Origin of the sequence: Paraburkholderia bryophila (assembly GCF_013409255.1) — a bacterium.
Taxonomy (GTDB): Bacteria; Pseudomonadota; Gammaproteobacteria; order Burkholderiales; family Burkholderiaceae; genus Paraburkholderia.
Map to the genome: position 1 here is coordinate 3453068 of NZ_JACCAS010000001.1, position 114067 is coordinate 3567134.

Genomic DNA, 114067 nt, shown 5'->3' on the forward strand with positions numbered 1-114067 from the left:
TGGGTAGTGGTGCGTCGTCGACGGCAACCAACGCCGTTGCGCTGGGCTATAACGCGCTCGCGGACCGTGCCAACAGTGTCTCGGTGGGCAAGGCCGGCGCTGAGCGCCAGATCGCAAACGTGGCAGCAGGCACAGCCGACACGGATGCGGTGAACGTGAAACAGCTGAAGGCAGCAGGTCTGTCGACGGACACGTCGGGCAACGTGACAAACGCGTTCGTGGCGTATGACAGCACGACGAAGGACAAGGTGACGCTGGGCGGCGGCGCTACTGGCACGACCGTCACAAATGTGAAGGTAGGCACGCTGTCGGCATCGAGCACGGATGCGGTGAACGGCTCGCAGCTGTACGCGACCAACCAGAACGTCAGCAACGTCACCAGCACGGTGAACAACATCACCAACGGTGGCGGCATCAAGTACTTCCACACGAACAGCGCGCTGGCCGATTCCACCACGAAGGGAGCCGATTCCATTGCGATTGGGGGCGGTGCGAGCTCAGACGGCAAGTGGGGCATGGCGCTCGGTACGAACTCGAGTGCGACGGGCGACAACAGTGTCGCGCTGGGCAACAGTTCGGTGGCCGATCGTGCGAATACAGTCTCGGTGGGTTCCGCGACCGCACAGCGCCAGGTCGTGAACATGGCCAAGGGTACGGCCGACACGGACGCAGTGAGCGTATTGCAGCTCAAGGGTGTGACGAGCGCACTTGGCGGCGGTTCGACGGTGAATGCCGACGGCACGATCAAGGCGCCGACCTACACGGTGCAGGGCCAGACGGCGACTGACGTTGGCACGGCGTTGTCGAAGATCGACAGTGCGACCACCAAGAACACCGGCGACATCACCACGATCAACACTAACATCAACAACGGCACGGTTGGTCTGGTGCAGCAGGCATCGAAGGGCGCGAAGCTGACGGTTGGCAAGGCCACCGACGGTTCGGTAGTGGACTTCCTCGGCACGGCCGGCGCACGTCAGTTGACGAACGTCGCGAAGGGCGCCGTCAATGCCACGAGCGTCGACGCGATCAATGGCTCGCAGCTTTACAGCACGGCACAAAGCGCTGCCGACGCATTCGGCGGCGGCACAACCGTTGACGCGAACGGCAAGATCACGAAGCCCAAGTACAGCATCGATGGCACGGACTACAACAACGTCGGCGACGCGCTGAGCGCGGTTCAGTCGACGGCCTCTGGTACGGACGCGATGGCGGTCAAGTACGACACGGCAGCCAAGACCAAAATCACGCTGGCGGGTCAGGCCGGCACGACGCTGGCCAACGTGGCGGCCGGCAAGGCCGACCTGGACGCGGTCAACGTCAAGCAGTTGAAGGACGCAGGCGTCATTGACGGCAACGGCAACTCAGTGAAGGCTGTGCTGTTCAACGGTCCGAACGGCGAAGCTAGCGTAGCGGGCAAGAAGATTGTGAACGTGGCAGCCGGCACGGCGGCAACCGATGCGGTGAATTTCGGCCAGTTGACGGCAGCATCGACAAGCGAAGCCGCAGCACTGGGCGGCGGCTCGACGGTGAACGCCGACGGCACGATCACCAAGCCGAAGTACAAGGTCGGCGGCAAGGACGCCGTGGGTGTTGACGGTGCGGTCACCGCACTGGACGGCCGTATCGACGGCGTAGCTGGCGATGTCAGCACCATCACCAACAACATCAACAACGGCACGACTGGTCTGGTGCAGCAGGCATCGAAGGGCGCGAAGCTGACGGTCGGCAATGCCACCGACGGTTCGGTAGTGGACTTCCTCGGTACGGCTGGCGCACGTCAATTGACGAACGTCGCGAAGGGCGCGGTGAATGCCACGAGCGTTGACGCGATCAATGGTTCGCAGCTTTACAGCACGGCACAAAGCGCAGCAACGGCCTTGGGCGGCGGTTCGGCGGTCAACGCTGACGGCACGATCAAAGCCCCGACCTACACGGTGCAGGGCCAGACGGCGACTGACGTCGGCACGGCGTTGTCGAAGATCGACAGTGCAACCACGAAGAACACCGGTGACATCACGACGATCAACACCAACATCAACGGCCTGCAGAAGGATTCGCTGCAGTGGGATGCGACGGCAGGCTCGTTCACAGCCAAGCACGACACGTCGGAGACGAACAAGATTGCGAGCGTGGCAGCCGGCACGGCAGCGACCGATGCAGTCAACTTCGGCCAACTGACGGCAGCATCGACAAGCGAAGCGGCAGCACTGGGCGGCGGTTCGACGGTCAACGCCGATGGCACGATCACGAAGCCGAAGTACAAGCTGGACGGTGGCAAAACGACCGCGGACAACGTTGGCGACGCAATCACCAACCTCGACGGCCGTACCACCGACAACAGCTCGGCGATCACCAACATCACCAACAACATCAACAGCGGCACGGTTGGCCTGGTGCAGCAGGCGGCAGCCGGCGAGACGCTGACGGTCGGCAAGAACACCGACGGCACCGAAGTGAACTTCACCGGCACGGCGGGCGACCGCATGCTGACGGGTTTGGTGGCTGGCACGGTTGACAACGCAGCAGTAAACGTCTCGCAGCTCAAGGGCGTGGCCGATACGATTGGCGGTGGCGCCGGAATTGATCCGACCACGGGCAAGGTTATCAACCCGACCTGGATCATCAACAAGCACACCGACGGCACTGGCGGTACGACGGTCAGCAACGTGGGCGACGCGATCACCAGCATCGACGATCGTGTAACGACTGTTCAGGGCGATGTCACGAACATCACCAACCAGATCAACGACGGCACGATCGGTATGGTGCAGCAAGCCGCAGCCGGCGAAAAGCTGACGGTCGGCAAGAACACCGACGGCACCGAAGTGAACTTCACCGGCACGGCGGGCGATCGCATGCTGACGGGCGTAGCGGCCGGCACGGTCGACAACGCGGCGGTCAATCTCGGTCAACTCAAGGGGGCGGTTGACGGTCTGGGTGGCGGTGCATCGATCGACTCGACCACTGGCGCAGTGACGGGCCCGACGTACAACGTCACCAACATCGACGGTACGACGACCAAGGTTCACAACGTAGGCGACGCGGTTACGATGATCGACGGCCGAGTGACCAACATCGACGGCCGCGTGACGAACGTGGAAGGCGATATCACCAACATCATGAACGGCACGACCGGGATGGTGCAGCAGGCCTCCGCCGGCGAGAAGCTGACGGTGGGCAAGGACACGAACGGTAAGGTGGTCGACTTCACGGGTACGGCAGGCGAGCGTCAACTGACGGGCGTCGCAACGGGCGCGGTGAATGCGAGCAGCGTCGACGCGATCAACGGGGCACAGCTGTTCGGCGTGTCGCAGAGCGTAGCGGATGCAATGGGCGGCGGGTCGACCGTGAATCCGGATGGCACGATTGCGGCACCGTCGTACACGGTGGCCGGCACGACGGTCAACAACATCGGTGACGCGATCACCAACATTGATGGCCGTGTCACGCAGAACGCCGGTGACATCAGCTCGATCAACAACACGTTGAATAACATCACCAACGGCGCTGGCATTACGTACTTCCACGCCAACTCGACGCTGGCGGATTCGCAAGCACTGGGTATGGAGTCGGTAGCGATCGGCGGTAACGCGCAGTCGCGGGCAGCGAACTCGGTTGCGCTGGGTTCCAACTCGGTGGCTGATCGTGCGAACTCGGTGTCGGTGGGCTCGGCAGGTAACGAACGCCAGATCACCAACGTCGCGGCGGGTACGGCTGACACGGACGCCGTGAACGTCGCGCAGTTGAAGGCGTCCGGCATCATCAATCCGAACGGTACGACGAACACTGCGGTGACGTACGACAAGAGTCCGGATGGTACGACCAACTACAACAGCATCACGATGGGTGGTGGCGTTGACGGCGGCACGACGATTCACAACGTGGCAGGCGGCACGGCCGGTAACGACGCGGTCAATGTGAACCAGATGAACCAGGCGATCTCGAGCGTCACGAACATTGCTCAAGCGGCGAACAATCCGATGTTCTCCGCCGACGGCAACCGTGACACGGAAGGTGCGATCGCATCGGGTTCACACGCTACGGCGATGGGCGCAAACGCCAAGGCCAGCGCAGCTAACTCGGTGGCGATGGGTGCGAACTCGGTGGCGGATCGTGAGAACACGATGTCGGTGGGTTCTGCCGGTAGCGAACGCCAGATCACCAATGTTGCGAACGGTACGGCGGCGACCGATGCGGTCAATGTCGGCCAGATGAACGACTCGATCGGTGCGGCTGTCGGCAACCTGCCGGGCGGCATGACGGCCAAGGACTACACGGACCAGCAGGTCAAAACTGTGCAGTCGGGCGTGAATCAGGTGGCGCGAGGTGCGTACAGCGGTGTGGCAGCAGCGACCGCGTTGTCGATGATTCCGGATGTCGACCTGGGCAAGACCATTGCAGTCGGTGTCGGCACCGCGAACTACAAGGGCTACCAGGCTACGGCAATCGGCGCGTCGGTTCGTATCACGCAGAACCTGAAGGCCAAGCTCGGCGCGGGTATCAGCGCAGCGGGCACCACCATCGGCGCGGGCGCATCGTACCAGTGGTAATGGCAAGGGCGGGACTTCGGTTCCGTCCGCCTACCGACCTGATCTGACTCAACGGGAAGCGCGCCTCTTGTCGGCGATTCGTGCCGCGGGGTGCCGCTTCCCGCAACTGAATATTTGAAAATGAACACGACTCTGGTCAAATATCTCCGCGCGCCGTTGCTCGGTGCGTTTGTGGGCTTCCTTGCTGCGTGTACCTCGCAGTCCAGCCCGACCTACAAGCTTCACGCGATCACCGTACCGAACCAGACAGTACCCGTCTACCGCGTCAGCTGTGACGGACTTCTGGAAAGCTCGAATAGCTGCGTCCGCGTTGCTGAAGAGACCTGCAAAGAAAATGGCGTGACGCTGCTTGAATCGATCGACCGCGTTGACGCTACCGTGCCGAAGGCGGATCCGCGCGAATTGACCTTTACGTGTGGCAAGCCGGCCGTGCAACAGCCGGCCTCGAACGCCACGGCTGAAGGCCGCGCACAGAACCGCCGTGTCGAAGCCAGCGTACCTGTCGAATAAATCGCAGCACACATCGTTTTGACCTCAAAGGCCTGCCATCGAGCAGGCCTTTTTCATTTTCAGCGGGTCAACCCTCGCCGTCGATCCTCAACCGCCCAATCACTCCCTTCGCCTGCCCCAACCGCTCAACAAGCTCGGGACCACGACTCAGCGCCACCCCCACCGCCAGAATGTCCCCGATCGCCAGATGCGACATGCGCGACGTCATCGGCGAAAACACATCGGTTTCTTCCACCACGTTGGAGAACAGACAGATCGTCGCCACACGCGCAAGCGGCGAGCTACCGTGTGTGATCGCGATCACCTTCGCGCCACGACCAAGCGCCGAGCGCGCCGCTTCGATGATGTCACGCGTGCGGCCCGTATTGGATACCGCCACCACGACATCGCCGGGTTCAAGCAACGCGGCCGACATCGAATACGTATGCGGATCGGAGTACGCGACGCTCGGCATACCAAGCCGGAAGAACTTGTGCTGAATGTCTTGCGCGGCAATCCCCGAGCCGCCCGCACCGTAGAACTCGATACGCGCCGCGTTCGCTAACAACTCGATAGCCGACTCGACGCTATCCGGCGACAGGTTATTGCGCACCTCGATCAACGTCCCGATAGTCCGGTCGAACACCTTCGCAATCAGTCCGGGCGCTCCTTCATCCGGCCGCACGTCCCGATAGACAGTCGGCACGCCCGCCGCGATCCCCTGCGCCAGGCGGATCTTGAACTCCCGAAACCCCGAAAAACCGAGCGCATGACAAAACCGCGCGATAGTCGGCTGACTCACGCCCGCGCGGGCGGCCACTTCCGTCATCGACAGATCGAGCACCTCGCGCGGCGCCTCGATGATGTAATCGGCCAGCTTGCGCTCGGACGGGCGCAACTGGTCGCGCATCTCTTCCACCTGGGACAGCATCATCGGAAAACTCGCACTATGCTGAAGAATGCGTGGACTATAGCTGATCGCAACAAAAGGTACAAAAACTACAAATTGACGCGTAGGTGTAATCCCTAAGTTTTGCAGATGCCCTGCACACAGGCCACCAGTACGGCTCAAGGCCTATCTGCGGAATGTGGCAGCGCAGCACGAACCCACATTGCGATCGTGTAGTTTTTCTACTAAGATGACGTGAGTCGGCTGATCCGACATCCCCCGCGATACCTACCTGGCTCGGCGCGTATGCGTCCCTCAAAGCCAGCGACGAAGGAGCTCCGATGGTTTCCCCGCATTCGCAATTGTTGAAAGTCACGCAACGTGTGATCGAGCGCAGCAAGCCCACGCGCGAGGCCTACCTGGCCCGCATCCATCAGGCGCAGGGCAAGTTCCCGGCGCGCGGCGCGCTCTCATGCGCCAACCTGGCTCACGGCTTCGCGGGTCTGGAAGGCAACGACAAGCTCGTCATCAAGCAGATTCGCGAGCCGAACATCGGCATCGTGTCGTCGTACAACGAGATGCTGTCGGCCCACGCGCCGTACAAAAACTACCCGGACATCATCAAGCAGGCCGCGCGCGAAAACGGCGGCGTCGCGCAATTCGCGGGCGGCGTGCCGGCCATGTGCGACGGCATCACGCAAGGCAACGCGGGCATGGAGCTGTCGCTGTTCTCGCGCGAAGTGATCGCGATGAGCACGGCGGTGGCGCTCACCCACAACATGTTCGACGCGGCGCTGTGCCTCGGCATCTGCGACAAGATCGTGCCGGGTCTGCTGATCGGCGCGCTGCAATTCGGCCATCTGCCGACCATCTTCGTGCCGGCCGGCCCGATGGGCAGCGGCCTCTCGAACGACGACAAAGCCAAGACGCGGCAACTCTTCGCCACCGGCCAGTGCGACCGCGGCGCGCTGCTCGAAGCGGAAGCCGCCGCGTATCACAGCCATGGCACCTGCACCTTCTACGGCACCGCGAACAGCAATCAGATGCTGATGGAAGTGATGGGCCTGCATCTGCCGAGTTCGGCCTTCGTGCATCCGCACACGCCGCTGCGCGACGCGCTGACCGCGCAAGCCGCGCGCCGCGTGCTCGACCTGACGGTGGAGCGCGGTAACTACACGCCGATCGGCCATGTGGTCGACGAGAAGGCAGTCGTCAACGGCATCGTCGCGTTGCTGGCCACGGGCGGTTCGACCAATCACACGCTGCACCTGGTCGCGATTGCACGCGCGGCGGGCATCGTGATTGACTGGGACGACTTCGACACGCTGTCGCAAGCGGTGCCGCTGCTCGCCAAGATCTATCCGAACGGCAAGGCGGACGTGAATCACTTCCACGCCGCGGGAGGCGTCGCGTTCCTGGTGCGCAATCTGCTGGAAGGCGGCTTGCTGCACGAAGACGTCAACACCGTCGCGGGCAAGGGCCTGCATCACTACACCGAAGAGCCGAAGCTGCTCGACGGCAAGCTCGAATGGGTGCCGGGCGCGCAGGTGAGCGAAGACACGACCGTGCTGCGCGGCATCAAGGAGCCGTTCCAGCCGGACGGCGGCTTGCGTCTGATGCAAGGCAAGCTCGGCCGCGGCGTGATCAAGATTTCGGCGGTGGCGGCGCAGCATCGCAAGGTCAAGGCGCCGGCGATCGTGTTCGATTCGCAGGAAGCGGTGCAAGAAGCCTTCGACAAAGGCGAACTGAAGCGCGACTTCATCGCCGTGGTGCGCTTCCAGGGCGCGCGGGCAAACGGCATGCCTGAGCTGCATCGTTTGACGCCGCTGCTCGGTGTGTTGCAGGATCAAGGTTTCCATGTCGCGCTGGTCACCGACGGTCGCATGTCGGGCGCGTCGGGCAAGGTGCCGGCGGTGATTCATCTGTCGCCGGAAGCGCTGCTGCAAGGGCTGATCGGCAAGGTGCGCACAGGCGACATGCTGGTGATCGACGCCGATGCCGGCGTGCTCGACGTCGAGATCGACGCAGCCGAATGGGCGGCGCGTCCCAATGCCGTGCCGCAACATCAGGCGGAAAACGAAGTCGGCTTCGGCCGTGAACTGTTCGGTGTGTTCCGTGCGGCGGCCGCGCCGGCGGAGCAGGGCGCTTCGGTGTTCGGCGCGATGGTGGGCGAGCGTCCGGCTCACCACGCCGCCCACGCGAAAGTGCACAGCGAAACCCATACAAGCACCACTCAAGCCAGCTAAATGCTGCAGAAACAAGGAGTCTGACTATGACATCGAAAACAGTAAGCGATATCGTGCGCCTTGGCCCGGTGATTCCGGTGCTCGCATTCGACTCGGCCGAGCAGGGCGAACACGTGTCGCGCGCACTGCATGCGGGCGGCGTGAAAGTGCTTGAGATCACGCTGCGCACGGCGGCCGGGCTGGCCGCGATCGAACGCGCGAGCCAGCTCGCGGACGACATCGTGGTCGGCGTCGGCACGATCACGAAGCCCGAACACTGCGCGCAGGCGAAGAAAGCGGGTGCGCAGTTCGGCGTCTCGCCGGGCCTGACCAAAGACATGCACAAGGCCGCGCAGGACGCCGGCCTGCCTCTGTTGCCGGGTGTGATGACGCCGAGCGACATCATCCAGGCGCTGGAACTGGGCTACGAGATCGTCAAGTTCTTCCCGGCGCAGCAAGCCGGCGGCGTGCCGATGCTGCAGGCTTTTCATGGTCCGTTCCCGACGCTGAAGTTCTGCCCGACCGGCGGCATCACGGCTGAAACCGCGACGCATTTCCTGTCGCTGCCGAACGTGGTCTGCGTGGGCGGTTCGTGGCTCACGCCGAAAGCCGCGCTGGCCGCGCAGAACTGGGACGAAGTCACGCGTCTCGCGCGTGCCGCGAGCCAGTTGGCCGCGCCGGCGCATTAAGCTCACCGGGCCGCTCGCGCTTTAGTCGCGCTGCAGTCCGCGCTTTTGTCCGAGCCTCAGGCCGACACAAAGGAGCCTCGTCGATGCAGCCAGCCAGGCTGTCGCGGCGAGGCTCCTTTTCGATATCCACGCCCGATTGGCGGGCGTTTTGCGGCAACAGACAGTAAAATTCAGCGTCCGCGCGGTCAGCCCGGTTTTCAGGCGTCGCGCAGGTCGCCGTGAGACGAAGTGCCGGCCGCTTGTCCTGCACTCAGAATGAATAACGCAAAGGAGGAGCTTCATGGGAGCTACCCACGGCAGCCTGCTGCTGGTCTTCGGCGTGATCGCCATCGCCTTGCTGATCCTGCTGATCACGCGCTACAAGGTTTATCCGTTCCTTGTCCTCATTATCGTGTCGCTGCTGCTGGGGCTCGCCTCCGGCATGCCGATGGCGACCATCGTCAAATCGTTCGAAACCGGTAACGGCAATACGCTCGGGCACATTGCGATCGTCGTCGGCCTGGGCACCATGCTCGGCAAGATGATGGCCGAATCGGGCGGCGCCGAGCGCATTGCCACGACGCTGATCGACTGGTTCGGCGAGAAGCATATTCACTGGGCGATGATGGTCGTCGCGATCATCGTCGGCTTGCCGGTGTTCTTCGAAGTTGGCTTCGTGCTGCTGATTCCGATCGCTTTCAATGTCGCCAAGCGCACCAATAAATCGCTGCTGCTGGTCGGCCTGCCGATGGTCGCGGGTCTGTCAGTCGTGCATGGTCTGATTCCGCCGCACCCGGCCGCGATGCTCGCGGTGCAGGCGTATCACGCGGATATCGGCAAGACGATTGCCTATGGGCTGATCGTCGGCATTCCGACGGCGATCGTCGCGGGTCCGTTGTTCGCGTTGCTGATCAGCCGTTATATCAAGCTGCCGAAAGATAATGCGCTTGCCGCGCAGTTTCTCGGCGGCGGAGCAGCAGCAGGTGCGGTTGCGGGCGCAGGTGCCGGCGCCAACGACACCGCGAAAACCGGCGCACAGAACACCGCGCCGAAACGCGAACTGCCGAGCTTCGGCATCACCCTGTTCACGGTCCTGTTGCCGGTGATTCTGATGCTGATCGGCAGTTGGGCCGATCTCATCACCGAGCCGAAGACCTTGCCGAACGATCTGCTGCGCTTCATCGGCAATTCGGATGTCGCGCTGTTGATCGCCGTGCTGGTCAGCTTCTGGACTTTCGGTGCGAGCCGTGGCTTCACGCGCGAGCAGATCCAGAAGTTCTGCGGCGACTGTCTTGCGCCGATCGCGGGCATTACGCTGATCGTCGGCGCGGGCGGTGGTTTCGGTCGCGTGCTGATGGACAGCGGTATTTCCAAAGAGATCGTCAATGTGGCCACGTCGGTCCATATGTCGCCGCTGCTGTTCGGCTGGCTGGTCGCCGCGCTGATCCGTCTCGCGACGGGTTCGGCCACGGTCGCCATGACCACCGCGTGCGGCATCGTCGCGCCGATCGCGGCGGCGGGCGGCGTGCAGGTTCAGCCGGAATTGCTGGTGCTGGCCACCGGCTCGGGGTCGCTGATCTTCTCGCATGTGAACGACGGCGGCTTCTGGCTGATCAAGGAATACTTCGGTATGACGGTGGGGCAGACCTTCAAGACATGGTCGCTCCTCGAGACCATCATCTCGCTGATGGGGTTGGGTTTGACCTTCGCACTCGCGGCGGTCGTGTAAGGAGTTTTTGATGATTCTGATCGCAATGGGCGTGTCGGGCGCTGGCAAGACAAGAATTGGCGAAATGCTGGCGGAGCGCCTGCAATGCCCGTTCACCGACGGCGACGCGTTTCACAGCGCCGCCAACAAGGAAAAGATGCACCACGGCATTCCACTCACCGACGAAGATCGCTGGCCGTGGCTGCAAACCATCCGTACCGCGATCGTGGAAAAGCAGACGGCGGGCGAAACGGCGGTGTTCACGTGTTCGTCGCTGAAGCGTTCATACCGGGACGTGCTGCGCAACGGCGATAAAGACGTGTGCTTTGTTTATCTGAAGGGTTCGCGCGAAGTGCTGGAAGAGCGGCTGACTACGCGCACCGGGCACTTCTTCGATCCGTCGCTGCTGCAAAGCCAGCTCGATACGCTGGAAGAGCCGGGCCCGGATGAAGCGATCACGGTGAGCATCGAGCTGACGCCGGAACAGATCGTCGAAGAAGTGTTGAAGCAGGTGGAGACGCGCTAACACGAGCGTAGCGTGTCGTGTCGTGAATGGATGTTTCGTAGTTCAACCGCCTCGCCTCGACAGGCGAGGCGGATTGCCCCAGTTGGTCCTCCCTCCCCCTCGTATCAGTCCAGACCGATACAGCGCCCGCAGGCGACAAACGTGCGCGCGCTTCTGACGTTTCCCAACCCTGCCAGGCTTCACTAGCCTTACATTCCACCGCTGATTTCGCGCCATCCGGCGCGGTGTGTTGATCAGTGGATGAAAAGTGCAGGCTGCAGAGAATTCCCCCAAACCATTTGCCTTGACCGGCAGAGAACTTCGCGCGCGCTTATCGGTATCCGGGCCGGCGCGTGGTGGCGCGACGCTGGCGTCGATGACTTGCGCCGGCGCGTTGCTTGCCGGCGCAACTGGCTCAGCGTGGGCATTCGATCCGGTCGACCCCGCCAATCACGCGATCCTGGATCAGCAGCAGCAACGCCTGCTCGATCAGGCACGTGAACAGCGCGACGGTCTCAGCACGCGCGAGCCGGACGCATCCGCCGCGGCGCCGCGAGCCTCCGCCGCACAAACCCAGGACGCCCTCGCCGGGCAGAAGTGCGTGCTGGTCGACAGCGTTGGGTTCGCGGGCGCTGCGCTATTGCCGGATGCGCTGAAGCAGGAGATTGCGTCCGGCGCGACGGGTCATTGCCTCGATGACGCCGCGCTCGCCCGCATCCTCGACAAAGCCAACGATTGGTACGTCGAGCAGGGTTACGTGACGAGCCACGCGTGGCTGCCGAAACGTGAAAGCAACAGTCGGGTGCTGCTGATCGAAGCGGTAGAAGGGCGCGTGTCGCGCGTCTATTTCGCCGACGGTAATGGCACGACTCGCGCTGACAGCGCAGCGCAGATGGCATTCGCCGGCATGGCGGGCGAGCCGCTGAATTTGCGTGACGTCGAGCAGGGCGTCGATCAGATCGACCGGCTAGTGCCTGGCGGCGTAAAGGTTGCGGTGCGCGCCGCGCCGCAACCGGGATACTCGGACGTGGTGCTCTCGGGCAAGCCGATGCGCCTGCTGAATTTTGCCGTGAGCGCGGACAACAGCGGCCAGAAGTCCACCGGCCGCGACATGCTCGGTGCCGGCGTCACGATCAACAATGCGATGGGCCTCGCGGAGCAGGTCGGAGCCTCGATATCCACCACGCCGGCATTGCACGGCAATCGCTTTCGCCGCACGTACAACGCCTTTGCGACGCTGCCGCTCAACGCCTGGACCTTCAGCTACGCGGCCGCGGCCGGCAGCTATGCGGTGCCGTTGAACGCTTACGGCGCGGCCATGCGCTACCACGGCAGCAGCCTGCAAAACCGCTTCACCATCACCCGCACGCTCGCGCGCAATGCGTCGCGCAAAGTGGACGCGTTCGTGTCGCTGTCGAATTACACCGGCAACACCTACCTCGAAGAATTCCAGCTTCAAAACAGTTCCGAGCGCACAAGCACCGCGCAGGCCGGCCTGAACTTCGCGACGCGTGTCGGGCGCTCGGGCTACTTCACCTTCAGCCCGGCGGTCAGCCAGGGGCTGCCGTTCGCGACCCGCGATATGAGCCAGGGCGGTGGACCGTCGTCCAGTTTCACGAAGCTGTCGGCCAGCGCGAGTTTCTACCTGCAAGCCTCGCAGAACGTGGCGCTGTTGTCGTCGGCTTATGCGCAGGTGGCGCCCAAAGCGCTCTATAGCAGCGAGCGCGTGCTGGTCGGCGGGGATACGTCGGTGCGCGGGTTTCGTGATCAGTACCTGTACGGCAACACCGGCGCTTATCTGCGCAATGAAGTGAACTGGACCGTGCCGCTGCCGGCACTCGGCACGCGCGTGACGATGATGGCCGGCATCGACGCGGGCCGGGTCGTGCCCGTCGCGGGCGAACCCAATTCAGGCGGCAACGTGGTGGGCGCGGCGATCGGCGCGTCGACGTCGTGGAAAAGCGTTGCCGCCTCAATTTCGGTCGGTACGCCGTTGTTTGCTCCCAAACAACTGAATGCCGATCCGATTGTCCTCAACCTTCGGTTGAGTTCTTCTTTTTGACCATAGGTTATTTTTAATGAAGCAATATCGTCTCCACATGATCAGCGTTGCCGCACTCGCCGCACTGGGTGCGACCGGCAGCGCGATGGCCGGCGGCATCGTCGCAACGGGCGGACAGACTCAGGTCAGCACGCCGGGCAACACGCCGATCGTCAATATCGCCGGCGCGAACGCGGCGGGTATTTCGCGCAACACGTTCAGCAACTTCGACGTGGACAAGAATGGCGTGGTCTTCAACAACCTGACCGCGGCAGGCGTCAGCCAACTGGCCGGGCAACTCGCCGCCAACGCGAACCTGAACGGTACCGCTGCTAAGGTGATCGTCGCCGACGTCAACTCGGTACAGGCTTCGCAACTGAACGGCGCAATGGAAGTGGCCGGCGCGCCTGCGCATCTGATGATCGCGAACGCGGCAGGCATTTCGGTGAACGGCGCCACGACGATCAACGCGCCGGTCCTGACGCTGGCCGCCGCGAACTTCAACCCCACAGCCGCGAGCCCGCTGGGCGTGATGGTCGATACGAACCGCGCGACCCCGTCCGCGATCGAGATCAACGGCGCGGGCCTCGACGTTGGCGCGGGTCAACTGAACCTGCTGTCGCGCGCGACGATCGTGAATGCCGCAGTCAAGGGCTGGAGCATCAACTCGCAGAACGGCACGCAGTTCGACGGCGACGCGAACGGCAATTTCACCGGCAAGCTGACCTCGAACGCAGCGGGCGCAAAACCGGCGGTGGCGCTCGACGTGTCGGCGCTGGGCGGCATGTACGCGAACAAAATTGTGCTCGAGGGTTCGGAGCACGGTCTCGGCGTGAACAATGCGGGGGTGATTCAGGCCGGTAACGGCGGCTATGCGGTGCAGATGTATGGCGCGGACATTCAAGGGCAGCCGGGTGGCATCCTGGCCTCGCAGGGTTCCAGCTACACCGTGCGTGCTGCCGACATGGCGGCCACGCCGGACATGTGGCGGCCGGAGCAGTATCGCGGACTCGACGAAGCGCAGATTTTCCAGTTGGAAAAGCAGGAATTCAAAGCGGCAGCGGATAAATCTAACGCGTACAACCAGCGTTTCGCTGAAGACCCGGCAAAACTGAGCGATTCGGACAAGATCGCGCAGGTCGGCGGTCTCTATGAGCAGATTCAACTGATGCGGGCGCAGCAGAATTCGGACACCGATCCGGATGTGATCGCCCGCAAGGCAGCGGATGCGGCTCAGCAAGCGGAAATCGCCCGGCAGAACGCGGCGCGCGCGGCCGAACAGGCGGCAGAGCAGCAAGCCGCAGCACAGGCCGCGCAACAGGAAGCGCAACTCGAAGCAGCGCGCGAAGCCGACTACCAGGCCATGATCGCGGCACGGCAGGCGGAAGCCAAGGCACGCTGGGAAGCGGATCAGGCTGCTCAATCGGCAAACACCGCCGACGCCCAGCAGCAAGCCGCAGCGCAGCAAGCCGCGTTCGAGCAGCAAAAGGCCGCGGACATTGCGCGTCAGCAGGCCGAACAGCAAGTCGCGGCACAGATTGCGCAGCAAGACGCGCAGCGCGAGGCCGCGCGCGAAGCCGACTACCAGGCCATGATCGCGGCGCGCCTGGCAGAGGCCAAGGCGCGTTGGGAAGCAGAGAACGCGCAGTCAGCGGCTCAGGCGACCCAGCAAATCAGCTATGCGCCGCAAGCGCAGCCGGTCACGCTGACGGCGCGCTACGCCGAATAAGCTGCACGTCGAAAGTCCTCTAGGGGACTGCGGGGCGCTCAGCAAGCAGCCAACAAAAAGGGCTCGCGCAAGCGAGCCCTTTTCCTATTTCCTATCTACCGCGCTAACCGGTCGAACCGGCAAGCGTCGTTGATCCGCCGGTTTGCCTCAAGCAATCCGCTTCGCCAGTTCCACGGCCTTGCCGATATACGAACCCGGCGTCATGGCCAGCAAACGATCTTTCGCGTCTTGCGGAATCGCCAGACCGCTGACGAAGGTTTGCAGCGCCTCGCGCGTGATCCCCTTGCCGCGCGTCAGTTCCTTCAACTGCTCATACGGGTTCTCGATGCCGTAAACGCGCATCACCGTTTGTACCGGCTCCGCCAACACTTCCCAGCAATTGTCGAGGTCTTCGTTCAGACGTTGCGCGTTCACTTCGAGCTTGTCGAGACCGCGGATCAGCGAGTCGTACGCGAGCAGCGAGTAACCGAACGCGACGCCGATATTGCGCAGCACCGTCGAGTCGGTCAGGTCGCGCTGCCAGCGCGACACCGGCAGCTTGTCGGAGAGGTGGCGCAGCGTAGCGTTCGCCAGACCCAGGTTGCCTTCCGAGTTTTCGAAATCGATCGGGTTGACCTTGTGCGGCATGGTCGACGAACCGATCTCGCCGGCCTTCGTGCGTTGCTTGAAGTAACCGACCGAGATGTAGCCCCACACATCGCGGTCCAGATCCAGCAGGATCGTGTTGGCGCGCGACACCGCGTCGAACAGTTCGGCCATGTAGTCGTGCGGCTCGATCTGGATCGTGTACGGATTGAACGTGAGCTTCAGGCGCTGTTCCACCACGTCACGCGAGAAGCCTTCCCAGTCGAACTCCGGATACGCGGACAGATGCGCGTTGAAGTTGCCGACCGCGCCGTTCATCTTGCCGAGCAGTTCGACCTTCGCGATACGGTCGATCGCGCGTTCCAGACGCGCGGCGACGTTCGCCATTTCCTTGCCGAGCGTGGTCGGGCTGGCCGGCTGGCCGTGCGTGCGCGACAGCATCGGCTGTTCCGCGTGCGCATGCGCCAGCGCGACGAGGCGCTGATGCACCGAGCGCAGCGCCGGCAGGATCACGTGTTCGCGGGCGCCGGCCAGCATCAGGCCGTGCGACGTGTTGTTGATGTCTTCCGACGTACATGCGAAGTGGATGAACTCGCTCGCACGTTCCAGTTCTTCCTGACCCTTGACCGATTCCTTCAGCCAGTATTCGACGGCCTTCACGTCGTGATTCGTCACGCGCTCGATGTCTTTGATGCGCGCGGCGTCGTGCGCGGTGAAGCGCTCGGCCAGTTGCAGCAGGAACTGTTCGGACGCTTCGGAAAAGCGCGGCACTTCGGCGAATCCGGCGTGCGACAACGCGATCAGCCAGTGGATTTCAACCGTGACGCGATTGCGCATGAAAGCGGCTTCCGAGAGCCACTCGCGCAGGGCTTCGGTTTTCGACGCGTAACGGCCGTCGAGCGGGGAGAGCGCGTTCAGCGCGAAGAGGGTGTCGGGGCGGGTGTCGGACATGATGGGGGCGTGACGCAAGGGTGAAGACGCGGAGGAAACTGCGGGAACCGCGAATTTTACCACCGGACGCCGCCTGGCTCGGGTCGCCGGGGGTTGTGCCGCCGCCCGACGCGCCGCAGCCACTAGAATGCTGACTTCTTCCCACTTGCCGGCAGCAGACCTCGCATGGAACTGAAATGGCTCGAAGACTTCGTTTCGCTCGCGGAAACGCGTAGTTTCAGTCGCTCGGCCGAATTGCGGCACGTCACGCAGCCGGCTTTCTCGCGACGGATTCAGGCGCTCGAAGCGTGGCTCGGCACCGAACTGATCGACCGTTCGGTTTATCCGACGCGGCTCACGGCGGCTGGCCAGGTGTTCAACGAGCAGGCGCTCGCGATGCTGTCGCAGTTCCACGAAGCCCGCGCGCTGCTGCGCGGGCACACGGCGACGCCGCAGGCGACCATCGAATTCGCGGTGCCGCACACGCTGTCGCTGACGTACTTTCCGCGCTGGCTGCAGCGCATCGAAGCGCAGATGGGCCCGATCCACACGCGGCTGCGGGCGCTGAACGTGCATGATGCGGCGTTGGCGCTGGTGGAAGGCGGCTGCGATCTGATGATGGGTTATCACCATCCGAGCCATCCGGTCGCGCTCGACCCTGGCCGCTACGACATGCTGACGCTCGGCAACGAGCCGATCAGCCCGTTCTCCGCGCCGGGCCGCGCCGGCCGGCCGCGCTACACGCTGCCGGGCACGCCCGAGACGCCCGCGCCTTACCTGTCCTATACGCCGAATGCGTATCTGGGCCGCATGACCGAGGTCATTCTCGCCAACGCGCCGGAGCGTCTGCATCTGGACCGGCTGTATGAAACCGACATGGCCGAAGGACTCAAGGCGATGGCGCTGGCCGGACACGGCATCGCTTTCCTGCCGCACAGCGCGGTGGAAGACGCGGTCGCCGACGGCAAGCTGATCCGTCTCGATCGCGCGACGCGCGGCACGCCTGAAGGGCAGCTCACGCTCAGCATGGAGATTCGTCTGTATCGCGACAAGCTCGCGGCGAAGAGCGACGATGCACGGCAGATTCTCGTGCGACAACTGTGGGACGTCGTCTCCGAAGAGCTGGCGCAGCGCAGTGCCTGAGCTCGCGCGGTCCTGCCTGCACGCGACGCAAATTTGCGGCTTTTTGAGGGTTATGCAAAAAAAACATAACGGGATAATGAAACGGCATTGGATTTCAAATCGGCGTTTTTCGACAATGCTGGTATTCGATCAACGCCGGAGCGTTCATGTCTTCCCAGCAACAAATCGCACAATCCGCATCAACGTTGCACTCGGTTCCCTCCTACCTGAATAAAGACGACCTCGGCCCGTGGGGCAACTACCTGCGCCAGGTCGACCGCGTCGCGCCGTACCTCGGCTCCCTGTCCCGCTGGCTCGAAACCCTGAAGCGCCCGAAGCGCATTCTGATCGTCGACGTGCCTATCGAACTCGATAACGGCACGGTCGCGCACTTCGAAGGCTATCGCGTGCAGCACAACGTGTCGCGCGGTCCGGGCAAGGGCGGCGTGCGTTATCACCAGGACGTGACGCTGTCGGAAGTGATGGCCTTGTCGGCATGGATGTCGGTCAAGAACGCGGCCGTGAACGTGCCGTACGGCGGCGCGAAGGGCGGTATCCGCGTCGATCCGCGCACGCTGTCGCGTGGTGAGCTCGAGCGCATGACGCGCCGCTACACCAGCGAAATCGGCATCATCATCGGACCGAATACCGACATCCCCGCGCCGGACGTGAACACGAACGAGCAGATCATGGCGTGGATGATGGACACGTACTCGATGAACCAGGGCCAAACGGCCACGGGCGTCGTGACTGGCAAGCCGATCATCCTCGGCGGTTCGTTGGGCCGTCGTGAAGCGACCGGCCGCGGCGTGTTCGTGGTCGCCAGCGAAGCGGCACGCCGCATCGGTGTCGATATCGAAGGCGCGCGCATTGCGGTGCAGGGCTTCGGCAACGTCGGCGGGATCGCCGCGCGTCTGTTCCAGGAAGCGGGTTCGAAGCTGGTCGCGGTGCAGGATCACACCGGCTCGCTGTACAAGTCGACCGGTATCGACGCAGTTGCCTTGCTCGATCACGTCGCGAAGACGGGCGGCGTGGGCGGTTTCCCGGAAGCGGACGCCGTCACGAACGAAGAATTCTGGAACGTCGAATCGGACATTCTGATTCCGGCCGCGCTGGAAAACCAGATCAACGAGAAGAATGCGGCCAAGATCAAGACGAAGATCGTCGTGGAAGGCGCCAACGGCCCGACCACCACGGCAGCGGACGACATCCTGCACGATCGCGGTATTCTCGTGATTCCGGACGTGGTGGCCAACGCCGGCGGCGTGACCGTGTCGTACTTCGAATGGGTGCAGGACTTCTCGAGCTTCTTCTGGACCGAAGACGAGATCAACCAGCGTCTCGAACGCGTGATGCGCGAAGCCTTTGCCGCCGTGTGGCAAGTGTCGAGCGAGCAGAAGGTGTCGGTGCGGACCGCGGCGTTTATCGTCGCGTGTAAGCGGATTCTGGAAGCGCGTGAACTGCGCGGCCTGTATCCCTGATCGTTCCGCGTGAAACGGCGGGCTTGCGTTCTCGCGGGTCCGCTGGGCGTTTCAGCTTCAGTTTCAGCGTCAAATCGTTAGCTTCAACGCGGTCCACAAGACGGCGTGTTTGACCCGGCGGGCGGCATCGTATCGATGCCGCCCGCCTTTGCATGTCCGGCAGCGGCAGAACGCCGCTGCCGCAAGCGCCGCAAAACGTAGCGGCGTAGGCACAACACCATGGTTTATCGCCATACTTTCAAAATAATTACTTTGCTAAACTGGCGCCGGTTCTTGCCAAGGAGATCACCACATGAAGGTTAAAAAAGCTGCGCTGCTGCTCGCGACTCTCGGACTGTTTACGGTTGGCGCGCATGCGCAAGACGCTGGCACGCTGAAAAAGATCAAGGACACGGGCGTCATTTCGCTGGGTCACCGCGAATCGTCGATCCCGTTCTCGTATTACGACGACAAGCAGAACGTCATCGGCTACTCGCAGGAATTCGCGCTGAAGGTGGTGGAAGCCGTCAAGCAGAAGCTGAACATGCCGAACCTGAAGGTGAAGCTCACGCCGGTCACGTCGCAAAACCGTATTCCGCTGGTGCAGAACGGCACCGTCGACATGGAATGCGGCTCGACCACCAACAATGCTGAGCGTCAGCAACAGGCTGCATTCTCGAACACGATTTTCGTGATCGGCACGCGTCTGATGACCAAGAAAGACTCCGGCATCAAAGACTGGGCCGATCTGAAGGGTAAGACGGTCGTGACGACCGCCGGCACCACCTCCGAGCGCCTGCTTCGCAAGATGAACCAGGACAAGAGCATGGGCATGAACATCATCAGCGCGAAGGACCATGGCGAGTCGTTCCTGACGCTCTCCACCGGACGCGCCGCTGCGTTCATGATGGACGACGCGCTGCTCGCGGGCGAGCGCGCCAAGTCGAACACGCCGACTGATTTCGTGATCGTCGCCACGCCGCAATCGCATGAAGCGTACGGCTGCATGATTCGCAAGAACGATCCGGAATTCAAGAAGGTCGTGGACGACGCGATCGCGAAGGTCGAAACTTCGGGCGAAGCCGATGCGATCTACAAGAAGTGGTTCGAATCGCCGATTCCGCCGAAGGGCCTGAACCTGAACTTCCCGGAAAGCGATGACATGAAGGCGCTCTTCAAGAGCCCGAATGACAAGGCAATCGATTAAACCTTAGCTGTTTTTTTGAAACGCTGAACGGAACGGAAGGGGCCACGCGCTTCTTCCGTTTCTTTTTGCTGGAGTCTTGGTCATGTCATATCACTGGAACTGGGGCATTCTGCTGAGTCCGGTCTCCACCGGCGAGCCGACCACCTACCTGGGCTGGCTGCTGTCCGGCTTCTGGGTGACGATTACCGTGTCGCTGTCGGCATGGGTGATCGCGCTGATCGTCGGATCGTTTTTTGGCGTGCTGCGTACGGTGCCGAACAAATGGGCGTCGGGTGCGGGCACGGTTTACGTCGCGGTTTTCCGCAATATCCCGCTGATCGTGCAGTTCTTCATCTGGTATCTGGTGATACCGGAGTTGCTGCCCGTTTCCATCGGCAACTGGTTCAAGCAACTGCCGCCGGGCGCGCAGTTCTTCTCGTCGTCGATTCTGTGTCTGGGGTTGTTCACCGCCGCGCGTGTTTGCGAGCAGGTGCGCTCGGGCATCAACGCGTTACCGAAGGGTCAGCGCGCCGCAGGTCTGGCCATGGGCTTCACGCAATGGCAGACGTACCGCTACGTGCTGCTGCCGGTCGCGTACCGCATCATCGTGCCGCCGCTCACGTCCGAGTTTCTGAACATCTTCAAGAACTCGGCGGTCGCTTCGACGATCGGTCTGCTGGATCTGTCCGCGCAGGCGCGTCAGCTGGTCGATTACACGTCGCAAACATATGAGTCGTTTATCGCGGTCACGCTGGCCTACGTGCTGATCAATCTGGTCGTAATGCAACTGATGCGCTGGGTCGAAGCCAGAACCCGGTTGCCTGGCTATATCGGAGGCAAGTAATGCACCATTTCGACTGGAGCGGTATTCCGGGCGCACTGCCTACGCTGTGGACCGGTGCGATCGTCACTTTCCAGATCACGCTGATCGCGATCGTGTTCGGCATCATCTGGGGCACCATTCTCGCGATGTTGCGGTTGTCGTCGTTCAAGCCTTTCGTGTGGTTCGCGAAGGCCTACGTGACGATCTTCCGCTCCATCCCGCTGGTGATGGTGCTGCTGTGGTTCTTCCTGATCGTGCCGCAGGTGCTGCAGAACGTGCTCGGTTTGTCGCCGGATATCGACATTCGCCTCGCGTCGGCCATGGTCGCGTTCTCGCTGTTCGAGGCGGCCTATTATTCGGAGATCATCCGCGCCGGCATTCAGGCGGTGCCGCGCGGCCAGGTCAACGCGTCGTTTGCGCTCGGTATGAACTATTGGCAGGCCATGCGTCTCATTGTGCTGCCGCAGGCATTCCGCGCCATGGTGCCGCTGCTGCTTACGCAGGGTATCGTGCTGTTTCAGGATACGTCGCTCGTCTACGTGATCAGCCTCGCCGACTTCTTCCGCACCGCCACCAATATTGGCGACCGTGACGGTACGAATATCGAAATGGTACTGTTCGCGGGCGCATGTTACTTCGTGGTCTGTGTGATCGCGTCGAGCCTCGTCAAAGGTCTTCAGAAAAAGGTCGCAAGATGATCTCAATCAAGAATGTTTCGAAGTGGTACGGTCAATTCCAGGTGCTGACCGACTGCACGACGGAAGTCAAAAAAGGTGAAGTGGTGGTGGTGTGCGGACCGTCGGGTTCGGGCAAGTCCACGCTGATCAAGACCGTCAACGGCCTCGAGCCGTTCCAGAAGGGCGAGATCATCATCAACGGCGAATCGCTGACGGATAAGAAAACCAATCTGTCGAAGCTGCGTTCGAAGGTCGGCATGGTGTTCCAGCATTTCGAGCTGTTCCCGCATCTGTCGATCGTACAGAACCTGACGCTCGCGCAGGTGAAGGTGCTCGGCCGCTCGAAAGACGAAGCGAACGCGAAGGGCCTGAAGCTGCTCGATCGCGTGGGCTTGCGTGCGCATGCGGATAAGTTTCCGGGGCAGTTGTCGGGCGGTCAGCAACAGCGTGTGGCAATTGCGCGCGCGTTGTCGATGGATCCGATCGCGATGCTGTTCGACGAGCCGACCTCGGCGCTCGATCCGGAAATGATCAACGAAGTGCTCGACGTGATGGTCGAACTCGCGCAGGAAGGCATGACCATGATGTGCGTGACGCACGAAATGGGCTTCGCTAAGAAGGTCGCGCACCGCGTGATCTTCATGGACCAGGGCTTGATCGTCGAAGACGACCGCAAGGAAGACTTCTTCGCGAATCCGAAGTCGGATCGTGCGAAGGATTTTCTGGCGAAGATTCTGCACTGAGTTGCCGTCGGGCCCCGCGGGTTGGATCGCGCGCGGCTTCGTCGGCTGGAAACAGAAAAGCCGCTCCGGGGAGCGGCTTTTCTGTTTCTGTTTCTACTTCTACTCAGCGGATAGGCTTAACGAGACCGGCGCGATCAGGACTCGAACGCGGCCGTGTCGTCTGCGGCCTCGAGATCGAGTTCGACCAACGCCGGTTCTTTTGCATCGTCAGCCGCCGCAATCGTCGTAGCCGACGCAGACGCATCCAGCGCCGGGTTCCGCAACTTCTCAAGCACCGAAGCCGGCACCGGCACGTTGACGCGGCCGATTACTTCGCCGTGCTGGAACATCATCAGATCGCCCGGTTTGAACGCGGTCCAGACTTCGTTATCGGTCAGCGGCTTGGTCGCGATCACCGCGACGCGGTCTTCCGGCGTCGTGTATTTGGCGAAGTCGATCGACACGTCCGCATCGACCAGATGCGCGGTGGAAAACGGCCAGCGCCGCACGATGTAGTGCAGATGCGTCGAGCAATGCGAGAACAGCGCCTGGCCATTCGACATCAGGAAATTGAACACACCGAACTGCGTGATTTCGCGCGTGAGGGTTTCGAGCGCGGCGAACAGTTCGTCGAGCGGCGGCTGTTGCGCGCCGGGGAAGGCCTTGCGCAAGCCTTCGAGCAGCGCGCAGAAAGCGAGTTCGCTGTCGGTCGTCCCGACCGGTTGATACACGCCCGACAACACCGGCGAATAGTCTTTCAAGTCGCCGTTATGCGCGAAGATCCAGTGACGCCCCCACAATTCGCGCATGAACGGGTGGCAGTTTTCCAGCAGGATGTGCCCTTGCGTCGCCTTGCGAATGTGCGCGATGGTGTTCTTCGATTTGATCGGATAGCGCTTGACCATCTCGGCGATCGGCGAGGTGGCCGACGATTGATGGTCGATGAACAAACGGCACGCTTTATCTTCGAAGAAGGCGATGCCCCAGCCGTCGGCATGGTGATCGGTGACGCCGCCGCGGGCCGCAAAGCCGGTGAACGAGAACGTGACGTCCGTCGGCGCGGCGCAGTTCATTCCGAGAAGTTGGCACATGTTGCGGGTAAGCCTGTGAACGGGGCGAGCCGTTACAATGATGATTTTCCAAGCATATCACCGAGCCAGAAGCGCCAAATAGCAAAATTGACGTGGGTTTGTGCCGCAAATGACGGTTTGACCGCATCAATTGGCTTTTTTCGCTGAGCCTCGTCCCCACTCGCCATGACCGCATCCAACGCTTCCATCGACTCCATCACGCTCGCCCGCCCGGACGACTGGCACCTGCACGTTCGCGACGGCGCCATGATGGCCGCCGTTCTGCCGGACACCGCGCGGCAGTTCGGCCGCGCGATCATCATGCCGAATCTGAAGCCGCCGGTGACCACCACGGCCATGGCCGCGGCGTACCGCGAGCGGATCGTCGCCGCGATTCCGGAAGGCGCGAAGTTCGAACCGCTGATGACGTTGTATCTCACCGACAACACTCCGCCCGACGAAATCCGCCGCGCGCGTGAAAGCGGTTTCGTGCATGGCGTGAAGCTGTATCCGGCGGGCGCAACGACCAACTCGGACGCGGGCGTCACCGACATCATGAAGTGCGCGAAAACGCTCGAAGTCATGCAGGAAGTCGGCATGCCGCTGCTGGTGCATGGCGAAGTGACGGACGCGTCGATCGATCTGTTCGACCGCGAGAAGGTGTTCATCGACCGTGTGATGACGCCGCTGCGCGCCGCGTTTCCGGCGCTGAAGGTGGTGTTCGAGCACATCACCACGAAAGACGCGGTCGACTATATCCGCGAAGCCGGCGTGGCGCCGGGGCTGCTGGGCGCGACGATCACCGCGCACCATCTGTTGTACAACCGCAATGCGATCTTCCTGGGCGGCATTCGTCCGCATTACTACTGCTTGCCGGTGCTGAAGCGCGAAACGCATCGCGTGGCGCTGGTCGAGGCGGCGACGTCGGGCAATTCGCGCTTCTTCCTCGGCACGGATAGCGCGCCGCATCCGAAGGGTTTGAAGGAGCACGCGTGCGGCTGCGCGGGTTGCTATACGGCACTGCACGCGCTCGAGCTTTATACGGAAGCATTCGACAACGCCGGTGCTCTGGATAAGCTCGAAGGCTTTGCGAGCTTCTTCGGTGCGGACTTCTACGGCCTGCCGCGCAGCGCGGAGCAGGTCACGCTGCGTCGCGAGGAGTGGACGCTGCCGGCGGAGTTGCCGGTCGGCGATACGCCGGTGGTGCCGCTGCGTGGCGGCGAGTCGATTGGTTGGCGCCTGGTCTGAGCTTGCCGGCGTTGAGTTCCATGCCGGTGAGCGAGGTTCAGCGCCCGGGCTTCGCCGGGATCGACTGGTCGATGCCGTGGTTCGCGCAGTTTGCCGGGCGCGGCGAGCGTTGGCAGCAGGCCGCGCTAACGAGCTACGCGGCGTTGCTCACCGAAATGAACGCCGACGCGGCCTTGATGGGACAAACCACGGGGCGCGGCGAGCGCCTCGCGTTCATCGCGCAAGACGACCTGCCGCCCGGCGCGGCGTACGAGGCGCATATCTCGGCGACCGGCTGCGTGCCGACGCGCCACAATCTGCACGACTTCTTCAACGCGTCGATGTGGTTTGCGTTTCCGCGGATCAAGGCGGCGCTGAACGCACGGCAGTCGGCGGCCATCGACGTGTTGGGCGTCGGCCCGACCCGCGGCGGCGTGCGCGATACGCTGACTTTGTTCGACGAGAACGCGTTGCTGTTTGCATGCGCCGATCCGGTGTTGAGCGACGCGCTGCGTAGCTTCGACTGGCAGACGCTGCTGGTCGGCGGGCGTGACGCGTGGGGCGCTAGTTGCGAAGTGCGCTGCTTCGGCCATGCGTTGTTGGAAAAACTGATCGTGCCGTTCAAGGCCTGCACCGGGCACGCGTGGATCGTCGACGTGCCGCCCGAGTATTTCGCCTGGGACGCCATCGCGCGAAACGCATGGCTGGACGCATCGGTTGGCGCGGCGTTGATGAACACCGAAGCGTTGACGAGCCGCATGTTCGCGCCGCTCCCCGTGCTGGGCATTCCGGGCTGGTGGTCTGAAAATGAGGCACCCGCGTTCTATGACGACGCCTCAGTATTTCGCTCCGGACGACGAACCCGCTAATCCAAATGTGCGGCGCGACTTGGCGCGGTAACAGGCGTCGAAAATGTGCGGCGACGCCGCGAAAGCGCGCCCATGCGGCCTTGTCCACCTGGCTATTTCAACCGCCGATGCAGGGCATTCGCCTCACAGGTGTTAAAATCCCGCCCAGCAAAGCAGGCTAGGCAGTCGCGGCCTCTGCGGCTTCGGCCAAAGAGGGCGAGGAAAGTCCGGACTCCACAGGGCAGGGTGATGGCTAACGGCCATCCGTGGTGACACGCGGAACAGGGCAACAGAAAGCAAACCGCCGATGGCCCGGCGCAAGCCGGGATCAGGTAAGGGTGAAACGGTGCGGTAAGAGCGCACCGCGGCTGCTGCAAGGCAGACCGGCACGGTAACCTCCACCCGGAGCAATTCCAAGTAGGCAGGCTAGCATCTTCGAGATGCAGGGCGGTGCCCCCGTCACGTCTGCGGGTAGGAAGCTTGAGCGCGTCAGTAATGGCGCGCCTAGAGGAATGACTGCTACGCGCGCGGCGTTTTCGGACGTGGCGCGTGCACAGAATCCGGCTTATCGGCTTGCTTTGCCACCCAAACAAAAAATGCCGGCGTCCGTCAGGACGTCGGCATTTTCTTTTGCGGCGCGGGTTTTATCCGCTCGCCGATTCGGCGGTCAGCGCGCAGTGTGTGCTTGCTCCTGCTGCACTGCTACGCCGCAGCGCCGAGTTCGCGCTCAACCCGCGACGATGTCGAACGAGTGTGTGAGTTCAGCGGTCTTCGCGATCATGATCGACGCCGAGCAGTATTTATCGTGCGACAGATTGATCGCGCGCTCCACTGTGGCCGGGTTCAGGTTCTTGCCGGTCACGGTGAAGTGAAAATGGACCTTGGTGAAGACCTTCGGGTCCTCGCTGGCGCGCTCCGCCTTCAGCGTCACCGAGCAGCCGGCGATTTCCTGGCGGCTTTTCTTTAGGATCATCACGACGTCGTACGCCGTGCAGCCGCCCGTGCCGAGCAGCACCATTTCCATCGGACGCGGCGCCAGATTGCGGCCGCCGCCTTCCGGCGCGCCGTCCATGGCCACCAGATGGCCGCTGCCCGTCTCGGCCGCGAACGCCATGCCGTCTTGCCCCATCCAGCTTACTTTGCATTCCATGCTGTGCTCCACCGCGCTGCGCAATATCGAGACGGCATTGTAGCCCGGGGTTTGCGGATTCGCCCGAGGCGACTTCGGCTGGAACTTATGCCTAATGACGGCTTGCGTGTTGCGCTGCCGCATGTTCAGCCGATTCGGGAATGCCCTGATCGTTTTAGGGGTTTTACTCTAGCCGATGTCTGTTCGGAACGACGTGCCGGAGCAGGATTATCGTTGATTTATAACGAAATTATGCGAGTCCCGTTGTCGCGATTCAATTGTCACACTGTGAAATCGCGTTTCACAATGCAAATGTTCTTGCGTCGCACAAGGGTGCCTCATATAATCGTTTCCATCGGTTGCAGCAGTTGTGCAACCTCCGCTGTCTCCTCCACCTCCTCCTTTGGTGGATTAAACCCGAACCGCTCGTTCGGGTTTTTTTTCGCCCGTATGTCTACTCGTCGTTGCCCCGGCTCTTACACCGGATAAGACGCCAAAGCGCATCAAGTCAAGCCGGTCTGGCCCGCAAATCGGCGGACATTTCCGGCAAACTCCCGCACGTTTTGACTTGCGGGAGGAAATTCCATTATAATTCAAGGCTTTTCCGCATCCGCGCCCGCGGAGGAAGAACTAGGGAGAGCCTGCACGCGCCTCGATGCGCACACTACAAGCAGGAAAAAACACATTGGGCGCAGCATTTTTTTTGGATCGATCATGAAGACGTTTTCCGCAAAAGCCCATGAGGTTACGCGTGAATGGTACGTGATTGACGCGACGGATAAGGTTCTCGGGCGTGTCGCCAGCGAAGTGGCACTCCGTCTTCGCGGCAAGCACAAGCCTGAATTCACTCCGCACGTCGACACCGGTGATTTCATCATCGTTATCAACACGGGCAAGTTGAGAGTCACGGGCAACAAGGCTACTGACAAGAAGTACTATCGCCACTCGGGTTACCCGGGCGGTATTTATGAAACGACGTTCAGCAAGATGCAGGAACGCTTCCCGGGCCGTGCGCTCGAGAAAGCGGTCAAGGGCATGCTGCCGAAGGGTCCGCTCGGCTACGCGATGATCAAGAAGCTGAAGGTCTACGCCGAAGCAACGCATCCGCATTCGGCGCAACAGCCGAAAGCGCTCGAGATCTAAGGGGAGCCCACATGATCGGTAACTGGAATTACGGCACGGGCCGCCGCAAGAGCGCCGTCGCACGCGTCTTCATCAAGGCTGGCACGGGCGCTATCATTGTGAACGGCAAGCCTATCGCCGATTACTTCTCGCGCGAAACGTCGCTGATGATCGTGCGTCAGCCGCTGGAACTCACGAACCACGGCGTCACGTTCGACATCAAAGTCAACGTGAACGGTGGCGGTGAAACGGGTCAAGCCGGTGCGGTTCGCCACGGCATCACCCGCGCGCTGATGGACTACGACGCAACGCTGAAGCCGGAACTGTCGAAGGCTGGCTTCGTGACGCGTGACGCTCGTGAAGTCGAACGTAAGAAGGTCGGCTTCCACAAGGCACGTCGCCGGAAGCAATTCTCGAAGCGTTAATCGTTTCGAGTGCGAGCCGGCTCTCGGGCTGGTACGCTGCAAAAGCCGCCAACGCTTTCGCGAAGGCGGCTTTTTTTATGGCTTCGCCGTTTGGTGGTTTCTCCGTTTGGTCGCGCCGCGGCTCCGTCGCGCCGTCTGGTCGCGGCAAATTAGGCCGCCGTGCTGCGGCGGTTTGCGCCGTTCGAGCCTGGTGGCGACGCCAAGCCGCGCTACCGTTTGATTCCGCGGGAAGAACCCATTGATTCTGTGGGGTTAAGCACGATATTGAGATCAGCCGCTACAATAGCGGCTAGAAGCTTTTTGGAGAGTCCGAATGAACGCAGTCACCGAAACACCCGTGACCGAAATGCCCGCCCCCTTCGTTTTTACCGACGCAGCGGCTGACAAGGTCAAGCAACTGATCGAAGAAGAAGGCAATGCGGAGCTGAAATTGCGCGTGTTCGTGCAAGGCGGCGGCTGCTCGGGCTTTCAGTACGGTTTTACGTTTGACGAAGCCGTCAACGAAGACGACACCGTCATGAACAAGAGCGGCGTCCAGCTGCTGATCGATTCGATGAGCTACCAGTATCTGGTTGGCGCTGAGATCGACTACAAGGACGACATCAACGGCGCGCAGTTTGTCATCAAGAACCCGAATGCGTCGACCACCTGTGGTTGCGGCTCGTCGTTCTCGGTTTGATGGCTGCTGTCTGAGCGAGAGTTGTACGAACAAAAAACGGGGCCTCGGCCGTAATGCCGTTCAGTTAAGCAACTGAACGGCATTTTTATTGGGTGCGCAGATGGGTTGTAAACAGGGCGTGTCGATGTTAGCTTTCACGCCATGCTGGCCGATGATCTGCGCTTCCTTGTTGAGTCACAGCCGCCGCTCGAATGGGGACGGCTGGGCCAGCATCTGCCGTATGAATGGATCGAGTATGCCGTGCAGGCCACCGGCAGCGCCAGCGTGCGCCGGCGTCGGTTACCCGCGCAGCAGGTCGTCTGGCTGGTGATTGCGCTAGCGCTGTACCGGCACCAGTCGATCAGCGAAGTCGTCGATGAACTGGACCTTGCGCTGCCTGCCCCGGATGCGTCATTTGTCAGCAAGAGCGCCGTCGCCCAGGCGCGACAGCGCATCGGGGCCGCACCACTGGCCTGGCTGTTTCACGAATCGGCCAGAAACTGGGTCGCGCAGGATCAGGCGCGGTACCTCTTCAAGGGATTCTCACTGTTCGCGATGGATGGCACCACGCTGCGCACCGCCGACAGTGCCGCCAACCGCAGACATTTCGGCGCCTCGGCCGCCGCTCATGGCCGGATTGGCAGCTATCCCCAACTGCGTGCAGTAACCCTCACCGCACTGGCCACGCATCTGGTACGTGATGCAGTGTTCGGCCCTTACGATATCAACGAGATGATCTGGGCGCGCGAACTCATCGATCGTGTGCCGGCTGATTCCATCACCGTATTCGATAAAGGCTTCCTGTCGGCCCAGCTGCTGTGCAATCTTGTTTCAGGTGGCCAGAACCGGCATTACATCATCCCGGCCAAATCCAATTTGCGCTGGGAGGTCGTGAGCGGGTGCGACGGGGACCAGATCGTGCGCATGCGCGTGTCGCCGCAGGCCCGTGCGAAATGCCCGGATCTGCCCGAATTCTGGCAAGCGCGCGCCGTGCTTGCCGTCGATGCAAAGGGGCGGCAACGAACACTGCTGACGTCCCTGACCGATCGAAGGCGTTTCCGGGGCGCCGATATTGTGTCGTGCTACGAGCGTAGCTGGCAGATCGAGACCAGTTACCATGAACTGAAACAGTCGATGCTAGGCATGGACCTGACTCTGCGTAGTCAGACCGTGGAAGGTGTCTACCAGGAGTTCTGGGGGGCGTTGATCGCCTATAACCTGATCCGCCTGGAGATGGCCAAAGCGGCGATCGACGCCGGGCACTCACCCGAAGAAATCAGCTTCATCCGCGCGTTCCACACCATTCAGTACGAAATGACGTGGGCCGCCGTGACGCGCTCGTACGGCAAACTGCCCACGCTGCTCAAGCGCCTGCGTGAACGGCTCAAGCAACTTCCCAACGAGAAACGGCCCGGACGCAGATGCGTTCGGGCCGTCAAATCCAGACCGTTTCGTTACACAGTTCGAGTTCTCAAAAGAGACCTTAACTGAACGGCATTAGGCCCTAAGCCCCGTTTTTTGTTATCTACGCATGCGCGTGTGCTACGACGCCGCGCCGATACACGGCCTCGTTCAGCGCGGGTAGATCGCACCCAGCACGCGTTCCGCAGCCGCACCGGTAACCGCAGGCAGATTGCCCGGCAGCCGCGCCAGGCAGCGCATAGCCAGCCACGCGAAGGCCAGCGGCTCAACCTGGCTCGGCGGTACGCCGAGCGCGTCGGTAGTCATCACCGGGACGCCGCTGACGCCGCTGTCCTCCAACGCCTGCTGCAACGCCTTCAGAATCTCCGGATTGCGCGCACCGCCGCCACACACATAGACCGCCCTGGCATCCGACGCATGCCGCTCGATTTCGCGCGCCACGGTCACCGCAGTGAGTGCGACGAGCGTCGCTTGCACGTCAGCCGGGGCAAGCGAGGCGAACGGCTGGAGTTTCGCATCGAGCCATTCGGGGTTGAACAGGTCGCGTCCGGTGCTTTTGGGCGGTTGCTGCGGGAAGAACGGCTCGTCCAGCAACGCGTTCAGCAGCGTCCGATCCACCTGGCCGCCGGCCGCGAAGTGGCCGTTCTCGTCGAAAGGCTTGCCGAGATGACGCTGCGCCCATTCGTCGAGCAACGCGTTCGCCGGCCCGCAGTCGAAGCCGCGCACGCCGCCCGTCGCGTTGAGAATCGTGATGTTGCTGATCCCGCCAAGATTGCAGACCACCCGCGTTTCGTTCTTCGCGCCGAACACCGTGGCGTGAAACGCCGGCACCAGCGGCGCGCCCTGGCCGCCGGCTGCGACGTCGCGACTGCGGAAGTCGGCAATCACGTCGATATGCATCATTTCTGCGAGCAGCGCCGGGTTGTTGATCTGCCGCGTATAGCCCTTTTCCGGCCGATGCCGCACCGTCTGCCCGTGCACCCCGATCGCGCGCACTTCCGCAGCGGACACGCGGCTTTCGCGCAGCAGTTCGTGGCAGCACACCGTGTAGCGGGTGGCGAGCGCGTTGGCGGCCAGCGCTTCGCGTTCGATCTCGTTGTCGCCGGGCTGTTGCAGCGCGAACAACGCGTCGCGCAGGCCGGCCGCGAAGCCGACGAACGCCTCGGCCAGCACCACGGGCGCCTTGCCCTCGGCAAATCTCACGGCCACGCCGTCCACGCCGTCCATGCTCGTGCCGGACATCAATCCAAGGTAGACGCCGTCTGCGGTGTCTTGCGCCACGTTGCTGCTCCTGTCGAGGTTCGTTGCGATTGGTTGTAGCAGATTATCCAGCCAAGCGCGCTCGAATATAACGCTCCGTGACGCCAACAGCCGGGCCTGCCGCGCGGAAATTGTGCAGAAATCGTACCCCGCCGGGTCGCTTGCGACGGCGTCAGTGGGCGCGGCGGCGCGCATCTATGGGACAATCTCTTTTTTTCGCGACTTCAAGTTTCCAGCATGAGCACCGAGTCCACCAAGCCTACCCCCGCTGCCGTCCTTCCGCTCACCGACGAAGTCCGTCACGCGCTCGCCGTCACCAAACGCGGCGTCGACGAACTGCTGATCGAAGACGAATTCGCGCAAAAGCTCGCAAAGAGCGCCGCGACCGGCAAGCCGCTGCGTATCAAGCTCGGGCTCGATCCGACCGCGCCGGACATCCACATCGGCCATACGGTCGTGTTGAACAAGATGCGCCAGTTGCAGGATCTCGGCCACACGGTGATTTTTCTGATCGGCGATTTCACGTCGCTGATCGGCGATCCGTCGGGCCGCAACGCCACGCGTCCGCCGCTCACGCGCGAACAGATCGAATCGAACGCAAAGACGTATTTCGAACAGGCCGCGCTGGTGCTCGACCGCGACAAGACCGAGATCCGCTACAACAGCGAATGGTCGATGCCGCTCGGCGCCGACGGCATGATCAAGCTCGCGTCGCGCTACACGGTGGCGCGGATTCTCGAGCGCGAAGATTTCACCAAGCGCTTCCAGGGCGGCGTGCCGATCTCGGTCCACGAGCTCCTGTATCCGCTGATGCAAGGCTACGACTCGGTCGCGCTGAACGCCGACCTCGAGCTCGGCGGCACCGACCAGAAGTTCAACCTGCTGGTGGGCCGTGAGTTGCAGAAGCAGTACGGCCAGGAACAGCAGTGCATTTTGACCATGCCGCTGCTCGAAGGGCTCGACGGCGTCGAAAAGATGTCGAAGTCGAAGAACAACTACATCGGCATCAGCGAAAAGCCGACAGACATGTTCGGCAAGCTGATGAGCATCTCCGACGTGATGATGTGGCGTTACTTCGAACTGCTGTCGTTCCGCCCAATGGACGAGATCGCCGGCTTCAGGAAAGAGATCGAAGCGGGCCGCAATCCGCGCGATTTCAAGGTGATGCTCGGTCAGGAGATCGTCGCGCGTTTCCACTCGCAAGCGGACGCCGAGCGTGCGCTCGAGGACTTCAACCATCGCGCGAAGGGCGGCGTGCCGGACGATATCCCGGCTGTGACGCTCGCGGGCGCGCCGCTCGCCATCGGCCAGTTGCTCAAGCAGGCGAACCTGGTGCCGTCGACCAGCGAAGCGCTGCGCAACATCGAGCAGGGCGGCGTGAAGATCGACGGCGCGACCGTTTCCGACAAGGGGCTGAAAGTCGAAGCGGGCGAGTACACCGTGCAGGTCGGCAAGCGCCGTTTTGCACGCGTCACGCTGACGGCCTGATCGCGCGCGATCGGGGATAACTCAGCGATGACACGAACGCCGCTGCAACGAGAGTCAAAGCCGGAGTCGCGCCGATGATCGCGCTAATCCAACGCGTGCGGCGCGCGGAAGTACGCGTGGCCGACCACGTGACCGGCGCGATCGAAGCGGGCCTGCTCGCGCTCGTGTGCGCCGAACGCGGCGACACCGAGGCGGCCGCCGACCGGCTGCTCGCCAAGGTGCTCGGCTACCGCGTGTTCAGCGACGCCGCTGGCAAGATGAATCTCTCCGTGCAGAATCTGGACGGCGCCGGGCGCGCTGGCGGCTTGCTGCTCGTGTCGCAGTTCACGCTGGCCGCAGATACCAATAGCGGCCTGCGTCCCAGCTTCACGCCGGCTGCACCGCCGGACGAGGGCCGGCGCCTGTTCGATTACTTTGTTGCCGCCGCGCGCGGCAAGCATCCGATCGTCGAGACCGGCGAATTCGGCGCCGATATGCAGGTGTCGCTCGTCAACGACGGGCCGGTCACGTTCTGGCTTCAGACCAACGCCTGAGCGATCGGTTGTTTGGGGCACACAGTCAACACGGCGGCGCGCTTGCGTTCGCCTCTCCCTCCAGCCGCTTTTTGCGACAATAGCGGTTCGGCATAACCGGCGAATGGCGCCCACTTTCATTCCATGACCACGCAGATTCTGTTCATCCGGCACGGCGAGACCGATTGGAACCGCATCAAGCGCATTCAAGGTCACATCGACATTCCACTGGCTACGACCGGTCTGGCCCAGGCGCAACGTCTCGCGCACCGCATGGCCGACGAGGCGAAGCAGGGCGCGCGGCTCGACGCGATCTATTCGAGCGACCTGCAGCGCGCGCAGCAAACCGCACAGCCGATCGCCGACGCGCTCGGCCTGCCCCTGCAGCTTCGCGAAGGTCTGCGCGAGCGTTCGTACGGCGCGTTCCAGGGCCATGACAGCGACGAGATCGCGCTGCGTTTCCCCGACGAATACGCGCACTGGCAAACTCGCGACGCCGGCTTTGCACCGCCGGACGGCGAGTCGCAACGCACGCTTTACCACCGCGTATTGCATGCGATCGAACCGCTGGTCGCCGCGCATCCAGGCGGACGGATTGCGTGTGTCGCGCATGGCGGCGTGCTGGATTGCGTGCGCCGTTTCGCCTGCGATTTGCCGCTCGACGCGCCGCGCAATTACGCGTTGCTTAACACGAGCGTGAACGTGGTGGATTTCGATAGCGGCCGCGCGACAATCGTGTCGTGGGCGGACGTGTCGCATCTCGACGCGCCGAGTTCGGACGACACCTTCAAGAAGGTGCCGGAGCCGGGCCGTTAAGCGCTGAGGCGCAACGAGGGTCGCGCCGCGAGTTGATGCCTTGGCTCAGGTTGCAGCCGAATTCCAGATACCCGGCAACGCGCTCGACGAATCCGGCGCGGCCAGCCCGAAATGCCGGTAGGTGAGCAGCGTGGCGACGCGGCCGCGCGGCGTGCGCTGCAGGAAACCTTGCTGAATCAGATACGGTTCGAGCACGTCTTCGATCGTGTCGCGCTCTTCACCGATAGCCGCCGCCAGATTGTCGACGCCAACCGGGCCGCCGTCGAACTTGTGCAGGATCGCTTCGAGCAGCTTGCGGTCCATCAGGTCGAAGCCGACCGCGTCGACGTCGAGCATTTTCAGCGCGGCGTCGGCCACTTGCGCGGTAATGTTGCCGTCGGCTTTCACCTCGGCGAAGTCACGCACGCGACGCAGCAGGCGGTTCGCGATCCGAGGCGTACCGCGTGCGCGCTTGGCGATTTCGATTGCGCCGTCAGGATGAATCTGCGCGTTCAGCAGCGACGCCGAACGCGTAACGATGCGAGCCAGTTCCTCGGCGTTATAAAACTCGAGTCGCGCGACGATCCCGAAACGGTCGCGCAGCGGATTGGTCAGCATGCCCGCCCGGGTGGTCGCGCCGACCAGCGTGAACGGCTGCAGGTCCAGCTTCACGCTACGCGCGGCCGGCCCTTCGCCGATCATGATGTCGATCTGATAATCCTCCAGCGCCGGGTACAGAATTTCTTCGACAACCGGCGAGAGCCGGTGGATTTCGTCGATGAAGAGAACGTCGTTGGCTTCGAGATTGGTGAGCAGCGCGGCGAGATCGCCGGCGCGTTCGAGCACCGGCCCGGACGTTTGCCGCAGATTGACGCCCATTTCTCGCGCGATGATGTGCGCGAGCGTGGTCTTGCCGAGGCCCGGCGGCCCGAATATCAGCACGTGGTCGAGCGATTCGGAACGGCGCTTGGCGGCCTCGATGAAGATTTCCAGCTGGCCGCGCACTTTTTCCTGCCCGACATATTCGTCGAGCTGGCGCGGACGCAACGCGCGCTCGAACGCTTCTTCGTTCGACGAGACGGGCGTGGGCGCGATGATGCGCTCGGCGGCAAGTTTGTCGGTTTCGATCATCTGGCCATTGTACCGCGCTGGCCTCGTTGCGAAACCCGGCCGAACGGCCAGGGTGCGCTAAGCCCATGGCCTGTGCGAAGCTGTACCGGTCGCATGCAAGAAGGCCTGCGTCCGAGCGCAGTGTCAGCCCTTGGACAACGCTTTCAGTGCGAGCTTGATGCCCTCGGAAACGCCGGTGCCGGCCGGCACGTTCTTGACGGCCGCCAACGCTTCTTTTTCGGAGTAACCCAAGGCGAGCAGTGCGTTCAGGATATCGGAGGCGTGGTCGGGTGCCGACGCCGCGCCCGCCATCGCGCCGAGGTCGGCGCCGAGCTTGCCCTTCAGTTCGAGCAGCAGGCGCTCGGCCGTTTTCTTGCCGATGCCCGGCACGCGTGTGAGGCGAGCCGCGTCCTGCATCGTCACGGTCTGCGCCAGTTCGTGCACGCTCATGCCGGATAGCACCGCGAGCGCCATGCGTGCGCCGATGCCGGAAATCTTCAGCAGTTCGCGGAAGGTGACGCGTTCTTCGGTGGTGCCGAAGCCATACAGCAGATGCGCGTCTTCGCGCACGATCATCTGCGTGAGCAGCACGACGCGTTCGCCGGTCGAGGGCAGGTTGTAGAACGTGCTCATCGGCACGTCGACTTCATAGCCGACGCCGTTGCAGTCGACGAGCAGATGCGGCGGGTTTTTTTCCAGCAGAACGCCGGCAATGCGACCGATCATGGCGGATTCGATTTCGAGAGAAAGGGCGAGTGTAGCGCAGCGGGTGGGGCGCGCGCGATGCTGTCAGAACAAGCGCACGTGGCGCCAATCACTATTAGCAACCGTCTGCGACGCTAACCCACCAGCCGCCCGCGTCTCACGCGCAAACCCTTCTTCGCGAGCGCCGGTGCAATACCGCCCAGCGTACTCAGCGTCGCACCGCTGTGCGCATGACAGATTGCCATACCGAGTGCGTCGGCGGCGTCGGTGCCGGGCACGCCCGAGAGGTTCAGCAGCCGCACCACCATCTGCTGCATCTGCTCCTTGGTCGCGCGGCCGTAGCCCACCACCGCCTGCTTCAATTGCAACGCGGTGTATTCGGCCACCGGCACGCCGCCCGCGACCAGTCCGCAGATCGCCGCACCGCGTGCCTGGCCGAGCAGCAGCGTGGACTGTGGGTTGACGTTGACGAACACTTTTTCGATCGCCGACTGATCCGGCGAGTGCTGGCGAATCAGCGTCGAGATGCCTTCGAAAATGGTGCCCAGACGCGAGGGCAGATCGGCGTCGGCGGTTTTGATGACGCCGCTCGCGACGTAGCTGAGCGTATGGCCGCTTTGATCGATCACGCCGAAGCCGGTCACGCGCAAGCCGGGGTCGATGCCGAGAATTCTCATGAGGTGCCGCAAATGCCGTAAAAACCAGGTGCTTGCGATACTACAACACGCGCACCGCGTGACGGCCGGCAGGCGTCGAGATCGGCGGAATAAAAACGGCAACGTGTGCAGTTCAGCGGCAAGGACGCAATCGCATCCGCGGAGACAAAAGAAAACGGCCCGGCGGGAAACCCCGCCGGGCCGTTTCACTGAACTTGTTGAGCTAGTCATCCAATGCGAGCTGCCAAACCACGAGCCTACCAGGCCGCCACCGCCCGCATCAGACCAGCCAAAAAATCAATGCCGGAAGTGACGCACACCGGTCAACACCATCGCGATGTTGTGCTCATCCGCCGCGCCGACCACTTCGTCATCGCGCATCGAGCCGCCCGGTTGAATCACGCAGGTCGCGCCTGCCGCCACCACCACATCCAGACCGTCGCGGAACGGGAAGAATGCGTCCGATGCCACCGCCGAACCCGTCAGCGTCAAACCGGCGTTCTGCGCCTTGATGCTGGCGATACGCGCCGAGTCCACACGGCTCATCTGGCCGGCGCCGACGCCCAGCGTCATGCCGTTGCCGCAGAACACGATCGCGTTCGACTTCACGTACTTCGCCACGCGCCATGCGAACAGCAGGTCGTCCATTTCCTTCGGCGTCGGGTGACGCTTCGTGACCACGCGCAATTCGTGCGGCTGCACGTTCTTCGAGTCGAGCGATTGCACCAGCAGACCGCCGCCCACGCGCTTCAGATCGAATGCGTTGTGGCCGTCGCCCAAAGCGATTTCCAGCAGACGCACGTTCTGCTTCGCGGTGAACACCTGGCGCGCTGCCGCGCTGAACGACGGCGCGATCAGCACTTCGACGAACTGCTTGGCCACCGCTTGCGCCGCCGCTTCATCCACTTCGCGGTTGAACGCGATGATGCCGCCGAATGCCGACGTCGGATCAGTTTGCAGCGCCTTCGCGTACGCTTCGTGCGCATCCGCGCCGATCGCCACGCCGCACGGGTTCGCGTGCTTGACGATCACGCAGGCCGGCACGTCGAAAGTCTTCACGCATTCCCACGCTGCGTCGGAATCCGCGATGTTGTTGTACGACAGTTCCTTGCCCTGCAACTGGCTGTAGTTCGCCAATGCGCCGGCCGGCACCGACAGATCGCGGTAGAACGCCGCGCTCTGGTGCGGGTTTTCGCCGTAGCGCAGGTCCTGCACCTTGTTGAACGCCAGGTTGAACGTAGCCGGGTACGTGTTGCGCGACGCGTGTTGCAGTTCGTCGGTCAGGCTGGTCAGGTAGTTCGTGATCGCGCCGTCGTACTGAGCGGTGTGCGCGAATACCTTGGTGGCGAGGCGGAAATTCGTCTTGTACGACACCGCGTTGCTGTTCGCGCGCATTTCGTCGAGCACGACCGCGTAGTCGGTCGGATCGACCACCACCGTCACGTCGCGGTGATTCTTCGCCGCCGAACGCAGCATGGTCGGGCCGCCAATGTCGATGTTCTCGATCGCGTCTTCCAGCGAGCACTCTTCTTTCGACACGGTCTGCACGAACGGGTACAGATTCACGACCAGCAGGTCGATGGTCGGAATGTCGTGCTTCTCAAGCGCGGCCATGTGTTCCGGCAGATCGCGGCGCGCCAGAATGCCGCCGTGTACCTTCGGATGCAGCGTTTTCACGCGCCCATCGAGCATTTCCGGGAAGCCTGTGTAATCGGCAACTTCGGTGACGGGCAGACCTGCGTCCGCGAGCAATTTCGCGGTGCCGCCGGTCGACAGGAGCTTGACGCCGAGGTCGGACAGCGACTTGGCGAAGTCGACGATGCCGGACTTGTCGGAAACGGAGATGAGCGCTTGCTTGATCATGATGAAGACGAAAAGCCGAAGGGAAACGTGGCAGGGCGCGAGAAAACTACAACGAACTACAACAAACCGTGCTGTTGCAGCTTCTTGCGCAGCGTATTGCGGTTAATGCCGAGATACTCGGCGGCCAGTGACTGATTGCCGCCGGCCTGCTCGAGCACCACTTCGAGCAAGGGTTTTTCTACGCACGAAATAACCATGTCGTAGACGTCGTGCGGATTGGAGCCGTCGAGATCCTGGAAATACATCCCCAGGCTGTCGCGGACAGATTGTTCGATATTGTTCTTGCTCATGCTGCTAGTCGGTCGGTTGGGTCCGGCTCGCCGTTCTCGTTGAGCGTTTCGTCGACATAGACAAGGCGGTCGGAGATCGCCTTTTGTGCGTCGAAGAACTCGTTGACGGCGAGGAGTTGTTCGCGCGTGGTGTCCAGCGTATTCATGCGATGCCGGAACACGTTGGCGCCAGAAAGGCCGCGAGTGTACCAGCCGATGTGCTTACGCGCAGTGCGCACGCCGGTAAATTCCCCGTAGAACGCGTAGTGATCTTCGAGATGCTCGTTCATCACCTGCTGGATTTCGTCGATGCGCGGCGGCGGCAGCAACTCGCCCGTTTTCAGGAAATGTTCGATCTCGCGAAACAGCCACGGGCGCCCCTGCGCGGCGCGGCCGATCATGATCGCGTCGGCGCCGGTGGCGGCGAGCACCTCGCGCGCCTTGTGCGGCGACGTAATGTCGCCGTTCGCGACCACCGGAATGCGCACGGCGGCTTTGACGGCGGCGATGGTCTCGTATTCGGCGTCGCCGTGATAGAGATCGGCGCGGGTGCGGCCGTGCACGGTCAGCATGGCAATGCCGGCGTTTTCGGCCAGGTGCGCGACGCTCAGCGCGTTTTTATTGTCGCGATTCCAGCCGGTGCGGATCTTCAGCGTGACGGGCACCGCGTCGGGCCCGATGCCCACCGCGCCGACCACCGCCTCGACGATGCGCTGCACCAGCGGCTCGTTCTGCAACAGCGCCGAGCCGGCCGCGACATTGCAGACCTTCTTGGCCGGACAGCCCATATTGATGTCGATGATCTGCGCGCCGTTCGCGACGTTGTAGCGCGCGGCCTCGGCCATCATGACCGGATCGGCGCCGGCGATCTGCACGGAGATCGGCTCGACCTCGCCGGTATGGTTGGCGCGCCGCATGGTTTTCTCGCTTTTCCACAACTGCGCGTTCGAGGCGACCATTTCCGACACCGCATAGCCCGCGCCCAGCCGTTTGCACAGTTGCCGGAACGGCCGGTCGGTCACGCCCGCCATGGGAGCGACGAACAGGTTATTACGCAGATTGTGGGAGCCGAGAGTGGGCATAGCGTGGACGCGCGGCGCGCCCGATTGCGCAATTTCTGTCAATCGGAGCGTTCGCGAAATGCGAGAGAAAACCACCATTTTAGCGTTAACAGATAGCCGGCACCCGACATGCGCGTGTCGTAACCCATTAAATCTTCTATGAAAGTGGTCCGATTCATAGAACCGGCATCTCACATACGGTGCGCGCCGCGCCGCGTAAAAAGGCCGCTAGGCGCGAGCGGGCGGCGCGCCTAGCGACGCTGTCCGAAGATCATTTGACGCGCCAGTGCGGTTTTCACCGGCGGCACGAATTCGAGCGCGGTAAGCGCAAGGCCGCGCACGATCGCGAGCGGCGCGAAGTCGACGGTGAACAGGCGCGCGAGCGTGTCGGTCGCGCCGATCGTGAGGCGCCGGTCGAGCGCGCGGCGTTGGGCGAAGGTGGCGAGCGCGAGCGGCGTGGGGCCTTCCGCGGACAACGCGTCGGCGAGCGAATGCGCGTCGCGCAGGCCGAGGTTCAGCCCCTGGCCGGCCACCGGATGCAGTGTTTGCGCCGCATTGCCGATCGCGACGACGCGGCCCTGAACGAGCGTCTCGACCGCGTTCAGGCCCAACGGGAACGACGCGCGGCCTTTGATCTGCGTGAAGCGGCCCATGCGGTCGCCGAATGCCGCGCCGAGTTCGCGCAGGAAGTCGGCGTCCGGGAGTTGCGTGCGGCGTGCGGCTTCTTCCGGCGCGCAGCACCAGACCAGCGCGTAGTCTGCGCCGCGCACGCCGCCCATGGGCAGCAAAGCGATCGGACCTTGCGACGTGAAGCGCTCCCAGGCCACATGCGGTTGCGGCGAGGAGACGGTCACCGTGCCGACCAGCGCGGTTTGTCCGTAGTCGCGCGACGCACTGTCCTCGCCGGTTCGTTTGCCGGACTTCTGATCGCCGAACAACCCGCCTTCGGCATTCACCAGAATTCGCGTGCGCAACGACCGCGCGACACCCGCCGTTTCGATCGGCAGCGTCACGCCGTCATGCTCCTGGGTCGGCGCGGCGGCCGAGGTCGAGCGGAACCAGTGCACCGGGCTCGCATGCACCGCTTCGGCGAGGCCATGCACGATCGACCCGTAACGCAGCACATACCCCAGCGCCGGCAAGCCGTGCTCGGCGTGATCGATCAGCGTGCGGCCGAAGTGCCCGCGCTGCGACACATGAATGCGCTGGATCGCGGTGGCGTCGGCGGGCCAGCGCAGCGGTTCCAGAATCATCCGGCTGCCGTGCGAGACGGCGATCGCGCGCGGATCGGCGATCGAATCTTCCGGCTCGCGCGCGTCGACCAGCGCGATCTTCAGCGCCTGGGTCGCGCTGCGGCGCGCCAGCCAGCCGGCCAGCGCCAGCCCGACCGGACCGGCGCCGACGATCGTCACGTCGAAGTCGTACGGATGAGCGGCCGAGGCGGGCTTCAGAATCACCGTCGACGGGGAAACATCGTTCATTGCGGATTACTTCCTTGTTTCGTGGGCCGCGCGGGCTTCCTGCATCAGCGCCTCGATCTCGTCGGCGGCGACCGGCACGTCGCGCGTGATCAACTCGCAGCCGGTCGGCGTGACGATCGCGTCGTCCTCGATACGGATGCCGATATTCCAGTAGCGCTCGGGCACGCCCTCTGTCGGGCGGATGTACAGGCCGGGCTCGATGGTCAGCGTCATCGACGCCTGCAAGGTGCGCCACGGCAACACGCCCGCTTCGTCGCGCGGCGCGCCGCGTTCGCGGTAGTCGCCGACGTCGTGCACGTCCATGCCGAGCCAGTGGCCGGTGCGGTGCATATAGAAGGGCGCGTAGGCGCGTTCGGCGATCACGTCGTCGACCGAAGCGAACTTCGCGCGGTCGATGATGCCGGTGTCGAGCAAGCCCTGCGACAGCACGCGCACGGCCGCCTGATGAGGAGCGTCGAAGGTGGCGCCGGCGCGGGTGGCGTCGACGGCGGCCTGCTGCGCGGCCAGCACGATGTCATACAGCTCGCGCTGCGCCGGCGTGAAGCGGCCGCTGGCGGGGAACGTACGGGTGATGTCGGACGCGTAGCCGTCGAGTTCGCAGGCCGCGTCGATCAGGATCAGGTCGCCGTCCTGCGCCACGCCGTTGCCGGCCGGGTAGTGCAGCACGCAGGCATTGGCGCCCGCCGCGACGATCGATGTATAAGCCGGCGCCTGCGCGCCGAATTTGCGGAACGTGTAGAGCAGTTCGGCTTCGAGTTCGTACTCGCGGATGCCCGGATGGCACGCGGCCATTGCGCGGCGATGCGCCTGCGCCGAAATCTGCCCGGCGCGCCGCATGACGGCGAGTTCGTGGTCGTCTTTGACGAGCCGCATGTCGTCGAGCAGCGGGATCAGATCGCCGGCGGCGGTCGGCGTCGCGACGCCGCTGCGGCCCTGTGCGCGTACCGTATCGAGCCAGCCGCGCACCTGTTCGTCCAGTTGCGCCGAGCTGCCGAGCGCGTAGTGCAGCGACGGCTTGTCGGCGAGCAGCCGCGGCAGTTGCACGTCGACGTCGCCGATCGCGAATGCGGCGTCGAAACCGAACGCCGCGCGCGCGCCGTCGGGGCCGAAGCGGAAACCTTCCCACGTTTCGCGCTCGACGTTCTTCTCGCGGCAGAACAGGATCGACGCCGGTTCGCCGGACGCGGCGCTGGCGTCGAGCACCAGCAGCGCCTCCGGTTCGGTGAAGCCGGTCAGGTAGTAGAAGTAGCTGTCGTGCCGGTACGGATAATCGGCGTCGCGGTTGCGCAGCGCTTCCGGCGCGGTGGGGACGATGGCGACGCCGCCGCCCGTCGCGCGCAGCGCGGCGAGGACGCGCTCGCGGCGCGTTCGGTAGACGTCGATGGCGAGGGTGGGTTCGGTCGGCTGGTTCATCGTGCGATTGTAGCGCCCAATGCAAGGACTTATTTTGCGCAGATACTGGTCGCAGCGACGCCGCGCCGCTGTTGCAATCCATCCACAGCGAGTCTGCATGCGGCTTGCGAAGAGACGCCGGTACACTCGCGAAGGCCGCCCAGCACTTATACTTTCGCCGGATTCAGACAAAGGCAGATGGTAATGATGAAACTCATCGGTTCGCTCGGTAGCCCGTATGTGCGTAAAGCGCGGATCGTGCTGGCCGACAAGAAGATCGACTACGAACTGGTGCCCGAGAACGTCTGGGCGCCCGACACCACGATTCACACCTTCAATCCGCTCGGCAAAGTGCCGTGCCTCGTGATGGAAGACGGCGAAGCGGTGTTCGACTCGCGGGTGATCTGCGAATACGTGGATACGCTGTCGCCGGTCGGCAAGCTGATTCCACAGTCCGGCCGTGAACGCGTGGAAGTGCGCTGCTGGGAAGCGCTCGCCGACGGCATTCTCGACGCGGCGGTGCTGATTCGCCTCGAAAGCACGCAGCGCGCGCCGGAGTTGCGCGTGGACGCGTGGGTCGCGCGCCAGCAACGCAAGATCGACGAAGCGCTGATCGCGATGTCGCAGGGTCTGGGCAGCAAGACGTGGTGCGCGGGCAATCACTACACGCTCGCCGATATCGCAATGGGATGCGCATTGGGTTATCTGGATTTCCGCATGCCCGAATTGAACTGGCGCGAACCGTATCCGAATCTGGATAAGCATTTCCAGAAGCTCTCGCTGCGTCAGTCGTTTATCGATACGGTGCCGGCGAATTGAGTTGGCCCTGGAAGATTGAGTATTGCAAAATGCTGTCAATCAAGCTTCCAAAATAATGAATTAAAGCTTACGTTTGTGGTAAAAATGCGCCTGCCCGTCAGGCGCATTTTTTTTGTCTGTCGCGTGGCGCAATGGTTTATGCGGTTTATGCAATCAACATATCCGGTGAATTGGGCGGTGAATTGCAGCCATTGCGAATCGGCGCCGTATGAGAGAACGCGCCGCTCAAATCAAACAACTTCGCACAGAGACTTCCACCATGAAACCTTATCGCTTTGTCATTGCCGCTTCCGCCTGCGCATTGTTTGCGGCCTGCTCGAATGTCGGCAATGTCGATCCGTCCGCGTTGATCAAGTCCGGCCAGATGGCCACCCAGGCCGCCACGCTGAGCGACGCCGACGTGCGCGCGTTGACCGACAAGTCCTGCGCGCAACTGGACGGCGAAAACAAGATCGCCGCCGCGAACAGCAAGTACCAGAAGCGCCTGAACAAGATTGCCACGCAACTGGGCGACAACATCAACGGCACGCCGGTCAACTACAAGGTGTACATGACCAAAGATGTCAACGCATGGGCCATGGCCAACGGTTGCGTGCGCGTTTACAGCGGCTTGATGGACATGATGAACGACAACGAAGTGCGCGGCGTGGTCGGCCACGAAATGGGTCACGTGGCGCTCGGCCACACGAAGAAGGCGATGCAGGTGGCTTATGCGACGTCGGCGGTGCGCGGCGCGGCGAGCTCGGCGGGTGGCCTGGCGGGATCGCTGTCCGGCTCGCAACTGGGCGACTTCTCCGAGAAGCTGATTAACGCGCAATTCTCGCAAACCCAGGAAAGCGCCGCCGACGATTATTCGTTCGATTTGCAGAAAAAGAAGAAGCTGGATCCGTCCGGACTGGTGACGGCATTCAACAAGCTCGCGCAACTGGATGGCGGTAAATCGAGTATGTTCAGCTCGCATCCGTCGTCGCCGGAGCGTGCGCAGCATATTCAGCAGCGGATCGCTTCGAATCAGTAAAACGGTGGGTGAATGAAAAACGCGCGCTCTGGAATGCCAGCAGCGCGCGTTTTTGTTTCCGGCGGTTATTTCTTTTGCGGCGATTAATCGGATCGCATGGGTTTTAGCTTCGACACCCGGTGAGAAATAAGGAGGCGGTTGGCCGCCGCCCGCGCTTATTCCTTGCCGCTACGGCGTTTTACGACGTTTTACGGCGTCGGGTAATGCCCGGCCCAAACGCAAAACCAAACGCCAGCAGCAGCAACGATACCGCCAGCACCGTGTTATTGCCGCTCGTCACATACGGCGTGCTGCCGGACGTGCCTTGCACCGTCACGTCGAGCGAGCCGATCGTAAACGGCTTGAGGCGGCCGAGCACTTTGCCGTTCGCATCGATCGCGGCGGTCATGCCGGTGTTGGTGGCGCGCAGCATCGGCCGGCCGGTTTCCAGCGAACGCATGCGCGCGATCTGCAGATGCTGGTCCAGCGCGATCGTGTCGCCGAACCAGGCGAGATTGGTCGAGTTGACCAGCACGCCGGCCGGCGTGTCGCTTTCGCGAATGCTGCGGGCAATCTCTTCACCGAAGATGTCTTCGTAGCAGATGTCGACCGAGACCGGCTGGTTGTGCACCATGAACGGTTTCTGTACCGGCGCGCCGCGGAAGAAATCGCCGAGCGGAATGTTCATCAGATTGACGAACCAGCGGAAGCCCCACGGCACGAACTCGCCGAACGGCACGAGGTGGTGCTTGTCGTAGCGGTACACGTCGCGGGAACCGGGTGTGACGCCGAACAGGCTGTTCGTGTAGTCGATCAACTGGCCTTCCGGCGTGACCGTGCCGCCGAGTGCGCCGAACAGGATGGCGCTGCCGGTCGAGTCTGAAAAACGGCGCACCGCCGACGCGAACGGCGCCGGTAATTGCTGGATGAAAACCGGAATCGCCGTTTCTGGCGTGACGATCAGATCGGCCGGTTTCGACGTGATCATTTGCTGGTACATGTCGATCGCGGCGCGCATGCCGGATTCTTCGAACTTCATCTCCTGTTTGACGTTGCCTTGCAGGAGACGCACGGTCAGCGGCGCGTTGGCGGGGACGGTCCATTGCGCGAGCGGCAGCAGCAGGCCGGCTGCAATCAGCGCGAGCGCGAAGACGCTGGGCAGTGCGGCGCGGACGCCACCGGGTTTGCCCTTCACCTGGCCACTGTCAGCCGGGGCGCGGCTATTGCCACTGACACCGTTGCCGCCCGCAGCAGTCCCACTCGCCTGGCGCAAAGCCGTCAGTTGCATCAGCGCCTGCACGATCAGCGCGGCCACCAGCGCCAGCACCCAGCCCACGCCATACACGCCCGCCACGGGCGCAAAGCCGGCGAACGGACCGTCCACCTGCGCATAACCGCTCGCGAGCCACGGAAAGCCGGTGAACACCGTGCCGCGCAGCCATTCACCGATCGCCCACGCGCTCGCGAACGCCAGCGCACCATGCCAGGTCGGCGAGAACGGCGTGCGATCGTCCGCCGCGCCGTTGCGCGCATGACCGGCGCAGAACGACCACAGCGCGGCGGCGAACGCCGGATAAATCGCCAGATACAACGAAAACAGCACGACCGCGGCGCCGGCGAGCGGCGCGCTCATGCCGCCGTAGAAATGCATGCTGACGTACAGCCACCACACGCCGCTGACGAAGTTGCCGAAGCCGAACGCGCCGCCCGTGAGGGCCGCGCTTTTCCAGCCGGTGCTGCGCGTGAGCCACGCGAAGTAAAACGCGAAGATCGCGAGTTCGAGCCAGCCGCCATGCGGCGTCGGCGCGAATGAAAGCGTATTGGCTGCGCCGGCGACGGCGGCAACGAGGTAATGCCAGCGGGGCAGCGCGCGGCCGCGGACAGCTTGAGCGGCAGAAGCGCTCACGCCGCGGCGCGAACGGGAAGTTATCGGGTCGGCCATTGTTGCGCGGTCGGCGTGAGGTGTTGAGGAAGCGAAGAAAGCGAGCCCGTGAGGGCTAAGCTCAGGTCTGCACGTGCTGCGCTTCGCGCTCGCGCTGGCCGGCCAGCGGATCGCGGCGCACCAGCAGCATGTGGATCTGGCGGGCGTCGCCGCGCAGAATCTCGAAGATCAGGTCGTCGAGGCGAACCTTCTCGCCGCGATGCGGCACGCGGCCGAAATGATGCGTGACGAGTCCGCCGATCGTATCGACTTCGTCGTCCGGGTAATGCGTGCCGAAGGCTTCGTTGAACTGCTCGATCTCGGTCAGCGCGCGCACGCGGAAACGTCCGTCCGGCGACGCGATGATGTTGCCGCTTTCCTCGTCGAAGTCATATTCGTCTTCGATATCGCCGACGATCTGTTCCAGCACGTCTTCGATCGTGATCAGGCCGGCCACGCCGCCGTATTCGTCGACCACCACCGCGAGGTGATTGCGATTCACTCGGAAGTCGTGCAGCAGCACGTTCAGGCGCTTCGATTCGGGAATGAACACGGCGGGGCGCAGCATGCCGCGCACGTCGAACTCTTCCTCGGCGTAGTAGCGCAGCAGGTCTTTCGCCAGCAGCACGCCGATGATGTTGTCGCGGTTGCCCTCGAACACCGGATAGCGCGAGTGCGCCTTTTCCAGCACGTAGGGGATGAATTCGGCGGGACTGTCCGCGATGTTGATCGCGTCCATTTGGGCGCGCGGCACCATGATGTCGCGGGCGCTCAGTTCGGAGACCTGGAAGACCCCTTCGATCATCGACAGCGAGTCGGCGTCGATCAGGTTGCGCTCGTGCGCGTCCTGCAGGATTTCAAGAAGTTCTGCGCGCGAGTCGGGCTCGGGCGAGATGAAGTCGGTAAAACGCTCGAGGAGTGAGCGCTTTTCTTGCGGTTTGTCGAGTTGGCGTCGACTGGGATACGTGTCGTTCATGGTAGTGCGCCCGGCGAGTCTGGGCGCGCTGTTGCAGAGCATTAAGGATACACCAGGCACATGGCAGGACCGTGTCCCGCCGGGCCGGGCGAAGAGTGAAGCAGGGGTGAGGCGCGGTAAACGCACTGCGCCGCAAGGGCGCCAGTGGGTCAATCCTAACTGATTACGCGAACAACGGCGTTTTGAAGCAAAAAAGTACACGTGATGGCCGACATGCGCGACGCCATGGCGGCCGTTGCTAACGGATTGATGATCTGCGGCAGGGCACTCGCGCCGACTATGCCCGCCGGCCGGCAGCGTCCTGGCGATCGGCATCGAGGCCGGCTTCGCGGCTCTCTTCGCGGCAGCGTTCCAGCAGCGCTTCGAGCGCGCGATCCGGCATGCCGCTTTCGCGCAAGGCGTCGACAGTGCGGCTGACGTAATCGAGCGTGGTGCCGTAGCGTCCGCACGCGCAGCCGAACACGGTTTTGACGACGTCGTCGCGCAGTTTGCCGGTGTAGCTCGCCACGTCGCGGCGCATCACGAACGCCAGCGCGTCGACGCGCCGGCCGTCGGCGAGTATGCACGGCAGCCACGCCGGGCGGTACGAGCCCATGGCCATTTCGCGGCGCCACAAGGCTTCCAGATGCGGCATCGCGCCGTCGGCGGCGACGCGAAACGCGATGCCGGTGCACGAGCCGCCGCGATCGAGCGCGAGCACGAGGCCCGGTTGCTCGGGCGTGCCGCGATTCACACGCGACCACAAATACAGTCCACGGTGATAGCCGTGCACTTTCGAGCGGCTGGCTTCGGCGGTGGGCAGGCCGGGATTCCAGATCAGCGAGCCATAGCCGAAGAGCCAGAGATCGCTCTTCCGGTCCCAGTCGCGCAGTGTGCAGTCGAGCGACGCGCGCAATTCCTCGTCCGTCAGCAGCCTCGATTCGCCGAGCGCCGGCGGGTAGTCCGGGCAGGGTGTGCGGGTCGCGGCTTCGGGGGCGGAGGTACTCACGGCGTGCTTTCGGCGAGATTAAGTGGGGTGGTTACAGGTAGGGATCGGGAAAGCCGAGTTTGCCGAGAATCTCGGTTTCGATCGCTTCCATTTCCTCGGCTTCTTCTTCGACTTCGTGGTCGTAACCCTGCGCGTGCAGCGTGCCGTGCACCAGCAGATGTGCATAGTGCGTGAGCAGCGGCTTGCCCTGTTCGGCGGCTTCTTTTTCCACCACCGGGCAGCACAGGATCAGGTCGCCCGTGACCGGATCGTCTTCCGTCTCGGCATAGGCGAAGGTCAGCACATTGGTCGAGTAATCTTTGCCGCGATAGGTGCGGTTCAGCGTGCGGCCTTCTTCGGCGTCGACGAAGCGCACCGTCAGCTCGCCGTCCGCGAACAGCGCCGCCTTGATCCAGCCGGCCACCGTGGCGCGTGGCAGCAGCGCCTTGTGTTCCGGCCAGGTCTTGGCAGCGGGGAATTGCAGATTCAACGTCAGTTTCGGGGCGCGGCTCATGCTGATTGGATGTATTGCGGTTTTTGCAGCGGTGTAAAAGAACAACGCAGATCAGCGCGGATCAGCGTGAATCGGCCGGACCGGCGGTTTTCTGCGCATGCGCATCGTACGCCTCCACAATCCGCGCGACCAGCGGATGCCGCACCACGTCCGCGCTGGTAAAGCGCGTGAGCGCAATGCCGCGCACGTCCGAGAGCACCTGCTGCGCTTCGTTCAGCCCGCTCTTGTGGCCGCGCGGCAAATCGACCTGAGTCGTGTCGCCGGTCACCACCGCTTTCGAGCCGAAGCCGATCCGCGTGAGGAACATCTTCATCTGTTCGGGCGTGGTGTTCTGCGCCTCGTCGAGGATGATGAACGCGTGGTTCAGCGTGCGGCCGCGCATGTAGGCGAGCGGCGCGATTTCGATCATCTGCCGCTCGAACATCTTGGCGGTTTTGTCGAAGCCGAGCAGGTCGTACAGCGCGTCGTACAACGGCCGCAGATACGGGTCGACCTTCTGCGCCAGATCGCCCGGCAGGAAGCCCAGACGCTCGCCCGCTTCCACGGCCGGCCGCGTCAGCACGATGCGTTTGACCTGATCGCGTTCGAGCGCGTCCACCGCGCAGGCCACCGCGAGGTAGGTCTTGCCCGTGCCGGCCGGACCGATGCCGAAGGTGACGTCGTGGGCGATGATCTGCTTCAGATACTCGCGCTGCGCCGGCGTGCGGCCGCGCAGATCGGCGCGCCGCGTGTACAGCTTCGGGCCGAGTTCTTCGAGGTCGTCTTCGGCGGTGTCGGCGGGCTGGTCGAACGGATGGTCGGGATTGCCCGGGAAACGCGCATCGACCGCTTCGTCGCCGTTCGTGCCGCTACCGTTGCCGTTCGGCCGATGCCGCGCCGGATGTCGCACCTCGATGAGCGCGAGCTGGATGTCGTCGATCGACAGCGGCGCGCGCGCCTTCTCGTAGAAGTTTTCGAGCGCGGTGAGCGCGAGTTTCGCGCCGCGCCCGCGAATCGTGATGCGATGGGCTCGGCGTTGCAGCGTCACGTCGAGCGCCTGCTCGATCTGCCGCAGGTTTTCGTCGAGCGGTCCGCAGAGGTTGGCGAGCCGCGCGTTGTCGTCGCGCGGTGCGGTGAATTCCAGATGCTGCTGAGTGGTCTTCAAGGCGGTGGTTCGATCCTGTCGGTTTCGATACGCGGAGTGGGCGGCGCGGTTCGCGCTGCGGGTTACGTTACTGTCGCTCAGTGGGTCGTGGCGGGCGCGTCGTCATGCACCAGCACCAGCTCGCCACGCAGCGAATGGGGGTACGCATGGACGATTTTCACGTCCACCATCTGGCCGATCAGCCGCGCGTGCGACGCGATCGGCGCCGGGAAATTCACCACCCGGTTGTTCTCGGTGCGGCCCGCGAGTTCGTTCGGGTCCTTGCGCGCCGGGCGCTCGACCAGAATGCGCTCGATCTTGCCGACCATCGAATCGCTGATGCGCTGCACGTTTTCTTCGATCGTAGCCTGCAGATGTTGCAGGCGTTTGAGCTTCACTTCGCGCGGCGTGTCGTCGTGCAGATTCGCGGCCGGCGTGCCCGGACGCGGGCTGTAGATGAACGAGAAGCTGGTGTCGTACTGCATCTCGTGCACGAGCGTCATCATCTTGTCGAAGTCTTCCTCGGTCTCGCCGGGGAAGCCGACGATCATGTCGGTGGACAGCGACAGGTCAGGGCGAATCGCGCGCAGCTTGCGAATCACCGACTTGTATTCGAGCACCGTGTAGCCGCGCTTCATGGCCATCAGAATGCGGTCGGAGCCGTGCTGCACCGGCAGATGCAGATGGCTGACGAGCTTCGGCACCTTCGCGTAGGCGTCGATCAGGCGCTGCGTGAATTCCTTCGGATGCGACGTGGTGTAGCGAATCCGTTCGATGCCCGGAATATCGGCGACGTATTCGATCAGTTGAGCGAAGTCGGCGATTTCGGTCGAGCCGAGCGTGATGCCGGCACGGTACGCGTTCACATTCTGGCCGAGCAGCGTGACTTCACGCACGCCCTGGTCGGCGAGGCCGGCGATTTCGGTCAGCACGTCGTCGAGCGGGCGCGACACTTCTTCGCCGCGCGTGTACGGCACGACGCAGTAGCTGCAGTACTTGCTGCAGCCTTCCATGATCGACACGAACGCGCTCGGACCGTCCACGCGTGCCGGCGGCAGGTGATCGAACTTTTCGATTTCCGGGAACGAGATGTCGACTTGCGGGCGGCCAGTTTCACGGCGCTTGTCGATCATTTGCGGCAGACGGTGCAGCGTTTGCGGACCGAACACCAGATCCACGTACGGCGCGCGCGCCACGATCGAGGCACCTTCCTGGCTTGCCACACAACCGCCCACGCCGATGATCAGATTCGGGTTCGCTTCTTTCAATTCGCGCACGCGGCCGAGTTCGGAGAAGACCTTCTCCTGCGCTTTTTCGCGCACCGAACAGGTGTTGAACAGAATCACGTCGGCGTCTTCCGGCGTGTCGGTCTTGACGAGTCCTTCAGCCGCGCCGAGTACGTCGACCATTTTGTCGGAGTCGTACTCGTTCATCTGGCAGCCATACGTCTTTACATAAACTTTCTTGGTCATCGAATTTCGCCGGTCGCAGTGGTTAACCTGGGGGCGTCTTTTAAAAGGTGGAGTGGGGGCGAAACATGCAGGCAAGGTGCTGCGTAACTCAATATTATAGCCCTTCAACGGCCGGGCTTTCCGCGCCCGCGTTGCCGCGCGGCCGCTCCGGCGGCAAGCCCAGCAGGCTTTCCAGTTCGCCCGAAACCTGCGCGAAGCGCTCGCTCAGGAAATCCAGCAACACGCGCACGCGCGGCGCCATGAAGCGGTTGCGGTGGTAAAGCGCGTGCAGCGGCGCGTCGGGATAGCGCCAGTCGGGCAGCAGCACTTTCAGGCCGTCGGCGCGCAGATCCGCTTCCACATCCCACATCGACTTGATCACGATGCCGTAGCCGCGCAGCGCCCATTCGCGGGCGACCGCGCCGTCGTTGGTCTCGCGGGCGGTTTCGAACGGCACCGTGTAGTGCTGCGTTTCGTCGCCGCGCGTGAAGCGCCACTCGTTCGCGAGGCCGGTCGCGGTGCCCAGCACGATGCAATCGAAATTGGCGAGATCGAGCGGATCTTTCGGCTCGCCCTTGCGCGCGATGTAATCCGGCGACGCGCACAGCACGCGCCGGTTCGGCGCCAGCTTGCGGGCCACCAGCGAACTGTCTTGCGGTACGCCGAAGCGGATCGCCAGATCGATGTCTTCCTGTACCAGATTCGACAGCGAGTCCGACAGCGTCAGCGCGAACGTTACCTCCGGGTAAAGCGCGTTGAACTCGTCGAGCCAGTGCATTAGCAGATTGCGGCCGAAATCCGACGTCGCGGAAATGCGCACCTTGCCGCGCACCACGCCCTGACCCGCTTGCAGCGCGGCTTCGGCGTCGTCGAGTGATTGCAGCGCCTGGCGGCAGCAGTTCAGGTAGAGGCGGCCTTCATCGGTCAGCCGGAGCTGGCGGGTGGTGCGCTCGAATAAACGCGCTTTCAGCCCGGCTTCCAGTTTGGCGAGGCGCGCGCTCGCGGCGGCCGGCGTCAAACCCATCTTGCGGCCCGCCGCCGACAGGCTGCCCTGCTGCGCCGCTTCGACGAAGAGGCGGATGTCACCAAGGTTATCCATCGCGTGGCTTTCAAAAATAATTTGATAATGCTTCAAATGCTACGCCAATTATCAAACCGTCGCTCAGCGCCGACAATCCACTCCTCGAAAACCCTAATGCCTTGCGCTGAGGCGCCCACGCCATGCAACTCGATCACGCAACGATCGTTACCGCCGACCTCGACACCGCCCGACGTTTTTTCGTCGATGTCGTGGGGCTGGTCGACGGCGCGCGTCCGCCGTTTTCGATCGATGGTTACTGGCTGTACGCGAACGCCAGCCGGCCGGTGATCCATCTGATCGACGCGACGGTGCCTGCCGTGACGGGCCGAGCGGCACCGCGTATCGACCACATTGCGTTCCGGCTGGAGAACGCCGCCGAGTGGCAGGCGCTGCTCGGGCGTCTGCACGCCACCGGCGTGGAGTACCAAAGCGCGCAGGTGCCGCAGATGGGACCGCAACCCGCCGAAGTGCAGCTCTTCGTGGCGCTCGCGCCGGGCGTCGTCATCGAATTCGTGACGGCGCTGCAGCACGCTCAATCTTGATTCATGGAGGTTTAAAAAATGCCCATTCCATTACTTGCGCTAGCCATTAGCGCCTTCGCGATCGGTACGACCGAATTCGTCATCATGGGCTTACTGCCCGACGTCGCGCGCGATCTGTCCGTGTCGATTCCGTCGGCGGGTTTGCTGGTGAGCGGCTATGCGCTCGGCGTCGCAGTCGGTGCGCCGCTGCTGGCGGTCGTCACCAGCAAGATGCCGCGCAAGCTCGCGTTGCAACTGCTGATGGGCGTGTTCATCGTCGGCAATACGCTGTGCGCGATCGCGTCCAGCTATTCCGTGCTGATGATCGCGCGGGTCGTGACTTCGTTCGCGCACGGCTCGTTCTTCGGGATCGGCGCAGTGGTGGCGGCGTCGCTGGTGTCGGCTGAAAAGCGGGCCAGCGCGATCGCGCTGATGTTCACCGGCTTGACGCTCGCCAATGTGCTCGGCGTGCCGTTCGGCACCTTCGTCGGTCAGGAATTCGGCTGGCGCGCGGCGTTCTGGATTGTTAGCGTGTTCGGCGTGCTGTCGCTGGCAGGTGTGTCGCTGCTGGTGCCGAATCGTCATGACGCCGGTCCGGTCGGTCTCGGTCATGAAGTGCGCGTGCTGAAGGACCCGCAAGTCTGGACCGCGCTCGCGACGACCGTGCTTGGCTTCGGCGGCGTGTTCGTGGTGTTCACCTATATCGCGCCGATTCTCGAGCAGGTGAGCGGTTTCTCGCCGCGCGGCGTGACGTTGATTCTGGTGCTGTTCGGCGTGGGGCTCACGATCGGCAACACGGTGGGCGGCAAGCTCGCGGACCGCGCGCTGATGCCTTCGCTGATGGGCATTCTGGTCGCGCTGGCGGTGGTGATGGCGATTTTCGCGCGCACCAGCCATTCGCAGGTGGCGGCGGCGATCACGATCTTCGTGTGGGGTATCGCGGCGTTCGCGACGGTGCCGCCGTTGCAGATGCGGGTGGTCGAGAAGGCGGCCGCGGCGCCGAATCTGGCGTCGACGTTGAATATCGGCGCGTTCAATGTGGGCAATGCGGGCGGAGCGTGGCTGGGTGGATTGGTGATCAACCACGGGCATTCGCTGGATACGTTGCCGTGGGTCGCGGCGGCGGTCAGTGTGGTGGCTTTGTTGTTGACCTGGTTTGCCGCGCGGATGGATGCGCCGGGTTCGGCGGTGGCGCAGCGGGCTTAAAAACTGGCGCGGCGGCGCATATGAAAAATTCGCACAAGCTTTGCGAGAATCGTCCTCCGCAATGCTGATAACAGTGTGAAGATAACTTCGTTGGGCGTGGCCAATCGCGATGCTATCTTGCTTCCACTAACTGCTTGCCCGCCGTCCGGCGGCGCTCCTGGAGGCAATCATGCATTCCCCGCTTGCGCTGGTTCGCGATCCCGCGGCTGACACCGCAGCGTCGCCGCGTGCCGCCGAACCTTTCGATGCACTCGAACATCTCGTCGGCGTGAATCTCGCCCGTTTGCGCGCCGAGCGGCAACTATCGCTCGACGCGTTGGCCCGCGCTTCCGGCGTCTCGCGCGCCATGCTCGCGCAGATCGAATCGGCGCGCAGCGTGCCGTCGATCAAAGTGCTGTGCAAGGTCGCCGCCGCGTTGAAAGTATCGGTCGCCGCGTTTCTGCGACGCCATGCGACCAACGGCTTCGAACACTTGCCGGCCGAGCGCTCGTCGCGGCTCGTCAGTGCCAACGGTCGCTATTCGGCGCGACCGCTTTATCCCGACGCCGAGCCGACCGTCGCCGAGTTTCACGAGTTGCGTATCGCGGCGTTGCATACCGAAGCCGGCACGCGCCGCGCGCCGGGCACGACGGTGAATCTCGTGGTCAGTGAAGGCACGCTCGAAGTCAGCGTGCACGACCAGCGTCAATTGCTCGCCACGGGCGACGCGATCGTGTTCGACGCCGACCAGCCGCACAGCCTGCGCAATCCGGGCGACACCGAAGCGCGCGCGTTTCGCGTGACGTTGAAGGCTGAAACGCCGCCGCGTTGGGACGTGCCGCCGTCGCACGAGACGGTGCGCGAAACGACGACGCACGCCGCCGCGCGCGACACGACACATGAAGCACACGAAGCGCATGAACCGGCCCGCGAGGCCGCGCCAGTTTGACGTAGGTCCAGAACGGACGCGCTCCACACCGACCAGGTAGCGTTCTCCATCCGTTCAGTAGGGGTTGCGCTGCAGACCCGGCGTGACTGCTGTATGCTTTGCCAGCCGGTCGTTTCCGGCAATCAGTGCGTCTTCAGGGCGGGGTGAAATTCCCCACCGGCGGTATGCCGGCAGCGCGAAAGCGTGAGCCGGTGAGCCCGCGAGCGCCCGCATCGCGCGGTCTTTCGAGTCGGAAAGATCGCAGCGGGGTCAGCAGATCTGGTGAGAAGCCAGAGCCGACGGTCATAGTCCGGATGGAAGAAGATGTGCAGATAGTCATGTTCGTTTCCGTGACGCCGCTCGCAATTTTGAGCGGTGCGCGAGCGTCGCTTTGCGCGGCGTTCAACGGCGCGTCTTTGTCTGTTTGCAATGCCCTGAAACGTTTTTCGCCCAACTTTTGCGATGAGCGTTTCAATCATGACCTTTGCTACTTTTCCTGTTCCGTCGACGATTGCGGATGACGCTTTCCTCGATCTCCCGCTGCTCGCCACCGAACCCGTTCCGCCGCGTATCGCCGCCGCGTTGCAAGCCATGCGCGATGGCCGCGCCGTGGTTCTGCAAGACGACCACGACCGTGAGAACGAAGCCGATCTGATCGTCTCGGCCGAGCGTCTTTCCGTCGAAACCATGGCGTTGCTGATCCGCGAATGCAGCGGCATCGTCTGCCTGTGCCTGCCCGACGAGAAGATCCGCGCGCTCGAATTGCCGCCCATGGCGGTCAACAACGAAAGCCGTCACGGCACCGCGTTCACGGTCTCGATTGAAGCGCGCGACGGTGTGACGACCGGCGTGTCCGCACTCGACCGCGTGACGACGATTCGCGCCGCGATCGCGGATAACGCGAAACCTGCCGACATCGTGCGTCCGGGTCACGTGTTCCCGTTGCGCGCGATGCCCGGCGGCGTGCTGGCGCGTCGCGGTCACACCGAAGGCACGGTGGACCTGGCGGTTCTCGCGGGTCTGAAACCGGCCGGCGTGCTGTGCGAACTGATGAACGCCGACGGCACGATGACGCGTGGCGCCGAGGTGGAGCGCTTCGCCGCGCAACACAATCTGCCGATGCTGACGATCGCCGAACTGGTGGAGTTTCGTCAGGCGCTGGCGCAGGCACGCGAGTGCGTGGCTGACGAGGCGTGATGAGGTGACGTCGCGCGGCGCATGATCACCTGATCACGTGCGTCGCGAGTGGAAATGCAAAAAGGCTGGCTCTCATCGAGAGCCAGCCTTTTTTTCTAAGCAACGGCCAAGCGCCTACGACTGCTGGTCGCCGAACTCACCGCGCACGCCGGCTTCCACCAGCGCGGGTAACTCATCCATGTGCTTCATGATGCGCGTCATGCCCATCTTGCGGAGCGCGTCCGCGTAACCGTCCGGAATATGGCTTGCGCCGACGAACGCGATCGTCTTCATGCCCGCCGCGCGCGCGGCGTTCAAACCCGCGACACTGTCCTCTACCACGACGCAGCGTGAAGGTTCCACGCCCAGCGTTTGCGCGGCGAACAGATAGACGTCGGGATAAGGCTTGGGCCGTGCCACTTGTTCGGCACTGAAAATCCGCTCGCCGAAAATCTGCTGTAAACCCGCGCGCCGCACCGACGCATGCACGCGCGCCATGCGGCTGTTCGACACGACGGCCGCCGGCAAGCTGACGCGCTGCAAGGCCTCGCGTACGCCATTGATCGGACCGAGCGACGCCGCGAGTTCGAGCTCGACGCTGTGTTCGACGGTGTTCAGGAAATTCGCGGGCAACGCGATGTCGAAGGACTTCTCGATACCTTCGAGAAAGCGCGACATCTGCTGGCCAAACGCCGTTTTGACGACGGGTTCGAAGTCGAGGCCGGGGAAGGTCGCGTTGAGCGTGGCGAGCATCACGCGGTCGGCGATGATTTCGCTGTCGACGAGTACGCCGTCGCAGTCACAGATGAGGTGGTCGATCATGCTTGGGAACGGAAAGCGGAACGCGCATTGGCAAGACAGTTGCAAGCTCGTGCGCGCAGATTGAAAGCATCATGATACGTGCTTTGGCGTCGTCTGCGCGACGCCGCTCTCATTCCGCTGTCGCCGGGACGGCCCTCGGAGGACCATCGTCCCGGCTTGAACCCGCTGTGCCGCGAGCTTAGTGCATGGCGTGCAGGAACATGTACAGCGCCGTGGCAGCCGCGCCGCCCAGCAGCGGACCGCAGACCGGAATCCACGCATAGCTCCAGTCGCTGCTGCGCTTGCCCGGAATCGGCAGCAGCGCGTGCATCAGACGCGGCGACAGATCGCGCGCCGGGCTCATTGCGTAACCCGTCGGGCCGCCGAGCGAGATGCCGATGCCGAGCACCAGCAGGCCGACCGGCAGCGCGTCGAGCGCGCCCAGGCCGACTTGCGGCGACGCCAGATACAGCACGCCGAGAATCAGCACGAAGGTGGCGATCATTTCGGTGAGCAGGTTATGCGGCACGCTGCGAATCGCCGGCGCGGTGCAGAACACGCCGAGCTTCACGTCGGCATCGGCTTCCTTCTCGAAGTGCTGACGATAGGCGATCCACACGAGCAGCGCGCCCGCCATCCCGCCGAGCATCTGCGCGGCCACGTAGCCGGGCACCTTGGCCCACGCGAATTTGCCGGCCAGCGCGAGGCTGATCGTCACGACCGGATTCAGGTGAGCGCCGCTGAACGATGCGGTGACGTAGACCGCGATGAACACGGCCATCGCCCAGCCCATCACGATCACGATCAGGTCCGCGCCCTTGCCCTTGGTGCGCGCGAGCAGCACGTTGGCGACCGCGCCGTTGCCGAGCAGCACCAGAAGCGCGGTACCGATGAATTCCGCTATGTAAGGAGACATGATTGGGTATCCGAAATATAGTTGTTAGGGAAGCCGCTGGATCAGCGGCTTCGTTATGTCGAAAGTTTGTCTGGTGAGGGGTAACGCTACGCTCAGGGCGTATCGGCCCACGCCTTCGCGGCGCGGATCGCGCGCTGCCAGCCGTCGAGGTTGGACTTGACCTCGGCGTGCGGCAATGCGGGCGTGAAGCGGCGGTCGAGCGCCCACTGGCTTTGCAGCTCGTCCACGTCTTTCCAGTAGCCGACCGCGAGACCGGCCAGATACGCCGCGCCGAGCGCGGTCGTTTCCGACACCTTCGGGCGCACCGCATCGACGCCGAGAATGTCTGCCTGGAACTGCATCAGCAGATTGTTCGCGCAAGCGCCACCGTCCACGCGCAACTCGCCGATGCGAATGCCGGAGTCGGCTTCCATCGCCTTCAGCACGTCGAGCGACTGGTAGGCGATCGAATCGAGCGCGGCGCGGGCAATGTGCGCCGAGGTCGTGCCGCGCGTCACGCCGAACAGCGTGCCGCGAGCGCGGGCGTTCCAGTGCGGCGCGCCGAGGCCGGCAAACGCGGGCACGAGATACACGCCGTCGGTGTGCGGCACGCTGCGCGCCAGCGTTTCGATTTCAGCCGCGTTCTTGATGATGCCGAGGCCGTCGCGCAGCCATTGCACCACCGCGCCGCCGATAAAGATGCTGCCTTCCAGCGCGTAGTTGATCTTGTCGCCGATCTGCCAGGCGATCGTCGTGACGAGGTTGTTCTTCGATTCGATCGGCTTTTCGCCGGTGTTCATCACGAGGAAGCAGCCCGTGCCGTAGGTGTTCTTCACCATGCCCGACTGCGTGCACATCTGGCCGAAGAGGGCAGCGTGCTGATCGCCGGCGATGCCCGCGAGCGGAATCTTCGAAGCGAATACGGTGGTCTTGGTCGGGCCGTACACTTCCGACGAAGGACGCACTTCCGGCAGCATGCTGCGCGGAATGTCGAGCGCTTCGAGCAGTTCGTTGTCCCACTGCAGCGTGTGGATGTTGAACAGCATGGTGCGCGACGCGTTGGTCACGTCGGTGACGTGCAGGCCGCCCTTGGTGAAATTCCACACCAGCCAGCTATCCACGGTGCCGAACGCGAGGCGGCCCTGTTTGGCCTTTTCGCGTGCGCCTTCCACGTTGTCGAGAATCCAGCGGATCTTGGTTGCCGAGAAATACGAGTCGATCGGCAGGCCGGTTTTCGCGCGGACTTTTTCTTCGAGACCTTGCTCCTTGAGCTGGTCGCAGAAATCGGCGGTGCGGCGGTCTTGCCAGACGATCGCGTTATAGATCGGGTGGCCGGTTTCGCGATCCCACACGATGGTGGTTTCGCGCTGATTGGTGATGCCGATCGCCGCGATCGACGTGCCGTTCATGCCGGCGCGCGTGACGGCTTCGGCGGCAACACCGGCCTGGGTCGACCAGATTTCCTGCGGGTCGTGTTCGACCCAACCCGGACGCGGATAGATTTGCTGGAATTCTTTCTGCGCCGTCGACACGACATTGCCGAGCCGGTCGAACAGCATGGCACGCGAGCTCGTGGTGCCCTGGTCGAGGGCGAGAATGTACTGATCCTGCATTGTCTCTTCTCCATGCGTTTTATGAATCGCCGGACTGTTGAACGGCGACGGGAACGGCTTGTTGTTTTAAGCGGGCTGCAACAGCAACAGATGTGGTGGTGCGTCCCGGCTTGCTTCGGCCGAGGGGTAAAAGGAATTCGGTTTGCCGCGAGCAGCGAAGGCGCTGCTCGCTGATGTGCCTGACTACGCGCTCTGTCGGAACGGTTCGCGGGCGAACCATGCGTCGATTTCTTGCGTGATCGAATCGAGCGTGCCCGGTTCGACGTGCAGGCCGAGTTTCGAACGGCGCCACAGCACGTCTTGAGCGCTGCGCGCCCATTCGGTGTCGCGCAGGTAAGTCAGTTCGGCTTCGTAGAGACCTGGCGCGAAGGCGCGGCCGAGGTCTGCAATCGAGTGTGCATTGCCGATCACGTGCTTGACGCGCGTGCCGTACGCACGGGCCAAACGGTGCGCGAGGTCGGCCGGCAGCCAGGCGTGCTGCTGCTTGAATTCAGTCAGGAAGCGCTCGAAGTTCGCGTTCGGGATGTCGCCGCCGGGCAGCGGCGCGCCCGCCGTCCACGACGCCGCGCTCTTGTGCAGCGCGTGCGTGAGTTTGTCGACGGCTTCTTCCGCGAGCTTGCGGAAGGTGGTGATCTTGCCGCCGAACACCGACAGCAGCGGTGCTTCGCCTGCGGGCGAATCGAGTTCGAGCGAGTAGTCGCGCGTGACCGCCGACGGATTGTCCGCGCCTTCTTCCTCGAGCAGCGGACGCACGCCCGAGTAGGTCCAGCGCACGTCGGCCGGCGAGATCTTCTGCTTGAAGTAGCGGTTGATCGAGTCGCACAGGTACTGCGTTTCGTCGGGCGTGATCGCCACTTGCGACGGGTCGCCGCGGTATTCGATATCGGTCGTGCCGATCAGCGTGTAGTCATGTTCGTACGGAATCGCGAAGATGATGCGCTTGTCCGGATTCTGGAAGATGTATGCGTGATCGTGGTCGAACAGGCGCCGCGTGACGATGTGGCTGCCTTTCACGAGGCGCACGCTGTGCGACGCTTCGCGGCCCAGTGCGCCATGCAACAGTTCGCCGACCCACGGGCCCGCGGCGTTCGCGATCGAGGCAGCGCGCACGTCGAGAATCGTGCCGTCCGCGCGCTTCAGTTGCGCGCGCCACTCGCCGCCGGCGCGCACCGCGCTGACCAGCCGCGTGCGGGTGAGAATCTTCGCGCCGCGCTCTTCGGCGTCCAGCGCGTTCAGCACGACGAGGCGCGCGTCGTTGACCCAGCCGTCCGAATACACGAAACCGCGCTTGATCGAATCGACCAGCGGCGCGCCCGCCGGATGGTTGCGCATCACGATGCCGCGCGAGCCCGGCAGCATTTCGCGTTTCGCGAGGTGGTCGTACAGGAACAGGCCGGCGCGGATCATCCACGCCGGGCGCAGGTCGGGCATGTGCGGCATCACGAAGCGCAGCGGCCACATGATGTGCGGCGCCGCGCGCAGCAGCGTTTCACGCTCCTGCAGCGCTTTGCGCACCAGGCCGAACTCGCGGTATTCGAGGTAGCGCAGGCCGCCGTGAATCAGCTTGGTGCTGGCCGACGAAGTATGCGCCGCCAGATCGTCCTGTTCGCAGAGCAACACCGACAGGCCGCGGCCCGCCGCATCGCGAGCGATGCCTGCGCCGTTGATCCCGCCGCCCACGACGAGCAAATCGTATCTCGAGCCTTGCGTCACCTGCTGTGTCCCCTGCGTCTGTTTGCGTAAAGCGGTTAGGAAAAGCTATCGAACCGATAGTGTTCGTTTTCGAACTTTAATGAACATATTCGAAAAAGTAAAGTTCGCTTGTCTTAGGGGAACCTCTAACCCGGTGGCTGAGGTGGTGGCGCAACACGCGGCCACGGACGATACTCTCGGCAGCAGCCATTTCGAGGTGAATTCATGCGTGGACTTTTGATGATCGGCGCCGCCGTATTGCTCGCGGGATGCGTCAGCTCGCCGAGCCTGAGCGGCACGATGGGCGCACCGTCATTCGTGTCGTTGCAGCAGATGTGCAGCGCCCAGACGGTCGACTACGGCAAAGACGCGCAAAGCGTTTACGACGCGTTGTTCGATGCTTATGTGGCGAACCGCCACGGCAAACTGTCGAAAGATGATTTTTGCGGATTTCAGGCGTCTATCGCTCAGCGCTTTGCGAGCCAGGGTTTGAGTACGGATCCGCAAGTGCGCAATCAGTGGGTGGCGTTTTTCATCGACCAGCGGGCCAAGGCGTTGAGCTGGCGCGCGGCGACCGATCCGACTTTGCGGAACGGTTGAGGCAGGCGCGCTGCGGGGCAGGTTGGGGTGTTGGCCGGTCGCTTGAGCGGTTGGCGTGGGTTGGTGCTTAAGACCGGCTGTGCGGCGGCTGTGGCTACGGCTACGGCTACGGCTGGGCGCCGCGCCACAACATCCCACGAAGCTGAGCGAGCACAGCTTCCCGAGTCGGTGCCGTATGACCGGGCGGTTGCTGCGCCTCGGGCAACGGCAACTGATTGGCGAGCGCGAGCATCGTGAATCCGTGCAGACTCGCCCAATATGCATAGCCGATCAACTGCGGATCGCCTTTCAGAAGCCCCGCGTCGACCAGCCGTTCGAAATGCCTGGACAGCATTTCCTGTGCACGCAGCGCCGCAGCGGCGAGATCCGGATAGCCGCCTTCCGGCTGATTCACATCGAACATCAAACGATACGCGTGCGGCTCGTCGAGGGCGAACGCGACGTAGGCGTCGCTCACCGCCAGACGATTGTCTCCGGACGCATTCTCCGCGGCGGCTTCGAGGTGCGCCGCGAAACGATTGAACGCGGCGGCGCGGACCATCGCCAGAATGTCGTCCTTGTCGCGGAAGTAGCGGTACGGCGTCATCGCGCTACAGCCTAGCTCCTTCGCTAGTTCACGCATCGTCACGCCTTGCGCGCCGCGCGTGGCGAACGCGTTTTCGGCTACGCTGCGCATTGCTTCGCGGAATTGCTGGATGTCGTCGGCGGAAAGGGTTTTGGGCATGCGCGAGGGGTGGAAGTCCGTCGCGTCAATTTACTGTGTAAATGCGTCGCGCACAACAAAAGCGGGCGTTCGGATGAACGTCCGCTTTCATTCAAAGTAATAAGGCAAGCCCGCCGTCCTACCGACGCTACGAAAAACGTTTGATAGCCCGCAATGCGCTGTCGCCGATTTCAGTCACGCGCCATTGTTCGTTGCCCGATGCGAGCCGTTCGAGTTGCACTAATTGGCGTTCAAGCAGGGCGTCGAGTTCTTCTCGCTCCATGTCGACTTGATGGGGAGCGTCCTTGACGAGCAACAACGTGGCGAATTCATGCGGACTTAGCATCGTTCTCTCCATGTCAAGCAAACGCGGACGGCCTTGTCGGCAACTGGCCAGGTGCCAGTGAAGTCCGCTAGAGGATCAGGCGGGAAGTACGGTTCACACGACAGATTCACGCGGCCGCCGCTACGCAAATTGCGCAACGGACGCCGGGGAACTGGAGTGTAGTCAACCGCACGTTAAACACCAAAGGGACCCCAGTAAATTTTCCCTTTGACAATCCGATGCCGTCGAGGCGGTTTGGAGCCTCGGCTAAAAGCTTGATTTCACTCGAAGTTTCGCGTGCGGTGCAGCATGGCGGAAAACGCCTGGGCGGGATGGGTGGAGCAGGGGGAAATTGGGCGCGACGCGGCGGCAAGTTGCCTTCGGCTGGGAGGCGGCGCTACCGCGACTCAGCGCCAACCCACCCACCGCACCTAACGCCACTCACTCGGCGATATACACCTGGCAATTCGCCGCGATAAGCGTCTCGGCCATTTCCGCAGGCGGCGCGGCGTCCGTAAAGAGCGCGTCGATCTGATCCAGATGCCCTTGACGAACCAGCGCCGGGCGGCCGAATTTGGAGTTGTCGGCGGCGAGAAACACGGTGCGCGCATGCTCGATGATCGCTTCGGCCACACGCACTTCGCGGGTATCGAAATCGCGCAACGTGCCGTCCGTTTCGATCGCCGACGTGCCGATAATCGCGAAATCCACCTTGAACTGGCGGATGAAATCGATCGCCAGTTCGCCCACGATCCCTTTGTCCCACGGCCGCACGATCCCGCCCGTGACCAGCACCTCGCAATCCGGATAGCCGCTCATCATGCTGGCGACGTTCAGATTGTTGGTGATCACGCGCAGGCCGCGATGCCGGTTCAGCGCGCGGGCGACTTCTTCGGTCGTCGTGCCGAGGTTGATAAACAGCGACGCCTGATCGGGAATGTGAGTGGCCACTAACGCCGCGATGCGCCGTTTCTCTTCGTGGAACATGCGCTGACGCGCGGTGTACGAGACGTTTTCGGAACTGGTCGGCAGACTCGCGCCGCCGTGATAACGGCGCAGCAGATTCATGTCGGCGAGCCAGTTGACGTCGCGGCGGATCGTCTGCGGCGTTACGTCGAAGTGGGCCGCGAGGTCGTCCACGGTTACGAAGCCGTCGCGTTGCACCCACTCCAGCAGTTCCTGTTGCCGGGCATTGAGAGTCAGGCGGGGGTCTCGGGTCATGTGTCTCGGTTCGTGGGTTTTTTGTCGGCGCCGGCCGCCACCGACGCTGCAAGCTAGTCTGGAGGGCGGCCGAAGCGTGAACGGGGATAGGGCTATTGTAAGACCATCGCTGGGGTTGTCTGCCAGGTCGTGCGACATCCATAAGATACCGGACGACTGACCCTCGATCTATTCAGGTCGTTTACGCATTTATTCATTTGATAAATGAATTTGTTTTTTGGGCCAGATCGCGCTGCAATCCGAGGTTCTGCGCTGCCTGTATGTGATCCGCATTTGACCTGCATTTGATCCGTAGTTGATTCAATTCCCCTTGGTTGCCGGCCGCTGTCACGAGCCGGGACCGCGCTTTCGAGAGTGTTCGACATGACTGGCTTCAACTGGCAAAACCCTTACCCGACGCCGCGTCTGCCCGTATTCGCGCGCAACATCGTTTCGACTTCGCATCCGCTCGCCGCGCAGGCAGGGCTGCGCATGCTGTGGAAAGGCGGCAATGCCGTCGACGCGGCGATCGCGGCCGCGGCCGCCATCACGGTGGTCGAGCCGGTGTCGTGCGGCCTCGGCGGCGATGCGTTCGCGCTGGTGTGGGACGGCAAGAAGCTGCATGGTCTGAACGCGTCGGGCGTGTCGCCGGCGGCGTGGAACGTCGACTACTTCAAGCGCAAGTACGGCGAGGAAAACGGTCTGGCGCAACAACCCAAGCGTGGCTGGGACGCGGTGACGGTGCCCGGCGTGATCGCCGGCTGGGAAGCGCTGCATCAGAAGTTCGGCTCGCTGCCGTTCGCCGACCTGATGGAACCGGCGATCGAAATCGCCGAGCGCGGCCACGCGGTGGCGAGCATCGTCGCCTATAAATGGGCGGCCGCCGTGCCGGAGTTGAAGGATCTGCCGGGCTTCGCACAAACCTTCATGCCGCGCGGCCGCGCGCCGGAAGTGAGCGAACTGGTGCGCTTTCCCGGTCACGCGAAGACGCTGCGCAAGCTCGCCGAGCAAGGCCCGCGCGCGTACTACGAAGGCGAGATCGCCGAACAGATCGCCGCGTTCGCCCGCGAAGGCGGCGCCGCGCTGACGCTCGACGACCTGCGCAACTACCGCGCGGATTGGGTCGAGCCGATCGGCAAGGAATATCGCGGCCACACCGTGCATGAGATTCCGCCGAACGGCCAGGGTATTGCGGCGTTGATCGCGCTGGGCATCCTCGAAAAATTCGACGTGAAGGAGATGACGGTCGACAACGTCGAGTCGCAGCACTTGCAGATCGAAGCGATGAAGCTGGCGTTCGCCGACGTGTACCGCTACGTCGCCGATCCGCGCTCCATGGACGTCACGCCCGAGCAGATGCTCGACGACGCGTACCTCACGTCGCGCGCGAAGCTGATCGATCACAAGCGCGCCACGCAGTTCGATTTCGGCATGCCGAAGGCGGGCGGCACGATCTATATGTCGGTGGCGGACGAGCGCGGCATGATGGTCAGCTTCATCCAGTCGAACTACATGGGCTTCGGCTCGGGCATCGTGGTGCCGGACAGCGGCATCGCGATGCAGAACCGCGGCTGCGGTTTTTCGATGGATCCGAAATCGCCGAACGTGGTGGAAGGCGGCAAGCGGCCGTTCCACACGATCATTCCGTCATTCCTCACGCAGCAGGTGGACGGCCGGCAGGAAGCGGTGATGAGCTTCGGCGTGATGGGCGGCGACATGCAGCCGCAAGGCCATCTGCAATCCATCGTACGGATGCTCGACTACGGCCAGCAGCCGCAGGCCGCGTGCGACGCGCCGCGCTGGAAGGTCAACCGCGACTTCACGATCGACATCGAATCGACACTCGATCCGCGCACCGCCGAGGCGTTGCAGAAGCTGGGCCACACGATCAAGTCGGTCGACGATCCGTATATGGATTTCGGCTCTGGCCAGTACATCTGGAAGCTCGATCGCAACGAACCGGAGCGCGGTTATGTGGCGGCGAGCGATAGCCGTCGCGACGGCCTGGCGGCCGGGTTCTGATTCCGTCACACAGGCGAGGCGGTGCGGTTCAGGAGCTTCAGGACGCCGCGCTGCTTCGCGTTTGACTCACGGGTAGTACCGGAGACGACGCGCGTTCGTGCGGGGCTTCGGTGCGGTTGTGGGGTATGCATTAGGCATGGTCAGTGGCGCTTCAGGCCCATCACGGTTCAGACCGGTATCAGACAAGGTAGAGACATCATGCACACCCCCGCGTCGCCTTCGGCGGCAGTTTCCCCTCATGCCGCGCCCGCACCGCTTTCCAAAGCCATGGTGCGACGGATCGTGTTTTCGTCGTCGGTGGGCAATGCGCTCGAGTGGTTCGACTTTCTGGTCTACGGCTACTTCGCGACCATCATCGCCAAACAGTTTTTCCCGATGCAGGACGAGTGGCTGTCGACGCTGCTCGCCATCGCCACCTTCGGCATCTCGTTCCTGATGCGGCCGCTGGGCGCCGTCGTGCTCGGCACGTACGGCGACCGCAAGGGCCGCAAGGCGGCGCTGACGCTCGCCATCGCGCTGATGATGGTCGGCACCTTCACGATGGCCGTGATGCCGCCGTATGCGTCGATCGGCCTGGCGGCGCCGGTGCTGATCCTGCTCGCGCGGCTCGTGCAAGGTTTCGCGGTGGGCGGCGAGTTCGGCAGCGCGACGGCTTTCATGGTCGAACACAGCGCGTCGCGTCGCGGCTATTACGCGAGCTGGCAGTTCGCGAGCCAGGGGCTCGCGGCGATCACGGCCGCGGCGTTCGGCTCGCTGCTGACCGCGTGGATGCCGCCCGAGCAACTCAACAGCTGGGGCTGGCGTCTGCCGTTCATGTTCGGCTTGCTGGTCGGGCCGGTGGGCTATTACATCCGCTCACACCTCGACGAAACGCCGGAGTTCCTCGCGCTGCACAAAGCACGTGAAGCTCGCGAGGCAGCCGGCCTTCGCCCCTTCGCGAACGAGGAAGAAGCGAAGGGTGCCTCGTTCTCCAGCCAGTGGGTCAATCTGCTGCTCGCGGTGGGCATCGTCGCGCAATCCACGGTGGGCGTGTACGTGCTGCAGTTGTACATGCCGATGTACGCGGTCAAGCAGTTGCACATGCCGGCGGCGGCGTCGTTCGGCGTGGTGGTGCTCAACGGCGGCTTGCAGTTTCTGTTGTCGCCGGTCATGGGCGCACTGTCGGATCGCATCGGCCGGATTCGCATCATGCTGACGACGTCGGTGTTGATGGGCGCGCTGATCTATCCGATGTTCGCCTTGCTGCAGTCGCATCCCACCATCGGCTGGTTGCTGCTGCTGCAAGGCACGGCCGGCATATTCAAAGCCGCTTACTCTGGACCGATGCCCGCGTTGATGTCCGAGATCTTCCCGACGCAAGTGCGCTCGACCGGTCTTTCCATTGGTTACAGCATCGGCGTGACGATTTTCGGCGGCTTTGCGCCGACGATCGTCGAGACTTTCATTCACGTGACCGGCGACAAACTCGCGCCAAGTTATTACGTGCTGATCGCCGCGGTGTTGTCGGGGTTGTCGCTGGTGGTCGTGGCGTTTCGCATGCGCCGGGTGCGCTTGATGCAGGGCATTCAACCGGCCTGAGCGTATCGATCCGCGCCTTCGTTCAATCCGTCGCGGGCCGCTTCGAAGCCACGCGAAGTACCTTCTCCCAAAGCAAAAGCCAGTTCATCGAGCTGGCTTTTTTGCTTCATGCACGCTGAGTTTTTGTCAGACCGAAGAGTTCGACTACCCGCGAATTGGAACTGTAACGACCCGGCATGGTCTGTGCTGGGTTATCTGCAGAGTTGCGAAACACCGGCTAAGATGCAAGATACAAGGGGTTAACTCTAATTCAAAGTGCTGTATCCGACACGGCGGACCGCCTTGGCGAGAGCCAGGCGGTTGCGGGCATGCTTCACGAGTCGATACAGCTTTCGGAGCAAGACTAGATGCACACAGAGCTGAACCACGTCATGCCCTGGCGGATCGAGGATATCGATCTCACCCGCATTGACCGGCAGAAGGCGGTTGCCAATGAAGATCTGCTGCTGCTGTTGTGCGCCGCTTCGTTTATCGAAAGCGGCACCGATCTTTATACAAGCAATCTGAGTACTTTTTTTGACGGCGATCCGGAAGTGTCGGCCTGGCTCAACAACGAGTGGGAGCCGGAGGAAATGCAGCATGGCCGCGCGCTCAAAACCTACATTGCTTATGTGTGGCCCGAGTTCGACTGGGACAAGGCGTTTAGCCAGTTCATGGAAGAGTACTCGCTAACCTGTTCGGTGGAGGACTTCGAAAAGACTCGCGCACTCGAAATGGTGGCGCGCTGCGTCGTGGAAACCGGTACGGCCACGTTGTATCGTGCCATCGGCGAATGCTCGGACGAGCCGGTGCTCAAAGAGATTACGGACAACATCCGTATCGACGAAGTCCGTCACTACAAGCACTTTTTCAGGTTCTTCAAAAAGTACAACAAGATCGAAGGCAATGGCCGTCTCGCTGTGCTCGGCGCGTTGATGCGCCGCGTGATGGAGATGAAGAACGAAGACTCGGAGATCGCGTTGCGCCATGTGTTCGCGGTGCGGTATCCGGAGCGCGTGCATGACTCGGCGTACAACCGCGAACGCGCGGCACGGATCAATTCGCTGGTGCGGCGTAATCTGTCGGCCGACATGTGCGTGAAGATGCTGCTCAAGCCGCTCGATCTGCCGGCGCGCATTCAGCCTGGCGTGCATTACCCGCTGGCGAAGATCACGCATTATGTTTTCTTCCGCTGATCGCCTGATCGCCTGATCGCCTGATCGCCTAACCGCCTGATCGACGTAAAAATTGACGATGCAAATGGCCCGCTGATGCGGGCCATTTGCTTTTCGAGGCATGATGCGGACTTAGCTATTTCTCGTCATCGGACCCACACGACCATGAGCGATTCCCCCGCACCCGAACGTCCGCTCGAACAAAACGTGTTCGATGAATGGCCCGACGCCGTGCGCGCGTTGTTCGACGGTTCGTCGCTGGCGAGCAAGATGGGCTTCACCGCGTCGCTGTTGAGCGTCGATGCGAGCGGCCATATCCGCAGCTCGCTGCTCGGCGTCGGCGAGTTGTATGCGCCCGATTCGCGCACGCTGTGCATCGCGTTGTGGCCGCAAGCAAGGGCGACGCGCGCGATCGCGCAAAACGGGCGCGCGGCGCTGAGCTTTGTTTGCGATGAGGCGTTCTATCAGGTGCAGTTGCGCGTCAAGCCATTAGCGAGCGTGGCAGGCGACGATAGCGGGCTGGTCTATCTGATCGGTTCGATCGATACAGCAGAGGCGCAGAGCGTGCGTTATGCGCGTCTGACGAGCGGCATTACGTTCGAACTGGCAGGGGAGAGGGAGACGGTGCTCGATCGATGGGAACGGCAGATCGAGCACCTGAAGCAAGCGGCGGCTGGGGCCAGCCGCCTTGACGCTTAACGCTTACCGGCCGCGCTGACCGCTGCGCGGCGGCTGGCCGCCACGCGGCGCATCGTTACGCTGCTTCGTGCCACCCAGCAACGCGCCCGGATTGCCGCCTTGCGGCTTGTTGCCCTGGGGCTTGCGCGGCGCATGCTGCGCGCCGCTGCCTTCATGCGCGACTGCGCGCGGACGGTCGTCCTGACGCTGACCGTCGCGGCGCGGCTGGCCGCCGTTGCCGGCCGGCTTCGCGCCTTGCGGCTTCGGCTGTTGCTGACCACCGGCCGGGCGTTGACCCGAGCGTTGCGCCGGCTTCGCGGCGCCCGCGCCATCGCGCTTCGGCGCGCCTTGACCCTGACGCGGCGAACGTCCGCCGCCGCCACCGCCACCTTGGCCACGACGCAGAATCGGCTCCGGCTTTGCAGTCGGATCCGGCTCGAAACCGGCGATCACTTCCTGCGGCACCTGACGCTTGATCAGCTTCTCGATGTCCTTCAGCAATTGCAGTTCGTCGACGCACACCAGCGAAATCGCTTCGCCCGTCGCGCCCGCGCGGCCCGTACGACCGATGCGGTGCACGTAGTCTTCCGGCACGTTCGGCAGATCGAAGTTGACCACGTGCGGCAGTTGATCGATATCGATACCGCGTGCGGCGATGTCGGTTGCCACCAGCACTTGCAGCGTGTTGTCCTTGAACTCGGCCAGCGCGCGCGTGCGCGCCGACTGGCTCTTGTTGCCGTGAATCGCGAGCGAGTTGATGCCGTCCTTGGTCAACTGTTCGGCCAGACGATTCGCACCGTGCTTGGTGCGCGTGAACACCAGCACCTGGAACCAGTTGTGTTGCTGGATCAGATGCGTGAGCAATTCGCGCTTCTTGTCGCGATCCACCGGGTGAATCTTTTGCGCGACGCTTTCCGCCGTGGTGTTACGGCGCGCCACTTCGATCAGCGCCGGCGAGTCGAGCAGGTTGTCGGCGAGCGTCTTGATTTCGTCCGAGAACGTAGCCGAAAACAGCAGGTTCTGACGCTTGGGCGGCAGCTTCGCGAGCACGCGCTTGATGTCGTGGATGAAGCCCATGTCGAGCATCCGGTCGGCTTCGTCGAGCACGAGAATCTCGAGATGCGACAGGTCGATAGTCTTCTGCTGCATGTGATCGAGCAGACGGCCCGGCGTCGCGACGACGATGTCCACGCCGCTGCGCAGCGCGCCGATTTGCGGATTGATGCCGACGCCGCCGAACATCACGGTCGACTTCAGCTTCAGATACTTGCCATACGCGCGCACGCTTTCTTCGACCTGGGCGGCGAGCTCACGCGTCGGCGTGAGGATCAGCGCGCGCACGGCGCGCTTGCCGGAGGCCGTCGTCGCGCCGGGCATGCTGTTCAGACGCTGCAGGATCGGCAGCGTGAAGCCGGCGGTCTTGCCGGTGCCGGTCTGCGCGCCGGCCAGCAGATCGCCGCCGTTGAGCACGGCCGGAATAGCCTGGGTCTGGATCGGAGTCGGGGTGGTGTAGCCGAGTTCGTGTACAGCGCGGACCAGCGGTTCGGACAAGCCGAGGGAATCAAAAGACATAAAAGTTCTTTGCAATGCAGTTTCGCGAACGGCCAATAGGGGGCCCAAACAGGCGTCAACGCGGCATCGACACACCCGCATGGCGTGTTCGAGGCCCCGAGCCCAGTTCCGGTCGCAGAGAAATCGGCGGCACGCGGGACACGCATGCCGAATGCTTCAACGCGCTATCAAGACACGTTGACTGGCCTTAAGTTGCATTTCGCCGCCGTGGCGTGTTACGCGACGTAGCGCGCAACACTGACGAATTGACACAGACTGCCCGCCAGTACGAACAGGTGCCAGATACCATGTCCGTGCCGGATGCGCTCGTCGTTGATGAAGAAGTAGATGCCGGCGCTATAGATGATCCCGCCGGCCACGAGCCAGGCGGTACCCGCTGCTGGTAAAGCTTGCACCAGCGGGCGGACGGCAACGAGCGCGAGCCATCCCATCAACACATACAGCACCATCGAAACGCTGCGGGTGCGTCGCCCGAGCGTCAGTTCCTGCACGATGCCGAGAGCGGCAAGCCCCCAGCTTACGCCGAATAACGACCAGCCCCACGGCCCACGCAACGTGACAAGCGTGAACGGCGTGTAGCTGCCGGCGATCAGCAGGTAGATCGCCGAATGGTCGCATTTCTGCAGAACCGCTTTGACACGCGGGTTGCGCACGCTGTGGTAAAGCGTCGAGATAGCATACAGCACGATCAGCATCGCACCGTACACACTGAAGCTGACCACCTTGTACGCGTCGCCGTCGAGCGCGCCCATCGTGACGAGCGTAGCCAGCCCCGCCACCGACAGCACGGCGCCGACGAGGTGGGTAATGCTGTTGAAACGCTCACCGACATGCACGGCTCTTTCCTCCTGCGCGGTTTCATCGGACTAAAAGTGCCCACATGATACCGGTCCTGAAAAAACGAAGGGCGCGGCCGCGTTTTCCGCAGGCCGCGCCCAGGGTGTGACGAACGCTGCTTAGTCGAGCGGCGCCGAACGCAGATCGGACACTTGCTGCGGCGACACCGCCGTGCCGTGGTTGCCCCACGACATACGAATGTACGTCACGACAGCGGCCACTTCCGTGTTCGACAGGGCCTGCGCGAACGGCGGCATGCCGTACGGATGCGGGTTGCCGTCCGTGCTCGGCGGGTAACCGCCGTTCAGCACCATACGGATCGGGTTGACCGCCGAAGGCATCTGGATCGACTGGTTATTCGCGAGCGGCGGGAACGCGTGCGGCATACCGAGGCCGTTTTCCGCGTGACACTTCGCGCAGTTGTCAGCGTAGATCTTCTGACCTTGCTTCAACAGTTCGCCGCCGAACTTTTCCGACGTTTCGAGCTGCAACGCTTCCGGCGCTTCGCTCTTCTGCGGAATCGTCTTCAGGTACGTGGCCATCGCGTTGATGTCCGCGTCCGACATGTACTGCAGGCTGTTGTGAACCACTTCGGCCATCGGACCGAACACCGCGCCGCGGCTCGATACGCCGGTCTTCAGCAGATCGGCGATGTCTTTGGTTTCCCAGTCGCCGAGGCCGGCTTCCTTGTTCGACGTCAGCGACGGCGCGTACCAGTTCTGCAGCGGGATCAGGCCGCCGGCAAACGCCGCCGAGCTGACCGGGCCGCCCATCGCGTTGATCGACGTGTGGCACATGCCGCAATGGCCGAGGCCTTCGATCAGGTAAGCGCCGCGATTCCATTCGACCGACTTGGTCGGATCCGCCTTGTACTCGCCTTCACGGAAGAACAGCGTGCGCCAGCCGATCAGCATGTTGCGCTGGTTGAACGGGAATTTCAGTTCGTGCGGACGGCTCGCCACGTTGACCGGCGTGACCGAACGCAGATACGCGTAGATCGCGTCCGAGTCGGCGCGCGTGACCTTCGTGTAGCTGGTGAACGGGAAGCCCGGATACAGCAGGCTGCCGTCTTTCGACCGGCCGGTGTGCATGGCGCGATAGAAGTCGTCTTGCGTCCACTTGCCGATGCCGTATTGGTCGTCGGGCGTGATGTTCGGCGTGAACATCGTGCCGAACGGCGTGGCCATGGGCAGGCCGCCGGCGAATTGCTTGCCGCCGCGCACCGTGTGGCAGGCGATACAGTCGCCGGCGCGGGCGAGGTACTCGCCCTTCTTGATCAACGCGGCCTGGTCGGCGGGCGTTGCGGCCATGGCGGAACCGTTGTGCAGGTTGTCGCCACCCGACCACAGGACGGGAACGAGCGCGGCAGCGGCTACGACGATGACTGCCGAGAGGGCGAACAAAGACTTGCGTTTCATTTAGTGTCTCTCCCGGTGCCTTATTGCGGTTCGCTGCCGCAGGCAAGCGGAGTCTTCATCGAGCGGGCCGGAGCCGGCACGGGGTTTTGTGGAGCCTTCTGCGTGGCGAGCCACGAAGCGACGGCGTTCACATCTTCGTCGGTGAGGCGCGTGGCGATGGTGTGCATGCAATCAGGCGCGATCGCGTGACGCGAACCCGAGCGCCAGGCGCCGAGCTGCGCGCTGATGTAATCGGCGTGCAAGCCAACCAGACCCGGTATAGCCGGTTCCATACCGGTCAAGCCCTTGCCGTGGCAGGCCGCGCAAGCCGGAATCTGTTTCGTGGTGTCGCCATTCAGCACGATCTGCTGGCCGCGCGCGAGCGTGGTTTGCGACACCGTCGGCTTGGCCGGCACCGGATACGGCGGACGCTGTTGCGAGAAGTAAGTGGCGATCTGATGAAGGTAGTCGTCGGAGAGATACGTGACGAGGTAGTTCATGGGCGGGTACTTGCGGCGCCCTTCGCGGAAATTCTGGAGCTGGTTGTACAGATAGTCGGCCGGCTTGCCCGCGAGACGGGGGAAGTAGTCGTTGTCCGTACCCTGGCCGTGGGTGCCGTGACACGCCGTGCACCCTTGCACGCGCGCTTCCATCGTGTCGGGGGCCTTCGGTTGAGTCTGCGCTTTCGCAGCGCTATAGACACCCGCGGAGCCGATCAGCAGAAGGGCGAGCAACGGGCGGAAAAGGCGTCTTGAAGACACGCGTAACTCCATCAATATCGGGGACCTGACCGAACTTCGAGCGGCTCGGTGTGAACGGCAGCCGGCGCTGCGGCGACGCAGCATTCTATCATCGAAGGCTGATGCTGACTATTTGGCACATTAGAGAAGGTTCCGTGTGTCACCGCGATGCGACAGTTTGACGCTGGCATCTGTTTCGTGCTGCTTGCCAGCCATTCGACGTCTGAAGCTCGCGGCCAGGCGCTGGGATTGCGTCCGTCGCGCCGCTGAATACAAACCAGGTTGAACCGACGCGCGCACGAGCCATCGAAGCGTACACTTCCGGGCTCGCCGGCATCTGTCCGGCCCGGACGTGCCCGGTTCGACGTCCACCGTTTTCCTGATCATCCGCTATCGGCCCTACATGAAGCTATTCAAATTTTCCCGTACGACGCCGCGTGCGTTGGCGCTCGGCGTCGCGGCGCTGCTGGTTGCGTCCACTGCGTCGACCGCGTTCGCGCATGCGCATCTGGTGTCGAGCGAGCCGGCGGCGAACGCCGCGGTCGCCGCGCCCGCCGAAGTGACGATCCATTTCACCGAGCCGCTCGAGCCCGCGTTCAGCCGGATCGAGCTGGCCGACGCAAGCGGCAAGGCCGCGCTGCCGGCGGCATCGGCCACCTCGCTGGTCGATAAGGACGACGCCAAGGTCATGCACCTGCCGCTGCCGCCGTTGAGCGCGGGCCGCTACGCGGTGCATTGGACGGCGGTGGCCACGGACGGCCATCGGACCCAGGGCAATTTCGCGTTCATCGTCCAATGAGCTTCGACGGATTGTGGATCGGGCAGGTCGCCATGGCCGCGCTCATGAATGTCGCGTTTGCGTTTGCCGTCGGTTCGGCGTTGCTCGGCGCGTGGCTCGCCAAAGACGCGCAGACCAAGATCTCGCCGGCCCGCCCGGCCTGGTTGCGCGCGCAACGGTCGATGCTGACCGCCACCGTGGTGCTGGTGCTCGCCGACCTCGGCTGGCTGCTGTATCAGGCGGCGTCGATGAGCGGCGTCGCGTTGCCGGCGGCCATCGGCGTGGTGCCGACCGTGCTGACGCAAACCCACGTCGGCTATGGCTGGAGCGTGGCCTTCGCGGGTGCGCTGGTGTTGCTCGGCACGGCCATGACCAGTCATACCGGGATGTTGCGCAATGCGCTGCTGTGGCTCGCGGTGATCGCGGTCGCGGCCGGCAAGGCGTCGCTCGGTCATGCGGCCGATGCCGGCGTGGCGTCGGCGGCGATCGGCATGCAGACCCTGCACGTGCTGGTGACCAGCGTGTGGGGCGGACTCGCGATGGCGGCCGGGCTCTCGGTGCTGCCCGCGCTCGGCACGTCGACCGCGCGCGGCATGCTGATCCGCACGGCGACGCAGGTGTCGAACGTGTCGGTGGTGGCGGTCGGGCTGGTGCTGCTGTCGGGTATCTTCAACGCGGTGCGCGGGTCGGGCGGTTCGTTCGAAGCGATCGAACTGAGCACGTGGGGCCATGTGCTAATGCTCAAGCTCGCGCTGGTCGGGATGGCGCTCGTGCTCGGCGGCCTCAACCGCTTCTCGGCGTTGCCGCGCCTGCGCCGCACGGCGTCGACCATGGACGCGCATACCTTCGTCAACGTGCTCTATCTGGAAGCGCTGGCGATGATCGGCGTGTTCGTCGCGGCGGCCGCGCTGTCGCATAGCGTGCCGGCGTTCGCGGCGCTGGGTTGAGCGGTGCGGGTGAGTCGGGCTGGCTGAGCTGGCGCGGCCCAAGCGCACCTGTTCGGGCAAGCACGGCAAGCGCCCGCGTCTAGCGTCACGCAGCGAGCGTGTCCGTCATGCGCCACTTCTGCAACACCCATCCGCCAGACAAAACAGATCAAGCAGACCGATCAAGCAGATAAAAAAGCGCCGCACAGCAAAAGCGTGCGGCGCAATACACACGGTCGCCTGGCGGTGGCCAGCACATCCGTTACTGCTCTTTAAGCGGCGAGCGCATGGCTCGCCCGCTCGAGGGTCTCCTCCGGAAACATCTCCTGCTGTAGTTCCCCCGCGTCGCTGAACCACTGGCAGATCAGCCAGTTGCCCGGTGCGAACAGCACCGGCCCGTTCCAGATGGCTGTCATCGGACGCCCGCCCGACTTCAGCCTCAGTACCTCGCCCGCGCGATATGCGGGTGTCGCGCGTCGCCTTGTCAATCGCATGGTGGGTTCCCGTCGAATGAATCCGCTTACTCGAAGCCGAGCCGGTGGCCGAGGATCGGCGCGCAGAACAGCGCGATCGCGCAGCCGGCGGCCTTGCCTTCGAGTTCGGCGCCCGCGGTGCGCGAGCCGTACAGATGCGTCAGCAGATCGAAAAGCTGCGGCAGGCAATAGATCACGGCCGCGCTGATGAAGCATTTCTCGATCACCGAGATGCGCCAGCCGCGTTCGAATGCGAGCGCCGCGCCGATAATGCGCAGCACGCCGAACATGACCAGTGCGCCGACGGCGGCCTGTTCGCGGATCAGATAGTCAGGAAGGAATTCGCCCATGATGGTCCCCGATGCATGTGGTGTTTGCATGCATTTGAGCAAGGACCGGGCCATGTGTATGTCTGATGCCGAACAATCGGCTGGCAAGCCTTGATGGCTAAGGCTTTGCGCGGAAGCAGCAGGGGCGTTGAAAGAGCCCGCAAACGCCTGTTCGAGCCCGTTTGGTCCCGGAGTGTTACGTTACTGCGCCGGCCCGCGCGTCACGTCACCGTAACGCGTGGTCAAGCGGCTTTAACGAAGCTTTAACGAATCCGCTCGATCTTCCCCACGAGGAACAGATACGACAGCGCGCCGACCACGCCGACAGCGCTCATGAACACCAGTGCCGGTTTGAAATCGTTGTTCCTGACGATAAAGCCGATCACCACCGGCACGCAGATCGACGACAGATTGCCCATCAGGTTGAACATGCCGCCGGTGAGGCCGAGCAACTCCTTCTTCGCCATCGACGACACCAGCACCCACGTGATCGACGAAAAGCCGCTGCCGAAGAACGCGATCGCCATGAACAGGATCACCATTGCGGGCGTCTCGACATAGTTCGCGCCGACGATCGCGGTCGAGAGCAGCAGCCCCGTCACGATCGGCGCCTTACGCGCGACGGTGACCGACACGCCGCGCCGGATCATCCAGTCCGACAGCAGCCCCGAGGCCAGAATGCCGACGAACGCGGCGAGGAACGGCACGGCCGCCATGAAGCCGGCCTTCAGGAAGTCCATGTGCCGGTATTTGACGAGGTAAGTGGGGAACCAGGTGAGGAAGAACCACAGCGTCGAGGTCACCGCAATCTGCCCGATATACACGCCCCACAGCTTGCGGTTGCCGAGCACGGTACGCCAGTCGGCGGCGCCGTAGCGGGCGCGGCGCGGATGCGCCGAGCCGCGTTCGGATCGACCCAGATCGACGAGTCCGCCGCCCGCGCGGATCGTCTCGAGTTCGGCTTCGTTGATGTCGGTTGCTTCCGACGGTTCACGATACGACGCGTACCAAATCAGTCCCCACAGCACGCCGATCGCGCCGGTCAGAAAGAACACGCCCTGCCAGCCGAAATGCTGCTGCGTGAGGACGAGCGCCGGCGTCAGGAACGCGAGGCCGACATACTGCCCCGATGTATAGCTGGCGATCGCGCGGGCCCGTTCGTTGTCGGGAAACCAGGTGGTGACGACGCGGTTGAGCGTCGGATAGGCCGGCGCCTCCAGCGCGCCGAGCAGCACACGCAGCGACAGCAGCACGGCGAACGCGCTGGCGAAACCTTGCAGGATCGTTGCGAGCGACCACAGGCCGATAATAAGCGCCAGCAGCAGGCGCGGCCGCGTGCGGTCCACCAGCATACCGCCCGGAATCTGCAGCAGCGCGTACGACCAGCCGAACGCGGAAAAAACCAGCCCCATTTGCGCCGGATCGAGTTGCAGATCCTGGGCGATCGCGGTGGCGGCGATCGACAGATTGCTGCGATCGAGATACGTGATGACCACGGTGATGAACAGCATCGCGAGGAGGCGGTGACGCTTGCCGGTTGCTCGCGACTGGATGTGGGTTGTCTCCACTGAGGGTGTCCTCGGGTTAGTTTTTTATCGCATACCGAAAGCGCAAAGCAAAACGCCGCCCTCGGGCGGCGTTGATTGACGCATTTACCACTCGGCGACGCTGCCGTCCTCATGGCGCCACACCGGATTGCGCCAGCGGTGGCCGACCTTCGCCATCTCGCGCACCTTCTCTTCGTTGACCTCGATGCCCAGACCCGGGCCTTGCGGAATCGATACGAAGCCGTCTTCGTACTTGAAGACTTCCGGATTCTTGATGTAGTCGAGCAGGTCGTTGCCCTGGTTGTAGTGAATCCCCAGGCTTTGTTCCTGGATGAACGCGTTGTAGCTCACCGCGTCGATCTGCAGGCAGGTGGCCAGCGCGATCGGGCCGAGCGGGCAATGCAGCGCGAGCGCGACGTCGTACGCTTCGGCCATCGACGCGATCTTGCGGCACTCGGTAATCCCGCCCGCGTGCGACGCGTCCGGCTGAATGATGTCGACGTAGCCGCCCGACAGAATGTGCTTGAAGTCCCAGCGCGAATACAGGCGCTCGCCGAGCGCGATCGGCGTGTTGGTCTGATTGACGATGTCGCGCAGCGCCTCGGCGTTTTCCGACAGTACCGGCTCTTCGATGAAGAGCAGCTTGTACGGGTCGAGTTCTTTCGCTAGGACCTTCGCCATCGGCTTGTGCACGCGGCCGTGGAAGTCCACGCCGATGCCGATGTTCGGCCCGACCGCCTCGCGCACCGCCGCGACGTTGTTGATCACGCCCTGCACCTTGTCGAAGGTGTCGATGATCTGCAGCTCTTCCGAGCCGTTCATCTTGACCGCCTTGAAGCCGCGTTCGACCACGGCGCGCGCGTTATTCGCGACGTCGCTCGGACGGTCGCCGCCGATCCACGAATACACCTTGATCTTGTCGCGCACCTGGCCGCCGAGCAGCGCATGAATCGGCACGCCGTGATGCTTGCCCTTGATGTCCCACAGCGCCTGGTCGACGCCGGCAATCGCGCTCATGGTGATCGGGCCGCCGCGATAGAAGCCCGCACGGTACATGACCTGCCAGTGGTCTTCGATCAGCAGCGGGTCTTTGCCGATCAGATAGTCGGCGAGTTCTTCCACTGCCGCCGCGACCGTGTGCGCGCGCCCTTCGACTACCGGTTCGCCCCAGCCGACGATGCCTTCGTCGGTCTCGATCTTCAGGAAACACCAGCGCGGCGGGACGATGAAGGTTTCGAGCTTGGTGATTTTCATGGTGCGTGTCTCCTTGCGGCTTGGGCGCCTGCGAACATTTCGAGGATTCACATGCTACAACAAAAGCGCGTTTAAGTACTATTAATAGTACTATTGGCCATATAGTGATCGGATGGCGGTCACGGCGGGCAAGCTGTCGAAGCTCTGGGTCTGCAGGTTGAGATGCCTGATAATCGCGCTCGTTCCGGCCTGGGTTGCCTCAGTTCCGATATCAATAGCGCCGCGAGGCCGCTGGGAGAAAGCTATTCAGCACGATCTGCATGGGCGCGTCGCCCATCTGCTGGCGACCGCGATTTTGCGCGGCGACTACGCGCCCGATACGATCCTGCCGCGCGAAGCGGAGTTGATGGAGACGTTCGGCGTGAGCCGCACGGTGTTGCGTGAGGCGTTGCGCACGCTGACGTCGAAAGGGCTGATCGAATCGCGGCCGCGGGTGGGCACGCGCGTGCGGCCCAAACAGGCGTGGAATCTGCTCGATGTCGACGTGCTCGACTGGTACTCGCGCGTTGCCGAGCCGATGGCGTTCGCGCTCAAGCTGCAGGAAATGCGCGAGATGATCGAGCCGTATGCCGCGGGTCTGGCGGCGGCTTCGCATACGGAAGACACGTTTTATGTGTTGGCAGCGGCGCATGGGGCGATGGCGGCGGCGCGCAATGTCGACGAATGGGTGCGGGCCGATCTGCAGTTTCATCTGAGCGTGCTGAGCGCGTGCAGCAACGAATTGCTGATTCCGTTGGGCACGTTGATCGAGCGGACGTTGGAGGCGCAGTTGCGGCTGAACGCGAAACGCGCGGACGTGTTCAATGCGTCGCTCGGTGAGCATACTGCCGTATTCGAAGCGATCCGCGAGCGCGATGCCGAGGCGGCGCGCGTGGCGATGGCGGGTTTGCTGGGCGTGACGAGAGGGCGGATCGAAGGCTAGGATCGGTGTCGCGGTTCCACCACTCGCTCGCGTTTAAGCCGCCACGCCGCACATCGTTCGTCCGGACTAGTCGACGCTTGCCGTCAACGCTCAATCCATCGCCGCGTGCGCGACCGACGCATCCGGTGCCTTATGCGCAGGCCGAATCAGCAACAGCAGTGGAATCACCAGCAGCGTCGCCACGAACATCAGCTTGAAGTCGTTCAGATACGCGATCATTGACGCCTGCTGCGTGATCGACACATTCAACGCGGCCATGTCGTAATTCGAGCCGCTCGCGAGCATGGACTGCATCGCCGGATTGAATAGCGTGACGTTCGCCGCGAGATCCGCGTGCGAGACCTGGGTGTTGCGCGTCATCAGCGTCTGCACGATCGAAATGCCGATACTGCTGCCGATATTGCGCATCAGGCTATACGTCGCGGTGCCGTCCGCACGCAGTTCGGGTGTGAGCGTCGAGAAGGTCAGCGCGCTCAGCGGCACGAACACGAGTCCGAGTCCGAAGCCCTGAATCACCCCCGGCCAGACGATATCCGACTCCGACAGCACGATCGTGTAATGCATCATCTGCCACAGCGCGAACGCGGAGATCAGGAAGCCGGCGAGCAGCAACAGCCGCGCGTCGACCCGTTTCAGCAGCCGCCCGGCGAACAGCATCGCGATCATCGTACCGGCGCCGCTGGGCGCGGTGACGAGGCCGGTGGTCGCGACCGGATAGTTCATCAGGTTCTGCAGCATCGGCGGCAGCAACGCGCGCGTGGCGTACATTACCGCGCCGATCACGAAGATGAAAAACGTGCCGGTGGCGAAGTTTGGGTCTTTCAGCAATTCGTATTTGAAGAACGATTTCTTGCCGACCGTGGCCGTATGCACGAGAAAAAACGCGAACGCGATGGCCGCGACCAATGCTTCGATCACGATCTCATGCGAGCCGAACCAGTCGAGTTGCTCGCCGCGATCGAGCATGGCCTGCAACGCGCCGATCGCGAGGCCGAGTGTGGCGAAGCCGAAGGCGTCGAACTTCGCGTCGGGTTTCGGCGCGCGCGTGGGGAGAAAGGTCGCGACGCCGAACAGCGCGAATGCGCCGATCGGCACGTTGATGAAAAACACCCAGCGCCAGTTATAGCTGTCGGTGAGCCAGCCGCCGAGCGTCGGCCCGAGAATCGGTCCGACCATTACGCCCATGCCCCAGACCGCCATCGCCTGGCCTTGTTTCTCGCGTGGATTGATGTCGAGCAGGATGGACTGCGACAGCGGCACCAGCGACGCGCCGAACACCCCCTGCAGTAAACGCGACGCGACGATCTGCGTGAGCGTTTCCGACAACCCGCACAGCGCCGACGACACCGTGAAGCCGCCGATCGCGACGATCAGCAGCCGCTTCACGCTCAGCCGGTCGGACAGCCAGCCGGTGAGCGGCGTGGCGATGGCGGCGGCGACGATGTACGAGGTCAGCACCCACGTGATCTCGTCCTGCGACGCGGACAGCGTGCCTTGCATATGCGGCAGCGCCACGTTGGCGATCGTGCTGTCGAGCGTTTGAATCAGCGTCGCCAGCATGATCGAGATCGTGATCATGGGCCGGTTGAGCGGCGCGGCGGCGCTGGCCGGCAGGGAGTCGGAAGACATGAATGAGTGGCGTGGCCGAATAGTAAGCATGCTTAGTATATCGGCTCGAAACGGCGCCGCAATCGGGAGTTATGCGGAGCCTGAATTGCGCGGCTTCAATCGCGGAAACGCCGGCGGCTTCGTATAATCCGCGCATGAAAACCCAACTCGATGAGCGCTTCGGCTTTCTGATTTCCGACGTCGGCCGTCTGACGGGCAAGCGTTTCGACGATCTTGCGAAGTCATCGGTCGATCTGACGCGCGCGCAGTGTCGCGTGCTGGCTTACCTCGCGCATTACGGCGACATCAATCAGGCGCGCCTCGCGGACCTGCTCGAAGTCGCGCCGATCTCGGCGGGCCGTTTGCTCGACCGGATGGAAGAGGGCGGCTGGATCGAGCGGACCGCCAATCCGCAGGACCGCCGCGAGCGCCAGGTCGGCATGACGCCGAAGGCCGAGCGCACGCTCGGCAAAGCGCGCAAGGTCGGCGACGAAGTCGCGCTCGAAGCGCTGGACGGTTTCAGCGACGGCGAAGCGAAGCAGTTGATCGCGCTGCTGCAACGGGTGCGCGGCAATCTGAGCCGGTTGGTGGATCGCTGAATCGACCGCGGCGCTTCGCTCAGCATCCCGCATTTCTCCCGACGATCGCCATCGATCCGTCATTGCGACGTTGAACCACGCCGCCAATGGCTTTCGACCATGCCAACATGGTTAGGCGGGCATCACCTGATCTTTCACGCTCTGCGGTCCCCGCACAAGACTGGCGCGTTTGCCGCTAGCCTGGGACGTTCAACGTCGCAAACTGTCGTGCACGCTGCGCACGGTTTGCAAGTCGACCGGCATCGCCGTGGGAGAGTGAAGGATGAAAACCGTCGCAACAAGAACCGCCTGGATCGTGTCCACACTGGCGCTGGCCGGCTGCGGCGGCGAAGATGCGCCGCAGTCGCAGCAGCAACACACCGCTGCGCAGAAACGGGCTTCGGTACTGAAGCCGTATCTGGATCAGACGGTGGCCTGGCGCCCGTGCGACAAGAACCGGTTGCCTGCCGCCTGGGCGGCATTGGCGGACAATCCGCGCTTTCGTTGCGCGAGCATTCGTGCCCCGATGGATTGGGGCGATCCGGAAAAAGGCGAGATTACGCTCGCACTAACGCGGGTCGCCGCGAAAGATCCCGCAACGCGCCTCGGCTCGCTCCTATTCAATCCCGGCGGACCCGGCGCGGATGGTCTTCTGGCCAACGTCCAGTTCTCCGCGCGGATAACCGGCGGTCGGATCGCGGCCGAACGGGAAGTGGCCAGCCGGTACGATCTGATCGGTTTTTCGCCACGGGGCATGGGTTCGAGCACGCAGTTGACCTGTAACTCGGACGAGCGTCCCAGCACGGTCTTGTGGAGCGGCGACACCCACGCGTCTACCGTGAATGCGCTGCTGCGCAATGTCGAACTCAAATCGCGGGCCTGCCAGGACAAACCGCTCGCGCCGTATATCGACACGGCGCAAATGGCGCAGGACATGGATCTGATCCGGGCTATCTCCGGCGACGCCAAACTCAATTACATCGGCCACTCGTACGGCTCGTGGCTCGGCGCCTGGTATGCGGGTCTGTTTCCCGATCGGGTTGGACGAATGGTGCTGAGCGGCAACACGGACTTCTCCGCGCGGACCTGGGCCGAAGGCGGCATCCTGTTGCAGCCGCCCGCAACCCAACGCATCGCCGACGAGATTGTCGGGCCCTATGCGGCACGCCATGACACGACCTTCAATCTGGGCGCCGATCCGGCAGCGACGGGGCAGCTCTTTGCCGCCTTCTCGCCGGCGTTGAAAGCAGCGACCGTTGCCGCGCTCCGCGAATCGCGGGTATTCGCGTTGTCGGGCTATATCGACGACGGGGTGTCGGTGTTCGTGGCGGCGAAGGGGCTTGGGCAGATACTCGAGCAGAACCCGGGCACTACGCAGGAGCGGACGCTGGCGCTCGCCAGGCATCACGTTTTCTCGAGCCATCCACCGGCGAGTGAGATGGCGCAGGAGATCGCAACGAAGACGCTGATCCCGAAGTACTTCGAGGCGATGCAACAGCCTCCGCGTGAGGAAAGCACGCTGCGCGTGGATACCGAGGAGGCCGTGGATCTCGCCGTCATGTGCAACGACACACCCGCGCTCAGTACGGATCGGCAATTCTGGATCGACAAACACGTCGACTATGCGCAGCGCTACCCATTGGGCAGCGGCGTGCTGGGTGGCAGCGTGCTCAACTACAGTTGTCTGTTCTGGAACCCGCCGCAAGCCGCCGCGATCAAGCCGACTCTCGACGAAGTGGCGCGTGCGCCGTCGATCGTGATGATCCAGGCGGAATTCGACGGCATGACCGCCGCCGAGGGCGCACTGCGCATGTTCGACGGCTTGCCGAATGCAAGCCTGCTCTACCTGAAGGACGAATATTCGCATAGCAGCTATCCATCGGGTAACCCATGCGCGGACGAGCCGGTCACGCAGTATTTGCTGCATGGCACGCCGCCGCCACGGCGAGTGGACTGCTCGCAAAACCGCGAGCTGTCACTCGATAATTTGCACGAGCCGGAGGTGGTCTGACCGATGCGGTGGGTCGGCACGGTGGCGGTTTGTCGAACGGGACGCTGCTTTTTCTTACAAAGACAAAAGCCGTTTGTAACGTAATTGCCACGTCCCGGTAATAAATTGGAAGTTTTCCCTCTGGCCTTCCATGCTCGCTCCGCTTCTGGTTGCCTTTTATGAAACCGTCCGGCAGGGCAGCGTGACGGCTGCGGCAAAGCGCCTCGAAGTCAGCCAGCCGACCATCACCGCGCGTATCCAGCAACTCGAAAAGCAGTACGGCGTCGAACTGTTCCATCGGCGCGGCAGCCGCTTCGATCTGACCGACGCGGGCGCGGCGCTGATGCCGCTGATCGACCGGATGCAGCAAACCGAAAGCGATATCGATTTCACGCTGCGCAACGAACGCGAATTGGCGGCCGGCAATCTGCGGGTCGGTGCGACCGGGCCGTACTACATTTTGCCGGCGATCGCGGCGTTTCATCGGCAGTATCCGGCTGTGAAGATTCACATCGAGATCGGCAACTCGCAGCAGATTCTCGACGCGTTGCTCGACTTCCGCGTCGATCTCGCGGTGTCGTCGCAACGTGTCGACGATCCGCGTTTCGCACGCCGTACGATCGCCGACGATCCGCTCGTCGTGGTCGCGCATTGCCGGCATCCGCTGGCGGCGCAGAAAGTGGTGCGGCTCGCCGACGTCGCCGCGCATACGCTGCTGTTGCGCGAGCCCGGTTCGCGTACCCGCGAGGCAACCGAGACCGCGCTCAAACGTATCGGTCTCGAACCCGCGATGCTGATCGAAATCGGCAGCCGCGAAGCGATCTACGAAGCGATCCGTCACAACATGGGCTGCACGCTGATGCCGGTCGGCGAAGCGCCGGCGCATCCGGATCTGCGGCAGCTTCCGCTTGAATCGGACGCGCCGATCCTGCAGGAATATCTGTATCACCTGCAGGCGCGTGCGAGCTCGCGGTTGATCACGTCATTCATGGCTAATGTCGAGGCGCCGGCTTAACACGCTTCACGAACCAGAATGAAGAAGTAGCGTCAGGCATCGCCCGTAAAAAAAGCCGCCCTCACAAAATGGCTGATGCCGGTATCGGCCAGCTTGCGTAGAACGACATATCCGCGTCGCCCGCGGTCCCTATCGTTGCATCGATTCGCCGGATGGTCCGGCGCACATCGGCATCGGAGAGGGGACGAACATGAGACGGCACACCGTCGTGCAATTGGCATGCGCACTAGCGCTGCTCGGCGCGCTCAGCGCTACGGCGAGCTTGAGCGGTTGCGGCGGCGGCGTGTCGCAATCGGGCGGCAGCGGTTCCGGCGGCACCTCGGGCAGCGGCGCGGCGAACACGCAACCCGGCACGCCGGCGAGCACGCCTGCGGCCACCGGTCCCGCAGCGAAGAAAATGCTGCTGGTCGAACTGGACGGCGTGACCTACAACGCGTTGAGCGCGGGCATGGCCGGCGGCACCTTGCCGAATCTCGCGAAGCTGACCTTGGCGCCCGCTTATAGCGGTGGCGTCAACGGCACGCTGTCGCAGCAACCGAACCTCGACACACCCGGCTGGGCGAGCATCCTGACGGGCACCTGGGCCGATCGTCACCAGATCAACTCCGACGCGCCGAATCAGGCCTCGCACAGCAGCACCGTCTTCCAGCTTCTCAAGACCGCGGGCTTCGGCACGATGGGCGCGGCCGTCGATTCGAGCGGCCTTGCTGCGCTGCTGACGCCGGATCAGAACGCCGGCAATCTCAACACGTTGGTGAATTGCGCCTCCGTCGACGCCTGCGTCACGCAGAACGGCGTGAGCATGATCGACAACGGCTATTCGCTGGTGGTCGCGCAATACCACTCGGCGCAGGACGCGGCGCTCAACGCCGGCCTGTCGTCGACGAACTACGCGAGCACGCTGACGCAACTGGACAGCGCGCTCGGCACGCTGGTCGCCGAAACCGCCAAACGCAGCAATGAAAACTGGCTGGTCGTGGTGACCAGCAGCCACGGCCTGAACGCGGCCGGCGGTACCGACGGTTTGCCGCTGCCGCTCGAATCGACCAGCTTCATCGCGCTGAATCAGGCGCCGAACGCGCGCCTCGGCAACACGACCGCGCCGTCGACGATGGCCGCGCTCTACACGCGCGCCAGCATCGCCGACGTCACGCCGACGCTGCTCGCTTATCAGAGCGCGCTGCCGGGCGCCGCGACCTATGCGCTCGACGGCGGTCAACTGATCGGCGCGACGCCGGTCTCGCAACTGATCGGCACGACCGGCAGCGACAACGCCAGCCTCGTACTGACGTGGGCCGCGCCGGCCAGCGGTGCGATCAGCGTGCTGCGCAACGGCACGGTGATCGCCAGCCTGCCCGCCGGCACCGCGACCTACACCGACAGCCAGCTCGGCCTGACCGCAACGGGCGTCTATCCGTTCAATTACACGGTCGTGGCCGGCAGCGCGCCGCTCGCGACGATCACTCAGGTCGTCTACGTGCAACCGCCGCCGCCTCCGCCGCCCCCGCCGCCGCTCGCGACCACGCTGACCACCGGGTTGAGCAGCTACTACCCGTTCGGCGCGCTGCCGCCGGTCGATCGCCTGAACGCCAGCACGATGGGCCCGTGGGCCGCAGACGCCGACGGCGGCTCGCTGTTCGCCGATCCGTTCGGCGGCAAGGGTTTGCAGATCGACACGCATACGGTCGACACCAACGGCTTCGACGGCTACAAGCTGACGCAGACCAACGACGTGACGACTCACGCGCAGTTCACGATCGGCTTCTGGTTCTACACGTCGTGCGCGAATCTGACGGGCAACGGCACGCCGATCTTCTCGAACAAGAACTACTACTCGGGCGGCAATGCGGGCATCGCGATCGGTCTGTTCCCGGGGTCGAGCGCGAGCTGCAACATCCGCTTCAATCTCGGCGACGGCAGCACGCGTAACGACATCAACAGCCTGAATGTCAGTGCGAACAAGTGGACCTACCTCGCACTCACCATCGACACGGCGGCGAAGAAGATCAATGCCTACGTGTTCGATCCGGTGCTCGGCGAACAGAAGGTGCTGGCCCAGACCTTGAGCGTGAACATCGCCAAGCTGCCGGGTCTCGGCGTGTTCGGGCTGAACGAGGACGGCACCGGCCACTACTACATGAATGCCTGTAACGACACGCCGCCGTACACCGTCGGCAAGTGCGCGGCCACGCCGCCGGACGTGCAGGCGTTCAGCGACCTCGCGTTGTGGACCCGTGTCGTCACCGAGACCGAGTTGCAGTCGGTGTTCGGTTCAGGTCAGCCGCTGTCCACGCTCACTCACTAACCGGAGTCTCGCGATGAATCCGACACGTTCTTTTCCGAACGCGCAGCCGCTGCGTGAACCGCGCGAGACGCGCGGCCTGCTGGCAACCATGGCCTTTTGCGCGCTGTGCTGCATCGCGTTGGCTGGTTGCGACGGCAGCTCGAACGGCAGCAGCGCGAGCGGTTCCAGCGGCAGTCCCGCAGCCGCGAACAACGCGGCGGCCGGCGCGGGCGGCGCGAGCGCGGCGGTGCCGATCGTCGCCGCGCCCGCGTCCGGCGCCTGCGTCGCTTTGGGCGCGAGCGCCGTGCAGCCATTGCAGAACACGCAACTCGTCTGCGCGCCGTGACCCACGTGCGCGCCCCCATTCCGACGACGACCCCAACACGCCCAACATGACTTCACTGGACCGCCGTACCTTCCTGCGCAGCGCCGCGGGCGCTGCCGCGCTGAGCCTGTTTCCGCCGGCGATTCGCCGCGCGCTTGCGATTCCCGCGAACAACGCGACCGGCACCATCAACGACGTACAGCACGTCGTGATCTTCATGCAGGAGAACCGCTCGTTCGACCACTACTTCGGCACGCTGCCGGGCGTGCGTGGTTTTAGCGACCGCTTCACGATTCCGCAGCCCGGCGGCACGACCGTGTTCCAGCAGAACGACGGCACGCGCACGGTGCTGCCGTTCTATCTGGACAGCACCAAGGGCAACGCGCTGCTCGCGGGCGGTCCGCATTCGTGGACCGACGCGCACGCGGCGTGGGACAGCGGCCGCATGACGCAATGGCCGAAAGCCAAGGGCGATGTGTCGATGGGTTATCTGAACCAGTCCGACCTGCCGTTCCATGTGGCGCTGGCGAACGCGTTCACGATCTGCGACGCCTATCACTGTTCGCTGCATGGCGGCACCAACTCGAACCGCATCTTCCTGTGGACCGGCACCAACGGCGCGAGCGCGGGCTCCAATCCGGTGGTCAATAACGACGGCTGGGACGGCCTCGGCGCATCCGCGACCGGCCTTACGTGGACGACGTATCCCGAACGTCTGCAAGCGGCAGGCGTGAGTTGGAAGGTCTACCAGAACATGCCGGACAACTACACCGACAACTCGCTCGCCGGCTTCGCGACTTATCGCAAGGTCAACGAGACGCTGCCGGGTTCGCCGCTGCTGCCGTACACGCAGTCGCTCGAAGCGGTGGCGCCGCTGTACAAGGGCATCGGCAACACCATGCCCGACGGCGGCTTTCTGCAGTCGCTGAAAGACGACATCGCGGCGGGACAGATGCCGCAGGTGAGCTGGATCGTGTCGCCGCAGGCGTACTGCGAACATCCGGGCGCGTCGACGCCGGGACAGGGCGGCTACTACCTGCAACTGCTGCTCGATACGCTGACCGCGAACCCCGACGTGTGGAGCAAGACCGTGCTGTTCGTCAATTACGACGAGAACGACTGCTTCTTCGACCACATGCCGCCGCCGGACGCGCCGACCAAAAATGCCGACGGCACCTTCGCCGGTAAAACGACGGTGAACGCGCAGTACGAGTACTTCACGAAAACCAACCCGCCCGGCGATTCGTCGCCGCTCGTGCCGGATGGCCAGACCTTCGGGCCAGGGCCGCGCGTGCCGATGTTCGTCGTGTCGCCGTGGAGCACCGGCGGCTGGGTCAACTCGCAGGTGTTCGACCATACCTCGGTGCTGCGCTTTCTCGAGCAGCGCTTCGGGGTGACCGAAACCAACATCAGTCCGTGGCGGCGCGCGGTGTGCGGCGACCTGACCTCGGCGTTCAATTTCCGCAATCCGAACGATGCGCCAGTGGCGGCGCTGCCCGCGCCGACCAAGGCCCAGGCCGACGCGCAGAACGTGCAGCAGAGCGCGCTCGGCGCGGTGCCGGTGCCGGCGGCGGCGAGCCAGCAGATGCCGACCCAGGCGTTGATGTCGCGGCCGTCGCGCGCGTTGCCGTATCTGCTGCACGTGAGCGCCAACGCCGATACGCAGGACGGCCTGATCTGGCTGATCTTCAGCAATACCGGCACGGCCGGCGCGGTGTTCCATGTGTACGACCGCTTGCATCTCGACCGTGTGCCGCGTCGGTACACCGTCGAAGCCGGCAAGGAGCTGTCGGATTCATGGAGCGCGCTCGCCGACGACCAGGGCAATTACAGCCTGTGGGTGCTGGGGCCGAACGGTTTTCATCGCGCGTTCCAGGGCAACGTGGCGAGCGTCGCGACCGGGCCGAATCCGGAAGTGCGGGTTTGCTACGACGTGAATAACAACGCGGTCTATCTGACGATCATGAACGTCGGCAATGCGGCCGCCAACGTGACGGTCACGTCGAACGCGTATCGCAGCGACGGTCCGTGGACCTATGCGGTGCCGGCGGGGATGCAGGTCGAGCCGTACTGGTCGGTCGCCGCTGCCGGCGGCTGGTACGACTTCACGCTGACGATGACGGGCGGCTTCTCGCGGCGCTTTGCCGGCCGCGTCGAGACCGGCAAGGACAGCATCAGCGATCCGGCGATGGGCGTGGCGAGCTGAGCGAACGGATTGGAGCAGTAACAGCGGCAACAGCAGCAGCGCGCGAATCGCGCGAGAAGTGGCACTTCAGGGAGTCAGCGAGGGCTGACTCCCTTTTTTTTATACCCCGGCGGATGCTGACTGTCGTGTGACCCGACGTCGCGAATCGTCGCTTTGTATCTGATTTCCAACACTTTTTTCGCCTGCTGCTTTCGCGTGGATAATGCCGCCTGCATGTTCGGACGACCGTTGACGCGCAATGCGCTACCCGTGGTTACCCGTGGACGGAAAGAGCGAGTGGACGGCCTCTCTTTTCGCATACCAAACCGTCCATCCAAGACCAAACCAATGAACAACAAACAGCTCAGCGTCAAAGCCCGGCTTGCGACGGCCTTCGGGGTACTCGCGGCAAGTGTCCTGGTCGTATCGGGCCTGGCCGTCAATTCTCTCAACGACGCGGACCAGCGGTTCGCGAATTACGTCTCCGGTATCAGCGCGCGCGCCGAACTGGCGTCGCGCGTACGCACCGCGGTCGATCGCCGCGCCATTGCGGCCCGCAACATGGCGCTGGCCACGAAGCCGCAAGACTTCGAGGTCGAGAAGACCGCCGAGGCGCAAGCCCAGCAGGACGTGCAGACGCGCCTCGCCAAACTCAGGCAGATGGTCGACACCGCCGCCGACGCGTCCGGCAAAGCGCGCGATCTGGTCGCCGAGATGAGCCGCATCGAGGCGGCTTACACGCCGGTCGCGCAAGGCATCGTTGCGCTCGCAACGGACGGCAAGCGCGACGAAGCGGTGACCAAGATCAACGACGAATGCCGTCCATTGCTGGCCGCGCTGATCAAAGCCACCAACGACTACGTCGACTATACGCACAGCCAGGCCGAACAAAGCGTGCAGGACGCCGACGCGCGCAATACCCGGCAGCGCAATCTGCTGATTGCGATCTGCCTGCTGGCGACCGGCGCGGCGGCGATTGCCGGCGTGCTGATTACGCGTGGACTGACGCGTGCGTTGGGTGCTGAGCCGGCGGCATTGAGCGAAGTCACGCAGCGGGTCGCCAAGGGCGATCTGAGTCCGGTGGCCGGGGCGCGGCAGGCGCCGGAGGGCAGTGTGCTGGCGTCGATGGGCGCGATGCAGCAGAGCCTCGTGACCCTGATCGGCCAGGTGCGCTTTGCCGCGGATAGCATCGCGACCGGCTCGAGTCAGATCGCCGCGGGCAATATCGATCTGTCGTCGCGGACGGAGCAGCAGGCGTCGTCGTTGCAGCAGACCGCGTCGAGCATGGAAGAACTGACGGCGACCGTGCGTCATAACGCCGATAGCGCGCAGCAGGCGAGCGTGTTGTCGACCAACGCGTCGGAGATCGCGCAGAAGGGCAACGAGGTGGTGAGCCGCGTGGTGGGCACGATGGGCGACATCAGCGCGAGCTCGGCGAAGATCGCGGATATCACCGGGATCATCGAAGGGATCGCGTTTCAGACCAATATCCTCGCGCTGAATGCGGCCGTCGAGGCGGCGCGCGCGGGCGAGCAGGGGCGCGGCTTCGCCGTGGTGGCGAGCGAGGTGCGCAGCCTGGCGCAACGCTCGTCGGTGGCGGCGAAGGAGATCAAGGATCTGATCAACGCGTCGGTGGAGAAGATTCGCGACGGTTCGTCGTTCGCGCAGGAGGCGGGCAGCACGATGGCGGAAGTCACGCACGCGGTGGCGCGCGTGACCGACATCATGGGCGAGATCGCGGCGGCCACCGGCGAGCAGAGCCGTGGCATCGAGCAGGTGAACCAGGCGATCACGCAGATGGACACCGTGACGCAGCAGAACGCCGCGCTGGTTGAAGAGGCGGCGGCGGCTTCGCAGTCGCTGGAGGGTCAGGGGCGGCAGCTCAACGAGGCGATCGCGTTCTTCAGGCTGGAGGCCGGGCGCGGGTGAGGTGGGCGATGGCGGTTAGCGCTTGCCGATGGTTGTTTGGATGCGGTGGGCAAGGCGCTATGCGATTTCGTGTAGCGGCTACTTCGATTCGGAAGGCGCCGGCGCTCCTGATGGCGGGACCAGTTCGTAGCAGACCGGGGGCGTGGTTGGCGTCTTCGTTCTGGCTTCCGGTTGCTGCGGGTCGATGCATTTGAACGCGCTCTGGTCGCGCTGGACAAAAATCGTGTCGGCTGGACCGGCGCTGCCATGCGCGCCATTCACGACGGCGACGATTTTGTAGCCGTCTTGCAGGAGCGTGGAGAGCGTGGTCTGGGTGGGGCGCCACTGGCTGTCGGGTGGGATTTGGGCTTGAGTTTGAGCTTGACCGGGTAGCGCTGATGCGGCAGCTACGAGGGCGATGGCTGCGGTGGCCGCGGCGAGCTTGGCGGTGCGGGACTTGATCAAGAAACCTCCTTGAAGTTGCGATTTGGGGCTGTTGGATGGCCGTTGGCCGATCGCATCACAGTTATGGCACGGTTGCCTTTCAAGACCGCGCGCAATTCGAAGAAGTTCACGTGAGATTCCCGCTAGGCGTACTCATCCAGACCCGTACAAGGTTAGGCAGGCGCGGCAGATCCAATCTTTACAAGCGGTCGACGCAGGCTTGCAATATGGGACGATCGACCAGGGATGTACTGTATGGATATACAAGGGAACCGGCCTGAATGGATTGTACGTATGCCGTATCAACGTTGTTGACACATCGGTGATCCAGGCATAAGATTGATTTTGTATCAACGCAGTATCAACGTATGACCCTTTTAACCGGAGAGTCAGAAGTTACCGGCCGCGTTGACCGGCGGCTTCTGAATGATGGAGTGCGGACCTTATGGCTATTCAAACCTTAAAGCGCTGGGGAAATAGCCTTGCTGTTCGGATCCCCGCGAGTGTCGCCGGCGAGGTGGCCTTCACGGAAGGTCAGGAAGTGGACGTCGAAGTGCAGGACGGGAATGTGACGATTCGTCGGCACACGGCAATCAGGCGTTTCTCGCGCGAGCGTTATTTGCAGCAACTCCGCGAGAGCAAGCTTGTGTCGCACGAGACGATCGACTTTGGCGAACCGCAAGGCTCGGAACTCGGTGGACCCGACGACCCGGCGCGATTCGACAAATGGTAGGAGCGCATGCAGAACGGCATACCTGAAGCTGGCGACATCATCAGGCTCTACATTGGGCCAAGTAAGGGCAACGAGCAGGACGGATATCGAGCGGTTCTGGTGCTCAGTCCGCTGGACTTCAATGAGTTCACCGGGCGCGTTACGGGGCTGCCCATCACCTCCTCGGTGAGAGGGTGGGAAACGGAGATCCCGCTCTCCAGTCTTGTGCGGCCGGGCGTGGCTCTTGTCGACCAGATCACCACGCTTTCTTTCAAGGCTAGAGACTTCAGGTTCAACGGCGAGCGGGCTACAGCCGAAGAAATGGAAGCCGCGAAATATGCGGTGAAAATGATCCTCGATCTGTGATCGGAAGGCGCCAGAGATGGCGCTTTTTTTTGAGCCGTAGTTTTGGGAGAGAGCGAAGTTCAGCTTCATCGCCAAGACCTCTTGTGCTTCAACGGCGAACCAAAAACAAAAAAGCCGCTGAACCTTGCGGATCAGCGGCTTTTTCTTGCAACTGGTGGCGAATCAGGGACTCGAACCCCGGACCTGCGGATTATGATTCCGTCGCTCTAACCAACTGAGCTAATTCGCCGAAAGAAGCGAGATTATGCGGACCACGCCGGAGGCTGTCAACCCCCGGCGCACAACTTTTTCAAGTTGGCGGTCCATCACGCGTGTCAGTCCTGCGCGTAGATGTCCGAGTCCTTGGTCTCCTTCACGAACAGCATGCCGATCACGAAGGTGCCCACCGCAATCACGATCGGATACCACAGCCCCGAATAAATGTTGCCCTTCGCCGCGACGATCGCGAAGGCCGTCGCCGGCAGGAAGCCGCCGAACCAGCCATTGCCGATGTGATACGGCAGCGACATCGAGGTATAGCGAATCCGCGTCGGAAACATCTCCACCAGCATCGCCGCGATCGGACCGTACACCATCGTCACGTAGATCATGAGGATCGTCAGGATGGCCACGCTCATCGGCCAGTTGATCTGCGAAGGATCGGCCTTCGCCGGATAACCCGCGCTCTTGAGCGTGCCGGCAAGCGTCTTGTCGAACGCCTTGCCCTGATCCTTGGCGTCGGCGGCCTTGCCGTCATACGTGTTGACTACCGTATCGCCCACCTTGATCTCGGCCAGCGTGCCCGCCGGTGCCGCCACGTTGTCGTAGTTCAGGCCGGCCTTCGAAAGCGCGCTCTTGGCGATGTCGCACGAACTCGTGAACTTCGACGTGCCTACCGGATTGAACTGGAACGAGCATTCGCCCGGATTCGCGATCACGACGATCGGCGCCCGCGCGCTTGCGGTTTCCAGCGCCGGGTTGGTGTAGTGCGCCAGTGCCTTGAACAGCGGGAAGTACGTGCAGGCGGCGATCAGCAAGCCGGCCATGATGATCGGCTTGCGGCCGATACGGTCCGACAGCGAGCCGAAAAACAGAAAGAACGGCGTGCCGATCAGCAGTGCGATCGCGATCATGATGTTGGCGCTGCTGCCGTCCACCTTCATCGTCTGGGTCAGGAAGAACAGCGAATAGAACTGCCCCGTGTACCAGACCACGGCCTGGCCGGCGGTCAGACCGACCAGCGCGAGAATTACGATCTTCAGGTTCTTCCACTGGGCGAACGATTCCGTCAGCGGCGCCTTGGAGGTCTTGCCTTCGGCCTTGATGCGCTCGAACACCGGCGATTCGTGCAGTTGCATACGAATCCACACCGACACGCCTAGCAGGATGATCGACGCGACGAACGGCACGCGCCAGCCCCAGGCGCCGAATGCTTCTTCGCCGATCGCCGTGCGCACACCCAGAATCACCAGCAGCGACAGGAACAGGCCGAGCGTGGCGGTTGCCTGAATCCACGACGTGTAGAAGCCGCGGCGTCCGGCCGGCGCGTGTTCGGCCACATACGTGGCCGCGCCGCCGTACTCGCCGCCGAGCGCGAGGCCCTGCAGCATCCGCATCGCGATGAAGATCACCGGCGAAGCGAAGCCGATCGACGCGTAGCCCGGCAGGAAGCCGACCAGGAAGGTCGAGAAGCCCATGATCAGGATCGTGATCAGGAACGTGTACTTGCGTCCGACCATGTCGCCCAGGCGGCCGAACACGATTGCGCCGAACGGCCGCACCGCGAAACCCGCGGCGAAGCCAAGCAGCGTAAACACGAAGGCGGCAGTCGGATTGACGCCGGAGAAGAAGCTCTTGCTGATAAAGGCCGCGAGCGAGCCGGCCAGGAAGAAGTCATACCACTCGAACACCGTGCCCAGCGACGATGCGAAGATCACCCGCTTCTCATCGCGCGTCATCGGCACGTGCGAGATTTGCCCGCCAACGGTAGCCATATGTCGTCTCCAATTTCCAATATTGATATGTACACGTGGTGCGCCGGTCAAAGCACGCCCGTGCAGGGGATTATTGGAGTGGAAACTTACGGCGTACTGACGTGGCGGGGGTAGAGGGTGATTCTCTATGTGGCGCTAAATTTTCGACAAAATCGCTCAACGTCATATAGTTACCGATCAACGTCTGTCAACAGTATCTCAATATTCAATTGAGGTTTTTGCTTGCCCAAGTGCCGTTAGGGTAAGTCCCGCCCCCGCTCATGCATCGGCAAACTGACACGAACGAGGGTGCCGGCCAGTCGCGGCGAGGTCTGATAGACGTTGTCGTCGAGAGTCAGCTCGCCGCCATGCATCGTCGTGATCTCGCGGACGATCGCCAGTCCGAGCCCGCTGCCGTCGGCTTCGCGGCCCAGAATCCGGTAGAAGCGTTCGACCACCCGCGAACGCTCGGCGACCGGAATGCCGAGCCCGGTGTCCTCGACTTCCAGATGCACGCGGCGCGCGGCCACGTCGTGCCTCACTCTGACCGTGATGCGGCCGCCCGGCGGCGTGTAGCGGATCGCGTTGTCGATCAGGTTCGACAGCATTTCGCGCAGCATGACCGGGTTGCCGTCCACGTCGACGGGTTCGTCGGGCGCTTCGTAGCCGAGGTCCATCTGCTTGGCGAGTGCGGCCTGCACCCAGTCGCGCACCGCGCTGCGGGCGACTTCGGTCACCTCGACCGGCGTGAAAATCTGCCCCGACAGGCGGTTTTCCGCGCGCGCCAGCGCCAGCAACTGCGTGACGAGCCGCGCGGCCTGCTCCGAACTGGTCGCGATCTGCTCGAGCGAGCGGTGCACTTCCGCCGACGCATCCTGGCGCAAGGCCAGTTCGGCCTGAGTGCGCAGGCCGGCCAGCGGCGTTTTCATCTGATGCGCGGCGTCGGCGATAAAGCGCTTCTGCAGCTCCATGTTCTGTTCGAGACGCGTCAGCAGATCGTTGAACGAGGTCACCAGCGGCTCGATTTCCGGCGGCGCGCGGCGTGCTTCGAGCGGCGACAGATCGTCCGGCCGACGCGCACGGATATGCGCCTGCAGCGCGTGCAGCGGTGCGAGGCCGCGCGACAGGCCGAACCACACCAGCAGGATCGCCAGCGGCAGAATCACGAACTGCGGCAGGATCACGCCTTTGATGATGTCGTTGGCGAGCTGGCTGCGTTTGTCGAGCGTTTCGGCGACCTGCACCAGCACCGGCTGCGCGCCGGGCGTCTGCGGGAATTCGACGGTCGTATAAGCGACGCGGATGTCGTTGCCGCGCAGCATGTCGTCGCGGAACTCGACGAGGCCCGGTTGCGGCCGGTCCTCTTCATGCGGCAGCGGCATGTCGCGCTCGCCGCCCACCAGTTCGCCGCGCGTGCCGAGCACCTGGTAAAACACGCGGTCCACGTTGTCGCTACGTAGAAAATCGCGCATGGCGTCGGGCAGCGTGAGCTCCGCCACCCCGTTCACCGGATGAATCTGGCGGGCCAGCACATAGGCGTCGGTTTCGAGCGCGCGGTCGAACGGGCCGTTCGCGATCGACTTGGCGACCAGGTAGGTGACCGCAAGACTCATCGGCCAGAGCAGCAATAGCGGCGCGAGCATCCAGTCGAGAATTTCGCCGAATAACGAACGCGGGCGCGCTTCGGCGGCGGCTTCGGTTTCGTCGGGTGGGGCGAACGGATTCGCGTAGCGGGCGTCGCGAGCCTCGTCGAGGTCCGCCGCGTGCGCCGCCGCACGGTCTTCGCGCGCGGACATGGGCGCTCTCTATTTGAAGTGGTGACTCGCCGGCATCGCGCCGGACGGCGGCGAAGCGGGCGGCTCGGGGTCGGCGGCGGTGTGCGCTCGCGCTTGCGCCTGTGGGGCAGGCGGGTTCGCGTCGACGGGCGAAGCGGCTTTCTCGAGGCAATAGCCCAGTCCCCGCACCGTAATGATACGCACGCCGCTCGGCTCGATCTTCTTGCGCAGCCGGTGAACGTAGACCTCGATCGCGTTGTTGCTGACTTCCTCGCCCCATTCGCACAGGTGATCGACCAACTGCTCCTTCGAGACCAGCCGGCCGATCCGCTGCAGCAGCACTTCGAGCAAGCCGAGTTCGCGCGCCGACAGGTCGAGCACCTGGTCGTTGACATGGGCGATCCTGCCCACCTGATCGAACGACAGCGAACCATGCTTCACCACGGTCGGGCCGCCGCCTGCGCCGCGCCGGGTCAGCGCCCGCACGCGCGCTTCGAGTTCGGTCAGTACGAAGGGCTTGGCCATGTAGTCATCGGCGCCGAGATCGAGGCCTTTGACGCGTTCGTCCACGCTGTCCGCGGCGGTCAGGATCAGCACCGGCAGGTTGGAATTGCGCGCGCGCAGGCGGCGCAGCACCTCGAGTCCGGACATGCGCGGCAGGCCCAGATCGAGAATCAGCAGGTCGAAAGTTTGTACCGAAAGCGCGGTGTCGGCGTCGACGCCGTTCTTCACTAGATCAACGGCATAGGCCGATTGGCGGAGTGATCGAACCAGACCGTCCGCGAGTATGCTGTCGTCTTCGGCAATCAGAATTCGCATGATGCGCCAGCCCACCTTGCCGGCGCCGTGAGGTGTCCCCCGGCGCGCAGCGGTCTCCGAAAATTATTGTGGGTAGTTGGGCAGCGCGACGGTAAAAATGCGTGTTCGCATGAGAATCGTGCTTGCCAAAACTACTGTTTTTTTATACAGTGTCTGAGTTTCGTGTGTTGCCATTACCAAGTGGACGGCACACCTGCCTCAGACGCCGTTCATCATAGCAAAGGACGATTCATGGAAGAAAGCAAGAAAGGCTCGGCTGGACTGACTGCTGAAAAGAGCAAGGCACTCGCTGCCGCACTCGCGCAGATCGAAAAGCAGTTCGGCAAAGGGTCGGTCATGCGGCTCGGCGCAGGTGAGGCAATCGAAGACATCCAGGTGGTTTCAACCGGATCGCTCGGTCTTGACATCGCCTTGGGCGTCGGCGGTTTGCCGCGTGGCCGTGTGGTCGAAATTTATGGCCCGGAATCGTCCGGTAAAACCACGCTGACGCTGCAAGTCATTGCCGAAATGCAGAAGATCGGCGGCACGGCGGCGTTTATCGACGCGGAACACGCGCTGGACATCCAGTACGCAAGCAAGCTTGGCGTGGACGTGAGCGAGTTGCTGGTGTCGCAGCCGGACACCGGCGAACAGGCGCTCGAAATCGCCGACGCACTGGTGCGCTCGGGCTCGATCGACATGATCGTGATCGACTCGGTCGCGGCACTCGTGCCGAAGGCTGAAATCGAAGGTGAAATGGGCGACTCGCTGCCGGGTTTGCAAGCGCGTCTGATGTCGCAAGCGCTGCGCAAGCTCACCGGTACGATCAAGCGTACGAACTGCCTGGTGATCTTCATCAACCAGATCCGTATGAAGATCGGCGTGATGTTCGGCAATCCGGAAACCACCACCGGTGGTAACGCGCTGAAGTTCTACGCGTCGGTGCGTCTGGACATTCGCCGTATCGGTTCGATCAAGAAGAACGACGAAGTGATCGGCAACGAAACGCGCGTGAAGGTCGTCAAGAACAAGGTCGCGCCGCCGTTCCGCGAAGCGATTTTCGACATCCTGTATGGCGAAGGTATTTCGCGTCAGGGTGAAGTCATCGATCTGGGCGTCGCAGCCAAGATCGTCGACAAGGCTGGCGCCTGGTACAGCTACAACGGCGAACGTATCGGTCAGGGCAAGGACAACGCGCGTGAATTCCTGCGCGAAAATCCGGAGATCGCCCGTGACATTGAAAACCGTATCCGTGAATCGCTGGGCGTGAATGCCATGGCCGACGCGGTGACGGGCGCCGGCGCTGAAGTCGCGGGCGAAGAAGAGTAACCATTACGTGATACGCAAGGGCCGACCGTTGTCTCATGCTGGACGCAGTGCGGACGGCCCGCGTGATGATCAGGACGATTCGTTTGAATCGTTCGACGCGCATGATCGCGCCGAGGGCCGTGGCTCGCGGCGCGCACCGTCTAAATCTTCCCCGCCTTCCGGTTCGGATCCCTTCGAAACCGCTGAGGTTGCCGAATTTACCGAGGCGACCTATAGCCGCTCACGTCGCCAGCCAGGCGAAGCGAAGCCGGAGCAGGACGAAGCCAAAAACTCCAAACGCCCAGCCCGTTCGCTGAAAGGACGCGCGCTCGGCTATCTCTCTCGCCGCGAATACAGCCGTACCGAACTCGCGCGCAAGCTCAAACCGTTCGTCGAAGAAACCGATTCGCTCGACACGCTGCTCGATCAGTTGGAAGCCGAAAACTGGCTGTCCAACTCGCGTTTCGCCGAAAGCCTGATTCACCGCCGCTCGTCGCGTCTCGGCGCCAGTCGGATCCTCGGTGAATTGAAGCAGCACGCGGTCGACCCGACGCTCGTCGAAGACGCCAAGGCGCAATTGCGTGAGACCGAGTTCGTGCGCGCCCAGGCCGTTTGGCAGAAAAAATTCGGCCAGCTTCCCGAAACGCCCGCCGAGCGGGCCAAGCAGCAGCGCTTTCTGGCATCGCGCGGTTTTTCGGGTGCAACCATCGGCAAAATCCTCAGAGGCATCGACGAGGAGTAGGGGAGCAACCCGCCACCGTCACCTGCCAACCGCTCGCCGAATCACGCCAAATCACGCCGCAAGAAGCCTCTTCGAGATAGCGCTTAACCCGCTCAGCCGCACGCCGGGCGGGCCTGCGCATTCCGGCCTGTACCAAATACCCAGTATGCTAAAATTCATGGGTTTTCCAATCCGGCCTTTCCTTCCCGCATGCCGCTCTCCCCGCCAGTGTCCCGTCAGTTGCGGCATCGTCGCGCAATCAGAGCGGAAGCCTATGAGCGAGCCGATGGCCTGTGGGATGTGGAAGCGTGCTTGACCGACGAAAAACCGCGCGACGTGCTGCTTGCGTCGGGCGTCCGGCCCAATGGTCAGCCGATCCATGAACTCTGGCTTCGCATCACCATCGATCGCAAGCTCAATGTCGTCAACGCCGAGGCGTCGTCCGACTGGGTGCCCTATCCAGGGTTATGCCAGGTCAGCAATCCCGCCTACCGTGCCCTCATCGGGCTCAATCTACGTCAAAACTTCCGCCGTGAGGCTGCCCGTTTGCTCGGTGGCACGGAGGGTTGCACCCATCTCACCGAGTTGTGCGCAATCCTGCCGACCGCCGCGATTCAGGCATTCGCGGGCGAGGTGTGGAGCACCGGTGACAGCGCGAAAGGCGCGAAAGCCAGTTCAGGAAACGAATCGCCTGACGGCTCGAACGAGCATTCCAACGACAAACCGCCATTCCAGTTGGGACGCTGCCACGCGCTGCGTTTCGACGGCGAGGCGGTGCAGCAGTTTTATCCGCGCTGGTATGGCCACGCACCGCGTTCGGCGGAACGCGTGGCATCGTCAGGCGACGGGGCAGTCCGCCAGACAGGTAAGGGCGGCAACGCGTCCGGCATGAACGACGGCAGCGGAAACGAAGTTCAATCCAACTCTCAGACTGAAGGGAATCACGCATGAAGATTCACGAGTACCAGGGTAAGGAAATCCTGCGGAAATTCGGCGTCGCGGTACCGCGCGGCAAGCCGGTCTTCTCGGTGGATGATGCGGTCAAGGCCGCGGAAGAGCTCGGCGGCCCGGTATGGGTCGTGAAGGCTCAGATCCACGCGGGTGGCCGTGGCAAGGGCGGCGGCGTGAAGGTCGCCAAGTCGCTGGAACAGGTTCGTGAGTTCTCGAACCAGATCCTCGGCATGCAGCTCGTCACGCACCAGACCGGTCCGGAAGGCCAGAAGGTGAATCGTCTGCTGATCGAAGAAGGCGCTGACATCAAGAAGGAACTGTATGTCGGCCTGGTGATCGATCGCGTTACGCAGAAGATCGTCGTGATGGCATCGAGCGAAGGCGGCATGGACGTCGAAGAAGTCGCGGAAAAGACGCCCGAGCTGATCCACAAGATCGCTGTCGATCCGGCAACGGGTCTGAAAGACGCCGAAGCCGACGAGCTGGCCACGAAGATCGGCGTGCCCGCCGCTTCGCTGCCGCAAGCCCGTTCGATCCTGCAAGGCCTGTACAAGGCATTCTGGGAAACCGACGCGTCGCTCGCCGAAATCAACCCGCTGATCCTGACCGGCGACGGCAAGGTCATCGCGTTGGACGCCAAGTTCAACTTCGATTCGAACGCGCTGTTCCGTCATCCGGAAATCGTCGCGTATCGCGATATCGACGAAGAAGATCCGGCTGAAGTCGAAGCGTCGAAGTTCGACCTCGCGTACATCTCGCTCGACGGCAACATCGGCTGCCTCGTGAACGGCGCAGGCCTCGCAATGGCAACGATGGACACCATCAAGCTGTTCGGCGGCGAACCGGCGAACTTCCTGGACGTGGGCGGTGGCGCCACGACCGAGAAGGTCACGGAAGCGTTCAAGATCATGCTGAAGAACCCGAACCTGACCGCGATCCTGGTCAACATTTTCGGCGGCATCATGCGCTGCGACGTGATCGCGGAAGGCGTGATCGCGGCGTCGAAGGCCGTGTCGCTGAAGGTGCCGCTCGTGGTCCGCATGAAGGGCACGAACGAAGACCTGGGCAAGAAGATGCTCGCTGAATCCGGTCTGCCGATCATTGCGGCGGACAGCATGGAAGAAGCGGCTCAGAAGGTCGTCGCGGCTGCATCGGGCAAGGCGTAAGCCTCGTCCCACGGCGGCTTTTGCCACGGGCTTTTGCCAAGATTAACCAGGCATTACGAATGGCGGCGCGTGAGTGACGCGGGCGGAGAACATCCCGCCGCGCGGCGCAACAGCGCGACGCCAAACGAACAGAGGTCAATACATGTCGATTCTGATTAACAAAGACACCAAGGTCATCACGCAGGGCATTACCGGCAAGACCGGTCAGTTCCATACGCGTGCTTGCCGTGAATATGCAAACGGCCGCGAAGCGTACGTTGCAGGCGTGAACCCGAAGAAGGCCGGCGAAGATTTCGAAGGCATTCCTATCTACGCTAGCGTCGCTGAAGCCAAGGCTGAAACGGGCGCGACCGTGTCGGTGATTTACGTTCCGCCGGCAGGCGCTGCTGCTGCGATCTGGGAAGCGGTCGAAGCTGACCTGGACCTGGCGATCTGTATCACGGAAGGCATTCCTGTCCGTGACATGATCGAGCTCAAGGCACGTATGCGCGCGAAGAACAGCAAGACGCTGCTGCTCGGACCGAACTGCCCGGGCACGATCACGCCGGACGAACTGAAGATCGGCATCATGCCGGGTCACATCCACCGCAAGGGCCGTATCGGCGTCGTGTCGCGTTCGGGCACGCTGACGTACGAAGCAGTCGGTCAATTGACGGCGATCGGCCTCGGCCAGTCGTCGGCAGTCGGTATCGGCGGCGACCCGATCAACGGGCTGAAGCACATCGACGTGATGAAGATGTTCAACGACGATCCGGAAACGGACGCCGTCATCATGATCGGCGAGATCGGTGGTCCGGACGAAGCGAATGCCGCCGAGTGGATCAAGGACAACATGAAGAAGCCGGTGGTTGGCTTCATCGCCGGTGTGACGGCGCCTCCGGGCAAGCGCATGGGCCACGCCGGCGCGCTGATCTCGGGCGGTGCGGATACGGCCGAAGCGAAGCTGGAAATCATGGAAGCCTGCGGTATCACGGTCACGAAGAACCCGTCGGAAATGGCGCGTCTTCTGAAGGCGATGCTGTAATACCAAAATTCGCGCGCTGTAAGGGCGCGTTTTTTGATACGCTTACGGGACCCTTTCGTGAGCGTGCGGTTTCAAAAAAAGCGGGGGAGTGCAAACTCCTCCGCTTTTTTATTGGCTGTGCGCCAGACTTCCTGGCCTTTCGTCCATGCTCGAGTTTTTCGCCACGCTCCATTGGGGCGCCGTCATCCAGATCATCGTGATCGACATCCTGCTGGGTGGCGATAACGCAGTTGTCATCGCATTGGCTTGCCGTAACCTGCCGGCGTCCCAGCGCACCAGGGGCGTGTTGTGGGGCACGGCCGGCGCAATCGTGCTGCGCGTTGCGCTGATCGCGTTCGCGGTCGCGCTGCTCGACGTGCCGCTGCTGAAGTTCGCGGGCGGCCTGCTGCTGTTGTGGATCGGCGTGCGTCTGATGGCGCCCGCGCACGACGCGCATGAGAACGTCAAACCGGCCGACAAGCTGTTGTCGGCGATCAAGACCATCATCGTCGCGGATGCGGTGATGAGCCTCGACAACGTGATCGCGATTGCCGGCGCGGCGGAGGCGGCCGATCCGGAACACCGGCTCGCGCTGGTGATCTTCGGCCTGATCGTGAGCATTCCGCTGATCGTGTGGGGCAGCCAGCTGGTGCTGAAGCTGCTCGACCGTTTTCCGATCGTTATCACGCTCGGCGCGGCCTTGCTGGGGTGGATCGCGGGCGGTTTGATCGTCAACGATCCGGCTGGCGACCGGTGGCCGATTCTCGATACGCCGTTGGCCGAATACGGCATGAGCATCGCGGGTGCGTTGTTCGTCGTGATTCTGGGTTATCTGCTCAAGCGGCGTAACGCCAACCGCGCCAGTGCATAGCGCATAAACGCAGAGCACGTGGCATGCAACGTTAGCCATTCGGCTGACTGTGAGCCGCGGGCGCCTCTCGCTACGATAGAAACGCCTGTCCCCGATCCGTGGGGCAGGCGTTTTTCGTTTCAGGAGTCTGCCCATGAACGTTACCTTGCCGTGTTCCCCTTATTCTCAATCCTCGCTGCCCCCGCGTTTTACGCTTGAGCGAGCGCGCTGGTCCGCGCGTCTCGCGCGTGCCTGCCGCCGCCTCGGGCTCGGCTTCACGCTGATCGAACTGATGATCGTGCTGGCGATCGTCGGCGTGATCGCTGCGTATGCGATTCCCGCGTATCAGGACTATCTCGCGCGTAGCCGCGTCGGCGAAGGCTTGTCGCTGGCGACCTCCGCGCGTCTCGCCGTCGCTGAAAACGCGGCGAGCGGCAGCACGTTCAGCGGCGGGTATGCATCGCCGCCCGCCACCCGCAACGTCGAGTCGGTTCGCGTCGACGACGACACCGGTCAGATCACCGTCGCGTTCACCACGCGCGTGGCGCCCGCGGGGTCGAACACGCTGACGCTGGTGCCGTCGGTACCGGACAATGCCGATGCACCGACCGCGCGCATCGCGTTGAGCAAGGGTTCGATGCAGGCAGGCGCGCTCACGTGGGAGTGTTTCGCCGGCGGCAAAGCGGCCTCGTCGTTGCCGGCGCCGGGCGCAGGACCGGCTCCGACTGAAGCGTCCACGCTGTCAGCGAATCTCGCACCGCCCGAGTGCCGTTCATGAGGTGTAGCGCGAGTCGTCGGATGAGTAGCCGACCGCACGTAAAAGGCTGATTTTCGGGATATTTCAGCCCGGCCGGCGCACAGCAGGAGGATTTTTTTGTATAGTGCGCCGGTTGCTGACGCCCACCGGTTACTCGATGCCCACCCCATTCGCGCGCTACCTTTCACTCATTCTGTTGGCCCTTGCGTTGATGCTGCCTTATGCAGTCGTCAACCATACGTATCCGATTCCGACCTTCTACGCCGAATTCACGGCGCTGGCGTTGCATCTGCTGACCGGTGCGGGCGTCGTGCTGATGGTGGCGAGCGCCAGGCCGCGCGTCACGTTCGCGTCGCCGGTCGTTGCGCTGGTGCCGTTGCTGTTCGGCCTGGTCGTCGTGGCGCAATCGGTGTTGCTGCCGGTCACGCAACCGTCGATGAACTGGCTCGGCGGCGGCTTCCTGCTGGCGGCTTTCATGGCGGTGCACGCCGGCTACGGCTTCGCGCGCGTCAAGCTCGACGAAACCGCGCTGCGCTGGGCAGCGGGCGCGTTGATTCTCGGTGGGTTGTTTGCGGTGTTCTGTCAGGTGATCCAGTTGTTTCACCTCGAGACGCGCGTGTCGCCGTTCGTGGTGGCGTACAACATTACTGTCGAGCGTCGGCCGTTCGGCAATATGGCGCAGGCGAATCACCTCGCCACGTACATTGCCTTCGCAATGGCCGGCGCGCTGTTCCTCGTGCAGACGCGACGCATTGCCGTCAGCATCTGGTTCCTCGTATCGACGATCTTCGCGGTGGGTCTCGCGCTGACCGTGTCGCGCGGACCGTGGCTGCAAATGGGCGTGATCGTGGTCGCGGGTTTCTGGATGGCGTTCGCGCAGACGCGCAGCGAGCCGCTGCTTCGACGCAGCAACCGACAATGGCTCGTGCCGATCGTGCTGGCGCTGTTGTTCGTCGTGGTCAACGCGCTGATCCGCTGGGCCAACGTGCGCTATCACTTGGAGCTGGGTCAGTCCGCGGCAGAGCGCTTCAAAGACGCCGGTCAGATCGCTCCGCGCCTCGCGCTGTGGAAATACGGCTGGACGATGTTCAAGACGCATCCGCTGCTGGGTGTCGGCTGGGGCGAGTTTCCGAGTTACCAGTTCGCGCTGGCGAAGAACCTCGGTGGCGTCGAAATCGCCAATAACTCGCACGACATCTTCGTCGACCTGCTGGCGAAAACCGGTTTGATCGGCTTCGCAATCGTGCTGTTCGGCCTGGTCACCTGGCTGCTGCGTGTGGTGCGCGCGCCGCACAGCGCGGGCCGGGTGTTTGGCATCTCACTGATCGGCGTGCTGGTGATGCACGCGCTGGTCGAATATCCGCAGCAGTACATGTTCTTCCTGCTGCCGGCCATGTTCGTGTTCGGCTTGCTGGAAACCCGCTCGCTGCGGCTCGTGCCCGCGCGCCTGTCGTTCGGCGCGTTTGTCGTGGTGGTGTTCGGTGGGCTGGCCGCGCTGTATCCGGTGTATCGCGACTATGCGCGCGCCGAGGTGCTGTATTACGGCTCGCGTCCTGCCGAGCAGTATCGTGCAGACCCGTCGTTCCTGTTTCAGGCGTGGGGCGAATATGGTCTCGCGACGTTGCTGCCGATGAACTCGATGGATCTGCAGCACAAGCTCGCGATGCATCGTCAGGCGCTGGCGTTGCTGCCGGGTGAAACCGTGCTGCGCCGTTATGCGGTGTTGCAGGCGTTGAGCGGCGATACAGCGGGGGCGTTCGATACGGTTGAGCGCCTGAAGATTTTCGCGCTGGAGTTGAACGACTGGCCGTCGCAGTTGGGCTACCTGTACGAACTGTGCGACGAACAGAAGACGCTGGTGGGCTTCAAGGCGGAACTGATGAAGCGCTATGGTGAGCCGCCGAGCAACGTCAATCAGGACGATGATAGCGACGACGATTGAGTCGTCGCGTTAGCTCATCGAATTTGAAAAAGGTGGAGTGGATGGTGACGAGAGCCGTGCAGATCGTCATCAACCCGCCACCCAATCTCCCGACTTCCCACCGTGCTTTTCGAGCACGCGCACATCGGTGATCGTCATCCCCCGATCCACCGCCTTGCACATGAGGCTGGAAGCTGTAGGTAGTTGATTTGAAAAGAGTTGGTCGCCTGATTCGCCCTGCTTCTGCCAGAGTGAATGGGACGCTAGTGGGCCACCTGAAGCAGCCCAGCGACAGGCTAAATCAGGCGGCAATTCTAAGCAAAGGGCTACCTGACCTTATTCGACTGCCTCGGCTACTAATGCATCGGCGATCATGTTTCCTAACTCCGTCATGCTTTTCATGATGATCTGATCACGCTGACGTACGTGCCACTCGTCGCCATTGCCAATTTTCGTTGTAAGTTCTGCGCCCCCAGGAGCGCCGTCTTCGATGGATACCCACTTGGGGAAGCCGTTGGGGTTTTTGATTGACCAGAACAACGAGGGGCCGCCCTCGTGCCCCAGATGCTGGAACATGCGGGAGCTTCGATGGCCGATGTACGCCAACTTCTCGATGCTCGGTACGCCAGGGACTGAGACTTTAATCACGAATGCCCATGTGCGGGCGACGTTACGACCGGCGCAAAGTTCAACGTAGTCTTCAACATCGAGCGGCGTATCGAATACTTTCACTTGGCATGTGCCACCGACTTGCTCAAGCCTGTTTCGAAGGTGATGTTCAACAATAGCCGCCAGCAAAGTTATGCTGTTTTCCCAAATCTTAAGTTGCGACTCTTGCTTGATCCTGAGCTTTTCAAGTATCGGGTTGTAACCCTGCATTTTCTTCGCAGAGAGCTCAAGGCCGGTCAACGCGCCGTCCAACTTATCCAGCACTAACTCTATGAATGAGCGGATGTCTCCACCGAGATCGGATTCAGCCAATGCCTCAAGGTAGCGATAGCGCTCCTTTTTCTTTATGATGATCGGAGGGTATCCAGCGCGTACCAGTTCGAGGTTTGTCAGTGCTCGTGCGGTCCGACCGTTGCCGTCGATGTACGGGTGAATGTGTGTCATCCACGCATGAAGCACCGCGCTACGTATCGGCGCTGGCAGCGTGGCGTTCTCAGCAGACCACTCTTGCCAAGCTTCCATGCCGCTCATTACTTCTTCCCACGTTTTCGGTGGGGTGTGCGCGGCTCCGCGTATGGCAACGCGCTCCTTGCGCAAGATACCTGCGCCCGGCCTGTCCCCTAGGATTAACGAATGCAATTCGTGCAACTGCGCGAGGTCAGTCGAAGCATCTCGGTCACGCGCCATTTCCGCCAAACGAGCCAACGCTTTGTCTAGATCAATGGCATCTTTTGCGAAGGCCGGATCATGCCCAGTGATCGTGATGCCCTTCATGACAGCCAACTCAGTTTCTCCGACAGATAGCGTATTTCCCTCAAGCGCATTGGATTCCGCCACCTGTTCGAATCGCTTTTCGCCGTAGTAACTCCGGATCGTTTCGGTACTTAGCGTGCCGCTATTGCGCAGCACGGCGACTCTTTCCTCGAGCATTGACAGTCGCTGACTGAGTTGAGCTTCTGCCGACGCGTCCAGCAGGTACGGTGTGCTAGCGAGATTGAACATAGTTGGACCAGTTGTAACTCTTGATGAGCCGGTCATGGGACCGAGCAAACGATGAAATTGTTAGCGATTCTAGCGTGAGCAAGGGCATTCGAAAATTACCTGACTTATTTCGCGCTAACATCCCCAACGGACTGGGACGTAGCGCGCCCTCGAACATGCCCCTGCTATCTCGCGATGCGGTATCCGCCAAATGGAGGATCTGCAACGGACTAAAATTTACCGCAATTTTTCGCACAGAATGCGCAGCAGCGGCGCGCCTGCAATTCCCCCACGCGACCCTCCCGCGATACTGACACAGGCGCGATTCTAGAGGCAGGCATGCGCATCTTGTCAGCCGCCGAGGTCAAGTGATAGAGGAGCATCCACCTGCGAGGGCTAGAACTTGTACCGACGAAAGCGGATGAAGTAGAGAGCGATCCGGCAACCGCTAGCATGCGCGGGCAGACGAGCAAGCAATCTCCTTTCGGTTGTACGGCCCGTTCCCGCAGCAGTTTGAAGCGAAGCATGAGGGCGGCTGCCGACATGGGGATTACACGTCCATCAGCCGAGCGCGGCATACTCGTCAACGTAGCTATGGCGCGGGAAGAGAGCGGCACCGTCCTTGCGCTACCGTTCTTTGTCATAGGTAGAAAGGCAGTGCGCCGTTCAAGATCGACGTTTGCCCACGCGAGTGCGAGCAGTTCTCGACGACGCATTGCGGTCTCAATGGATAGGATGATGGCGGGCTGTAGCCACGGCGACCGACGACCGATAGGGGCGGCTGCCTCCAGAAGTCTGACTTCCTCGTCGGCAGAAAGAACCCGGCAGCGACCGGGTGGTACGGTGGGCTTGCGCGCTAAGTGAACGGGGTTGGACATGTGTACGCCCCATTCGCGTCGTGCGTGATTGATGATCGTGCTCAGTGTCGCCAGGTCTCGTACCACCGTGGCTGGTGCGATTCGGGCAGCGAGTTCGTTGCGCCAGTTCGCAACTATTTCGTGCGTTAGGGCTGCCATGCTGTACTGCGCGATGCGCTGGCGTTGCAGGGCTCGTAACCTGTACTTGTCCTCGGCGTGCCCGCGAAGAGTGGGGGAGACTTCCGCCAGATAGCGTTTCAAGACTTCGTGCAGGGTCGTGGATTCGGCGACCATGCGGGAGATGTAAGCGCCGCGCTCCACCTCTGCTTCGATGTCTCGCGCCCAGCGTTTCAGCGTCCTTCCTGTTGGTGAACGAGCGCGCCGTTTCGGGGTACCCCTTGCGTCTCACGCGAGCTTGCCAAGCCCCGCCGTGCCTACGGATTGATGCCATTGCTTTGACTCCATTGGGACAAGATTGGGTCAAAGCAGGGCACAATGTGATTGTGGAGCGCTGTTTGCGCAGCTACGGGGAGCATCGCCGCCCGCACTTCCAAATCACTTGAGATGAAAACCCCCCGTGTAAATCAACTGGTTGGCTGCCCCGCCACCCAATCTCCCGACTTCCCGCCGTGCTTTTCAAGCACGCGTACATCGGTGATGGTCATCCCCCGGTCCACCGCCTTGCACATGTCGTACACCGTCAGCAGTCCCACCTGCACGGCAGTCAGCGCCTCCATCTCCACCCCCGTCCGCCCAAGCGTTTCCACCTGCACCGTGCAATGCACGCCGGGCAGCGCTTCATCGAGTTCGAAATCCACCTTCACGCGCGTCAGCGCGAGCGGATGACACAGCGGGATCAGATCGGCGGTGCGCTTCGCACCTTGAATCGCGGCAATACGCGCGATGCCGATCACGTCGCCCTTTTTCGCGTTGCCGTCGCGGATCAGCGCAAACGTGTCCGGCAGCATGCGAATCGAGCCGCGCGCCACGGCAATGCGCTTGGTCTCCTGCTTGCCGCCGACGTCCACCATATGCGCCTGGCCGGCAGCGTCGAAATGAGTGAGTTCAGGCATGGTTGGGCTCCTTCAGAGGGCGCCTATCATAGCAGCGGCGCGGCGACCGTTCGAAACACGAACGCCCGGTTCCGGGCGTCGAATGATTACAATTACCCTGTACCTGCCCGCTATCTTATTCCGAGCAGCGGGCGTCGCCTTTCGACTCCGTCCCATCGACCTCGCGATGCGCCCGAAACGGTTTCTCGCTGCGTTGTTATCCGTTGCGCTCACCGCGCCGCCGGGCGCGTTCGCGCAATCGCACGGCAATTCGAGTCTGTTGTCGCTCAACACGCAGTCGGCTGAACCGCCGTTGGTCAGCGGCCCAACCGACCTCTACGCCGATCCGATCGTGCCGCCCGACATCGCGCAGGGCATATTCGGCGTGTACGGCGGCGCGCAGAGCCGCTTTTCCGGCCAGTCCGGCGCCAACACCAGTTGGCGCGCGCCGCTCGTCACCCAGCAGTTGCCCGATCTCGGCAACGGCGGTGCCGGTTCTCTAACGCCGCAAGCCGAGCGCAAACTCGGCGAGCGTGTGATGCGCGAATTGCGCCGCGACCCCGACTATCTCGACGACTGGCTCGTGCGCGACTACCTGAACTCGGTCGCCGCAAAACTCGCCGCCGCGGCCAACGCGCTCTACATCGGCGGTTATCGCCCCGACTTCGATCTGTTCGCGGTGCGTGACGCGCAGATCAACGCGTTCTCGCTGCCGGGCGGTTTCATCGGCGTGAACACCGGGCTGATCGTGACGACGCAAACCGAGTCGGAACTCGCGTCCGTGCTCGGTCACGAAATGGGCCACGTCCTGCAGCGCCACATTTCGCGGATGATCACGACCGGTGAGCGCAGCGGCTATGCCGCGCTCGCCGCCGTGTTGTTCGGCGTGCTGGCGGGCGTGCTCGCGCACAGCGGCGACCTCGGCAGCGCGATTGCGATCGGCGGTCAGGCCTATGCGGTCGACAACCAGTTGCGCTTCTCGCGCTCGGCCGAACACGAAGCGGACCGCGTTGGCTTTCTGCTGCTGGCCGGCGCCGGCTACGATCCGTACGCGATGACGACGTTCTTCGGCCGTCTCGATCGTGCGTCGATGAGCGACGCGGGCGTCCCGGCGTACGCGCGCACGCATCCGCTGACGGGCGAACGGATCGCCGACATGGAAGACCGGGCGCGCCGCGCGCCTTACCGGCAACCGCATCAGGCGTCCGAATACGGCTTTGTGCGGGCGCGTTCGCGTCTGTTGCAGGAGCGTTCGAGCAGTGAGTACACGGATGAGATTTCGCGCTTGCGTTCCGAAATCGAGGACCGGACCGCGGTCAACGTGGCGGCGAACTGGTACGGCATCGCGTATGGGCAAATGCTGCTGGAGCGTTACGACGAGGCGGCGGCGTCGCTTGCGCAGTGCCGCGCGGCGTTCATCACGGGTGAGCAGACCGAGGGCGAACCGGCGCGCAGTTCACCGAGCCTCGATGTGCTGGCCGCCGACATCGCGCGGCGTGTCGGTCGCGACGACGAAGCCGTCCGTCTCGCCGAGTTCGCGCAGCAGCGTTGGCCGCAGTCGAATGCCGCGATCGACATGCATATCCGCACCTTGCTGACGTTGCGGCGTTTTGCCGAGGCGCAGGCGCTGGCGCAGAGGGAAACGGTCGCGCATCCGGATCAGCCGGCATGGTGGCTGTATCTCGCCCAGGCGAGCGCCGGCAGTGGCGATGCGTTGACGCAGCATCGGGCGATGGCGGAGAAGTTCGCGCTCGAAGGCGCATGGCCCTCGGCGATCCGGCAACTGAAAGACGCGCGGGACATGAAGACGATCGGCTACTACGATCTGGCGACCGTCGACGCGCGACTGCACGAGATGGAAAGCCGCTACAAGGAGGAGCGGCTGGACGAGAAGAGCTAGACGCTCCAAGAAGTCAGAAGCCTAGACCGCTTTTGCCGCCGGACTGGCCACGAACCCGAACCGCGCGGCCACTTCGGCGCGGCGCACCGCTTGCAGCGGCAACACCACACCGTCATTCCAGCGGAATTCACCGCTCATTGCGTCGTCGGCGAGTACGGCGTGATCGGAGAATACGTCCAGATCGTGATCGTGCAGGACCGCGACTTTGGGCGGCGTCGAGTGATCGGCAAACAGAATGCCGCCTTCTTCGTCGATCAACACGGCGGCGGGATCGAAGCTGTCGCCGGCCTGGTCCTTGAGCGCGAGCGCGTCATGCTCGGCATCGGTATTGGCCGCGAACCGCACCACCCACGGCGTATAACCCAGCTCCACATAAACCCGCTGCGGACCGTTCTGGAAAAACCACTGCCCGTGCTCGTCGGCCGCGTAGTTGCGGTTGATGAAACCGAGCAGCGCGTCATGCCGGATCGGCGTGCCGGGCGAGCCGCTCGCCTGAGCGGCCTCGTCGCGCATGCGCCAGTTGCCGCGCCGGTCGAGCATCAGCCAGCCGGTGCAACTCGGCACATTCGGCCATTTGGCCAGAGCCTGTTTGACGATCTCATCCATGGTCGACGTGCCGCTCCAGGTAGCCGAACACGCGCCGCGCCAGCCAGTCGATGCGGCCCGGGAACGGTCCGGTCATGAAGCCGGCGTGGCCGCCGTGCTTCGGTTGTTCAAGCTCCACCGCCGCCGACACCTCGTGCCGCGACGGCAACGCCTCCGCCGGCAGGAACGGGTCGTTGCGCGCGTTCAGCACCAGCGTCGGCACCTGAATATGCGGCAGCAGCGGACGGGTGGTCGCCTGGCTCCAGTAGTCTTCGGTATTGCGAAATCCGTGCAGCGGCGCAGTGACGACGTTGTCGAACTCGTACATGTTGCGGCTCGCGAGCATCGTGTCGCGATCGAACAGGCCTGGATACTGGACCAGCTTCTGCGTGGCCTTCTGCTTGAGCGTCTTCAGAAAGCTGCGCGCGTAGACGAGGCCGAAGCCCTGCGACAACGCGCGACCGCCGGCATGGACATCGATCGGCGTCGAAATCGCCGCGGCCGCGCTGATGAGGGCGGCGGCCTCTTCGCGCCGCTCGCCGAGCCAGCGGAGCAGCACATTGCCGCCGAGCGACACGCCCGCCACCACGATCGGCCCGTTGTGCGCGGCGCGCAGACGCCGCAGCACCCAATCGACTTCGTCGCTGTCGGCGAGGTGATAGAAGCGCGGCAAGCGATTCAATTCGCCGCCGCAACTGCGAAAGTGCGGCACCACGCCGTGCCAGCCGGCTTCGCGCGAGGCGGCCATCAGCGACATTGCGTAGTGCGAGGCGGAACTGCCTTCGAGGCCGTGGAATAGTACGAGGAGCGGGGCGTCGGCGGCGGGCGCCGTCGGCGTGTCATGCACCACCCAATCGAGGTCGATGAAATCGCCGTCAGGCGTATCCCACCGCTCGCGACGCAACG

General features: G+C 63.1%; 101 protein-coding genes, 1 tRNA gene, 1 other RNA gene, 2 pseudogenes and 1 riboswitch (2 of these 106 cut by a window edge). Of the genes and pseudogenes, 56 read left to right on the top strand and 49 right to left on the bottom strand.

Annotation, left to right across the window (positions count from 1 at the left end):
* Together GGD40_RS15475 and GGD40_RS15480 are read left to right on the top strand one after the other, a co-directional pair.
* A pseudogene (locus tag GGD40_RS15475) lies at positions 1-4553 on the top strand (YadA-like family protein) (its annotated part extends 1390 nt beyond the left edge of the window); the annotation flags it as partial.
* A 120-nt stretch (positions 4554-4673) separates the two neighbouring features.
* Positions 4674-5063, top strand: coding sequence for a hypothetical protein (locus tag GGD40_RS15480; protein ID WP_179708348.1), 390 nt, complete (start codon positions 4674-4676; stop codon positions 5061-5063).
* Between the two features lie 67 nt (positions 5064-5130).
* On the opposite strand, the gene GGD40_RS15485 is transcribed toward GGD40_RS15480, so the two are convergent.
* Positions 5131-5976, bottom strand: a complete 846-nt coding sequence (locus tag GGD40_RS15485) for a MurR/RpiR family transcriptional regulator (RefSeq protein ID WP_179708350.1) — start codon at positions 5974-5976, stop codon at positions 5131-5133.
* 296 nt (positions 5977-6272) lie between these two features.
* On the opposite strand from GGD40_RS15485, the gene edd reads away from it, so the two are divergent.
* From edd to GGD40_RS15515, 6 genes are all read left to right on the top strand, one after another.
* Entirely contained in the window at positions 6273-8177 is a 1905-nt protein-coding gene (gene edd, locus GGD40_RS15490; protein WP_179744165.1) for a phosphogluconate dehydratase, read from the top strand.
* A 26-nt stretch (positions 8178-8203) separates the two neighbouring features.
* On the top strand, positions 8204-8845 hold the full coding sequence (gene eda, locus GGD40_RS15495) for a bifunctional 4-hydroxy-2-oxoglutarate aldolase/2-dehydro-3-deoxy-phosphogluconate aldolase (protein ID WP_035548579.1): 642 nt from the start codon (positions 8204-8206) through the stop codon (positions 8843-8845).
* A 280-nt stretch (positions 8846-9125) separates the two neighbouring features.
* On the top strand, positions 9126-10553 hold the full coding sequence (locus tag GGD40_RS15500; RefSeq protein ID WP_179744166.1) for a GntT/GntP/DsdX family permease: 1428 nt from the start codon (positions 9126-9128) through the stop codon (positions 10551-10553).
* Positions 10554-10563: 10 nt separating this feature from the next.
* A complete protein-coding gene (locus GGD40_RS15505) occupies positions 10564-11058 on the top strand; it encodes a gluconokinase (protein WP_179708356.1) in 495 nt (164 codons plus the stop codon).
* Between the two features lie 283 nt (positions 11059-11341).
* A complete protein-coding gene (locus GGD40_RS15510; protein ID WP_179708358.1) occupies positions 11342-13099 on the top strand; it encodes a ShlB/FhaC/HecB family hemolysin secretion/activation protein in 1758 nt (585 codons plus the stop codon).
* Positions 13100-13115: 16 nt separating this feature from the next.
* The gene (locus GGD40_RS15515) at positions 13116-14807 is read left to right on the top strand and encodes a filamentous hemagglutinin N-terminal domain-containing protein (protein ID WP_179744167.1); all 1692 of its coding nucleotides are present in this window, start codon (positions 13116-13118) and stop codon (positions 14805-14807) included.
* A 147-nt stretch (positions 14808-14954) separates the two neighbouring features.
* Here the strand turns inward: GGD40_RS15515 and purB are convergent, their stop codons facing one another.
* Entirely contained in the window at positions 14955-16343 is a 1389-nt protein-coding gene (gene purB, locus GGD40_RS15520; protein WP_179744168.1) for an adenylosuccinate lyase, read from the bottom strand.
* A 165-nt stretch (positions 16344-16508) separates the two neighbouring features.
* Here purB and GGD40_RS15525 point away from each other — a divergent pair, with 165 nt between their 5' ends.
* The 6 genes from GGD40_RS15525 (at position 16509) to GGD40_RS15550 (ending at position 22333) form a co-directional block, all read left to right on the top strand.
* On the top strand, positions 16509-17465 hold the full coding sequence (locus tag GGD40_RS15525; RefSeq protein ID WP_105509429.1) for a LysR family transcriptional regulator: 957 nt from the start codon (positions 16509-16511) through the stop codon (positions 17463-17465).
* 146 nt (positions 17466-17611) lie between these two features.
* Complete coding sequence (locus GGD40_RS15530) at positions 17612-18925, top strand: Glu/Leu/Phe/Val family dehydrogenase (RefSeq protein WP_179708364.1); 1314 nt, start codon at positions 17612-17614, stop codon at positions 18923-18925.
* A 292-nt stretch (positions 18926-19217) separates the two neighbouring features.
* On the top strand, positions 19218-20111 hold the full coding sequence (locus tag GGD40_RS15535) for a glutamate/aspartate ABC transporter substrate-binding protein (RefSeq protein ID WP_179708366.1): 894 nt from the start codon (positions 19218-19220) through the stop codon (positions 20109-20111).
* Between the two features lie 82 nt (positions 20112-20193).
* Positions 20194-20934, top strand: a complete 741-nt coding sequence (locus GGD40_RS15540) for an amino acid ABC transporter permease (RefSeq protein WP_035548560.1) — start codon at positions 20194-20196, stop codon at positions 20932-20934.
* Positions 20934-21611 carry a glutamate/aspartate ABC transporter permease GltK gene (gltK, locus tag GGD40_RS15545; RefSeq protein WP_179744169.1) on the top strand — a complete coding sequence of 226 codons (678 nt, stop codon included), beginning with the start codon at positions 20934-20936 and terminating at the stop codon, positions 21609-21611. Before GGD40_RS15540 ends, gltK begins: the two co-directional genes overlap by 1 nt.
* Positions 21608-22333 (top strand): amino acid ABC transporter ATP-binding protein, encoded by a 726-nt coding sequence (locus GGD40_RS15550; protein ID WP_179708368.1) that lies wholly within the window; start codon positions 21608-21610, stop codon positions 22331-22333. The genes gltK and GGD40_RS15550 overlap by 4 nt, the downstream gene beginning before the upstream one ends.
* A gap of 134 nt (positions 22334-22467) precedes the next feature.
* On the opposite strand, the gene GGD40_RS15555 is transcribed toward GGD40_RS15550, so the two are convergent.
* Positions 22468-23403, bottom strand: a complete 936-nt coding sequence (locus tag GGD40_RS15555; protein ID WP_179708370.1) for a class II glutamine amidotransferase — start codon at positions 23401-23403, stop codon at positions 22468-22470.
* A 32-nt stretch (positions 23404-23435) separates the two neighbouring features.
* A complete protein-coding gene (locus GGD40_RS15560) occupies positions 23436-23591 on the bottom strand; it encodes a hypothetical protein (protein ID WP_176058818.1) in 156 nt (51 codons plus the stop codon).
* Between GGD40_RS15560 and pyrC the strand changes: the two genes are divergently transcribed.
* The 3 genes from pyrC (at position 23569) to rnpB (ending at position 26041) form a co-directional block, all read left to right on the top strand.
* Complete coding sequence (pyrC, locus tag GGD40_RS15565; protein WP_179708372.1) at positions 23569-24630, top strand: dihydroorotase; 1062 nt, start codon at positions 23569-23571, stop codon at positions 24628-24630. The two genes, GGD40_RS15560 and pyrC, sit on opposite strands and share 23 nt — an antisense overlap.
* Before the next feature lie 20 nt (positions 24631-24650).
* Positions 24651-25478 carry a DUF3025 domain-containing protein gene (locus GGD40_RS15570; RefSeq protein ID WP_179744170.1) on the top strand — a complete coding sequence of 276 codons (828 nt, stop codon included), beginning with the start codon at positions 24651-24653 and terminating at the stop codon, positions 25476-25478.
* Between the two features lie 149 nt (positions 25479-25627).
* An RNA gene (gene rnpB / locus GGD40_RS15575) (RNase P RNA component class A) lies at positions 25628-26041 on the top strand.
* 143 nt (positions 26042-26184) lie between these two features.
* Here the strand turns inward: rnpB and GGD40_RS15580 are convergent.
* The gene (locus GGD40_RS15580; RefSeq protein ID WP_074265838.1) at positions 26185-26607 is read right to left on the bottom strand and encodes an OsmC family protein; all 423 of its coding nucleotides are present in this window, start codon (positions 26605-26607) and stop codon (positions 26185-26187) included.
* A 693-nt stretch (positions 26608-27300) separates the two neighbouring features.
* Between GGD40_RS15580 and rplM the strand changes: the two genes are divergently transcribed.
* From rplM to GGD40_RS15600, 4 genes are all read left to right on the top strand, one after another.
* Positions 27301-27729, top strand: a complete 429-nt coding sequence (rplM, locus tag GGD40_RS15585; protein ID WP_035548548.1) for a 50S ribosomal protein L13 — start codon at positions 27301-27303, stop codon at positions 27727-27729.
* 11 nt (positions 27730-27740) lie between these two features.
* Positions 27741-28133: a 30S ribosomal protein S9 gene (gene rpsI, locus GGD40_RS15590; protein WP_179708375.1), complete on the top strand. Its 393-nt coding sequence runs from the start codon at positions 27741-27743 to the stop codon at positions 28131-28133.
* 313 nt (positions 28134-28446) lie between these two features.
* A complete protein-coding gene (erpA, locus tag GGD40_RS15595) occupies positions 28447-28812 on the top strand; it encodes an iron-sulfur cluster insertion protein ErpA (RefSeq protein ID WP_035548542.1) in 366 nt (121 codons plus the stop codon).
* Positions 28813-28953: 141 nt separating this feature from the next.
* Complete coding sequence (locus GGD40_RS15600; protein ID WP_179743778.1) at positions 28954-30282, top strand: IS4 family transposase; 1329 nt, start codon at positions 28954-28956, stop codon at positions 30280-30282.
* Positions 30283-30363: 81 nt separating this feature from the next.
* Here the strand turns inward: GGD40_RS15600 and GGD40_RS15605 are convergent, their stop codons facing one another.
* Entirely contained in the window at positions 30364-31494 is a 1131-nt protein-coding gene (locus GGD40_RS15605; RefSeq protein WP_179708377.1) for an anhydro-N-acetylmuramic acid kinase, read from the bottom strand.
* A 216-nt stretch (positions 31495-31710) separates the two neighbouring features.
* Between GGD40_RS15605 and tyrS the strand changes: the two genes are divergently transcribed.
* From tyrS to GGD40_RS15620, 3 genes are all read left to right on the top strand, one after another.
* Positions 31711-32961, top strand: a complete 1251-nt coding sequence (gene tyrS / locus GGD40_RS15610; protein WP_179744171.1) for a tyrosine--tRNA ligase — start codon at positions 31711-31713, stop codon at positions 32959-32961.
* Between the two features lie 74 nt (positions 32962-33035).
* Positions 33036-33494, top strand: a complete 459-nt coding sequence (gene dtd / locus GGD40_RS15615) for a D-aminoacyl-tRNA deacylase (RefSeq protein WP_179744172.1) — start codon at positions 33036-33038, stop codon at positions 33492-33494.
* A 123-nt stretch (positions 33495-33617) separates the two neighbouring features.
* Positions 33618-34289 (top strand): histidine phosphatase family protein, encoded by a 672-nt coding sequence (locus GGD40_RS15620; RefSeq protein ID WP_179708379.1) that lies wholly within the window; start codon positions 33618-33620, stop codon positions 34287-34289.
* 45 nt (positions 34290-34334) lie between these two features.
* On the opposite strand, the gene ruvB is transcribed toward GGD40_RS15620, so the two are convergent.
* The 8 genes from ruvB to GGD40_RS15660 all read right to left on the bottom strand — a co-directional run bounded on the left by ruvB (position 34335) and on the right by GGD40_RS15660 (position 42826).
* On the bottom strand, positions 34335-35399 hold the full coding sequence (gene ruvB / locus GGD40_RS15625) for a Holliday junction branch migration DNA helicase RuvB (protein WP_179708381.1): 1065 nt from the start codon (positions 35397-35399) through the stop codon (positions 34335-34337).
* Between the two features lie 123 nt (positions 35400-35522).
* Positions 35523-36104: a Holliday junction branch migration protein RuvA gene (gene ruvA, locus GGD40_RS15630; protein WP_179708383.1), complete on the bottom strand. Its 582-nt coding sequence runs from the start codon at positions 36102-36104 to the stop codon at positions 35523-35525.
* Positions 36105-36217: 113 nt separating this feature from the next.
* Positions 36218-36760, bottom strand: coding sequence for a crossover junction endodeoxyribonuclease RuvC (gene ruvC, locus GGD40_RS15635; protein ID WP_176058815.1), 543 nt, complete (start codon positions 36758-36760; stop codon positions 36218-36220).
* Positions 36761-37036: 276 nt separating this feature from the next.
* Positions 37037-38602, bottom strand: coding sequence for a bifunctional phosphoribosylaminoimidazolecarboxamide formyltransferase/IMP cyclohydrolase (gene purH, locus GGD40_RS15640; protein WP_179744173.1), 1566 nt, complete (start codon positions 38600-38602; stop codon positions 37037-37039).
* Between the two features lie 56 nt (positions 38603-38658).
* The gene (locus GGD40_RS15645; RefSeq protein WP_007180440.1) at positions 38659-38892 is read right to left on the bottom strand and encodes a Fis family transcriptional regulator; all 234 of its coding nucleotides are present in this window, start codon (positions 38890-38892) and stop codon (positions 38659-38661) included.
* Positions 38889-39953, bottom strand: coding sequence for a tRNA dihydrouridine synthase DusB (gene dusB, locus GGD40_RS15650; RefSeq protein WP_179744174.1), 1065 nt, complete (start codon positions 39951-39953; stop codon positions 38889-38891). The genes GGD40_RS15645 and dusB overlap by 4 nt, the downstream gene beginning before the upstream one ends.
* Before the next feature lie 230 nt (positions 39954-40183).
* Positions 40184-41413: a UbiH/UbiF/VisC/COQ6 family ubiquinone biosynthesis hydroxylase gene (locus GGD40_RS15655; RefSeq protein ID WP_179744175.1), complete on the bottom strand. Its 1230-nt coding sequence runs from the start codon at positions 41411-41413 to the stop codon at positions 40184-40186.
* 6 nt (positions 41414-41419) lie between these two features.
* Positions 41420-42826, bottom strand: a complete 1407-nt coding sequence (locus tag GGD40_RS15660; protein WP_179744176.1) for an aminopeptidase P N-terminal domain-containing protein — start codon at positions 42824-42826, stop codon at positions 41420-41422.
* Between the two features lie 183 nt (positions 42827-43009).
* Between GGD40_RS15660 and GGD40_RS15665 the strand changes: the two genes are divergently transcribed.
* Positions 43010-43624 (top strand): glutathione S-transferase C-terminal domain-containing protein, encoded by a 615-nt coding sequence (locus GGD40_RS15665; protein ID WP_179708393.1) that lies wholly within the window; start codon positions 43010-43012, stop codon positions 43622-43624.
* A gap of 259 nt (positions 43625-43883) precedes the next feature.
* The gene (locus GGD40_RS15670; protein WP_179708395.1) at positions 43884-44642 is read left to right on the top strand and encodes a M48 family metallopeptidase; all 759 of its coding nucleotides are present in this window, start codon (positions 43884-43886) and stop codon (positions 44640-44642) included.
* Positions 44643-44820: 178 nt separating this feature from the next.
* Here the strand turns inward: GGD40_RS15670 and lnt are convergent, their stop codons facing one another.
* From lnt to GGD40_RS15705, 7 genes are all read right to left on the bottom strand, one after another.
* Positions 44821-46563: an apolipoprotein N-acyltransferase gene (lnt, locus tag GGD40_RS15675; protein WP_179744177.1), complete on the bottom strand. Its 1743-nt coding sequence runs from the start codon at positions 46561-46563 to the stop codon at positions 44821-44823.
* Positions 46564-46624: 61 nt separating this feature from the next.
* The gene (locus GGD40_RS15680; RefSeq protein WP_179708399.1) at positions 46625-47518 is read right to left on the bottom strand and encodes an HlyC/CorC family transporter; all 894 of its coding nucleotides are present in this window, start codon (positions 47516-47518) and stop codon (positions 46625-46627) included.
* Positions 47519-47795: 277 nt separating this feature from the next.
* Entirely contained in the window at positions 47796-48506 is a 711-nt protein-coding gene (locus tag GGD40_RS15685) for a gamma-glutamylcyclotransferase (RefSeq protein WP_179744178.1), read from the bottom strand.
* Positions 48507-48537: 31 nt separating this feature from the next.
* Positions 48538-48999, bottom strand: coding sequence for an rRNA maturation RNase YbeY (ybeY, locus tag GGD40_RS15690; RefSeq protein ID WP_179708402.1), 462 nt, complete (start codon positions 48997-48999; stop codon positions 48538-48540).
* 61 nt (positions 49000-49060) lie between these two features.
* Positions 49061-50143 (bottom strand): PhoH family protein, encoded by a 1083-nt coding sequence (locus tag GGD40_RS15695; RefSeq protein WP_179708404.1) that lies wholly within the window; start codon positions 50141-50143, stop codon positions 49061-49063.
* Between the two features lie 77 nt (positions 50144-50220).
* Positions 50221-51594, bottom strand: a complete 1374-nt coding sequence (gene miaB, locus GGD40_RS15700) for a tRNA (N6-isopentenyl adenosine(37)-C2)-methylthiotransferase MiaB (RefSeq protein WP_179744179.1) — start codon at positions 51592-51594, stop codon at positions 50221-50223.
* A gap of 94 nt (positions 51595-51688) precedes the next feature.
* The gene (locus GGD40_RS15705; protein WP_179708408.1) at positions 51689-52672 is read right to left on the bottom strand and encodes a LysR family transcriptional regulator; all 984 of its coding nucleotides are present in this window, start codon (positions 52670-52672) and stop codon (positions 51689-51691) included.
* 122 nt (positions 52673-52794) lie between these two features.
* Here GGD40_RS15705 and GGD40_RS15710 point away from each other — a divergent pair, with 122 nt between their 5' ends.
* The 4 genes from GGD40_RS15710 to ribB all read left to right on the top strand — a co-directional run bounded on the left by GGD40_RS15710 (position 52795) and on the right by ribB (position 56485).
* A complete protein-coding gene (locus tag GGD40_RS15710) occupies positions 52795-53196 on the top strand; it encodes a VOC family protein (RefSeq protein ID WP_179708410.1) in 402 nt (133 codons plus the stop codon).
* An 18-nt stretch (positions 53197-53214) separates the two neighbouring features.
* Positions 53215-54381 carry an MFS transporter gene (locus GGD40_RS15715; protein WP_179744180.1) on the top strand — a complete coding sequence of 389 codons (1167 nt, stop codon included), beginning with the start codon at positions 53215-53217 and terminating at the stop codon, positions 54379-54381.
* Positions 54382-54550: 169 nt separating this feature from the next.
* Positions 54551-55309, top strand: a complete 759-nt coding sequence (locus GGD40_RS15720; RefSeq protein ID WP_179708414.1) for a helix-turn-helix domain-containing protein — start codon at positions 54551-54553, stop codon at positions 55307-55309.
* Between the two features lie 125 nt (positions 55310-55434).
* Positions 55435-55618: riboswitch (FMN riboswitch) on the top strand.
* A gap of 147 nt (positions 55619-55765) precedes the next feature.
* Entirely contained in the window at positions 55766-56485 is a 720-nt protein-coding gene (gene ribB, locus GGD40_RS15725) for a 3,4-dihydroxy-2-butanone-4-phosphate synthase (protein WP_035548487.1), read from the top strand.
* A gap of 114 nt (positions 56486-56599) precedes the next feature.
* Here ribB and GGD40_RS15730 read toward each other — a convergent pair whose 3' ends face one another.
* From GGD40_RS15730 to glpD, 4 genes are all read right to left on the bottom strand, one after another.
* Positions 56600-57286 carry an HAD family hydrolase gene (locus GGD40_RS15730; protein WP_179744181.1) on the bottom strand — a complete coding sequence of 229 codons (687 nt, stop codon included), beginning with the start codon at positions 57284-57286 and terminating at the stop codon, positions 56600-56602.
* 178 nt (positions 57287-57464) lie between these two features.
* The gene (locus GGD40_RS15735; protein WP_179708416.1) at positions 57465-58181 is read right to left on the bottom strand and encodes an MIP/aquaporin family protein; all 717 of its coding nucleotides are present in this window, start codon (positions 58179-58181) and stop codon (positions 57465-57467) included.
* Between the two features lie 92 nt (positions 58182-58273).
* Positions 58274-59773: a glycerol kinase GlpK gene (glpK, locus tag GGD40_RS15740; protein WP_179708418.1), complete on the bottom strand. Its 1500-nt coding sequence runs from the start codon at positions 59771-59773 to the stop codon at positions 58274-58276.
* Between the two features lie 183 nt (positions 59774-59956).
* Positions 59957-61486, bottom strand: a complete 1530-nt coding sequence (gene glpD, locus GGD40_RS15745) for a glycerol-3-phosphate dehydrogenase (protein ID WP_179708420.1) — start codon at positions 61484-61486, stop codon at positions 59957-59959.
* 204 nt (positions 61487-61690) lie between these two features.
* On the opposite strand from glpD, the gene GGD40_RS15750 reads away from it, so the two are divergent.
* Entirely contained in the window at positions 61691-62065 is a 375-nt protein-coding gene (locus GGD40_RS15750) for a hypothetical protein (RefSeq protein ID WP_179744182.1), read from the top strand.
* Positions 62066-62171: 106 nt separating this feature from the next.
* Here GGD40_RS15750 and GGD40_RS15755 read toward each other — a convergent pair whose 3' ends face one another.
* The 3 genes from GGD40_RS15755 to GGD40_RS15765 all read right to left on the bottom strand — a co-directional run bounded on the left by GGD40_RS15755 (position 62172) and on the right by GGD40_RS15765 (position 64314).
* Positions 62172-62789, bottom strand: a complete 618-nt coding sequence (locus GGD40_RS15755; protein WP_179744183.1) for a TetR/AcrR family transcriptional regulator — start codon at positions 62787-62789, stop codon at positions 62172-62174.
* A 127-nt stretch (positions 62790-62916) separates the two neighbouring features.
* Positions 62917-63114 (bottom strand): hypothetical protein, encoded by a 198-nt coding sequence (locus GGD40_RS15760; protein ID WP_035548469.1) that lies wholly within the window; start codon positions 63112-63114, stop codon positions 62917-62919.
* A 420-nt stretch (positions 63115-63534) separates the two neighbouring features.
* The gene (locus tag GGD40_RS15765; RefSeq protein WP_035548466.1) at positions 63535-64314 is read right to left on the bottom strand and encodes a DeoR/GlpR family DNA-binding transcription regulator; all 780 of its coding nucleotides are present in this window, start codon (positions 64312-64314) and stop codon (positions 63535-63537) included.
* A gap of 363 nt (positions 64315-64677) precedes the next feature.
* Here GGD40_RS15765 and GGD40_RS15770 point away from each other — a divergent pair, with 363 nt between their 5' ends.
* Together GGD40_RS15770 and GGD40_RS15775 are read left to right on the top strand one after the other, a co-directional pair.
* Positions 64678-66315, top strand: coding sequence for a gamma-glutamyltransferase family protein (locus tag GGD40_RS15770; RefSeq protein WP_179744184.1), 1638 nt, complete (start codon positions 64678-64680; stop codon positions 66313-66315).
* A 198-nt stretch (positions 66316-66513) separates the two neighbouring features.
* Entirely contained in the window at positions 66514-67893 is a 1380-nt protein-coding gene (locus GGD40_RS15775) for an MFS transporter (protein WP_179744185.1), read from the top strand.
* Here the strand turns inward: GGD40_RS15775 and GGD40_RS36935 are convergent.
* Positions 67881-68003: a hypothetical protein gene (locus GGD40_RS36935; RefSeq protein WP_257030412.1), complete on the bottom strand. Its 123-nt coding sequence runs from the start codon at positions 68001-68003 to the stop codon at positions 67881-67883. The two genes, GGD40_RS15775 and GGD40_RS36935, sit on opposite strands and share 13 nt — an antisense overlap.
* 237 nt (positions 68004-68240) lie before the next feature.
* On the opposite strand from GGD40_RS36935, the gene GGD40_RS15780 reads away from it, so the two are divergent.
* Positions 68241-69068: a ferritin-like domain-containing protein gene (locus GGD40_RS15780; RefSeq protein WP_105509552.1), complete on the top strand. Its 828-nt coding sequence runs from the start codon at positions 68241-68243 to the stop codon at positions 69066-69068.
* Between the two features lie 144 nt (positions 69069-69212).
* Positions 69213-69746 carry a pyridoxamine 5'-phosphate oxidase family protein gene (locus tag GGD40_RS15785; protein ID WP_179744186.1) on the top strand — a complete coding sequence of 178 codons (534 nt, stop codon included), beginning with the start codon at positions 69213-69215 and terminating at the stop codon, positions 69744-69746.
* Between the two features lie 3 nt (positions 69747-69749).
* Here GGD40_RS15785 and GGD40_RS15790 read toward each other — a convergent pair whose 3' ends face one another.
* The 4 genes from GGD40_RS15790 to GGD40_RS15805 form a co-directional block, all read right to left on the bottom strand.
* A complete protein-coding gene (locus GGD40_RS15790; protein ID WP_179744187.1) occupies positions 69750-71297 on the bottom strand; it encodes a DEAD/DEAH box helicase in 1548 nt (515 codons plus the stop codon).
* Positions 71298-71512: 215 nt separating this feature from the next.
* Positions 71513-72133: a PAQR family membrane homeostasis protein TrhA gene (gene trhA / locus GGD40_RS15795; RefSeq protein ID WP_035548452.1), complete on the bottom strand. Its 621-nt coding sequence runs from the start codon at positions 72131-72133 to the stop codon at positions 71513-71515.
* 120 nt (positions 72134-72253) lie between these two features.
* Entirely contained in the window at positions 72254-73552 is a 1299-nt protein-coding gene (locus tag GGD40_RS15800; protein ID WP_179744188.1) for a c-type cytochrome, read from the bottom strand.
* 20 nt (positions 73553-73572) lie between these two features.
* A complete protein-coding gene (locus GGD40_RS15805; protein WP_179708432.1) occupies positions 73573-74304 on the bottom strand; it encodes a c-type cytochrome in 732 nt (243 codons plus the stop codon).
* A 370-nt stretch (positions 74305-74674) separates the two neighbouring features.
* Between GGD40_RS15805 and copC the strand changes: the two genes are divergently transcribed.
* Together copC and GGD40_RS15815 are read left to right on the top strand one after the other, a co-directional pair.
* Positions 74675-75070, top strand: coding sequence for a copper homeostasis periplasmic binding protein CopC (gene copC, locus GGD40_RS15810; RefSeq protein WP_179744189.1), 396 nt, complete (start codon positions 74675-74677; stop codon positions 75068-75070).
* Complete coding sequence (locus GGD40_RS15815) at positions 75067-75996, top strand: CopD family protein (protein ID WP_179708434.1); 930 nt, start codon at positions 75067-75069, stop codon at positions 75994-75996. The genes copC and GGD40_RS15815 overlap by 4 nt, the downstream gene beginning before the upstream one ends.
* A gap of 251 nt (positions 75997-76247) precedes the next feature.
* Here the strand turns inward: GGD40_RS15815 and GGD40_RS15820 are convergent, their stop codons facing one another.
* From GGD40_RS15820 to dgoD, 4 genes are all read right to left on the bottom strand, one after another.
* Complete coding sequence (locus GGD40_RS15820) at positions 76248-76469, bottom strand: YodC family protein (RefSeq protein ID WP_035548443.1); 222 nt, start codon at positions 76467-76469, stop codon at positions 76248-76250.
* 26 nt (positions 76470-76495) lie between these two features.
* On the bottom strand, positions 76496-76798 hold the full coding sequence (locus GGD40_RS15825) for a hypothetical protein (protein ID WP_179744190.1): 303 nt from the start codon (positions 76796-76798) through the stop codon (positions 76496-76498).
* Between the two features lie 242 nt (positions 76799-77040).
* Positions 77041-78288 (bottom strand): MFS transporter, encoded by a 1248-nt coding sequence (locus GGD40_RS15830; protein WP_179744955.1) that lies wholly within the window; start codon positions 78286-78288, stop codon positions 77041-77043.
* A 141-nt stretch (positions 78289-78429) separates the two neighbouring features.
* Positions 78430-79578, bottom strand: a complete 1149-nt coding sequence (gene dgoD, locus GGD40_RS15835) for a galactonate dehydratase (protein WP_035548440.1) — start codon at positions 79576-79578, stop codon at positions 78430-78432.
* Between the two features lie 244 nt (positions 79579-79822).
* Here dgoD and GGD40_RS15840 point away from each other — a divergent pair, with 244 nt between their 5' ends.
* Positions 79823-80500 (top strand): FadR/GntR family transcriptional regulator, encoded by a 678-nt coding sequence (locus GGD40_RS15840; RefSeq protein ID WP_373565335.1) that lies wholly within the window; start codon positions 79823-79825, stop codon positions 80498-80500.
* A 90-nt stretch (positions 80501-80590) separates the two neighbouring features.
* On the opposite strand, the gene GGD40_RS15845 is transcribed toward GGD40_RS15840, so the two are convergent.
* Positions 80591-82129: a DHA2 family efflux MFS transporter permease subunit gene (locus GGD40_RS15845; RefSeq protein ID WP_179708440.1), complete on the bottom strand. Its 1539-nt coding sequence runs from the start codon at positions 82127-82129 to the stop codon at positions 80591-80593.
* Between the two features lie 134 nt (positions 82130-82263).
* Between GGD40_RS15845 and GGD40_RS15850 the strand changes: the two genes are divergently transcribed.
* From GGD40_RS15850 to GGD40_RS15880, 7 genes are all read left to right on the top strand, one after another.
* Entirely contained in the window at positions 82264-82707 is a 444-nt protein-coding gene (locus GGD40_RS15850) for a MarR family winged helix-turn-helix transcriptional regulator (protein WP_179744191.1), read from the top strand.
* Between the two features lie 262 nt (positions 82708-82969).
* Positions 82970-84697, top strand: coding sequence for an alpha/beta fold hydrolase (locus GGD40_RS15855; protein ID WP_179744192.1), 1728 nt, complete (start codon positions 82970-82972; stop codon positions 84695-84697).
* A 130-nt stretch (positions 84698-84827) separates the two neighbouring features.
* A complete protein-coding gene (locus GGD40_RS15860; protein ID WP_179708446.1) occupies positions 84828-85691 on the top strand; it encodes a LysR substrate-binding domain-containing protein in 864 nt (287 codons plus the stop codon).
* Positions 85692-85881: 190 nt separating this feature from the next.
* Positions 85882-87996, top strand: a complete 2115-nt coding sequence (locus tag GGD40_RS15865) for a LamG-like jellyroll fold domain-containing protein (RefSeq protein WP_179744193.1) — start codon at positions 85882-85884, stop codon at positions 87994-87996.
* A gap of 13 nt (positions 87997-88009) precedes the next feature.
* Positions 88010-88321 (top strand): hypothetical protein, encoded by a 312-nt coding sequence (locus GGD40_RS15870; protein ID WP_257030414.1) that lies wholly within the window; start codon positions 88010-88012, stop codon positions 88319-88321.
* A 46-nt stretch (positions 88322-88367) separates the two neighbouring features.
* Positions 88368-90506 (top strand): phosphocholine-specific phospholipase C, encoded by a 2139-nt coding sequence (locus GGD40_RS15875; protein ID WP_179744194.1) that lies wholly within the window; start codon positions 88368-88370, stop codon positions 90504-90506.
* Between the two features lie 327 nt (positions 90507-90833).
* Entirely contained in the window at positions 90834-92414 is a 1581-nt protein-coding gene (locus GGD40_RS15880; RefSeq protein ID WP_179744195.1) for a methyl-accepting chemotaxis protein, read from the top strand.
* 78 nt (positions 92415-92492) lie between these two features.
* Here GGD40_RS15880 and GGD40_RS15885 read toward each other — a convergent pair whose 3' ends face one another.
* Positions 92493-92855 carry a hypothetical protein gene (locus tag GGD40_RS15885; RefSeq protein ID WP_179744957.1) on the bottom strand — a complete coding sequence of 121 codons (363 nt, stop codon included), beginning with the start codon at positions 92853-92855 and terminating at the stop codon, positions 92493-92495.
* A 427-nt stretch (positions 92856-93282) separates the two neighbouring features.
* On the opposite strand from GGD40_RS15885, the gene GGD40_RS15890 reads away from it, so the two are divergent.
* Entirely contained in the window at positions 93283-93570 is a 288-nt protein-coding gene (locus GGD40_RS15890; protein WP_179744196.1) for an AbrB/MazE/SpoVT family DNA-binding domain-containing protein, read from the top strand.
* A 6-nt stretch (positions 93571-93576) separates the two neighbouring features.
* A complete protein-coding gene (locus tag GGD40_RS15895; RefSeq protein ID WP_179744197.1) occupies positions 93577-93915 on the top strand; it encodes a type II toxin-antitoxin system PemK/MazF family toxin in 339 nt (112 codons plus the stop codon).
* A 152-nt stretch (positions 93916-94067) separates the two neighbouring features.
* Here the strand turns inward: GGD40_RS15895 and GGD40_RS15900 are convergent.
* From GGD40_RS15900 to GGD40_RS15915, 4 genes are all read right to left on the bottom strand, one after another.
* Positions 94068-94144 (bottom strand) — tRNA-Met (locus tag GGD40_RS15900).
* 85 nt (positions 94145-94229) lie between these two features.
* A complete protein-coding gene (locus GGD40_RS15905) occupies positions 94230-95888 on the bottom strand; it encodes an MFS transporter (protein ID WP_179744198.1) in 1659 nt (552 codons plus the stop codon).
* Positions 95889-96124: 236 nt separating this feature from the next.
* The gene (locus tag GGD40_RS15910) at positions 96125-97663 is read right to left on the bottom strand and encodes a sensor histidine kinase (protein WP_179744199.1); all 1539 of its coding nucleotides are present in this window, start codon (positions 97661-97663) and stop codon (positions 96125-96127) included.
* 9 nt (positions 97664-97672) lie between these two features.
* Complete coding sequence (locus GGD40_RS15915) at positions 97673-98461, bottom strand: response regulator transcription factor (protein ID WP_179744200.1); 789 nt, start codon at positions 98459-98461, stop codon at positions 97673-97675.
* Positions 98462-98692: 231 nt separating this feature from the next.
* On the opposite strand from GGD40_RS15915, the gene recA reads away from it, so the two are divergent.
* From recA to GGD40_RS15955, 8 genes are all read left to right on the top strand, one after another.
* Positions 98693-99769 (top strand): recombinase RecA, encoded by a 1077-nt coding sequence (gene recA, locus GGD40_RS15920; protein WP_035548417.1) that lies wholly within the window; start codon positions 98693-98695, stop codon positions 99767-99769.
* Positions 99770-99776: 7 nt separating this feature from the next.
* A complete protein-coding gene (gene recX, locus GGD40_RS15925; protein ID WP_179744201.1) occupies positions 99777-100490 on the top strand; it encodes a recombination regulator RecX in 714 nt (237 codons plus the stop codon).
* Positions 100491-100679: 189 nt separating this feature from the next.
* Entirely contained in the window at positions 100680-101420 is a 741-nt protein-coding gene (locus GGD40_RS15930) for a DUF2889 domain-containing protein (RefSeq protein ID WP_179744202.1), read from the top strand.
* On the top strand, positions 101417-102586 hold the full coding sequence (gene sucC, locus GGD40_RS15935; RefSeq protein WP_035548413.1) for an ADP-forming succinate--CoA ligase subunit beta: 1170 nt from the start codon (positions 101417-101419) through the stop codon (positions 102584-102586). The genes GGD40_RS15930 and sucC overlap by 4 nt, the downstream gene beginning before the upstream one ends.
* Before the next feature lie 142 nt (positions 102587-102728).
* A complete protein-coding gene (sucD, locus tag GGD40_RS15940) occupies positions 102729-103610 on the top strand; it encodes a succinate--CoA ligase subunit alpha (RefSeq protein ID WP_035548412.1) in 882 nt (293 codons plus the stop codon).
* 145 nt (positions 103611-103755) lie between these two features.
* Positions 103756-104460, top strand: a complete 705-nt coding sequence (locus GGD40_RS15945) for a TerC family protein (protein WP_179708477.1) — start codon at positions 103756-103758, stop codon at positions 104458-104460.
* Between the two features lie 133 nt (positions 104461-104593).
* On the top strand, positions 104594-105217 hold the full coding sequence (locus GGD40_RS15950; protein WP_179708479.1) for a pilin: 624 nt from the start codon (positions 104594-104596) through the stop codon (positions 105215-105217).
* 136 nt (positions 105218-105353) lie between these two features.
* Entirely contained in the window at positions 105354-107138 is a 1785-nt protein-coding gene (locus GGD40_RS15955) for a PglL family O-oligosaccharyltransferase (protein ID WP_179744203.1), read from the top strand.
* Between the two features lie 69 nt (positions 107139-107207).
* On the opposite strand, the pseudogene moaC (GGD40_RS36940) reads toward GGD40_RS15955, so the two are convergent.
* From moaC (GGD40_RS36940) to moaC (GGD40_RS15970), 4 genes and pseudogenes are all read right to left on the bottom strand, one after another.
* Positions 107208-107300, bottom strand: a pseudogene (gene moaC, locus GGD40_RS36940) (cyclic pyranopterin monophosphate synthase MoaC); the annotation flags it as partial.
* Positions 107301-107453: 153 nt separating this feature from the next.
* A complete protein-coding gene (locus tag GGD40_RS15960) occupies positions 107454-108788 on the bottom strand; it encodes a Fic family protein (protein WP_179744204.1) in 1335 nt (444 codons plus the stop codon).
* 209 nt (positions 108789-108997) lie between these two features.
* Positions 108998-109918 carry a tyrosine-type recombinase/integrase gene (locus GGD40_RS37345; protein WP_179744205.1) on the bottom strand — a complete coding sequence of 307 codons (921 nt, stop codon included), beginning with the start codon at positions 109916-109918 and terminating at the stop codon, positions 108998-109000.
* A gap of 290 nt (positions 109919-110208) precedes the next feature.
* Positions 110209-110697 carry a cyclic pyranopterin monophosphate synthase MoaC gene (gene moaC, locus GGD40_RS15970; protein WP_179744206.1) on the bottom strand — a complete coding sequence of 163 codons (489 nt, stop codon included), beginning with the start codon at positions 110695-110697 and terminating at the stop codon, positions 110209-110211.
* Between the two features lie 166 nt (positions 110698-110863).
* Between moaC (GGD40_RS15970) and GGD40_RS15975 the strand changes: the two genes are divergently transcribed.
* Complete coding sequence (locus GGD40_RS15975) at positions 110864-112576, top strand: M48 family metalloprotease (protein WP_179744207.1); 1713 nt, start codon at positions 110864-110866, stop codon at positions 112574-112576.
* Positions 112577-112597: 21 nt separating this feature from the next.
* Here GGD40_RS15975 and GGD40_RS15980 read toward each other — a convergent pair whose 3' ends face one another.
* Positions 112598-113182 carry a DUF2946 family protein gene (locus GGD40_RS15980; RefSeq protein WP_179744208.1) on the bottom strand — a complete coding sequence of 195 codons (585 nt, stop codon included), beginning with the start codon at positions 113180-113182 and terminating at the stop codon, positions 112598-112600.
* A protein-coding gene (locus GGD40_RS15985; protein WP_257030515.1) for a hydrolase crosses the window boundary here: on the bottom strand, positions 113175-114067 show its 3' portion. The gene runs 127 nt beyond the window's last position; 893 of the gene's 1020 nt are visible here — the last part of the coding sequence; the start codon falls outside the window, past its right edge; it ends in the stop codon at positions 113175-113177. Before GGD40_RS15985 ends, GGD40_RS15980 begins: the two co-directional genes overlap by 8 nt.

Excerpts from the sequence above, each read along its gene's own strand:
- GGD40_RS15480 (WP_179708348.1), top strand. The coding sequence starts at position 4,674 with ATGAACACGACTCTGGTCAAATATCTCCGCGCGCCGTTGCTCGGTGCG.
- GGD40_RS15485 (WP_179708350.1), bottom strand. The coding sequence starts at position 5,976 with ATGATGCTGTCCCAGGTGGAAGAGATGCGCGACCAGTTGCGCCCGTCC.
- edd (WP_179744165.1), top strand. The coding sequence starts at position 6,273 with ATGGTTTCCCCGCATTCGCAATTGTTGAAAGTCACGCAACGTGTGATC.
- eda (WP_035548579.1), top strand. The coding sequence starts at position 8,204 with ATGACATCGAAAACAGTAAGCGATATCGTGCGCCTTGGCCCGGTGATT.
- GGD40_RS15500 (WP_179744166.1), top strand. The coding sequence starts at position 9,126 with ATGGGAGCTACCCACGGCAGCCTGCTGCTGGTCTTCGGCGTGATCGCC.
- GGD40_RS15505 (WP_179708356.1), top strand. The coding sequence starts at position 10,564 with ATGATTCTGATCGCAATGGGCGTGTCGGGCGCTGGCAAGACAAGAATT.
- GGD40_RS15515 (WP_179744167.1), top strand. The coding sequence starts at position 13,116 with ATGAAGCAATATCGTCTCCACATGATCAGCGTTGCCGCACTCGCCGCA.
- purB (WP_179744168.1), bottom strand. The coding sequence starts at position 16,343 with ATGTCCGACACCCGCCCCGACACCCTCTTCGCGCTGAACGCGCTCTCC.
- GGD40_RS15525 (WP_105509429.1), top strand. The coding sequence starts at position 16,509 with ATGGAACTGAAATGGCTCGAAGACTTCGTTTCGCTCGCGGAAACGCGT.
- GGD40_RS15530 (WP_179708364.1), top strand. The coding sequence starts at position 17,612 with ATGTCTTCCCAGCAACAAATCGCACAATCCGCATCAACGTTGCACTCG.
- GGD40_RS15535 (WP_179708366.1), top strand. The coding sequence starts at position 19,218 with ATGAAGGTTAAAAAAGCTGCGCTGCTGCTCGCGACTCTCGGACTGTTT.
- GGD40_RS15540 (WP_035548560.1), top strand. The coding sequence starts at position 20,194 with ATGTCATATCACTGGAACTGGGGCATTCTGCTGAGTCCGGTCTCCACC.
- gltK (WP_179744169.1), top strand. The coding sequence starts at position 20,934 with ATGCACCATTTCGACTGGAGCGGTATTCCGGGCGCACTGCCTACGCTG.
- GGD40_RS15550 (WP_179708368.1), top strand. The coding sequence starts at position 21,608 with ATGATCTCAATCAAGAATGTTTCGAAGTGGTACGGTCAATTCCAGGTG.
- GGD40_RS15555 (WP_179708370.1), bottom strand. The coding sequence starts at position 23,403 with ATGTGCCAACTTCTCGGAATGAACTGCGCCGCGCCGACGGACGTCACG.
- pyrC (WP_179708372.1), top strand. The coding sequence starts at position 23,569 with ATGACCGCATCCAACGCTTCCATCGACTCCATCACGCTCGCCCGCCCG.
- GGD40_RS15560 (WP_176058818.1), bottom strand. The coding sequence starts at position 23,591 with ATGGAAGCGTTGGATGCGGTCATGGCGAGTGGGGACGAGGCTCAGCGA.
- GGD40_RS15570 (WP_179744170.1), top strand. The coding sequence starts at position 24,651 with ATGCCGGTGAGCGAGGTTCAGCGCCCGGGCTTCGCCGGGATCGACTGG.
- GGD40_RS15580 (WP_074265838.1), bottom strand. The coding sequence starts at position 26,607 with ATGGAATGCAAAGTAAGCTGGATGGGGCAAGACGGCATGGCGTTCGCG.
- rplM (WP_035548548.1), top strand. The coding sequence starts at position 27,301 with ATGAAGACGTTTTCCGCAAAAGCCCATGAGGTTACGCGTGAATGGTAC.
- rpsI (WP_179708375.1), top strand. The coding sequence starts at position 27,741 with ATGATCGGTAACTGGAATTACGGCACGGGCCGCCGCAAGAGCGCCGTC.
- erpA (WP_035548542.1), top strand. The coding sequence starts at position 28,447 with ATGAACGCAGTCACCGAAACACCCGTGACCGAAATGCCCGCCCCCTTC.
- GGD40_RS15600 (WP_179743778.1), top strand. The coding sequence starts at position 28,954 with ATGCTGGCCGATGATCTGCGCTTCCTTGTTGAGTCACAGCCGCCGCTC.
- tyrS (WP_179744171.1), top strand. The coding sequence starts at position 31,711 with ATGAGCACCGAGTCCACCAAGCCTACCCCCGCTGCCGTCCTTCCGCTC.
- dtd (WP_179744172.1), top strand. The coding sequence starts at position 33,036 with ATGATCGCGCTAATCCAACGCGTGCGGCGCGCGGAAGTACGCGTGGCC.
- GGD40_RS15620 (WP_179708379.1), top strand. The coding sequence starts at position 33,618 with ATGACCACGCAGATTCTGTTCATCCGGCACGGCGAGACCGATTGGAAC.
- ruvB (WP_179708381.1), bottom strand. The coding sequence starts at position 35,399 with ATGATCGAAACCGACAAACTTGCCGCCGAGCGCATCATCGCGCCCACG.
- ruvA (WP_179708383.1), bottom strand. The coding sequence starts at position 36,104 with ATGATCGGTCGCATTGCCGGCGTTCTGCTGGAAAAAAACCCGCCGCAT.
- ruvC (WP_176058815.1), bottom strand. The coding sequence starts at position 36,760 with ATGAGAATTCTCGGCATCGACCCCGGCTTGCGCGTGACCGGCTTCGGC.
- purH (WP_179744173.1), bottom strand. The coding sequence starts at position 38,602 with ATGATCAAGCAAGCGCTCATCTCCGTTTCCGACAAGTCCGGCATCGTC.
- GGD40_RS15645 (WP_007180440.1), bottom strand. The coding sequence starts at position 38,892 with ATGAGCAAGAACAATATCGAACAATCTGTCCGCGACAGCCTGGGGATG.
- dusB (WP_179744174.1), bottom strand. The coding sequence starts at position 39,953 with ATGCCCACTCTCGGCTCCCACAATCTGCGTAATAACCTGTTCGTCGCT.
- GGD40_RS15655 (WP_179744175.1), bottom strand. The coding sequence starts at position 41,413 with ATGAACGATGTTTCCCCGTCGACGGTGATTCTGAAGCCCGCCTCGGCC.
- GGD40_RS15660 (WP_179744176.1), bottom strand. The coding sequence starts at position 42,826 with ATGAACCAGCCGACCGAACCCACCCTCGCCATCGACGTCTACCGAACG.
- GGD40_RS15665 (WP_179708393.1), top strand. The coding sequence starts at position 43,010 with ATGATGAAACTCATCGGTTCGCTCGGTAGCCCGTATGTGCGTAAAGCG.
- GGD40_RS15670 (WP_179708395.1), top strand. The coding sequence starts at position 43,884 with ATGAAACCTTATCGCTTTGTCATTGCCGCTTCCGCCTGCGCATTGTTT.
- lnt (WP_179744177.1), bottom strand. The coding sequence starts at position 46,563 with ATGGCCGACCCGATAACTTCCCGTTCGCGCCGCGGCGTGAGCGCTTCT.
- GGD40_RS15680 (WP_179708399.1), bottom strand. The coding sequence starts at position 47,518 with ATGAACGACACGTATCCCAGTCGACGCCAACTCGACAAACCGCAAGAA.
- ybeY (WP_179708402.1), bottom strand. The coding sequence starts at position 48,999 with ATGAGCCGCGCCCCGAAACTGACGTTGAATCTGCAATTCCCCGCTGCC.
- miaB (WP_179744179.1), bottom strand. The coding sequence starts at position 51,594 with ATGACCAAGAAAGTTTATGTAAAGACGTATGGCTGCCAGATGAACGAG.
- GGD40_RS15705 (WP_179708408.1), bottom strand. The coding sequence starts at position 52,672 with ATGGATAACCTTGGTGACATCCGCCTCTTCGTCGAAGCGGCGCAGCAG.
- GGD40_RS15710 (WP_179708410.1), top strand. The coding sequence starts at position 52,795 with ATGCAACTCGATCACGCAACGATCGTTACCGCCGACCTCGACACCGCC.
- GGD40_RS15715 (WP_179744180.1), top strand. The coding sequence starts at position 53,215 with ATGCCCATTCCATTACTTGCGCTAGCCATTAGCGCCTTCGCGATCGGT.
- GGD40_RS15720 (WP_179708414.1), top strand. The coding sequence starts at position 54,551 with ATGCATTCCCCGCTTGCGCTGGTTCGCGATCCCGCGGCTGACACCGCA.
- ribB (WP_035548487.1), top strand. The coding sequence starts at position 55,766 with ATGACCTTTGCTACTTTTCCTGTTCCGTCGACGATTGCGGATGACGCT.
- GGD40_RS15730 (WP_179744181.1), bottom strand. The coding sequence starts at position 57,286 with ATGATCGACCACCTCATCTGTGACTGCGACGGCGTACTCGTCGACAGC.
- GGD40_RS15735 (WP_179708416.1), bottom strand. The coding sequence starts at position 58,181 with ATGTCTCCTTACATAGCGGAATTCATCGGTACCGCGCTTCTGGTGCTG.
- glpK (WP_179708418.1), bottom strand. The coding sequence starts at position 59,773 with ATGCAGGATCAGTACATTCTCGCCCTCGACCAGGGCACCACGAGCTCG.
- GGD40_RS15750 (WP_179744182.1), top strand. The coding sequence starts at position 61,691 with ATGCGTGGACTTTTGATGATCGGCGCCGCCGTATTGCTCGCGGGATGC.
- GGD40_RS15755 (WP_179744183.1), bottom strand. The coding sequence starts at position 62,789 with ATGCCCAAAACCCTTTCCGCCGACGACATCCAGCAATTCCGCGAAGCA.
- GGD40_RS15760 (WP_035548469.1), bottom strand. The coding sequence starts at position 63,114 with ATGCTAAGTCCGCATGAATTCGCCACGTTGTTGCTCGTCAAGGACGCT.
- GGD40_RS15765 (WP_035548466.1), bottom strand. The coding sequence starts at position 64,314 with ATGACCCGAGACCCCCGCCTGACTCTCAATGCCCGGCAACAGGAACTG.
- GGD40_RS15770 (WP_179744184.1), top strand. The coding sequence starts at position 64,678 with ATGACTGGCTTCAACTGGCAAAACCCTTACCCGACGCCGCGTCTGCCC.
- GGD40_RS15775 (WP_179744185.1), top strand. The coding sequence starts at position 66,514 with ATGCACACCCCCGCGTCGCCTTCGGCGGCAGTTTCCCCTCATGCCGCG.
- GGD40_RS36935 (WP_257030412.1), bottom strand. The coding sequence starts at position 68,003 with ATGAAGCAAAAAAGCCAGCTCGATGAACTGGCTTTTGCTTTGGGAGAA.
- GGD40_RS15780 (WP_105509552.1), top strand. The coding sequence starts at position 68,241 with ATGCACACAGAGCTGAACCACGTCATGCCCTGGCGGATCGAGGATATC.
- GGD40_RS15785 (WP_179744186.1), top strand. The coding sequence starts at position 69,213 with ATGAGCGATTCCCCCGCACCCGAACGTCCGCTCGAACAAAACGTGTTC.
- GGD40_RS15790 (WP_179744187.1), bottom strand. The coding sequence starts at position 71,297 with ATGTCTTTTGATTCCCTCGGCTTGTCCGAACCGCTGGTCCGCGCTGTA.
- GGD40_RS15800 (WP_179744188.1), bottom strand. The coding sequence starts at position 73,552 with ATGAAACGCAAGTCTTTGTTCGCCCTCTCGGCAGTCATCGTCGTAGCC.
- GGD40_RS15805 (WP_179708432.1), bottom strand. The coding sequence starts at position 74,304 with ATGGAGTTACGCGTGTCTTCAAGACGCCTTTTCCGCCCGTTGCTCGCC.
- copC (WP_179744189.1), top strand. The coding sequence starts at position 74,675 with ATGAAGCTATTCAAATTTTCCCGTACGACGCCGCGTGCGTTGGCGCTC.
- GGD40_RS15815 (WP_179708434.1), top strand. The coding sequence starts at position 75,067 with ATGAGCTTCGACGGATTGTGGATCGGGCAGGTCGCCATGGCCGCGCTC.
- GGD40_RS15820 (WP_035548443.1), bottom strand. The coding sequence starts at position 76,469 with ATGCGATTGACAAGGCGACGCGCGACACCCGCATATCGCGCGGGCGAG.
- GGD40_RS15825 (WP_179744190.1), bottom strand. The coding sequence starts at position 76,798 with ATGGGCGAATTCCTTCCTGACTATCTGATCCGCGAACAGGCCGCCGTC.
- GGD40_RS15830 (WP_179744955.1), bottom strand. The coding sequence starts at position 78,288 with ATGCTGTTCATCACCGTGGTCATCACGTATCTCGATCGCAGCAATCTG.
- dgoD (WP_035548440.1), bottom strand. The coding sequence starts at position 79,578 with ATGAAAATCACCAAGCTCGAAACCTTCATCGTCCCGCCGCGCTGGTGT.
- GGD40_RS15845 (WP_179708440.1), bottom strand. The coding sequence starts at position 82,129 with ATGTCTTCCGACTCCCTGCCGGCCAGCGCCGCCGCGCCGCTCAACCGG.
- GGD40_RS15850 (WP_179744191.1), top strand. The coding sequence starts at position 82,264 with ATGAAAACCCAACTCGATGAGCGCTTCGGCTTTCTGATTTCCGACGTC.
- GGD40_RS15855 (WP_179744192.1), top strand. The coding sequence starts at position 82,970 with ATGAAAACCGTCGCAACAAGAACCGCCTGGATCGTGTCCACACTGGCG.
- GGD40_RS15860 (WP_179708446.1), top strand. The coding sequence starts at position 84,828 with ATGCTCGCTCCGCTTCTGGTTGCCTTTTATGAAACCGTCCGGCAGGGC.
- GGD40_RS15865 (WP_179744193.1), top strand. The coding sequence starts at position 85,882 with ATGAGACGGCACACCGTCGTGCAATTGGCATGCGCACTAGCGCTGCTC.
- GGD40_RS15870 (WP_257030414.1), top strand. The coding sequence starts at position 88,010 with ATGAATCCGACACGTTCTTTTCCGAACGCGCAGCCGCTGCGTGAACCG.
- GGD40_RS15875 (WP_179744194.1), top strand. The coding sequence starts at position 88,368 with ATGACTTCACTGGACCGCCGTACCTTCCTGCGCAGCGCCGCGGGCGCT.
- GGD40_RS15880 (WP_179744195.1), top strand. The coding sequence starts at position 90,834 with ATGAACAACAAACAGCTCAGCGTCAAAGCCCGGCTTGCGACGGCCTTC.
- GGD40_RS15890 (WP_179744196.1), top strand. The coding sequence starts at position 93,283 with ATGGCTATTCAAACCTTAAAGCGCTGGGGAAATAGCCTTGCTGTTCGG.
- GGD40_RS15895 (WP_179744197.1), top strand. The coding sequence starts at position 93,577 with ATGCAGAACGGCATACCTGAAGCTGGCGACATCATCAGGCTCTACATT.
- GGD40_RS15905 (WP_179744198.1), bottom strand. The coding sequence starts at position 95,888 with ATGGCTACCGTTGGCGGGCAAATCTCGCACGTGCCGATGACGCGCGAT.
- GGD40_RS15910 (WP_179744199.1), bottom strand. The coding sequence starts at position 97,663 with ATGTCCGCGCGCGAAGACCGTGCGGCGGCGCACGCGGCGGACCTCGAC.
- GGD40_RS15915 (WP_179744200.1), bottom strand. The coding sequence starts at position 98,461 with ATGCGAATTCTGATTGCCGAAGACGACAGCATACTCGCGGACGGTCTG.
- recA (WP_035548417.1), top strand. The coding sequence starts at position 98,693 with ATGGAAGAAAGCAAGAAAGGCTCGGCTGGACTGACTGCTGAAAAGAGC.
- GGD40_RS15930 (WP_179744202.1), top strand. The coding sequence starts at position 100,680 with ATGCCGCTCTCCCCGCCAGTGTCCCGTCAGTTGCGGCATCGTCGCGCA.
- sucC (WP_035548413.1), top strand. The coding sequence starts at position 101,417 with ATGAAGATTCACGAGTACCAGGGTAAGGAAATCCTGCGGAAATTCGGC.
- sucD (WP_035548412.1), top strand. The coding sequence starts at position 102,729 with ATGTCGATTCTGATTAACAAAGACACCAAGGTCATCACGCAGGGCATT.
- GGD40_RS15945 (WP_179708477.1), top strand. The coding sequence starts at position 103,756 with ATGCTCGAGTTTTTCGCCACGCTCCATTGGGGCGCCGTCATCCAGATC.
- GGD40_RS15950 (WP_179708479.1), top strand. The coding sequence starts at position 104,594 with ATGAACGTTACCTTGCCGTGTTCCCCTTATTCTCAATCCTCGCTGCCC.
- GGD40_RS15955 (WP_179744203.1), top strand. The coding sequence starts at position 105,354 with ATGCCCACCCCATTCGCGCGCTACCTTTCACTCATTCTGTTGGCCCTT.
- GGD40_RS15960 (WP_179744204.1), bottom strand. The coding sequence starts at position 108,788 with ATGTTCAATCTCGCTAGCACACCGTACCTGCTGGACGCGTCGGCAGAA.
- GGD40_RS37345 (WP_179744205.1), bottom strand. The coding sequence starts at position 109,918 with ATGGTCGCCGAATCCACGACCCTGCACGAAGTCTTGAAACGCTATCTG.
- moaC (WP_179744206.1), bottom strand. The coding sequence starts at position 110,697 with ATGCCTGAACTCACTCATTTCGACGCTGCCGGCCAGGCGCATATGGTG.
- GGD40_RS15975 (WP_179744207.1), top strand. The coding sequence starts at position 110,864 with ATGCGCCCGAAACGGTTTCTCGCTGCGTTGTTATCCGTTGCGCTCACC.
- GGD40_RS15980 (WP_179744208.1), bottom strand. The coding sequence starts at position 113,182 with ATGGATGAGATCGTCAAACAGGCTCTGGCCAAATGGCCGAATGTGCCG.